98 protein-coding genes and 4 pseudogenes (1 of these 102 running past the window's edge) are annotated in these 115343 nt (G+C 31.6%); 92 read left to right on the top strand and 10 right to left on the bottom strand.

All coding sequences use genetic code 11. The features are described from left to right. From ftsY to rplS, 7 genes are all read left to right on the top strand, one after another. On the top strand, positions 1-323 hold the final stretch of the coding sequence (gene ftsY / locus HMPREF2576_RS02835; protein ID WP_001830080.1) for a signal recognition particle-docking protein FtsY. The gene continues 904 nt to the left of window position 1, outside the view; 323 of the gene's 1227 nt are visible here — the last part of the coding sequence; the start codon falls outside the window, past its left edge; its stop codon occupies positions 321-323. 1 nt (position 324) lies between these two features. Then, positions 325-657 (top strand): putative DNA-binding protein, encoded by a 333-nt coding sequence (locus tag HMPREF2576_RS02830; protein ID WP_001830102.1) that lies wholly within the window; start codon positions 325-327, stop codon positions 655-657. Between the two features lie 30 nt (positions 658-687). After that, positions 688-2055: a signal recognition particle protein gene (gene ffh / locus HMPREF2576_RS02825; RefSeq protein WP_001830113.1), complete on the top strand. Its 1368-nt coding sequence runs from the start codon at positions 688-690 to the stop codon at positions 2053-2055. A gap of 431 nt (positions 2056-2486) precedes the next feature. Further along, the gene (rpsP, locus tag HMPREF2576_RS02820) at positions 2487-2762 is read left to right on the top strand and encodes a 30S ribosomal protein S16 (RefSeq protein WP_002439483.1); all 276 of its coding nucleotides are present in this window, start codon (positions 2487-2489) and stop codon (positions 2760-2762) included. A gap of 126 nt (positions 2763-2888) precedes the next feature. Beyond that, positions 2889-3392, top strand: coding sequence for a ribosome maturation factor RimM (gene rimM, locus HMPREF2576_RS02815; protein ID WP_001832559.1), 504 nt, complete (start codon positions 2889-2891; stop codon positions 3390-3392). Continuing rightward, positions 3392-4129 (top strand): tRNA (guanosine(37)-N1)-methyltransferase TrmD, encoded by a 738-nt coding sequence (gene trmD / locus HMPREF2576_RS02810; RefSeq protein WP_001829466.1) that lies wholly within the window; start codon positions 3392-3394, stop codon positions 4127-4129. Before rimM ends, trmD begins: the two co-directional genes overlap by 1 nt. A gap of 105 nt (positions 4130-4234) precedes the next feature. After that, positions 4235-4585 carry a 50S ribosomal protein L19 gene (gene rplS, locus HMPREF2576_RS02805; RefSeq protein WP_002436293.1) on the top strand — a complete coding sequence of 117 codons (351 nt, stop codon included), beginning with the start codon at positions 4235-4237 and terminating at the stop codon, positions 4583-4585. A gap of 530 nt (positions 4586-5115) precedes the next feature. Here rplS and HMPREF2576_RS02800 read toward each other — a convergent pair. Both HMPREF2576_RS02800 and HMPREF2576_RS02795 read right to left on the bottom strand, forming a co-directional pair. After that, complete coding sequence (locus HMPREF2576_RS02800) at positions 5116-7719, bottom strand: YfhO family protein (RefSeq protein WP_070856162.1); 2604 nt, start codon at positions 7717-7719, stop codon at positions 5116-5118. Beyond that, positions 7712-10312: a YfhO family protein gene (locus HMPREF2576_RS02795; RefSeq protein ID WP_002468914.1), complete on the bottom strand. Its 2601-nt coding sequence runs from the start codon at positions 10310-10312 to the stop codon at positions 7712-7714. Before HMPREF2576_RS02795 ends, HMPREF2576_RS02800 begins: the two co-directional genes overlap by 8 nt. 328 nt (positions 10313-10640) lie before the next feature. Here HMPREF2576_RS02795 and ylqF point away from each other — a divergent pair, with 328 nt between their 5' ends. The 48 genes and pseudogenes from ylqF (at position 10641) to rny (ending at position 68799) form a co-directional block, all read left to right on the top strand. After that, on the top strand, positions 10641-11504 hold the full coding sequence (gene ylqF / locus HMPREF2576_RS02790) for a ribosome biogenesis GTPase YlqF (protein ID WP_001829495.1): 864 nt from the start codon (positions 10641-10643) through the stop codon (positions 11502-11504). A 4-nt stretch (positions 11505-11508) separates the two neighbouring features. Then, on the top strand, positions 11509-12279 hold the full coding sequence (locus HMPREF2576_RS02785) for a ribonuclease HII (protein ID WP_001829514.1): 771 nt from the start codon (positions 11509-11511) through the stop codon (positions 12277-12279). Between the two features lie 107 nt (positions 12280-12386). Next, positions 12387-13553 carry an ADP-forming succinate--CoA ligase subunit beta gene (gene sucC, locus HMPREF2576_RS02780; protein WP_002439496.1) on the top strand — a complete coding sequence of 389 codons (1167 nt, stop codon included), beginning with the start codon at positions 12387-12389 and terminating at the stop codon, positions 13551-13553. A 21-nt stretch (positions 13554-13574) separates the two neighbouring features. Further along, positions 13575-14483, top strand: coding sequence for a succinate--CoA ligase subunit alpha (gene sucD, locus HMPREF2576_RS02775; RefSeq protein WP_002446283.1), 909 nt, complete (start codon positions 13575-13577; stop codon positions 14481-14483). 805 nt (positions 14484-15288) lie between these two features. Further along, a complete protein-coding gene (gene dprA / locus HMPREF2576_RS02770) occupies positions 15289-16161 on the top strand; it encodes a DNA-processing protein DprA (RefSeq protein WP_001829468.1) in 873 nt (290 codons plus the stop codon). Between the two features lie 182 nt (positions 16162-16343). Continuing rightward, on the top strand, positions 16344-18413 hold the full coding sequence (gene topA / locus HMPREF2576_RS02765; RefSeq protein WP_001829508.1) for a type I DNA topoisomerase: 2070 nt from the start codon (positions 16344-16346) through the stop codon (positions 18411-18413). A 24-nt stretch (positions 18414-18437) separates the two neighbouring features. Continuing rightward, the gene (trmFO, locus tag HMPREF2576_RS02760) at positions 18438-19745 is read left to right on the top strand and encodes an FADH(2)-oxidizing methylenetetrahydrofolate--tRNA-(uracil(54)-C(5))-methyltransferase TrmFO (RefSeq protein WP_001832560.1); all 1308 of its coding nucleotides are present in this window, start codon (positions 18438-18440) and stop codon (positions 19743-19745) included. Between the two features lie 254 nt (positions 19746-19999). Next, positions 20000-20860 carry a tyrosine recombinase XerC gene (gene xerC, locus HMPREF2576_RS02755; RefSeq protein WP_002439503.1) on the top strand — a complete coding sequence of 287 codons (861 nt, stop codon included), beginning with the start codon at positions 20000-20002 and terminating at the stop codon, positions 20858-20860. 3 nt (positions 20861-20863) lie between these two features. Further along, positions 20864-21406, top strand: a complete 543-nt coding sequence (hslV, locus tag HMPREF2576_RS02750; protein ID WP_001829498.1) for an ATP-dependent protease subunit HslV — start codon at positions 20864-20866, stop codon at positions 21404-21406. 68 nt (positions 21407-21474) lie between these two features. Then, the gene (gene hslU, locus HMPREF2576_RS02745) at positions 21475-22878 is read left to right on the top strand and encodes an ATP-dependent protease ATPase subunit HslU (protein WP_001829474.1); all 1404 of its coding nucleotides are present in this window, start codon (positions 21475-21477) and stop codon (positions 22876-22878) included. A gap of 23 nt (positions 22879-22901) precedes the next feature. Next, positions 22902-23672 carry a GTP-sensing pleiotropic transcriptional regulator CodY gene (gene codY / locus HMPREF2576_RS02740; RefSeq protein WP_002439506.1) on the top strand — a complete coding sequence of 257 codons (771 nt, stop codon included), beginning with the start codon at positions 22902-22904 and terminating at the stop codon, positions 23670-23672. Positions 23673-24034: 362 nt separating this feature from the next. Beyond that, entirely contained in the window at positions 24035-24823 is a 789-nt protein-coding gene (rpsB, locus tag HMPREF2576_RS02735) for a 30S ribosomal protein S2 (RefSeq protein WP_001832557.1), read from the top strand. A 151-nt stretch (positions 24824-24974) separates the two neighbouring features. Then, a complete protein-coding gene (tsf, locus tag HMPREF2576_RS02730; protein WP_002439509.1) occupies positions 24975-25853 on the top strand; it encodes a translation elongation factor Ts in 879 nt (292 codons plus the stop codon). Positions 25854-25993: 140 nt separating this feature from the next. Further along, entirely contained in the window at positions 25994-26716 is a 723-nt protein-coding gene (gene pyrH / locus HMPREF2576_RS02725; RefSeq protein ID WP_002439511.1) for a UMP kinase, read from the top strand. A 16-nt stretch (positions 26717-26732) separates the two neighbouring features. Then, entirely contained in the window at positions 26733-27287 is a 555-nt protein-coding gene (gene frr / locus HMPREF2576_RS02720; RefSeq protein ID WP_001829472.1) for a ribosome recycling factor, read from the top strand. A gap of 220 nt (positions 27288-27507) precedes the next feature. Next, positions 27508-28278, top strand: coding sequence for an isoprenyl transferase (locus HMPREF2576_RS02715; RefSeq protein WP_001832561.1), 771 nt, complete (start codon positions 27508-27510; stop codon positions 28276-28278). Positions 28279-28281: 3 nt separating this feature from the next. After that, the gene (locus HMPREF2576_RS02710) at positions 28282-29064 is read left to right on the top strand and encodes a phosphatidate cytidylyltransferase (RefSeq protein ID WP_001829499.1); all 783 of its coding nucleotides are present in this window, start codon (positions 28282-28284) and stop codon (positions 29062-29064) included. Between the two features lie 233 nt (positions 29065-29297). Continuing rightward, the gene (rseP, locus tag HMPREF2576_RS02705; protein ID WP_001829501.1) at positions 29298-30584 is read left to right on the top strand and encodes an RIP metalloprotease RseP; all 1287 of its coding nucleotides are present in this window, start codon (positions 29298-29300) and stop codon (positions 30582-30584) included. Between the two features lie 18 nt (positions 30585-30602). Further along, positions 30603-32306, top strand: a complete 1704-nt coding sequence (locus tag HMPREF2576_RS02700; RefSeq protein ID WP_001829513.1) for a proline--tRNA ligase — start codon at positions 30603-30605, stop codon at positions 32304-32306. Positions 32307-32555: 249 nt separating this feature from the next. Next, positions 32556-36866, top strand: a complete 4311-nt coding sequence (locus tag HMPREF2576_RS02695) for a PolC-type DNA polymerase III (RefSeq protein WP_002456566.1) — start codon at positions 32556-32558, stop codon at positions 36864-36866. A 178-nt stretch (positions 36867-37044) separates the two neighbouring features. Then, entirely contained in the window at positions 37045-37512 is a 468-nt protein-coding gene (gene rimP, locus HMPREF2576_RS02690; RefSeq protein WP_002439519.1) for a ribosome maturation factor RimP, read from the top strand. A gap of 20 nt (positions 37513-37532) precedes the next feature. Continuing rightward, complete coding sequence (gene nusA, locus HMPREF2576_RS02685; protein WP_001829457.1) at positions 37533-38756, top strand: transcription termination factor NusA; 1224 nt, start codon at positions 37533-37535, stop codon at positions 38754-38756. Between the two features lie 17 nt (positions 38757-38773). Next, positions 38774-39058, top strand: a complete 285-nt coding sequence (rnpM, locus tag HMPREF2576_RS02680; RefSeq protein ID WP_001829465.1) for an RNase P modulator RnpM — start codon at positions 38774-38776, stop codon at positions 39056-39058. After that, a complete protein-coding gene (locus tag HMPREF2576_RS02675; protein WP_002439520.1) occupies positions 39058-39375 on the top strand; it encodes a YlxQ family RNA-binding protein in 318 nt (105 codons plus the stop codon). Before rnpM ends, HMPREF2576_RS02675 begins: the two co-directional genes overlap by 1 nt. A 4-nt stretch (positions 39376-39379) precedes the next feature. Then, positions 39380-41542, top strand: a complete 2163-nt coding sequence (infB, locus tag HMPREF2576_RS02670) for a translation initiation factor IF-2 (protein WP_070856160.1) — start codon at positions 39380-39382, stop codon at positions 41540-41542. A 202-nt stretch (positions 41543-41744) separates the two neighbouring features. Continuing rightward, positions 41745-42761 carry a tyrosine-type recombinase/integrase gene (locus tag HMPREF2576_RS02665; protein WP_049319210.1) on the top strand — a complete coding sequence of 339 codons (1017 nt, stop codon included), beginning with the start codon at positions 41745-41747 and terminating at the stop codon, positions 42759-42761. Between the two features lie 87 nt (positions 42762-42848). After that, on the top strand, positions 42849-44129 hold the full coding sequence (locus HMPREF2576_RS02660; RefSeq protein ID WP_049319212.1) for a DUF3800 domain-containing protein: 1281 nt from the start codon (positions 42849-42851) through the stop codon (positions 44127-44129). Between the two features lie 104 nt (positions 44130-44233). Beyond that, a complete protein-coding gene (locus HMPREF2576_RS02655; RefSeq protein ID WP_049319213.1) occupies positions 44234-45076 on the top strand; it encodes a DNA adenine methylase in 843 nt (280 codons plus the stop codon). Further along, positions 45066-46385 carry a type II restriction enzyme gene (locus HMPREF2576_RS02650; RefSeq protein WP_049319215.1) on the top strand — a complete coding sequence of 440 codons (1320 nt, stop codon included), beginning with the start codon at positions 45066-45068 and terminating at the stop codon, positions 46383-46385. The genes HMPREF2576_RS02655 and HMPREF2576_RS02650 overlap by 11 nt, the downstream gene beginning before the upstream one ends. Before the next feature lie 97 nt (positions 46386-46482). Next, the gene (locus HMPREF2576_RS02645) at positions 46483-47859 is read left to right on the top strand and encodes a hypothetical protein (RefSeq protein WP_049319216.1); all 1377 of its coding nucleotides are present in this window, start codon (positions 46483-46485) and stop codon (positions 47857-47859) included. A gap of 211 nt (positions 47860-48070) precedes the next feature. Further along, positions 48071-48166 (top strand): annotated as a pseudogene (locus HMPREF2576_RS12615) (hypothetical protein); the annotation flags it as partial. A 302-nt stretch (positions 48167-48468) separates the two neighbouring features. Continuing rightward, positions 48469-48819, top strand: coding sequence for a 30S ribosome-binding factor RbfA (gene rbfA, locus HMPREF2576_RS02640; RefSeq protein WP_001829509.1), 351 nt, complete (start codon positions 48469-48471; stop codon positions 48817-48819). 137 nt (positions 48820-48956) lie between these two features. Then, the gene (truB, locus tag HMPREF2576_RS02635) at positions 48957-49874 is read left to right on the top strand and encodes a tRNA pseudouridine(55) synthase TruB (protein WP_002439525.1); all 918 of its coding nucleotides are present in this window, start codon (positions 48957-48959) and stop codon (positions 49872-49874) included. 15 nt (positions 49875-49889) lie between these two features. Beyond that, positions 49890-50861: a bifunctional riboflavin kinase/FAD synthetase gene (locus HMPREF2576_RS02630; protein ID WP_001832563.1), complete on the top strand. Its 972-nt coding sequence runs from the start codon at positions 49890-49892 to the stop codon at positions 50859-50861. A gap of 119 nt (positions 50862-50980) precedes the next feature. After that, positions 50981-51250: a 30S ribosomal protein S15 gene (rpsO, locus tag HMPREF2576_RS02625; RefSeq protein ID WP_002439528.1), complete on the top strand. Its 270-nt coding sequence runs from the start codon at positions 50981-50983 to the stop codon at positions 51248-51250. A 131-nt stretch (positions 51251-51381) separates the two neighbouring features. Further along, the gene (gene pnp / locus HMPREF2576_RS02620; protein WP_001832554.1) at positions 51382-53487 is read left to right on the top strand and encodes a polyribonucleotide nucleotidyltransferase; all 2106 of its coding nucleotides are present in this window, start codon (positions 51382-51384) and stop codon (positions 53485-53487) included. Positions 53488-53854: 367 nt separating this feature from the next. Then, positions 53855-55528: a ribonuclease J2 gene (rnjB, locus tag HMPREF2576_RS02615; RefSeq protein ID WP_070856158.1), complete on the top strand. Its 1674-nt coding sequence runs from the start codon at positions 53855-53857 to the stop codon at positions 55526-55528. 265 nt (positions 55529-55793) lie between these two features. Next, entirely contained in the window at positions 55794-58187 is a 2394-nt protein-coding gene (locus tag HMPREF2576_RS02610; protein ID WP_002439534.1) for a DNA translocase FtsK, read from the top strand. A 2-nt stretch (positions 58188-58189) separates the two neighbouring features. Beyond that, entirely contained in the window at positions 58190-58903 is a 714-nt protein-coding gene (locus HMPREF2576_RS02605; RefSeq protein WP_002439536.1) for a GntR family transcriptional regulator, read from the top strand. 30 nt (positions 58904-58933) lie between these two features. Then, on the top strand, positions 58934-60205 hold the full coding sequence (gene yfmF, locus HMPREF2576_RS02600) for an EF-P 5-aminopentanol modification-associated protein YfmF (protein WP_002439538.1): 1272 nt from the start codon (positions 58934-58936) through the stop codon (positions 60203-60205). Further along, complete coding sequence (yfmH, locus tag HMPREF2576_RS02595) at positions 60205-61494, top strand: EF-P 5-aminopentanol modification-associated protein YfmH (protein ID WP_001832569.1); 1290 nt, start codon at positions 60205-60207, stop codon at positions 61492-61494. Before yfmF ends, yfmH begins: the two co-directional genes overlap by 1 nt. Beyond that, the gene (gene ymfI, locus HMPREF2576_RS02590; protein WP_002439542.1) at positions 61491-62195 is read left to right on the top strand and encodes an elongation factor P 5-aminopentanone reductase; all 705 of its coding nucleotides are present in this window, start codon (positions 61491-61493) and stop codon (positions 62193-62195) included. The genes yfmH and ymfI overlap by 4 nt, the downstream gene beginning before the upstream one ends. A 152-nt stretch (positions 62196-62347) precedes the next feature. Continuing rightward, on the top strand, positions 62348-63175 hold the full coding sequence (locus HMPREF2576_RS02585; protein WP_002456221.1) for a YmfK family protein: 828 nt from the start codon (positions 62348-62350) through the stop codon (positions 63173-63175). Between the two features lie 18 nt (positions 63176-63193). Continuing rightward, the gene (locus HMPREF2576_RS02580; RefSeq protein ID WP_001832565.1) at positions 63194-63586 is read left to right on the top strand and encodes a helix-turn-helix domain-containing protein; all 393 of its coding nucleotides are present in this window, start codon (positions 63194-63196) and stop codon (positions 63584-63586) included. Between the two features lie 28 nt (positions 63587-63614). Further along, on the top strand, positions 63615-64196 hold the full coding sequence (gene pgsA, locus HMPREF2576_RS02575) for a CDP-diacylglycerol--glycerol-3-phosphate 3-phosphatidyltransferase (RefSeq protein WP_002439546.1): 582 nt from the start codon (positions 63615-63617) through the stop codon (positions 64194-64196). Positions 64197-64648: 452 nt separating this feature from the next. Continuing rightward, a complete protein-coding gene (locus HMPREF2576_RS02570) occupies positions 64649-65794 on the top strand; it encodes a CinA family nicotinamide mononucleotide deamidase-related protein (RefSeq protein WP_002439549.1) in 1146 nt (381 codons plus the stop codon). Between the two features lie 170 nt (positions 65795-65964). Next, entirely contained in the window at positions 65965-67014 is a 1050-nt protein-coding gene (gene recA, locus HMPREF2576_RS02565) for a recombinase RecA (RefSeq protein ID WP_002439552.1), read from the top strand. A gap of 225 nt (positions 67015-67239) precedes the next feature. Then, a complete protein-coding gene (rny, locus tag HMPREF2576_RS02560; protein ID WP_001829512.1) occupies positions 67240-68799 on the top strand; it encodes a ribonuclease Y in 1560 nt (519 codons plus the stop codon). Positions 68800-68887: 88 nt separating this feature from the next. Here the strand turns inward: rny and HMPREF2576_RS02555 are convergent, their stop codons facing one another. Further along, complete coding sequence (locus HMPREF2576_RS02555; RefSeq protein ID WP_002439555.1) at positions 68888-69103, bottom strand: hypothetical protein; 216 nt, start codon at positions 69101-69103, stop codon at positions 68888-68890. A gap of 163 nt (positions 69104-69266) precedes the next feature. On the opposite strand from HMPREF2576_RS02555, the gene HMPREF2576_RS02550 reads away from it, so the two are divergent. From HMPREF2576_RS02550 to hfq, 17 genes are all read left to right on the top strand, one after another. Further along, positions 69267-70061, top strand: coding sequence for a TIGR00282 family metallophosphoesterase (locus HMPREF2576_RS02550; protein ID WP_001832548.1), 795 nt, complete (start codon positions 69267-69269; stop codon positions 70059-70061). Positions 70062-70173: 112 nt separating this feature from the next. Further along, on the top strand, positions 70174-71934 hold the full coding sequence (locus HMPREF2576_RS02545; RefSeq protein WP_002468023.1) for a 2-oxoacid:acceptor oxidoreductase subunit alpha: 1761 nt from the start codon (positions 70174-70176) through the stop codon (positions 71932-71934). Beyond that, positions 71935-72801 (top strand): 2-oxoacid:ferredoxin oxidoreductase subunit beta, encoded by an 867-nt coding sequence (locus HMPREF2576_RS02540; RefSeq protein WP_002439562.1) that lies wholly within the window; start codon positions 71935-71937, stop codon positions 72799-72801. Positions 72802-73386: 585 nt separating this feature from the next. Further along, the gene (locus HMPREF2576_RS02535) at positions 73387-74004 is read left to right on the top strand and encodes a poly-gamma-glutamate hydrolase family protein (RefSeq protein ID WP_001832558.1); all 618 of its coding nucleotides are present in this window, start codon (positions 73387-73389) and stop codon (positions 74002-74004) included. A gap of 56 nt (positions 74005-74060) precedes the next feature. Beyond that, positions 74061-74351, top strand: a complete 291-nt coding sequence (locus HMPREF2576_RS02530; RefSeq protein ID WP_001829496.1) for a thiamine-binding protein — start codon at positions 74061-74063, stop codon at positions 74349-74351. A gap of 342 nt (positions 74352-74693) precedes the next feature. Continuing rightward, positions 74694-76238: a tRNA (N6-isopentenyl adenosine(37)-C2)-methylthiotransferase MiaB gene (gene miaB, locus HMPREF2576_RS02525; protein ID WP_002439565.1), complete on the top strand. Its 1545-nt coding sequence runs from the start codon at positions 74694-74696 to the stop codon at positions 76236-76238. A gap of 1 nt (position 76239) precedes the next feature. Beyond that, a complete protein-coding gene (locus HMPREF2576_RS02520; protein WP_001829463.1) occupies positions 76240-76605 on the top strand; it encodes a YlbF/YmcA family competence regulator in 366 nt (121 codons plus the stop codon). 23 nt (positions 76606-76628) lie between these two features. Continuing rightward, a complete protein-coding gene (thiW, locus tag HMPREF2576_RS02515; protein WP_001829480.1) occupies positions 76629-77123 on the top strand; it encodes an energy coupling factor transporter S component ThiW in 495 nt (164 codons plus the stop codon). Positions 77124-77320: 197 nt separating this feature from the next. Beyond that, positions 77321-79942 (top strand): DNA mismatch repair protein MutS, encoded by a 2622-nt coding sequence (mutS, locus tag HMPREF2576_RS02510; RefSeq protein ID WP_001832553.1) that lies wholly within the window; start codon positions 77321-77323, stop codon positions 79940-79942. A 14-nt stretch (positions 79943-79956) separates the two neighbouring features. Next, positions 79957-81894 carry a DNA mismatch repair endonuclease MutL gene (gene mutL, locus HMPREF2576_RS02505; RefSeq protein ID WP_002501857.1) on the top strand — a complete coding sequence of 646 codons (1938 nt, stop codon included), beginning with the start codon at positions 79957-79959 and terminating at the stop codon, positions 81892-81894. A gap of 13 nt (positions 81895-81907) precedes the next feature. Next, positions 81908-82441: a glycerol-3-phosphate responsive antiterminator gene (locus HMPREF2576_RS02500; RefSeq protein ID WP_001829471.1), complete on the top strand. Its 534-nt coding sequence runs from the start codon at positions 81908-81910 to the stop codon at positions 82439-82441. Between the two features lie 373 nt (positions 82442-82814). Further along, positions 82815-83639, top strand: coding sequence for an MIP/aquaporin family protein (locus HMPREF2576_RS02495; protein WP_001829504.1), 825 nt, complete (start codon positions 82815-82817; stop codon positions 83637-83639). Positions 83640-83792: 153 nt separating this feature from the next. Further along, positions 83793-85292, top strand: coding sequence for a glycerol kinase GlpK (glpK, locus tag HMPREF2576_RS02490; RefSeq protein ID WP_002501856.1), 1500 nt, complete (start codon positions 83793-83795; stop codon positions 85290-85292). 176 nt (positions 85293-85468) lie between these two features. Beyond that, positions 85469-87142 carry a glycerol-3-phosphate dehydrogenase/oxidase gene (locus HMPREF2576_RS02485; protein ID WP_002439581.1) on the top strand — a complete coding sequence of 558 codons (1674 nt, stop codon included), beginning with the start codon at positions 85469-85471 and terminating at the stop codon, positions 87140-87142. Between the two features lie 223 nt (positions 87143-87365). Next, on the top strand, positions 87366-88292 hold the full coding sequence (locus HMPREF2576_RS02480; protein ID WP_002456557.1) for an alpha/beta hydrolase: 927 nt from the start codon (positions 87366-87368) through the stop codon (positions 88290-88292). Between the two features lie 11 nt (positions 88293-88303). After that, entirely contained in the window at positions 88304-89302 is a 999-nt protein-coding gene (gene miaA, locus HMPREF2576_RS02475) for a tRNA (adenosine(37)-N6)-dimethylallyltransferase MiaA (protein WP_002439583.1), read from the top strand. Beyond that, entirely contained in the window at positions 89256-89495 is a 240-nt protein-coding gene (gene hfq, locus HMPREF2576_RS02470) for an RNA chaperone Hfq (protein ID WP_001829517.1), read from the top strand. The genes miaA and hfq overlap by 47 nt, the downstream gene beginning before the upstream one ends. Positions 89496-89716: 221 nt before the next feature. On the opposite strand, the gene HMPREF2576_RS02465 is transcribed toward hfq, so the two are convergent. Continuing rightward, positions 89717-90193, bottom strand: a complete 477-nt coding sequence (locus HMPREF2576_RS02465; RefSeq protein WP_001829502.1) for a glutathione peroxidase — start codon at positions 90191-90193, stop codon at positions 89717-89719. Between the two features lie 109 nt (positions 90194-90302). Between HMPREF2576_RS02465 and hflX the strand changes: the two genes are divergently transcribed. The 4 genes from hflX (at position 90303) to glnA (ending at position 95003) form a co-directional block, all read left to right on the top strand. After that, positions 90303-91544 carry a GTPase HflX gene (hflX, locus tag HMPREF2576_RS02460; protein WP_002456218.1) on the top strand — a complete coding sequence of 414 codons (1242 nt, stop codon included), beginning with the start codon at positions 90303-90305 and terminating at the stop codon, positions 91542-91544. A 15-nt stretch (positions 91545-91559) separates the two neighbouring features. Then, complete coding sequence (locus tag HMPREF2576_RS02455; RefSeq protein ID WP_001829506.1) at positions 91560-92798, top strand: methionine gamma-lyase family protein; 1239 nt, start codon at positions 91560-91562, stop codon at positions 92796-92798. A gap of 480 nt (positions 92799-93278) precedes the next feature. Next, a complete protein-coding gene (locus HMPREF2576_RS02450; protein ID WP_001829488.1) occupies positions 93279-93644 on the top strand; it encodes a MerR family transcriptional regulator in 366 nt (121 codons plus the stop codon). Positions 93645-93662: 18 nt separating this feature from the next. Continuing rightward, positions 93663-95003 carry a type I glutamate--ammonia ligase gene (gene glnA / locus HMPREF2576_RS02445; RefSeq protein ID WP_001829492.1) on the top strand — a complete coding sequence of 447 codons (1341 nt, stop codon included), beginning with the start codon at positions 93663-93665 and terminating at the stop codon, positions 95001-95003. Positions 95004-95144: 141 nt separating this feature from the next. On the opposite strand, the pseudogene HMPREF2576_RS12610 reads toward glnA, so the two are convergent. Further along, positions 95145-95513: pseudogene (locus tag HMPREF2576_RS12610) on the bottom strand (tyrosine-type recombinase/integrase); the annotation flags it as partial. Between HMPREF2576_RS12610 and HMPREF2576_RS02435 the strand changes: the two are divergent. From HMPREF2576_RS02435 to HMPREF2576_RS02420, 4 genes and pseudogenes are all read left to right on the top strand, one after another. Beyond that, positions 95509-95895 (top strand): annotated as a pseudogene (locus HMPREF2576_RS02435) (phage portal protein); the annotation flags it as partial. The pseudogenes HMPREF2576_RS12610 and HMPREF2576_RS02435 overlap by 5 nt on opposite strands. Further along, positions 95885-97231, top strand: coding sequence for a minor capsid protein (locus HMPREF2576_RS02430; protein ID WP_001829490.1), 1347 nt, complete (start codon positions 95885-95887; stop codon positions 97229-97231). The pseudogene HMPREF2576_RS02435 and the gene HMPREF2576_RS02430, both read left to right, overlap by 11 nt. A 5-nt stretch (positions 97232-97236) precedes the next feature. After that, complete coding sequence (locus HMPREF2576_RS02425) at positions 97237-97428, top strand: hypothetical protein (protein WP_002439593.1); 192 nt, start codon at positions 97237-97239, stop codon at positions 97426-97428. 176 nt (positions 97429-97604) lie between these two features. Then, positions 97605-98177, top strand: a pseudogene (locus HMPREF2576_RS02420) (DUF4355 domain-containing protein). Positions 98178-98427: 250 nt separating this feature from the next. Here HMPREF2576_RS02420 and HMPREF2576_RS02410 read toward each other — a convergent pair. Both HMPREF2576_RS02410 and HMPREF2576_RS02405 read right to left on the bottom strand, forming a co-directional pair. Next, positions 98428-99111 carry an Ltp family lipoprotein gene (locus tag HMPREF2576_RS02410; RefSeq protein WP_058649774.1) on the bottom strand — a complete coding sequence of 228 codons (684 nt, stop codon included), beginning with the start codon at positions 99109-99111 and terminating at the stop codon, positions 98428-98430. Positions 99112-99180: 69 nt separating this feature from the next. Next, positions 99181-100206 (bottom strand): threonine aldolase family protein, encoded by a 1026-nt coding sequence (locus HMPREF2576_RS02405; RefSeq protein WP_002456217.1) that lies wholly within the window; start codon positions 100204-100206, stop codon positions 99181-99183. Between the two features lie 313 nt (positions 100207-100519). Here HMPREF2576_RS02405 and HMPREF2576_RS02400 point away from each other — a divergent pair, with 313 nt between their 5' ends. The 6 genes from HMPREF2576_RS02400 to HMPREF2576_RS02375 all read left to right on the top strand — a co-directional run bounded on the left by HMPREF2576_RS02400 (position 100520) and on the right by HMPREF2576_RS02375 (position 105721). Beyond that, a complete protein-coding gene (locus tag HMPREF2576_RS02400; protein WP_001829481.1) occupies positions 100520-100717 on the top strand; it encodes a hypothetical protein in 198 nt (65 codons plus the stop codon). Between the two features lie 57 nt (positions 100718-100774). Continuing rightward, positions 100775-102247, top strand: coding sequence for a cardiolipin synthase (cls, locus tag HMPREF2576_RS02395; protein ID WP_001829523.1), 1473 nt, complete (start codon positions 100775-100777; stop codon positions 102245-102247). A gap of 177 nt (positions 102248-102424) precedes the next feature. Beyond that, the gene (locus HMPREF2576_RS02390) at positions 102425-103294 is read left to right on the top strand and encodes an ABC transporter ATP-binding protein (protein WP_001829505.1); all 870 of its coding nucleotides are present in this window, start codon (positions 102425-102427) and stop codon (positions 103292-103294) included. Between the two features lie 2 nt (positions 103295-103296). Beyond that, complete coding sequence (locus HMPREF2576_RS02385; protein WP_002456215.1) at positions 103297-104028, top strand: ABC transporter permease; 732 nt, start codon at positions 103297-103299, stop codon at positions 104026-104028. Continuing rightward, a complete protein-coding gene (locus HMPREF2576_RS02380; RefSeq protein ID WP_001829519.1) occupies positions 104028-105122 on the top strand; it encodes a sensor histidine kinase in 1095 nt (364 codons plus the stop codon). The genes HMPREF2576_RS02385 and HMPREF2576_RS02380 overlap by 1 nt, the downstream gene beginning before the upstream one ends. Next, the gene (locus tag HMPREF2576_RS02375; protein ID WP_002439610.1) at positions 105119-105721 is read left to right on the top strand and encodes a response regulator transcription factor; all 603 of its coding nucleotides are present in this window, start codon (positions 105119-105121) and stop codon (positions 105719-105721) included. The genes HMPREF2576_RS02380 and HMPREF2576_RS02375 overlap by 4 nt, the downstream gene beginning before the upstream one ends. A gap of 182 nt (positions 105722-105903) precedes the next feature. Here the strand turns inward: HMPREF2576_RS02375 and HMPREF2576_RS02370 are convergent, their stop codons facing one another. Then, complete coding sequence (locus tag HMPREF2576_RS02370) at positions 105904-106092, bottom strand: membrane protein (protein WP_001829458.1); 189 nt, start codon at positions 106090-106092, stop codon at positions 105904-105906. A 164-nt stretch (positions 106093-106256) separates the two neighbouring features. Here HMPREF2576_RS02370 and HMPREF2576_RS02365 point away from each other — a divergent pair, with 164 nt between their 5' ends. After that, positions 106257-106793, top strand: coding sequence for a thermonuclease NucI (locus HMPREF2576_RS02365; protein WP_002470235.1), 537 nt, complete (start codon positions 106257-106259; stop codon positions 106791-106793). 735 nt (positions 106794-107528) lie between these two features. Here HMPREF2576_RS02365 and HMPREF2576_RS02360 read toward each other — a convergent pair. Then, the gene (locus HMPREF2576_RS02360) at positions 107529-108401 is read right to left on the bottom strand and encodes a hypothetical protein (protein ID WP_001829486.1); all 873 of its coding nucleotides are present in this window, start codon (positions 108399-108401) and stop codon (positions 107529-107531) included. Between the two features lie 326 nt (positions 108402-108727). Here HMPREF2576_RS02360 and HMPREF2576_RS02355 point away from each other — a divergent pair, with 326 nt between their 5' ends. Further along, positions 108728-109327 (top strand): hypothetical protein, encoded by a 600-nt coding sequence (locus HMPREF2576_RS02355; protein ID WP_002439621.1) that lies wholly within the window; start codon positions 108728-108730, stop codon positions 109325-109327. 77 nt (positions 109328-109404) lie between these two features. On the opposite strand, the gene HMPREF2576_RS02350 is transcribed toward HMPREF2576_RS02355, so the two are convergent. Beyond that, the gene (locus tag HMPREF2576_RS02350; RefSeq protein WP_070856156.1) at positions 109405-110781 is read right to left on the bottom strand and encodes an aspartate kinase; all 1377 of its coding nucleotides are present in this window, start codon (positions 110779-110781) and stop codon (positions 109405-109407) included. Positions 110782-110969: 188 nt separating this feature from the next. Between HMPREF2576_RS02350 and HMPREF2576_RS02345 the strand changes: the two genes are divergently transcribed. From HMPREF2576_RS02345 to HMPREF2576_RS02330, 4 genes are all read left to right on the top strand, one after another. Continuing rightward, entirely contained in the window at positions 110970-112250 is a 1281-nt protein-coding gene (locus tag HMPREF2576_RS02345; protein ID WP_002439624.1) for a homoserine dehydrogenase, read from the top strand. A gap of 5 nt (positions 112251-112255) precedes the next feature. Continuing rightward, the gene (thrC, locus tag HMPREF2576_RS02340; protein ID WP_001829478.1) at positions 112256-113320 is read left to right on the top strand and encodes a threonine synthase; all 1065 of its coding nucleotides are present in this window, start codon (positions 112256-112258) and stop codon (positions 113318-113320) included. A gap of 1 nt (position 113321) precedes the next feature. After that, the gene (thrB, locus tag HMPREF2576_RS02335; protein WP_001829500.1) at positions 113322-114242 is read left to right on the top strand and encodes a homoserine kinase; all 921 of its coding nucleotides are present in this window, start codon (positions 113322-113324) and stop codon (positions 114240-114242) included. A 62-nt stretch (positions 114243-114304) separates the two neighbouring features. Then, positions 114305-115111, top strand: coding sequence for a Cof-type HAD-IIB family hydrolase (locus tag HMPREF2576_RS02330; RefSeq protein ID WP_070856155.1), 807 nt, complete (start codon positions 114305-114307; stop codon positions 115109-115111). The last annotated feature ends 232 nt before the right edge of the window (positions 115112-115343 follow it).

Genomic DNA, 115343 nt, shown 5'->3' with positions numbered 1-115343 from the left:
ATGAAGCTTTATTATGTTTGGATGCAACAACTGGTCAAAATGCACTTTCACAAGCACGTTCATTTAAGGAAGTTACAAATGTCTCAGGTATAGTTTTAACTAAATTAGACGGTACTGCTAAAGGGGGTATTGTATTAGCAATTCGAAATGAGTTACACATTCCAGTTAAATATGTTGGTTTAGGCGAAAAAATGGATGACTTACAACCGTTTAATCCTGAAAGCTATGTATATGGATTATTTGCTGATATGATAGAACAAAATGAAGATATTCCTGAAGAAATCTCTAGAAATTCATCCGTTGAATCTGAAGAAGGTAACTAAAATGGGACAAAATGATTTAGTTAAAACATTGCGTATGAATTATCTATTTGATTTTTATCAAAGTTTGCTTACAAATAAACAGAAAAATTATCTCGAATTCTTTTATTTACAAGATTATTCTTTAAGTGAAATTGCTGATACATTTGAAGTGAGTAGACAAGCAGTTTATGATAATATAAGAAGAACTGGCGATTTAGTAGAAGATTATGAATCGAAATTACGACTATACCAAAGATTCGAGAAACGTCGTGAATTATATAACTTAATGAAACAATCACTTAATCAACCTGAGTTGCTTAAACAATATATCACTCAATTAGAAGAATTAGAGTAGTGATCATTATAATAAAGGAGGGCAAACGTTATGGCATTTGAAGGATTATCCGATCGCTTACAAGCCACGATGCAAAAAATGCGTGGTAAAGGGAAAGTAACAGAAGCAGATATTAAAACGATGATGCGTGAAGTGAGATTAGCGTTATTGGAAGCCGATGTTAACTTCAAAGTTGTTAAGGAATTTGTTAAGACTGTTTCAGAACGAGCGCTAGGTTCTGATGTCATGCAATCTTTAACACCTGGCCAACAGGTTATTAAAATCGTACAAGAAGAACTTACTAGTTTAATGGGTGGAGAAAATACTTCCATTAAGATGGCAAACAAACCACCAACTGTTGTCATGATGGTCGGTTTACAAGGTGCAGGTAAAACGACGACAGCAGGTAAGTTGGCATTATTAATGCGTAAAAAATATAACAAGAAACCTTTACTTGTGGCAGGAGATATTTATCGTCCAGCTGCTATTGATCAATTACAAACAGTAGGTAAACAAATTGATATCCCTGTGTATAGTGAAGGTGATCAAGTATCACCACAACAAATTGTTGAAAATGCTTTAAAACATGCTAAAGAAGAACATCTAGATTTCGTTATCATTGATACAGCTGGTCGTTTACACATTGATGAAGCACTTATGAATGAGCTTCAAGAAGTTAAAGAAATCTCTAAACCAGACGAAATTATGCTTGTTGTTGATGCAATGACAGGTCAAGATGCTGTGAATGTGGCACAATCATTTGATGAACAATTAGATGTTTCAGGTGTAACATTGACTAAATTAGATGGTGATACACGCGGTGGTGCAGCACTTTCAATCCGTTCCGTTACCCAAAAACCTATTAAATTTGTAGGTATGAGTGAGAAATTGGATGGTTTAGAATTATTCCATCCTGAACGAATGGCCTCACGTATTTTAGGTATGGGTGATGTTTTAAGCCTCATTGAAAAAGCGCAACAAGATGTAGATCAAGAAAAGGCTAAAGATTTAGAGAAGAAGATGAGAGAGTCATCATTTACATTAGATGATTTCTTAGAACAGTTAGATCAAGTTAAGAATTTAGGTCCTTTAGATGACATTATGAAAATGATTCCTGGTATGAATAAAATGAAAGGTTTAGATAAGCTTAATATGAGTGATAAACAAATTGATCATATTAAAGCGATTATACAATCTATGACACCTAAGGAACGTTCAAACCCTGAAACATTAAATGTATCACGTAAAAAACGTATTGCAAAAGGATCCGGCCGATCTTTACAAGAAGTTAATCGATTAATGAAACAATTTAATGATATGAAGAAAATGATGAAACAATTTACTGGTGGCGGTAAAGGTAAAAAAGCTAAACGAAACCAAATGCAAAATATGTTAAAGGGTATGAACTTACCATTTTAATTTATGAAATCAAGCATCGAAACTCGAGAGTGTCTTCGGTGCTTGTTTTTTTTGAACCTTTATAAGGATTATTAACAAAATTAATAGAAACGCATGAGCTAAAGCGCATGCATAACCAAAAGTACGATTTACTTCGTAAAAGAATAGTGAAACGCCTGAGCTAAAGCACATGCATAACCAAAAGTACGATTTACTTCGTAAAAGAGTATTGGAACGCCTGAGCTAAAGCGCATGCATAACCAAAAGTACGATTTACTTCGTAAAAGAGCAGTGGAACGCCTGAGCTAAAGCACATGCATAACCAAAAATACGATTTACTTCGTAAATCTACTTTTGGTAAAGAAAAAAGTCTTTACAAAAATTTGTGTAACTGTTATTATTTATTCTTGTAGAAAATAAAAATAATAAACACATAAAGGAGAGTAATTTAAATGGCAGTTAAAATTCGTTTAACTCGTTTAGGTTCTAAAAGAAACCCATTCTATCGTATCGTAGTTGCAGATGCACGTTCACCACGTGATGGTCGTATCATTGAGCAATTAGGTACTTACAATCCAGCACACGTTAATGCACCAGAAGTTAAAATCGACGAAGAATTAGCTTTAAAATGGTTACACGACGGTGCTAAACCAACTGATACAGTTCACAATATCTTATCTAGAGAAGGTATTTTGAAAAAATTTGATGAACAAAAGAATGCTAAATAATTAGCTTATGTTTTTTTGGGACGCCATTATGGCGTCCTTTTTTAATCATATTTATTTGTTACATACATACGTGTTAATATATATTTGATTCAGTTTAATAAACTTTAATTAGAAGGAGGGTCATACATGGAGGTAGAGGTTGGACAAATAGTCAATACCCATGGTATTAAAGGGGAAGTAAAGGTGAAATCCAATTCTGATTTTACTGAAACACGATTTCAACCTGGTGAACAATTACTTGTAAAACATAATAATACTGAAATTGTTTATACGGTCGCTTCTTATCGTATACATAAAGGATTTCACATGTTAAGGTTTGAAGGAATCAACAATATAAATGAAATTGAACATTTGAAAGGTGATTATATTTATCAAGAACGTGATCACCAAGATATAGAATTAGGAGAACATGAATACTATTATTCGGATATTATTGGTTGTACAGTATTTAAAGATGATGATACGCCAATTGGTCGGGTGATTAATATTTTTGAAACAGGTGCTAATGACGTTTGGGTTGTTAAAGGTGAAAAAGAGTATCTCATTCCTTATATTGAAGATGTTGTGAAAGATATTGATATAGAAACTAAAACGATTAAAATTACACCGATGGAAGGATTGTTAGATTAATGAAGATAGATTATTTAACGCTATTTCCTGAAATGTTTGAAGGTGTTTTAAACCATTCAATATTAAAACGTGCGCAAGATAAGGGAATCATTAATGTTAATACTATCAATTTCCGAGATTATTCTATTAATAAGCATAATCAAGTTGATGATTACCCATTTGGTGGTGGCCAAGGTATGGTATTAAAGCCTGAACCTGTTTTTAATGCTATGGAAGACATAAATCATAATGAACATACTCGAGTGATACTTATGTGTCCACAAGGTCGTCCCTTTACTCAAGAGATTGCACAAGAATTAAGTGAAGCAAAACATATAGTCTTTATTTGTGGACACTATGAAGGATATGATGAGCGCATACGTAAGCATCTTGTAACTGATGAAATATCAATGGGGGATTATGTCCTAACTGGTGGAGAGTTACCAGCAATGACGATGACCGATGCAATAGTGAGGCTTATTCCAGGCGTCTTAGGTAATCAAGCATCACATCAAGATGATTCATTTTCAGATGGATTGTTAGAATTTCCTCAGTATACACGTCCTCGTGAATATAAAAATATGAGTGTTCCTGAAGTATTATTATCTGGCAATCATGCGCACATTGATCAGTGGAGACATGAACAAAAACTCATTCGTACTTATGAAAAGCGACCAGATTTATTAGAACAATATCCATTAACTGAAAAAGATAGAGAAATTTTAGAAACCTATAAAAAGAAATTGAAAAATGATTAACGTTATGCTATTATAATTCAAGTGTGAAAAAACACTAATAATCACTATGATCCGCTGCTATACTTTTGTCTAGGCAAGAACATAGGTTGAAGGAGAGAATTTATAATGAGTAATCATAAGTTAATCGAAGCAGTAACTAAATCACAATTACGTACTGATTTACCTACTTTCCGTTCAGGAGACACTTTACGTGTACACGTAAGAATCGTTGAAGGTTCTCGCGAACGTATCCAAGTTTTCGAAGGTGTTGTAATTAAACGCCGTGGTGGAGGAATTTCAGAAACTTTCACAGTTCGTAAAATTTCTTCTGGTGTAGGTGTGGAAAGAACTTTCCCATTACACACGCCTAAAATCGAAAAAATTGAAGTTAAACGTCGTGGTAAAGTACGTCGTGCTAAATTATATTACTTACGCAGTTTACGTGGTAAAGCTGCTAGAATTCAAGAAATTCGCTAATCAGTATATTCGACAATTTATAAAAGGCCAGTCTATAAGCACTATAGTTGCCAATTTCAACTTATTGCTTAAGATTTGCCATAATGAAAAAAAGCTTTCAAACTTCTGTTTTACCAGAGTTTGAAAGCTTTTTTATTTTATCTTAAATTAAACTGCTGTCCTAATTATTGAAGATATGAATCAGAATTCATATTGATTGTATATTTTACACCGAATACTAAATAAAATTTTCTATGATTAAGCCTAAAATTTTGATGAAAACTATGAAAGTGCTATTTTCTAATTCAGTCAATAACTAACTTTACATTAAGTAAGTCTTGAACATAGGTTTAAGTTCGACACCGACAATTGATGTTAAAAACAAAGCACTAAAATGTTTAGGTCTTTGTTTTAACTTTGTAAATAAAATCGAAAAAATTGATAGTTTTCTATCAATTAAAAATCATCATAATGAACTATGAGTTAATTTAAAGCAATCTTAAATACTTCTAATTTAAAATATTGAGTTATTTAAATCATTAATAACTAATTTATTTTCTTTTTACGTAATGAGTGAAAAGAATGCTTAAAATGATCCCAATGCAACTGACAGTGATTAATAAATAAAAATAAGGAGGGGTATAACTTAATTTTATCTTTGTTTGTCCCTCTTTAACAGGAATAGTAGTCATAATACCGTTGCCTTGTTGAACCTTTAGAGGCTTTCCATTTGCCATTGCATGCATTCCTTCAGCATATACCATTGGCAAGACAAGATAACCGTGTTCCTTTTTCTTTTTAATAATTGTGAAACCATTTCTTTCTTTTTTTACTTTAACTGGTTGGAGCTGTTGAGAAGCTTTTTTTAATGTTTGATAGTTTTCACCATAAATTCCTTTTACTTTAAAACGATAAACTCCTTTTGACATCTTAATGTTAAGTTGATTTGAAGCTTTAGCACGCATCGTCACTGGCGAAACAAAACGACGGTATTTGTATGACAAACGGTTTCTTTCTTGCGAATATTCATTAACCCCTACTTTATGCTCTTTGTCAGGAGACAGTAATTCAACATCCATTTCAATATACATATCTTTATAATTTTTAACTATATTGCGAGGTAAATTGAGGGTGACGCCACCATTGTGCTGTTTAACTTTTAAATGTTTACTATCAATCCAATTCGCATGATTTAAGTTTTGTTTTGCATTAGAAAGTAAATTAGGATTAGGTTTAAAATCAGTATTGGCTTGGGATTTATGATTCAATACGACACCTTTAAGCATAGCTTGCTCTCTATCAAGGGGAGATTTTAGTTTTCTTGCATCATAAATTTTATTAGTAATGTGTGCACTAGGATAATTTATTGTATTAACAGAGTGAATCCATTGATCTTTTTTATCAGTTATAAGTTCTTTCTTTTTAAAACCATAAGGCATATTTAAATCATCAGGATGTCGTAATCGATCTTGAACATCCCAAAGAGACATTAAGTTTGCACGATTATTTAAATATCGATAAGTACTATTTTTATCTACAGGCATATTAATTTGTAACGTCTGGTCATAGTATTTCAATATATCTCCATCGAAAATACTGGAATACAATGATGTGCCGTTGTAGTGATATATCAAAGGTGAGTTTAATGCATAGTATGAAAAATAATCTAATCTTTTCAATGGATCTGTAGAGCTTTGATGCATATACTTAATTTTTTTATTTAGGACAGGGCTTCTATAGCTCGAATCATTAATTGTTTTGATAGTCGTTTGATAAGGTTCGATAGTAATTTTTCTGGAATCATTAGTCATTAAGACTTGTTGAGCTAAAAATAAGACAACGAGTAATACCATCATTGAGGTACGTGTTAACAACGATTTATATTTAATAAATATAAATAACACTATGATTAAAATCAATGCAACAAACATCCACTTTACTGATCTTTCCGACAGTGCGATAAATATGAAACCGTATATGAATACTGGTATAGCAACAAAGGTGTATTCTTTAATTGATATTTCACTTAAATGTTGTATGAACAATGCAATTAATACACTTGTTGATAATGCTAAAAAGTAAACCCAACGTCTTTGGGGTAATGAAAAGCCATTAAATGCACTGTCAAACAATTGAGAAAAGGAACCGATAAGTAAAATCCAAGTTGCAATTGCGAACAATTTATAATAATAGTGTTGATATAATTTAAAACAAAATAATGCAATGATAGCAATAAAAGAAATTGTAATGTAAAAACCATCAGCAAAAATATTATAATTGGTTTCAAATAAATTTGTGAAAAAAGTAATTTTGAAATTAGGATTTTGTGTTCGGTCATTATCTAAAAAAGAAGATACACCAGTATATAGTCCATAAATACTTACTAATACACTTAACAAAGTGGCACATACGAGTATGTATAATTTCTGCCAACGATTCACAATATCTTTCTCATGAGGAATAGCGAATCGATAAATAAAATAGAAACCTATGACAATTGCTTCATAGTAACTAAAATAAAAGTTTGAGAATAATGTATAAGCAATCGCGAAAATAAACCAACCTATTTTACGTTCTTTAAAGAATCTTTCTATAGCCCAAAGTGACATAGGTAACATAATTAAAAGATTACCGTAAAAAGACCAAGTAAAATTATAATATGTAACAACAGTAGACATACCATATAAAATAGTTGCGATAAACATTGGTGCGGGTTTAAGTCGCAAATAACTAAATAAATAAAATGAAAAAATAAATGTGATTACAGTGCGCACATATGCCATGATTAATTGGTTTATTGTCCAAAAGCTGATGTCATGAGGATTCACATTGATAGTTTGTTCTAATATCCATATCATAGAGAAGTTGATCCACATCAATGGAGATAGTGAATAATAATATGCCAGTGATTTAACATAGTCGCCTCCCAATCCAAATGAAGCATCATAAAATCCTTTTAATGATGTGAAGTGTTCATAAAGGTGCATTTGAAAAGGCATCATTTGTCTGAAGCCATCTCCACTACCACTAAATACTATACCTTTAGTTATAAATTGATAGAGAAAAGGGCCATATAGAATAAATGACAATATACAACTAACTAAAACGATTAGTGTAAAACGTTTAATAGGTTTATTCCATATATTTTTAATCATGGCGAATCCTCATCTTTCTTTTCCTTATATTCTTTAATCTAATGAATACAATACTCACCACTATACTAAATATTGAGATAGAAAACATCGTTTTTAGAAAAGGTGGTCGATATTGAATCGTAATTGTTTTATCATTTTTATTAACCGGGACACCTGTCATCATATAATTCACCTTTTTGATATTGCTTTGTCGGTCATCCACGTATGCACGCATACCTTTACGATATGGAATATTAATGACTGCAAGTCCTTTAGAATGGTGATCTAAGTTAACTTTTACCCCGTTTTTTATATCTTTATAACGCATATTAAAGTTAGCATGATGGTGTGCTTGTTTTAGCGTATCATAATTTTCACCGTTTAATTCTAACAGTTCCAAATTGAACTTACCTTTTGGTGATAGTTGAATCGTAATATCACCATTTTTGTCTGGTAAACTTCGATAAAGCACTTTGCTTATTCCCGTGCGATATATAGAATCATTGTATAGACGATGATTATGATATTGATTGATGCTCACAGTGTAATTACTGTCAGGATCGCCTCGTTTAATATTCATAGTGAGATAAAAATCTTTGTATTTGTCTCTTATATTCTTAGGTAAATGTAATTTGATTATTCCGCTCTCTTTATTAACGGTTAGTTCATTGTTTGAATATCGTGTTATATTTTGTGTTGATACACGTGTTTGGTCTAACAAATTTTTAACTTTTGAGTGATACGCTGTACCTTTTGATGTCACAATAGCACCATTAATCATTGCATGTTCTCTATCTATAGGTTTTTTTAAACTTTTATGATTATAAATGTTTTGTGTTACTTTTACACTTGGTAGTGGAAGTTGATTTTTATAAATAATATATTGTCCACGTGACTTAACTTTCTTAAAATAAGATGGAATAAAATTTTGATAATCTTTCATCATTAAATATTTTACTGAAAACAGACTCTCGATATTTTGCCGAGCATTAGTAGACTGGTATCGACTGACAGATTCTTCAGCTAAATTAATTTTTAAGGCATCATAATAGAAATCGAGAATGTTGTGATGAAATATACTAGAGTAAATACTAAGTCCTTTAAAATTTTGATACATAGGGGTATTATCTTGTTCATCGACACGCCAATTTATTCGTTGATCGTCATTCTTAGTTTGGTTCATTTCTTTTACTAACGATCTTTGTATAGCCGAGCTATAGAAACTTGAATTAATGTATCGCTTGTTCGCACGATTGATATGATCTTGAAAGAAAATTTGATTTTTTATGAATACGAAAGTAATCATAAGACTGAGAGCAGCGATTGAAATACTATAAAGGTAAGTAAGATAATAACGTACTTTTTTCTCTTTTATTAATAAAATTAATAGTCCAATCACTGACACTACTGGAACTAAAGAGAGCCAAGGTAAAAAAGTATTGTAGCTAATTGAACTTATGTAGATGACACTTTGAGCTATCAGATTAGTATAAATATAAGTCTTTGGTCGAATTGTTTTAAAATATTTTACAAATAACCCAATTAAAATTGAACTATTAAAAGCTAAGATAAAATGCCATCGTTTTTGAGGTGCTGAAAACCCATTAAATAGTTGGTCAACAAATGGGAGAAATGCAAAAATAATTGTTGCCAATAATAACAATGCAAATAATTTATAATAAAAATGTTTGTATAATTTGATTGTCAAAAGAGCTTGAATAGATAAAAATATCACAACAATCAAGTAATTATCGAAAAATATATTGGTATCTTTATTTAAATGTTCAATCCAATTCACTTGTCCTGTAAATGATTGTCGACGATTATTAAGAAAACTTTGAACACCATGAAAGAACACAAACATACTATTTCCTAAAGCGAGCAGAGCACTACATATAATTGTAAGAGAAGCTTGCCAACGAGTTAAACTATCTTTAGGATGTCTGTAAATAATTCTAATCAGGGTATAACCTATACCAATAATGAGGAAATAATATGCAAAATAAAAGTTATTAATTAGAATTAGACTTACAGTTAGTATAAATAAACCTGCTTTAAAATCCCTTAATAAACGTTCAATCCCTAATAATAAGAGTGGTAACCAAATGAAAGTATCACTAAAGAATGGCCAGTAAATTGTAAATCTAAAGTACAAAGGTGACATAACAAAGATAAATGAAATCAATAAACTGATTATTTTATTTTTAGAAATATAATAACTAAATAAATAAGTGCAAAACAGAGCAATAGTTGATTTAATAATTGAAACAATTAGTGCGTTGTACATCCAAAGAAGAATTTGATTTGTGTTCAATGAAAAGAATATTTCACATAATTTGATGATAGGGACATTTAAAATAAATATTAAATTTGTTGAAAAATAATAACTTAAGTCAGTGAAAAAATCTCCGCCAAGACCCAAATGTGTTGAATAAAATAAGTTCCCTTGAGTCCATTGATGATAAAGATACATTTGAATAGGAATCATCTGTTCCATACCATCATTTGGGCCAGTTGAAAGAACACCATCATGATGGAAGCGAAAAATAATATAACTATGACCAATTAATGATAATGTAATTAATAATATAATGAAACATGCTTTTCTTCTCATTTACTTCTCCTAAAATGCATCATATTGACCTAAAAATTTTGTTAGCTTAGTCAAATTGTAGGTTATTATGGCAATGAATGAAAGTATTAGTGGCATTATTTAAATCTATTTACATTAAATTTAATGTTATTTAATAAAGTTAATTGATTTTAATAGTTTTGAATAAGTTTACAAATAGTCATCGTAGATTTTTTATGAATAGAAAAATGATTTTTATACTAAATGATGCACGTGTTAAACTTAAAGTGGTTGGGTTAGCTATTATAAAGTATAATTATGAAGTTATAGATAAAAGTTTAAGAAAATAATAAGAATAGGATGATGACTCATGGCGATACAATGGTATCCAGGTCATATGGCTAAAGCCAAAAGACAAGTTAGTGAACAACTGAAAAAGGTAGATGTAGTTTTTGAACTCGTCGATGCACGTATTCCATACAGTTCGAGAAACCCTATGATTGATGATGTCATTAAACAAAAACCTCGAGTAGTAATTTTAAATAAAAAAGATATGACGAATTTAAAAGAATTAGAAAAATGGGAAATTTATTTTAAAAATGAAGGTTTCTATCCGGTAGCTGTAGATGCAAAACATGGCAAGAATCTTAAAAATGTTGAAGTTGAAGCTATAAAAGCAACTCAAGAAAAATTTGATCGTGAAAAAGCCAAAGGTTTAAAACCTAGAGCGATAAGAGCTATGATTGTAGGCATTCCTAATGTAGGAAAATCAACACTTATCAATAAGTTAGCAAAACGTAGTATCGCCGAAACTGGAAATAAACCAGGAGTAACAAAACAGCAACAATGGATTAAAGTTGGGAAGTCTCTTCAATTACTAGATACACCAGGTATTTTATGGCCTAAATTCGAAGATGAAGAAGTCGGTAAAAAATTAAGTTTAACTGGTGCAATTAAGGATAGTATCGTTCATTTAGATGAGGTAGCTATTTATGGTTTGAATTTTATGATTAAACATGATGTTTCAGCTTTAAAGAGACATTATAATATTGATACACATGAAGACGCTGAGATACTCGATTGGTTTGATGCAATTGGAAGAAGAAGGGGATTGTTACAAAAAGGAAATGAAGTAGATTATGAATCTGTCATTGAGTTGATCATCAATGATATGAGAAATGCAAAAATTGGAACTTATTGTTTTGATATTTTAAAAGAAATGAAGAGTGAATGATAGTATGTCTCTAACAATTAAAGAAATCAAAGAAAAACTATCTCGAATTGAAACGTTGGAAGAGTTACATAAACATGAAGCAAATAATGATTCACGTAAAGGTGTTATAAATGCGATTAAGTCTAGGGAAAAAAATATTCTTAAGCAACAAGCATTAGAAGAGCACTATTTATCCATGAATCAATACGAAAACAACATTATGTCCTCTAACAGAGATGCATTAATTTGTGGAATTGATGAGGTAGGGCGTGGGCCCTTGGCTGGACCAGTGGTGGCTTGTGCAGTCATCTTAGAGAAGAATCATCATTATATTGGTTTAGATGACTCTAAAAAAGTGTCTCCCAAAAATAGAGCACGACTTAATCAAAATTTAAAAGAAAATGTCTATCAATATGCATATGGCATAGCGTCCTCAGTTGAAATAGATGAATTGAACATTTATCGGGCAACTCAATTAGCTATGCTACGTGCTATAAATCAATTAGATGTTACACCGACGCATTTATTAATAGACGCAATGACACTAGATATTGATATTCCACAAACCTCAATTATTAAAGGTGATGCTAAAAGTGTGTCTATCGCAGCAGCAAGTATCATGGCTAAAGAATACCGTGATCAATATATGAGACAACTATCTAAACAGTTTCCAGAATATGGTTTTGATAAAAATGCAGGTTATGGAACTAAGCAACATTTAAAGGCTATTGATCAAGTGGGCATAATCAATGAACATCGTCAATCATTTGAACCAATTAAATCAATGATGAAATAATTTGAATTTTGCTTAAATTGCAATAAATACTGGCAATCAGTTTACAATAGCGCTTACATTTTTTATAATTAAAGGGCAACTTAACCTAAGAAACAGGAGGATGGAAGATGAATATCCACGAGTATCAAGGGAAAGAAATATTTCGTTCAATGGGCGTTGCAGTTCCAGAGGGACGAGTAGCATTTACTGCTGAAGAAGCAGTGGAAAAAGCGAAAGAATTAAATTCAGACGTATATGTGGTTAAAGCGCAAATTCACGCTGGGGGTAGAGGTAAAGCAGGCGGCGTGAAAATTGCTAAATCATTATCTGAAGTCGAAACGTACGCAAATGAACTGCTAGGTAAACAATTGGTCACACATCAAACTGGGCCAGAGGGCAAAGAGGTCAAACGTTTATATATCGAAGAAGGATGCGATATCCAAAAAGAATATTATGTTGGTTTTGTTATTGATCGTGCTACTGATAAAGTGACTTTGATGGCATCAGAAGAAGGTGGAACTGAAATTGAAGAGGTTGCAGCTCAAACACCTGAAAAGATTTTCAAAGAAACAATTGATCCAGTAGTAGGATTATCACCTTACCAAGCGCGACGTATCGCTTTTAATATTAACATTCCAAAAGAATCAGTTGGAAAAGCAACTAAATTTTTATTAGCACTATATAATGTCTTTATCGAAAAAGATTGTTCTATTGTTGAAATTAACCCACTTGTTACAACTGGAGACGGTCAGGTATTGGCTTTAGATGCTAAATTAAACTTTGATGATAATGCATTATTTAGACATAAAGATATTTTAGAATTACGAGATTTAGAAGAAGAAGATCCTAAGGAAATAGAAGCTTCTAAATATGATTTATCATACATCGCTTTAGATGGAGATATTGGTTGTATGGTTAATGGCGCAGGTTTAGCCATGGCAACAATGGATACAATTAATCATTTTGGTGGAAATCCAGCCAACTTCTTAGATGTAGGTGGCGGTGCTACAAAAGAAAAGGTAACTGAAGCATTTAAAATTATTTTAGGTGATGACAATGTTAAAGGTATCTTTGTAAATATTTTTGGTGGAATTATGAAATGTGATGTTATTGCCGAAGGTATTGTAGCAGCGGTTAAAGAAGTTGAACTAACATTACCATTAGTTGTTCGTTTAGAAGGAACTAATGTCGAACGTGGTAAAGCAATATTAAACGAATCAGGTTTAGCTATTGAGCCAGCAGCAACTATGGCTGAAGGTGCTCAAAAAATTGTGAAACTTGTTAAAGAAGCATAAGGAAAGGATGGGAGCACTAAGATGAGTGTATTTATTGATAAAAATACGAAAGTAATGGTACAAGGTATCACAGGGTCTACTGCCCTTTTCCATACAAAACAAATGCTTGATTATGGGACACAAATTGTTGCAGGGGTAACACCTGGTAAAGGTGGACAAGTTGTAGAAGGTGTTCCAGTATATAACACTGTTGAAGAAGCTAAAAATGAAACAGGAGCTAATGTATCTGTTGTATACGTACCAGCACCATTCGCTGCTGATTCAATTATTGAAGCAGCTGATGCCGATTTAGACATGGTTATTTGTATTACTGAACATATACCTGTTGTTGATATGGTTAAAGTAAAAAGATATTTACAAGGTCGTAAAACACGTTTAGTAGGACCAAACTGTCCTGGTGTGATAACTGCCGACGAGTGTAAAATCGGTATTATGCCGGGATATATCCATAAAAAAGGCCATGTCGGTGTCGTGTCTCGTTCTGGTACATTAACGTATGAGGCAGTGCATCAATTAACTGAAGAAGGTATCGGTCAAACAACTGCTGTAGGTATCGGCGGTGATCCAGTAAATGGGACTAACTTTATTGATGTTTTAAAGGCGTTCAATGAAGATTCTGAAACTAAAGCCGTTGTAATGATTGGAGAAATTGGTGGTACCGCAGAAGAAGAAGCGGCACAATGGATTAAAGAAAATATGAACAAACCTGTAGTAGGTTTTATCGGCGGTCAGACAGCACCTCCAGGTAAACGTATGGGTCATGCTGGAGCTATTATTTCAGGAGGTAAGGGTACAGCATCTGAAAAGATTAAAACATTAAACGATTGTGGTGTTGAAACTGCAGATACACCTTCTGAAATAGGAACAACCCTTATTGATGCAGCTAAAAAAGCAGGCATTTATGAAGAGTTATTAACTATTAAAAAATAATATATATTAGTATTGATTTCAACGAACCTTGAACATTAAACCTTTGTTCAGGTTCGTTGTTTTTTGTATAAAGAACACCATACACTATGCGTATGATTCACAAAAGTTTAGCTTTATCTAAAAAAAGCATCTCTACATGCTAGAATATACATCGGTCAGCCAACCAAAATATTCAACACGAAGAGATGCTTTTTAATGTCATCCGACACAAACAGTTTAGCACATACATAATGAAATTGTAAGTAGCACATTGTTTTTGAGCCCAGATATAGCAGGCTAGTGATATATGGAAAAGAAATAAGGTATAGGAAATCCCTTGTGTCAATGATGTGAGTGGAAAATTGTAAAATAATTGAAGCAAAGGTATATACATATGTTGGTAAGTATTCCATCCCATATAGGTGTATCATCATTTGTTGAATACTTAAATAGAAGAATAGTTTAATTTTTGATAGATATTTCAATTGAAAATATAAATATGAGAACAGAATGGTAACGGAAAATCTTAGTGCAGAGAATTTGGTGAGGAACCAGGTAGGTTGATTTAAATAAAAATCAAAATAATGGATTAAGTATTAGCATAATTTTATTTATAAAAAATTAGTTATCTTTTTTTGATACGTTGATTTATATATAATAGTAGAAACATGAAATTCGACAATTTTACAATACACTATGACACATTAAACCTTTGTCATTAAATTACTCCTTACAAATACATGATATTTAAAAAATAAATGTCTTTAAACAGTAAACTAAAATATTTGAATTTGAAGGTATAATAAGGACAAAGGAGTAATGATAATTGATACAACATACGATGTTAAAACTATATTGGGCAAATTTCACTACGGCACAACTTCATCATCTTACAAGTACATATCCTGACTTTCTATCAGAAAACGTATTTCATCAACATGACATGATAAAAAGGTGGCTTACAGAGCGTAATTCTGAAAGGCTATGGAACAAATATGAACGTTTCAAAGAATTAAAGCTGATGGACATTATTAAAGAAATGAAAAAAGCAAATGTTAGTTTTACAACATACTTTGATGATAACTACCCTTCTCTTTGCAAAGAAATGTATGATTATCCTTATGTGATATTCTACAAAGGAAATCCACAGTTCTTTAATCATTCTCACTCTTTAGCTGTAATTGGCTCACGTAATGCCACACAATATACAAGTCAATCTTTAAACTATCTTTTTCCTTCATTTAGACAATTAAATATGGCGATTGTTTCTGGATTAGCGCGCGGTGCAGATAGTGTAGCACATCAAACCGCACTTAAATACCTATTACCAACTATTGGCGTACTTGGATTTGGCCATTGTTATCATTATCCTAAAGCAACCTTAAATTTAAGAACTAAAGTTGAAAGGAATGGCTTAGTGATAAGTGAATATCCACCATTTTCTCCTATAAGTAAGCATAAATTTCCTGAAAGAAACAGGCTTATAAGTGGTCTGTCCAGAGGGGTACTTATAACTGAGGCTGAAGAAAGAAGTGGTAGTCAAATCACTATCGATTGTGCTTTAGAGCAAAATAGAAATGTTTATGTTCTACCTGGTTCAATGTTCAACAAAATGACTAAAGGTAATTTAAGAAGGATAAATGAAGGTGCTCAAGTTGTTATAGATGAAAGTAGTATATTATATGATTATCTATTTTAGTAAATGATAGATTTACTTTCTGAATTAATTATTTATATCCTTTAATTTAGTTAAAGTTTAATGAATCAAAAATAATAACAATTCTTACAAAATTGGAAATTAAAAATTAAAACGTTGACAAATACAAAATTAACCGTTTATCATTTATCTTTAGTAATTCAATTTGCAAGGGGGAATAAACTTTGGCAGATAATTTAGTCATTGTTGAATCGCCTGCAAAAGCTAAAACCATTGAAAAATATTTAGGCAAAAGATATAAAGTTATTGCTTCAATGGGACATGTTCGTGACTTACCAAGAAGTCAAATGGGTGTCGACACTGAAGATAACTATGAACCAAAATATATTACAATTCGTGGCAAAGGTCCTGTAGTTAAAGATTTAAAAAAACATGCGAAAAAAGCAAAAAAAATATTTTTAGCTAGTGACCCTGACCGTGAAGGTGAAGCGATTGCTTGGCATTTATCAAAAATTTTAGAATTAGAAGATAGCAAAGAAAATAGAGTAGTATTTAATGAAATTACAAAAGATGCTGTTAAAGATAGTTTTAAGCATCCTCGTGGTATTGAAATGGATTTAGTTGACGCGCAACAAGCACGTCGTATTTTAGATAGACTCGTTGGTTATAATATTTCTCCAGTATTATGGAAGAAAGTTAAAAAAGGGCTGTCTGCTGGGAGAGTTCAGTCAGTTGCTTTACGTTTAGTCATTGATCGTGAAAATGAAATTCGTAATTTTAAACCTGAAGAGTATTGGTCCATTGAAGGTGAATTTAGATACAAGAAATCTAAATTTACAGCTAAATTTCTACACTATAAAAATAAACCTTATAAGCTAAACAACAAAGACGATGTTCAAAGGATTACTGAAGCATTAAATGGTGATCAATTTGAAATCACAAATGTGAATCGTAAAGAAAAAACACGTTATCCTGCTCATCCATTTACTACATCAACCTTACAACAAGAAGCTGCACGTAAACTAAATTTTAAAGCACGCAAGACAATGATGTTAGCACAACAATTATACGAAGGTATTGACTTAAAGCGTCAAGGTACAGTAGGTTTAATTACGTATATGCGTACCGATTCTACTCGTATATCAACTTCTGCAAAATCAGAAGCGCAGCAATATATAAATGATAAATATGGTGAACAGTACGTGTCTCAGCGTAAATCATCGGGTAAACAGGGCGATCAAGATGCTCACGAAGCTATTAGACCTACTAGTACAATGCGAACTCCTGATGACATGAAAGCTTTTCTTACTAGAGATCAACACCGTCTATACAAATTAATTTGGGAAAGATTTGTAGCAAGTCAGATGGCTCCAGCTATTTTGGATACAGTAGCTTTAGATGTAACTCAAAACGACATTAAATTTAGAGCTAATGGTCAAACTATTAAATTTAAAGGTTTTATGACACTATATGTAGAAGCAAAAGATGATAAAGAGAATGATAAAGAAAATAAGCTTCCTCAACTAGATAAAGGAGATAAGGTAACTGCGACAAAGATTGAACCGGCACAACACTTTACACAACCTCCTCCTCGTTATACTGAGGCGCGTTTAGTTAAAACGCTTGAGGAACTTAAAATTGGAAGACCTTCAACATATGCTCCAACCATTGATACGATTCAAAAGCGGAACTACGTCAAGTTAGAAAGTAAACGCTTCATCCCAACTGAATTAGGAGAAATTGTTTATGAGCAAGTTAAAGAATACTTCCCAGAAATTATTGATGTAGAATTCACTGTAAACATGGAAACATTACTTGATAAAATTGCCGAAGGTGACATGAATTGGCGTAAAGTAATAGGAGACTTCTACAACAGTTTTAAACAAGATGTTGAACGCGCAGAATCTGAAATGGAAAAGATTGAGATTAAAGACGAGCCAGCTGGTGAAGATTGTGAAGTCTGTGGTTCTCCAATGGTTATTAAAATGGGAAGATATGGTAAGTTTATGGCATGTTCGAACTTTCCGGACTGTCGTAACACCAAAGCAATTGTCAAAACGATTGGTGTCACATGTCCGAAGTGTAATGAAGGAGATGTCGTAGAACGTAAATCAAAGAAAAATAGAATTTTCTATGGTTGTTCTAGATATCCAGAATGTGATTTTATTTCTTGGGATAAACCTGTTGGAAGAGATTGTCCTAAGTGTCATCATTACCTTGTGAACAAGAAAAAAGGTAAAAGTAGTCAAGTTGTGTGCTCCAACTGTGATTATGAAGAAGAAGTTCAAAAATAGATGAGTGATTTTAGGAGGGGCAAAATGACGCAAAAAGTAAACGTTGTAGGAGCTGGTTTAGCTGGCTCTGAAGCTGCATATCAATTAGCTCAACGTGGAATTAAAGTGAATTTAATTGAGATGCGTCCAGTTAAACAGACACCGGCGCACCATACAGATAAATTTGCTGAATTGGTATGTTCAAATTCATTGAGAGGTAATGCACTTACAAATGCTGTTGGTGTTCTTAAAGAGGAAATGAGACATTTAGACTCGTTAATTATCACATCAGCAGATAAAGCACGTGTGCCAGCGGGTGGTGCTTTAGCAGTGGATAGACATGATTTTGCTGGCTATATTACAGATACCTTAAGAAACCACCCTAACATCACTGTATTAAATGAAGAAGTTAATCATATACCAGAAGGTTATACGATTATTGCAACTGGCCCTCTAACTACTGAGCATTTAGCTCAAGAAATTGTTGATATTACTGGTAAAGATCAATTGTATTTTTACGATGCTGCCGCACCAATAATAGAAAAAGATTCAATTAATATGGATAAAGTATATTTGAAATCACGTTATGATAAAGGTGAAGCAGCGTATCTTAATTGTCCTATGACTGAAGAAGAGTTTAACCGGTTTTATGATGCAGTATTAGAAGCTGAAGTTGCACCAGTCAATGAGTTTGAAAAAGAAAAATATTTTGAAGGGTGTATGCCTTTTGAAGTCATGGCTGAAAGAGGGCGAAAAACTTTGTTATTTGGTCCGATGAAACCTGTTGGACTTGAAGATCCTAAGACTGGGAAACGCCCTTATGCAGTTGTTCAATTAAGACAAGATGATGCAGCTGGAACATTATATAATATTGTTGGCTTTCAAACACATTTAAAATGGGGTGCGCAAAAAGAAGTCATTCGTTTAATTCCAGGATTAGAAAATGTTGATATTGTAAGATATGGTGTGATGCACCGAAATACCTTTATTAATTCACCTGATGTTTTAAACGAAAAATATGAATTAAAAGGACATGATAATTTATATTTTGCTGGACAAATGACTGGCGTTGAAGGTTATGTTGAAAGTGCTGCCAGTGGATTAGTTGCAGGTATTAATCTTGCGCATAAAATTTTAGACAAAGGGGAAGTTATTTTCCCTAGAGAGACAATGATAGGTAGTATGGCTTACTACATATCACATGCCAAAAATGAGAAGAATTTTCAACCTATGAATGCCAATTTTGGTCTTTTACCATCTCTCGAAAAACGTATTAAAGATAAAAAAGAAAGATATGAAACACAAGCCAAAAGAGCGTTAGAGTATTTAGATAATTACAAACAAACGCTGTAATTTACAAATAGGTTAACTAGGTAGTGGGTAACTACCTGGTTTTTTTGTGATGAATATTATTTAAAACTAACTTAAATTAAGTAAGACAAGTGAGTTAGAGAAAATTATGACTAATTTTGGATAAAGTTTGAAATTAATTCTCTAAAGATTTTGAATTGATTATCAAATTATTGTATGCGTTTTTACACATATGCTACAATGCAATATGATGGAGGGGATTGATTTTGGATAAAATCCAAGAAACATTTTTATATATGTTAAAGGTTGAAAGAAACTTTTCAGAGTATACGTTAAAATCTTATCATGATGATTTAGTTCAATTTAACAACTTTTTAGAAAGAGAACATTTACAACTTGAGACTTTTGAATATAAAGATGCTAGAAACTATTTGGCTTTTTTATATTCTAATCAATTAAAAAGAACTACGGTGTCAAGAAAGATATCAACTTTACGTACCTTCTATGAATTTTGGATGACTCAAGATAATTCAATTATTAATCCCTTTGTTCAACTAGTGCATCCTAAAAAAGAGAAGTATTTACCTCAATTCTTTTATGAAGAAGAAATGGAAGCACTTTTTCAAACTGTAGAGCATGATAATAAAAAAGGCATACGAGACAAAGTTATTATTGAATTGTTATATGCAACAGGAATACGTGTGTCTGAATTAATAAATATTAAACTAAAAGATATAGATATGAACTTACCAGGTGTAAAAGTTTTAGGTAAAGGAAATAAGGAAAGGTTTATCCCTTTTGGAGAGTTCTGTAGACAGAGTATAGAAAGATACTTAGAAGAATTCCAACCTAAACAATTAGCCAATCATGATTATTTAATTGTAAATATGAAAGGTGATCCTATCACCGAAAGAGGAGTAAGATATGTACTTAATGATGTCGTTAAAAGAACCGCTGGCGTCAATGACATACATCCTCATAAATTAAGACATACTTTTGCTACACATTTATTAAATCAAGGTGCTGATTTAAGGACTGTACAATCTTTACTTGGTCACGTCAATTTATCGACTACTGGACGTTATACACATGTTTCGAATCAACAACTGAGAAAGGTGTATTTAAACGCACATCCTCGAGCAAAAAAAGGAGAGTAATTTATGGATAATTCTTTACACGCTACAACAATTTATGCTGTACGCCATAATGGTGAAGCAGCTATGGCTGGTGATGGTCAAGTCACATTAGGTCAACAAGTTATTATGAAACAAACTGCTAGAAAAGTAAGACGTTTATACGAAGGAAAAGTATTGGCTGGTTTTGCAGGTAGTGTTGCTGACGCCTTCACACTTTTCGAAAAATTTGAGACAAAGCTTCAGCAATTTAGTGGTAATTTAGAGCGCGCAGCTGTTGAACTAGCACAAGAATGGCGTGGAGATAAACAATTACGACAATTAGAGGCGATGCTTATCGTAATGAATAAAGATGCCATACTTATTGTTAGTGGTACAGGTGAGGTTATTGCACCTGATGATGATTTAATTGCCATTGGGTCAGGTGGTAACTATGCACTTAGCGCAGGTCGAGCACTAAAAAGACATGCAGCACAACTTTCTGCTAGTGAAATGGCATACGAAAGTTTAAAAGTTGCAGCTGATATTTGTGTGTTTACAAATGACAATATAATTGTAGAAACGCTATAAAATCGCATTGCTCAAATTAAGGAAATGAATCTCATAAAACAAAGTAGCAATATGGAGGAATGTTAAATATGGATACAAATGGAATTAAATTAACCCCAAAAGACATCGTATCTAAATTGAATGAGTATATTGTAGGACAAAATGACGCAAAACGTAAGGTGGCTATTGCACTAAGAAATCGTTATCGTAGAAGTCTTTTAAAAGAAGAAGAGAAACAAGAGATTGCGCCTAAAAATATTTTAATGATAGGTCCAACGGGAGTTGGTAAAACTGAAATAGCTCGACGCATGGCAAAAATTGTTGGAGCACCATTTATTAAAGTTGAGGCAACTAAATTTACAGAAGTCGGTTACGTCGGAAGAGACGTTGAAAGCATGGTTAGAGATTTAGTTGATGTTGCTGTACGTTTAGTAAAAGACGAGAAAAAGTCATTAGTTAAAGATGAGGCAACTAAGAAAGCAAACGACAAATTAGTTAAATTACTTGTTCCGAGTTTAAAAAAGAAGGCAGCACAAGGTAACAACCCTTTGGAAAATTTATTCGGTGGAGCAATTCCAAACTTCGGTCAAAATCAAGATGAAGAGGAAGAACCGCCAACTGAAGAAATTAAAACCAAACGTTCTGAAATAAAAAAACAACTTGAACAGGGCAAACTTGAAAATGAAAAAGTAAGAATTAAAGTAGAACAAGATCCTGCATCAATGGGTATGTTAGGGACTAATCAAAATCAACAAATTCAAGATATGATGAATCAATTGATGCCCAAGAAAAAAGTCGAAAGAGAAGTTTCGGTTGAAACAGCTAGAAAAATCTTAGCTGATGATTTTGCAGATGAATTAATTGACCAAGAAACTGCGAATCAACAAGCCTTAGAGCTTGCAGAACAAATGGGTATCATATTTATTGATGAAATAGACAAGGTTGCTACTAACAATCAAAATAGCGGTCAAGATGTGTCAAGACAAGGCGTACAACGAGATATTCTTCCTATACTTGAAGGTAGCATGATTCAGACAAAATATGGTACTGTAAATACTGAACATATGCTATTTATAGGTGCTGGTGCATTCCACGTATCAAAACCAAGTGATTTAATTCCTGAATTACAAGGTCGATTTCCAATTAGAGTTGAATTAGAAAGTCTTTCAGTAGAAGATTTCGTGAGAATTCTGACAGAACCAAAATTATCGCTTGTCAAACAATATGAAGCATTGCTTCAAACTGAAGAAGTTACAGTAAATTTCTCAGAAGATGCCATTCAACGATTAGCTGAAATTGCATATCAAGTTAATCAAGATACTGATAATATTGGTGCTCGTAGATTACACACTATTCTAGAAAAAATGCTTGAAGATTTATCATTTGAAGCACCAAGCATGCCGAATGCTGTTGTGGATATTACTCCACAATATGTAGATGACAAATTAAAATCAATCTCAACAAATAAAGATTTAAGTGCATTTATTTTATAAATATATATAGAAGGAGAAAAATTATGAGCTTATTATCTAAAACAAGAGAATTAAACACTTTATTACAAAAACATAAAGGTATTGCAGTAGATTTTAAAGATGTTGCTCAAACAATTAGTAATGTTACAGTTACTAATGTATTTATTGTGTCGAGAAGAGGTAAAATCTTAGGGTCTTGTTTGAATGAATTATTAAAAAGTGAACGCATTAAAGATATGTTAGAAGATCGACATATACCGCGTGAATATACTGAAGAGTTGATGAATGTTAAACAAACAGAATCGAATATCGATATTGATAATGAATTAACTGTATTTCCGCCAGAGAATAGAGAGGTATTTTTAAATAGTAGAACAACTATTTTCCCAATTTTAGGTGGTGGCGAAAGACTTGGTACGCTAGTCTTAGGTCGAGTTCAAGACGACTTCAATGAAAATGACTTAGTATTAGGAGAATATGCAGCCACTGTAATTGGAATGGAAATTTTACGAGAAAAACATAATGAAGTCGAAAAAGAAGCTAGAGATAAAGCTGCTATAACAATGGCAATCAACTCACTTTCATATTCAGAAAAAGAAGCAATTGAACATATATTTGAAGAACTTGGTGGTACAGAAGGTTTACTTATAGCTTCAAAAGTAGCTGACAGAGTGGGCATTACACGATCAGTCATTGTGAATGCTTTACGTAAACTTGAAAGTGCTGGTGTCATAGAATCACGTTCTCTTGGAATGAAAGGGACATTTATTAAAGTAAAAAAAGATAAATTCCTTGATGAACTTGAAAAAAAATAAGTAAAAGTTGCACTTGAAATGTTTTATTGAAATATTAGTAAATTAAGAGTAATATGCGAATAATGAATGGACTGATTTTTAACTTTTTCAGAAACCTATTACTTTATATGTTAGTTATCGCACTATACAATGGTTAGAGGAATTAAGAATGTTATTAAATAATCACCATCTTTATTGTTTTTAAAACAGAAATTCAATAATACAATTCATGTTATTGCTTTTATGCATTAAATATGATATATTAATTGACGGCTATAAAGCCAATACACACATAATCAATTTAAATATAGAGGGTGCAAATTAAATATTTGTCTTTATATCAGTTGATTATGGAGGTAAATAACCACTAGGAGGAATTTAAAATGGCAGTAATTTCTATGAAACAATTACTTGAAGCCGGTGTTCACTTCGGTCACCAAACACGCCGTTGGAACCCAAAAATGAAAAAATATATCTTCACTGAAAGAAATGGTATTTATATCATTGATTTACAAAAAACAGTGAAAAAAGTTGAAGAAGCATACAACTTTGTAAAACAAATCTCTGAAGAAGGCGGAAAAGTCTTATTCGTAGGTACAAAAAAACAAGCGCAAGAATCAGTTAAAGCTGAGGCAGAGCGTGCTGGTCAATTCTACGTTAACCAAAGATGGTTAGGTGGGATTTTAACTAACTACAAAACAATCTCAAAACGAATTAAACGTATTTCTGAAATTGAAAAAATGGAAGAAGACGGATTATTTGAAGTATTACCTAAAAAAGAAGTTGTTGAACTTAAAAAAGAATACGACCGTTTAATTAAGTTCTTAGGCGGTATTCGCGATATGAAATCAATGCCTCAAGCATTATTCGTTGTTGATCCTCGTAAAGAGCGCAACGCTATTGCTGAAGCTCGCAAACTAAATATTCCTATCGTAGGTATTGTTGACACTAACTGTGATCCTGATGAAATTGATTACGTTATCCCAGCAAACGATGATGCTATTCGTGCCGTTAAATTATTAACTGGTAAAATGGCAGACGCTATCTTAGAAGGTCAACAAGGTGTATCTAATGAAGAAGTAGCTGCAGAACAAAACATCAATTTAGATGACAAAGAAGAATCTGAACAAGCAGAAACAACTGAAGAAAACACTTCTGTTGAATCAAACTAAGAGATAGTTTAAATGGGTGATAAGATACTAATGCTTATCACCTTTTTTTAAAAATAAAATTAAATCATATTACTGTAATGGAAATATAACCTAAAATAATGCTAAAATTTAGGTATATCAATAATTACTATTTATATTGGAGGAATAATGAATGGCAATTTCAGCAAAACTTGTTAAAGAATTACGTGAAAAAACTGGCGCAGGAATGATGGATTGTAAAAAAGCGCTAACTGAAACTGATGGTGACATCGATAAAGCGATTGACTACTTACGTGAAAAAGGTATTGCAAAAGCAGCTAAAAAAGCTGACCGTATCGCAGCAGAAGGACTTGTACACGTTGAAGTAAAAGATAATGAAGCTGCAATCGTTGAGATTAATTCAGAAACAGACTTCGTAGCACGTAACGAAGGTTTCCAAGAATTAGTTAAAGAAATTGCTAACCATATTTTAGATAGCAAGGTAGAAACAGTAGACGCTTTGATGGAATCTAAATTATCTAGCGGTAAAACTGTTGATGAAAGAATGAAAGAAGCTATCTCAACAATTGGTGAAAAATTAAGTATCCGTCGTTTCTCTATCAGAACAAAAACTGATAATGATGCATTTGGTGCATATTTACACATGGGTGGACGTATTGGTGTGTTAACTGTAGTGGAAGGTACTACTGATGAAGAAGCTGCTAAAGACGTAGCAATGCACATTGCGGCAATCAACCCTAAGTATGTTTCTTCTGAACAAGTAAGCGAAGAAGAAATCAATCATGAAAGAGAAGTATTAAAACAACAAGCATTAAACGAAGGTAAACCAGAGAAAATCGTTGAAAAAATGGTTGAAGGTCGTTTACGTAAATATTTACAAGAAATTTGTGCTGTAGATCAAAACTTCGTTAAAAATCCAGACGAAACTGTTGAAGCTTTCTTAAAAGCTAAAGGTGGTAAACTTACTGATTTCGTTCGTTATGAAGTTGGAGAAGGTATGGAAAAACGTGAAGAAAACTTTGCTGAAGAAGTTAAAGGACAAATGAAATAATCTGTCATAAAGTTTAACAAGGAAGAAGACACCTCACACGTTTCCTTTTTATTAGCCTATTGTTAAGATAGCTGAAAGGAGACAATCGTGTCTTCTTTACTTATATATTTACATATTTTTACGATAGAGAGGATAAGAAAATGGCACAAACTTCTAAATATAAACGTGTAGTATTAAAATTGAGTGGCGAAGCTTTAGCAGGTGATAAAGGATTCGGCATAAATCCTATCATTATCAAAAGCGTTGCACAGCAAGTTGCTGAAGTTGCCAAAATGGATTGTGAAATTGCTGTCATTGTCGGCGGTGGAAATATTTGGAGAGGCAAAACTGGTAGCGACCTAGGTATGGATCGTGGTACGGCCGATTACATGGGGATGCTTGCTACTGTTATGAATGCTTTGGCATTACAAGACAGTTTAGAACAATTAGATTGTGATACACGTGTTTTAACTTCTATTGAAATGAAACAAGTTGCTGAACCATATATTCGTCGACGTGCAATTAGACATTTGGAGAAAAAACGTGTTGTTATATTTGCCGCTGGAATTGGTAATCCTTACTTCTCAACTGACACAACTGCTGCTTTACGTGCGGCTGAAGTAGAAGCAGATGTAATTTTAATGGGTAAAAATAATGTAGATGGTGTTTATTCAGCTGATCCAAAAGTTGATGCAAATGCAATTAAATATGAACATTTGACACATATTCAAATGCTTCAAGAAGGTTTACAAGTGATGGATTCAACAGCTTCATCGTTCTGCATGGATAATAATATTCCGTTAAATGTTTTCTCTATTATGGAAGAAGGTAATATTAAGCGTGCTGTAATGGGTGAAAAAATCGGAACATTAATTACAAAATAATTTTGAGGTGTAAAAAATGAGTGACATAATCAAAGATACAAAGTCTAGAATGCAAAAATCAATTGATAACTTATCTCGTGAACTTGCTAACATTAGTGCTGGTAGAGCAAACTCTAATTTACTTAATGGTGTTACAGTTGACTACTATGGTGCACCTACACCAGTGCAACAATTAGCAAGTATCAATGTGCCTGAAGCACGTCTATTAGTTATTTCACCATATGATAAGTCATCAGTTGCTGATATTGAAAAAGCAATTATCGCGGCTAATCTTGGGGTTAATCCAACGAGTGATGGTGAGGTTATTCGTATCTCTGTACCAGCTTTAACTGAAGAAAGACGTAAAGAATTAGTTAAAGAAGTTAAAAAAATTGGTGAAGATGCTAAAGTCTCAATTAGAAATATTCGTCGTGATATTAACGATCAGCTTAAAAAAGACGAAAAAAATGGTGACATTACTGAAGACGACTTAAGAAGTCAAACTGATGATGTACAAAAAGCTACAGATAATTCGATTAAAGAAATAGATCAATTGGTTGCCGACAAAGAAAAAGATATTATGTCAGTATAGGTATTTTATTATCGCAAACACTTTCATATTAGTATATTATCTAAAATGAAACATCTGTTAGACATTGAATATCTTCATAGTCTAAACTGTACCAACTAAGACTTTGGTACAGTTTTTTTATTTGCTTATTCAATGGAATAAATGAGTATGATAAAATGATAGATGATTGTTTAATTAACTAATATAATAAACAGAGACGATCAGGCTCGGAGGAAAGACCATGTTTAAAAAGCTGAAAAATAAAAATAAAACTGAGACAAACCATAATAATGACTTAGACATACATAATATACCTGAACATGTGGCTATTATCATGGATGGAAATGGGCGTTGGGCAAAAAAACGTAAAATGCCTAGAATTAAAGGCCATTATGAAGGTATGCAAACAATCAAAAAAATTACTCGCGAAGCGAGTGATATAGGTATTAAGTATTTAACATTATACGCATTTTCAACAGAGAATTGGTCTAGACCTGAAAGTGAAGTTAATTACATTATGAATCTTCCAGTGAATTTCCTTAAAACATTTCTACCAGAATTAATTGAAAAGAATGTTAAAATTGAAACAATAGGGTTTTATGAAGGTTTACCACAATCTACAATTGATGCTATTGATTTTGCTAAAGCTAAGACTCAGCACAATACTGGGTTAACTCTTGTGTTTGCTATAAATTATGGTGGACGAGCTGAGATTATTCAGAGTATGAAAGCAATATATAACGAATTACAATTAAACGGACAAGGATCTGAAGTGATTGATGAGGCGTTAATAAAGCGTCATTTAATGACTCATAGTTATCCAGATCCAGACTTATTAATACGCACTTCAGGAGAACAAAGAATAAGCAATTTCTTAATATGGCAAGCTTCATATAGTGAATTTATTTTTAATGAAAAGCTATGGCCAGATTTTGATGAAAAAGAGTTAAGAGAGTGTTTGAAAATATATCAATCACGCCAAAGACGTTTTGGAGGATTAAGTGAGGAGTAAAAAATGAAAGTAAGAACATTAACCGCGATTATAGCCTTATTAATATTCTTGCCCATCTTGCTCAAAGGTGGCTTAATATTAATGCTTTTCGCATTCTTATTAGCTTTGATAGCCTTAAAAGAACTACTTAATATGAATATGATCAAATTTTTATCTATACCTGGTCTGATTAGTGCTTTAGCCCTAATTATTATCATGTTACCTCAAGATGCAGGTGAATGGGTTCAAGTTATCCAACTTAAAGGTTTAATTGCTATGAGTTTCATAGTTTTAAGTTATACAGTGCTATCTAAAAACAGATTTAGTTTTATGGATGCTGCATTTTGTTTGATGTCTGTAGCATACGTAGGAATTGGCTTCATGTATTTTTATGAGACACGTTCTGAGGGCTTGAGATATATTTTATTTGCATTTTTAATAGTTTGGCTAACAGATACGGGTGCTTATATTTTTGGTCGCCTTATGGGTAAACATAAGTTATGGCCAGTCATTAGCCCTAATAAAACAATTGAAGGTTTCTTTGGTGGTATTTTATGTAGCATTTTAGTACCATTAGTGATGCAAATGTTTGTAGATTTACATATGAATATTTGGCTTTTACTATTAGTCACAATTGTTTTAAGTATGTTTGGTCAATTAGGTGATTTAGTAGAATCTGGGTTTAAACGTCATTTTGGTGTTAAAGATTCAGGACGTATACTACCAGGACATGGTGGTATATTAGATAGATTTGATAGCTTCATGTTTGTATTACCGCTATTAAATATTTTACTGATACAAACTTAAATTTATGAATTGTAAAATGAAATAGATGTTATAATGAAGGAGTTATTGAGATGTTGATTAGTGGTGAATATCTCTTAACTCCTTTTCAGCACTTATTGATAAACTGAAAAGATACAACAACACAAAATAATATGATATTAAGTATTAACATATTATAATATTTAATATTATCTATCGATTTAATTACTTAGATGATTTTTTAATTAAACATAAATTCATTAGAGGTGTAGAACATGAGCATTTTAATTACGATTATTTCATTTATCATCGTATTTGGTGTACTCGTAACTGTTCACGAATATGGACACATGTTTTTTGCTAAGCGAGCAGGAATTATGTGTCCTGAATTTGCGATTGGTATGGGTCCTAAAATTTTTAGTTTTCGTAAAGATGAAACATTATATACAATTCGTCTATTACCGGTGGGTGGTTATGTCAGGATGGCTGGTGATGGTCTTGAAGAACCACCAGTTCAACCAGGTATGAACGTAAAAATAAAGTTAAATAACCAAGACGAAATCACACATATAATTCTAGATGACCAACATAAATTCCAACAAATTGAAGCCATAGAAGTTAAGAAATGTGATTTTAAAGATGACCTATATATTGAAGGTATCACTTCTTATGATGATGAAAGGCATCACTTCACTATAGCGAAAAAGGCATTTTTTGTCGAAAATGGAAGCCTTGTTCAAATTGCTCCAAGAGATAGACAGTTTACACATAAGAAACCATTGCCAAAGTTTTTAACATTATTTGCAGGTCCGTTATTTAATTTTATTTTAGCTTTAGTTCTATTTATTGGATTAGCATACTACCAAGGTACGCCAACCAATGTCATAGGAGAAGTTGTGAAGAAATCTCCAGCTGATGAAGCTGGATTGCACAAAGGTGATAAAATAGTTCAGGTAGGTAATCATAAAATTAAAAATTTTGATGATATCAAACATGTTCTTGACCAAAATAAAACGGCGAAAACAACTGTAAAAATTAAAAGGGATGGCCAAAACAAGTCTGTAGATCTCCAACCTAAAAAAGTAGAGAGAAAGATAACTAAAACTAAAACTCAAACAACTTATCAAATTGGTTTTGCCCCTACTACAGAACACAGCGTTTTTAAACCAATAAGCTACGGTATTTATAACTTTTTCGATAAAGGTAAGCTTATTTTTACAGCTGTTGTTGGTATGTTAGCTAGTATATTTACAGGAGAATTTTCATTTGATATGTTAAATGGCCCTGTTGGTATTTATCACAGTGTTGATTCTGTTGTTAAATCTGGAATTATTAATTTAGTAGGATACACCGCTTTATTAAGTGTTAACTTAGGAATAATGAATTTGCTACCTATTCCAGCGCTTGATGGTGGTCGCATATTATTTGTACTATATGAGGCTATTTTTAGAAAACCAGTGAATAAAAAAGCGGAAACAGGAATTATTGCTGTAGGCGCACTTTTTGTGGTTATTATTATGATTTTAGTCACTTGGAATGATATACAACGGTATTTCTTATAAATAGGGAGGAAAAAGAGAATGAAACAATCTAAAGTATTTATACCAACGATGAGAGAAGTCCCTGCAGAGGCGGAAGCATTAAGCCATCGTTTATTATTAAAAGCAGGGTTAATTAAACAGAGTACAAGTGGTATATATAGTTACTTACCACTTGCTACACGTGTACTAAATAATATATCTAAAATCATACGTGAAGAAATGGAAAGTATAGATGCTGTAGAAATTCTTATGCCAGCTTTACAACAAGCAGAATTATGGGAAGAGTCAGGACGTTGGAGTGCATATGGTCCAGAACTAATGCGTTTAAAAGACAGAAACGGACGTGAATTTGCATTAGGACCTACTCATGAGGAAGTAGTCACTTCTTTAGTAAGAGATGAATTAAAATCATATAAACAGTTACCCCTTACTTTATTTCAAATTCAATCCAAATATAGAGATGAGAAAAGACCACGCTTTGGATTATTAAGAGGACGCGAATTTCTTATGAAAGATGCATATTCCTTCCATTCAGATGAAGCTTCATTAGATGCAACTTATCAAGATATGTATCAAGCATATAGTCGCATATTCAAACGTGTAGGCATCAATGCAAGACCGGTTGTGGCAGATTCAGGTGCAATAGGGGGAAGTCATACACACGAGTTTATGGCATTGAGTGAAATTGGGGAAGATACAATAGTTTATAGTAATGAGAGTGACTATGCAGCGAATATTGAAAAGGCTGAAGTTGTTTATCATCCTTCTCATAAGCATTCTGCACTTGCGGAATTGACTAAAGTTGAGACGCCCAATGTTAAAACAGCTCAAGAAGTTGCAGAATATTTAAAGAGACCATTAGATGAAATTGTAAAAACTATGATCTTTAAAATAGATGGCGAATTTATTATGTTTCTAGTTCGTGGACATCATGAATTAAATGAAGTGAAATTAAAATCATATTTCGGCACGGAACATGTTGAAATGGCTACTCCAGATGAAATTGTTAATCTTGTAGATGCCAATCCGGGGTCTCTTGGTCCTATTTTTGATAAAGATATTAAAATTTATGCCGATAATTACTTACAAGATTTAAATAACTTTGTTGTAGGAGCTAATGAAGATCATTATCACTATATAAATGTCAATATTGGTAGAGACTTTGATGTAACAGAATACGGTGACTTTAGATTCATTACACAAGGTGAGATGTTAAGTGATGGCTCGGGAGTAGCACAATTTGCTGAAGGCATTGAAGTAGGACAAGTTTTCAAATTAGGGACAAAATATTCTGAATCAATGAATGCAACTTTTCTAGATAATCAGGGAAAAGCTCAACCACTCATTATGGGCTGTTATGGTATTGGAGTATCAAGAACATTAAGTGCAATTGTTGAACAAAACAATGACGAGAATGGAATTATTTGGCCAAAATCAGTAACGCCTTTCGATATCCATCTAATTACTATCAATCCTAAAAAGGATGATCAACGTACTTTAGGTGATCAACTTTATCAAAAATTAATGGATTCATACGATGTTTTATATGATGACCGAAAAGAACGTGCTGGTGTTAAATTTAATGATTCAGACCTAATTGGGTTACCGGTACGAGTTGTTGTTGGTAAAAGAGCTGAAGAAGGTATTGTTGAGGTAAAACAACGCATTAACGGTTTAAGTGAAGAAGTGCAAATTGATGAATTAGAGTATTACTTACAAGAATTATTTAAGAATATTAAGTAAGTTGCAATAAAATTTTTGATAGTCAAATTGATATTAATAAAGAGCAGGAAAGATGATGAAACATAATTTTAAATCTAACCTGCTCTTCTTTATTGTATTATTTACTATTTGTTTTTCATGAAAATACGTGCAATCAGTAGTATAATATGAAACGAATTTATTTAGTGACTTTATGAGCAGTTGTAACATATCCAATGATGTTTAATAGTTTTAAATTTAGTATTAATTAAGGTGGTTATTATTTTGGCAATGACAAATCGAGAAAAGTTTAAAGTGCTTGCCGATCAAATAAAAATATCAAATCAACTAGAACAAGATATTCTTGAACAAGGTGAACTCACTCGTATAGATGTTTCAAATAAAAACAGAACATGGACTTTCCAAATATCACTCCCACATTTTTTATCTCATGAAGATTATCTTCTTTTTACACATGCAATTGAAGAAGAATTTAAAGAAATAGCTACAGTAGCAATTGATTTTTCAATTAAAGATACCAACAATCAAGATGAGTTTGCTTTAAAATATTTCGGACATTGTATTGATCAAACACGATTGTCGCCAAAAGTGAAAGGTCAATTGAAACAAAAAAAACTCATTATGAGTGGAAATGTTTTAAAAGTCTTAGTTTCAAATGACATTGAGAGAAATCATTTTGATAAGGCATGTAATGGTAGTTTGGTTAAAGCATTTAGACAGTGTGGCTTTGAAATTGATAAAGTCGTTTTTGAAACAGATTCAACAAATCACGATGATGACCTTGCATCGTTAGAAGCACATATTCAACAAGAAGATGAACAAAGTGCAAGAGAAGCAACTGAAAAATTAGAAAAAATGAAAGCAGAAAAAGCGAAACAACAAGATAATAATGAAAGTACAGTGGAAAAATGTCAGATTGGAAAACCAATTCAGATTGAAAATATAAAACCAATTGAATCAATTATTGAAGAAGAATTCAAAGTAGCTATTGAAGGTGTTATATTTGATATTAACCTAAAAGAACTTAAAAGTGGACGTCATATAGTTGAGCTTAAAGTTACTGATTACACAGATTCACTTGTATTAAAAATGTTTACAAGAAAAAATAAAGATGACTTGGACCACTTTAAGGCACTTAGTGTTGGTAAATGGGTTAGAGCTCAAGGTCGTATTGAAGAAGATACTTTTGTTAGGGATCTTGTCATGATGATGTCAGATATTGAAGAAATTAAAAAGACACCTAAACAAGATAAAGCAGAAGATAAGCGTGTAGAGTTTCATTTACATACGTCTATGAGTCAAATGGATGGTATTCCTAATATTAGTGCATATGTTGAACAAGCTGCTAAATGGGGGCACCAAGCTTTAGCAGTAACAGATCACAACGTAGTACAAGCTTTTCCTGATGCACATAATGCTGCCGAAAAACATGGTATTAAGATGATTTATGGTATGGAAGGTATGCTAGTAGACGATGGTGTTCCTATAGCTTATAAACCAACAGACCGTAATTTAAAAGATGCAACATATGTGGTGTTTGACGTAGAGACAACAGGTCTTTCTAATCAATATGATAAAATTATTGAATTAGCTGCAGTAAAAGTGCATAACGGTGAAATTATAGATAAGTTTGAACGTTTTAGTAATCCACACGAAAGATTATCTGAAACCATTATCAACCTTACACATATCACTGATGATATGTTAACTGATGCTCCCGAAATTGAAGAAGTGTTAACTGAATTTAAAGAGTGGGTTGGAGATGCTATATTTGTAGCTCATAATGCTTCATTTGATATGGGATTTATTGACACAGGATATGAAAGGTTAGGCTTTGGACCTTCTACAAACGGTGTAATTGATACACTTGAGCTTTCACGTACAATTAATACCGAATATGGGAAACATGGTTTGAATTTCCTTGCCAAAAAATATGGTGTCGAATTAACGCAACATCATAGAGCGATTTATGATACAGAAGCAACAGCTTATATTTTTATAAAAATGGTTCAACAAATGAAAGAACTAGGTGTGAACAACCATCTAGAAATTAATAAAAAATTAACTAATGAAGATGCATATAAAAGAGCTCGTCCATCTCACGTTACACTCATTGTTCAAAATCAAGAAGGTCTTAAAAATTTATTTAAAATAGTTAGTGCTTCATTAGTTAAGTATTATTACCGTACGCCAAGAATTCCACGTTCTCTTTTAAATGAATATCGAGAAGGGATCTTGATTGGTACAGCTTGTGATGAGGGTGAATTATTCACAGCAGTAATGCAGAAGGATCAGTCGGAAGTAGAAAAAATAGCAAAGTTCTATGATTTTATAGAAGTTCAACCGCCTGCGCTTTATCAAGATTTAATGGATAGAGAATTAATACGAGATAATGAAACGTTAACACAAATTTACAAGCGATTAATAGATGCTGGTAAAAGCGCTAATATCCCAGTGATTGCTACTGGTAACGCGCATTATCTATATGAACATGATGCTATAGCCAGAAAAATTTTAATTGCATCCCAACCAGGGAATCCATTAAATCGTTCAACATTACCAGAAGCTCACTTTAGAACCACTGATGAAATGTTAGATGATTTTCACTTCTTAGGTGAAGAAAAAGCATATGAAATCGTTGTAACAAATACAAATGAGCTCGCTAATAAAATTGAAAAAGTGGTTCCTATAAAAGATAAACTATTTACGCCAAGAATGGATGGGGCTAATGAAGAAATTCGTGAGTTGAGTTATTCTAATGCGAAAAAACTATATGGTGAAGATTTACCACAAATTGTTATAGATCGCCTTGAAAAGGAATTAGATAGTATTATTGGTAATGGCTTTTCTGTTATTTACCTCATATCTCAACGTTTGGTGAAGAAATCGCTAGATGATGGTTATTTAGTTGGATCGCGTGGTTCAGTTGGTTCTAGTTTCGTAGCAACAATGACTGAAATTACAGAAGTTAATCCGCTTCCACCACACTACATTTGTTCACATTGTAAGACAAGTGAGTTCTTTGATGATGGTTCGGTTGGATCTGGATTCGATTTACCAGATAAAAAATGTCCTACTTGTGGTAATGAATTAATTAAAGAAGGACAAGATATCCCTTTTGAGACATTCCTTGGATTTAAAGGAGATAAAGTTCCAGATATTGATTTGAACTTTAGTGGTGAATATCAACCTAACGCTCATAATTACACAAAAGTATTGTTTGGTGAAGATAAAGTATTTCGTGCTGGAACAATAGGTACTGTTGCTGAAAAAACAGCTTTTGGTTTCGTAAAAGGTTACTTAAATGATCAAGGTATTCACAAACGTGGTGCTGAAATTGATCGGTTGGTTAAAGGTTGTACAGGGGTCAAACGTACAACTGGTCAACATCCTGGAGGAATCATTGTTGTACCGGATTACATGGATATTTATGATTTTACACCGATTCAATTCCCAGCAGACGACCAAAGTGCAGCGTGGATGACAACCCATTTCGACTTCCATTCAATACACGATAATGTCTTAAAATTAGATATATTAGGACATGATGACCCAACGATGATTCGTATGTTACAAGACTTATCAGGAATTGACCCCAAAACTATACCAGTAGATGATAAAGAAACAATGCAAATATTTAGTGGTCCTGAGAGTTTAGGTGTTACAGAAGACGAAATATTATGTAAGACAGGTACATTTGGTGTACCAGAATTTGGTACTGGATTTGTACGTCAAATGCTTGAAGATACTAAGCCAACGACATTCTCAGAATTAGTTCAAATTTCAGGTTTATCTCATGGTACGGACGTTTGGTTAGGTAATGCACAAGAGTTAATTCGTCAAGGGATATGTGACTTATCTAGTGTGATAGGCTGTCGTGATGATATCATGGTATATCTGATGTATGCTGGACTTGAACCGTCAATGGCTTTTAAAACGATGGAATTTGTACGTAAAGGTCGTGGCTTAACAGATGAAATGGTTGAAGCGATGAAGGAAAATAACGTGCCAGATTGGTATTTAGATTCTTGTCGTAAAATTAAATATATGTTCCCTAAAGCTCATGCCGCTGCTTATGTACTGATGGCTGTAAGAATTGCATACTTTAAAGTACATCATCCACTATATTATTATGCAGCATACTTTACCATAAGAGCTTCCGATTTTGACCTTATAACAATGATTAAAGATAAAACGAGTATTCGTAATACAGTTAAAGATATGTATTCACGATATATGGATTTAGGGAAAAAAGAGAAAGATGTATTAACTGTATTAGAAATAATGAATGAAATGGCGCATCGAGGTTTTCGATTGCAACCGATTAGTTTAGAAAAAAGCCAAGCTTTTGACTTCATCATTGAAGGGGATACATTGATTCCTCCATTCATTTCAGTGCCAGGACTTGGAGAAAACGTTGCACAAAGAATTGTTGAAGCGAGAGAAGAGGGACCATTTTTATCCAAAGAAGATTTAAATAAAAAAGCCGGCTTATCTCAAAAGGTTATTGACTATTTAGATGAATTAGGCTCATTGCCAGATTTACCTGACAAGGCACAATTGTCGATATTTGATATGTAAGCATTTCTAATTACTAAATTGATATCATATATGTTCAATCATCTTTATTAGTAACCCTATATCAGTTTGTTTACTTATTAGACTTGTGATATACTAAATATGCGTAAAAAATGATTAACTCAGGCAGAAGAGTGGGCATAAACCCGCTCTTTTCTATTTGCCAAAAAAGGAGGCCTGTATGAGTAAAATTACTGAGCAAGTTGAAGCATTGATTCAACCAGTTTTAAATGATTTGAACTTTGAATTAGTAGACATTGAGTATGTTAAAGAAGGTAAAGACCATTTTTTAAGGATTTCCATTGATAAAGAAGGTGGCGTAGATCTTAATGATTGTACTATAGCTTCAGAAAAAATTAGTGAAGTTATGGATGAAAATGATCCAATACCTGAAATGTATTATCTTGATGTTGCATCGCCAGGGGCAGAAAGACCAATAAAAAAAGAAAAAGATTTTTATAATGCTATCAATCAACCCATTTTTGTATCTCTTTATGCACCAATTGAAGGAGATAAAGAATGGTTAGGTGTTTTAAAATCTGTAAATGATGAATCAATTAATATGGAAGTTAAAGAAAAGGCAAAAACAAAAGAAATTGAAATTCCAAGAAATAAAATAGCAAAAGCACGTCACGCTGTAATGATTTAACGTGATGAGGAGGAAAAAACGTGTCAAGTAATGAATTATTATTAGCTACTGAATATTTAGAAAAGGAAAAGAAAATTCCTAGAGAAGTTTTAATTGATGCAATTGAAGCAGCTTTAATTACTGCGTACAAGAAAAACTATGATAGTGCCAGAAATGTAAGAGTAGAATTAAATATGGACGAAGGTTCATTTAGAGTGATTGCACGTAAAGAAGTCGTAGAAGAAGTGTTTGATGACAGAGATGAAGTTGATTTAAGTACTGCTTTAGTCAAAAATCCTGCCTATGAAGTAGGAGATATTTATGAACAAGATGTAACACCGAAAGACTTCGGACGTGTAGGAGCTCAAGCAGCTAAGCAAGCTGTGATGCAACGACTTAGAGACGCAGAAAGAGAAATTTTATATGATGAATTTATCGATAAAGAAGAAGATATTCTAACAGGTGTGATTGACCGTGTAGACCATCGCTATGTATATGTGAATTTAGGAAGAATTGAAGCTGTGCTGTCAGAAGCTGAAAGAAGTCCTAATGAGAAATATATTCCTAATGAACGTATCAAGGTGTACGTAAATAAAGTTGAACAGACTACAAAAGGTCCACAAATTTACGTATCAAGAAGTCATCCTGGATTACTAAAACGCTTATTCGAACAAGAAGTTCCAGAAATTTATGATGGTACTGTTATTGTTAAATCAGTAGCGCGTGAAGCTGGAGATCGTTCTAAAATTAGCGTGTATTCTGATAATCCTGATATAGATGCTGTTGGCGCATGTGTAGGTTCTAAAGGAGCACGAGTAGAAGCGGTTGTTGAAGAACTTGGTGGCGAAAAAATCGATATCGTCCAATGGGATGAAGATCCGAAAGTATTTGTTCGTAATGCTTTAAGTCCATCACAAGTTTTAGAAGTAATTGTTGATGAAGAGAATCAATCAACTGTAGTTGTAGTTCCTGATTACCAATTATCCTTAGCTATAGGTAAAAGAGGGCAAAACGCACGTTTAGCTGCTAAATTAACAAGTTGGAAGATAGATATTAAATCAGAATCTGATGCCCGAGAAGCTGGAATTTATCCTGTTATTGAATCAGAAGAAGTTGCAGATGAAATTGTTAATTCCGGTGACGAAGATGTTGAGTTTGATAATGTTAACTTGGAAGAGACAAACTTAACTAGTACAGAATTAGCTGCTGAAACTGATGAAGATAAAAAAGATAAAACAGAAGAAGATAATGACACAGAATCATAGGTTGGAGTGATAAATTAATGAGAAAGAAAAAAATTCCAATGAGAAAATGTATTATATCTAATGAAATGCGTCCAAAAAAAGATATGATTCGAGTGGTTATTAATAAAGAAGGCGAAATCTTTGCAGATGCGACAGGAAAAAAACAAGGGCGCGGTGCATATGTGTCTAAAGATGTAGCTTTAGTTGAAAAGGCTCAACAAAGAGAAGTTTTAGAAAAATATTTTAACGCTACTAAAGATACACTTGATCCTGTTTATAAAGAAATAATAAGACTGATTTATAGAGAAGAGATCCCAAAATAATGACTAAAATGAAAATTTTTAATTTGCTTGGTTTAGCTATGAGAGCTGGTAAAATCAAAAGTGGCGAATCGGTCATCTTAAATGAGCTTAAAAAGAATCAAATAAAACTTGTCATATTAGCTAGCGATGCATCTAGTAACACTCTAAAACAAATGAATAATAAATGTAATAGTTACCAAGTGCCATTAAAAGTGTTTGGTACTAGAAATGAATTAGGGTTAGCAATAGGTAAAAGCGATAGAGTTAATATTGGTATAACAGATAATGGTTTTGCAAAAAAATTGTTATCAATGATAGATGAATATGGTAAGGAGTGATTATATGAGTAAAAAAAGAATTTACGAATATGCGAAAGAATTAAATCTAAAGAGTAAAGAGATTATAGATGAGTTAAAAAGTATGAATGTTGAAGTGTCAAATCATATGCAAGCTTTAGAAGAAGAACAAATCAAAGCATTAGATAAAAAATTTAAAGCCTCTCAAGCGAAAGACACTAATAAACAAAATACTCAAAATAATCACCAAAAATCTAATAATAAACAAAATTCTAACGATAAAGAAAAACAACAAAGTAAGAATAATAGTAAACCAACGAAGAAAAAAGAACAAAACAACAAAGGAAAACAGCAAAATAAAAACAATAAAACTAATAAGAATCAAAAAAACAATAAAAATAAAAAGAATAATAAAAATAATAAACCTCAAAATGAGGTAGAAGAAACAAAAGAAATGCCCTCTAAAATCACTTATCAAGAAGGCATAACTGTCGGTGAGTTAGCTGAAAAGCTAAATGTAGAATCAGCTGGTATTATTAAAAAATTGTTCTTACTAGGTATTATGGCTAATATCAATCAATCATTGGATGAAGAAACATTAGAATTAATTGCAGATGACTATGGCGTTGAAATAGAGAAAGAAGTAGTCGTTGATGAAGAAGATTTATCAATTTATTTTGATGATGAGACTGATGATTCTGATGCAATTGAACGTCCAGCAGTTGTTACAATCATGGGCCACGTAGACCATGGTAAAACGACTTTATTAGATTCTATTCGTAACACTAAAGTTACAGAAGGAGAGGCTGGCGGAATCACTCAACATATTGGTGCTTATCAAATTGAAAATTCAGGTAAAAAAATTACGTTCTTAGATACTCCTGGACATGCTGCATTTACGACTATGCGTGCACGTGGTGCTCAAGTTACTGATATTACAATTTTAGTCGTGGCCGCTGAGGATGGTGTGATGCCTCAAACAATTGAAGCTATAAATCACGCTAAAGAAGCAGAAGTACCTACGATTGTTGCAGTAAACAAAATTGATAAACCAACTGCTAACCCTGATCGTGTTATGCAAGAACTCACTGAGTATGGATTAATTCCAGAAGACTGGGGCGGTGACACAATCTTTGTACCACTATCTGCATTGAGTGGAGACGGTATTGATGATTTATTAGAAATGATCGGTTTAGTAGCGGAGGTACAAGAACTTAAAGCTAATCCTAATAAACAAGCTGTAGGTACTGTGATTGAGGCTGAATTAGATAAATCACGAGGTCCAGCTGCATCTTTACTTGTTCAAAATGGTACTTTAAACGTTGGAGATGCAATTGTTGTAGGTAATACTTATGGACGTATACGTGCAATGGTTAATGATTTAGGAAAAAGAATTAAATCTGCCGGTCCTTCAACACCTGTAGAAATTACTGGTATTAACGATGTTCCACTTGCAGGTGATCGTTTTGTTGTATTTGGTGATGAAAAACAAGCACGTCGAATTGGTGAAGCACGTCATGAGGCAAGTGTCATACAGCAACGTCAAGAAAGTAAAAATGTTTCATTAGACAATTTATTTGAGCAAATGAAACAAGGTGAAATGAAAGATTTAAATGTCATCATTAAAGGTGATGTACAAGGTTCAGTTGAAGCATTGGCCGCATCTCTAATGAAAATAGATGTTGAAGGTGTGAATGTACGAATTATTCATACAGCTGTTGGTGCTATCAATGAATCAGATGTTACATTAGCAAATGCATCAAATGGTATTATTATTGGTTTTAATGTACGCCCAGATGCAGGTGCGAAACGTGCGGCTGAAGCTGAAAATGTAGATATGCGATTACACAGAGTTATCTATAATGTTATTGAAGAGATAGAATCAGCTATGAAAGGTTTACTTGACCCAGAATTTGAAGAGCAAGTCATTGGACAAGCTGAAGTGCGTCAAACATTTAAAGTTTCTAAAGTTGGTACAATTGCTGGTAGTTATGTGACTGAAGGTAAAATCACTCGTAACGCTGGTGTACGCGTAATTAGAGATGGTATCGTGTTATTTGAAGGTGAACTTGACACATTAAAACGTTTCAAAGATGATGCTAAAGAAGTAGCTCAAGGCTATGAATGTGGTATTACAATTGAAAAATATAATGATCTCAAAGAAGGAGACATTATTGAAGCGTTTGAAATGGTAGAAATTCAAAGATAATTCATTGGTAAAGAGCTGAAGTGTGTATAGTTGAAATAAGAGAGAAGTAACTAATATGTCAAATAGCAATTCAGCAAATTATTAATTTTATTTCATTTGTACTATTAAACTTGATAATAGTTGAAAGATAAGTAACATAGAAAATATCTATGAATTATAAATACCTTACTGTTTAAATATATAAATAGTGAGGTATTATTTTATGCGAAAAAAAATTACAACTCGAAGAGAAAATAATCTTAGTAGCGGAGCTTTTGATGTAATAAGAAAAATAGTTACTGAAGAGAAAGAGTTACAGAACTTTTCTCAAAATACTATTAGCAATTATAATAAAGTTTTCAATTCATTAAATGAGTATTTTGGAGATGATATTAATCCTTTTGAACTAAGTGAACAAAATGCAAAAGATTTTGTAAAATATTTAAAAGATTCTCATATACACTATTATGATAAAATTCATAAGAAAGGTGTTAAAAGAGGATTAAAACCTAGTACTGTAAATAGTTATATTAAATTATGTAAGTCAATTTATGAAACACTTTTAAATTTAGGATATGTTAAATATAATCCTTTTTATAATATTAAATGTTTAAAAAGACAAAATGAAAAAATTAAAACAGTTCCTACTTCAGACCTTAAAAAATTAATTGAAAGTCTTGATAAAAATTATTATACGGATTTTAGAATGTATGTAGCTATTCATGTATTCCTTGATACTTTTGGAAGAATAGATGAAGTGCTTAATATAACTATTGATGATATTGATTTTGAAAAAAAGACTATTTTCTTTCCTGTTACTAAAAATAATGAAAGCCGATATGTTACTATAAGTAATAAAACTAAGAATTTAATAGTTGAATTAATCGAAGAAACGAGTAATATGAATGAAAATTATCTTTTTATAAGCGTAAATGGTGGTAGATTTACTAATCAAGCTTTTAGAAATCAATTAAAGAAATATTGTAGTCAATTTGATATAAAAACAAATATTACTCCTCATTCTCTTAGACACACCGCTTCAATGTTATTCTTGGAAAATGGAGGTAATATTAGAGTGTTACAAAAAATTTTAGGACATAAGAAATTATCAACTACAGAGATATATGCGCATGTTTCTGAAAATTTAATGTCAATACAAAAAGAAAATTATTCTCCTATGAACCAGATAATCAAAGGAGATAAAAAGTATATTAGGGCAAGAAGTAAAAGATTAAAATAACAGTCATATTTTTAAATATTACAAAACTAATTTATGATAAAATTATTTTTTTAGAATTTCTAAGATAAATAGGAGAAAAATTAAAATATGTATAAGATTTATGTTGATGAAAAAGGTACTCAATATAGTTATAAACAAAATAAAAATGGGAAGGGTATTAGAATGGCTGGCGACAAAATGGAAACATTTATTTGTAATGCCATTGCAATACCTATGATGAAAGAGAATGCTGTTAAATGTGAATTTCTATCTATTGAAAATACATTTATTGAAAAATATTATAGTAATTCTAAAGATACTAAGTATAATGAAGAAATAAAAACTGCATATTTATTTAAAAGAAAAAAATTTAAATATGGATTTAATTCTTCAAATAATAAAGAATTGAGTTATGCAAACCAAATTTTAGATTTATGTTTAAATCATGAGTTAAATATATGTAATGCTTCTGTACATAAAATTGGAACTATAATTTCAACAAGACTTAAAGAATGGATATTAAGAATAAATAAAACACTCAATCATCCCAATGAGTTGCTGTTATTTTATTCATTTACTAAATATCTTCAAAATAATGCATCTAAAGAAGTGTATGATAAATTATTTGATACAAGAATTAATTCTTATAAATTATTAAAAGAAATAAAAACTGACTTGAACAATATTATTAATGAGAATATAGGAAATAAAAGAATGGAAAAACAAGTAATTAATTATAAAGAATTACTTTTTTATATAGAAAAATCAAAAAAATTAAATTTCAACAGTAATTTTACAACTGAATATAAAATGGATTGGCATAAAATAATCTTTCAATTAGAATCATGGTTAAGTAAAAATATGAGTAAAAATTTTACTGAAATTAATAATTCTTATATTTATTTAGATAATGGTTTACCAAAAGAGGAATTTGAAAAATTAAATGTAAAAAATGTTTATGATGGATTGGATTCAAAAGAATATTATGGATTAAGAATAGCAGATTTCATTGCTGTAATAGTCGGTAATTATATTTCCTTACTTTCTGAACAGAGCAAACATGATGAAAATGATTTGACGAAGATAATACGTTTAGACTCTAATTGGTTTAATAGTAGTATTCAACAATTTAAAATAATTAAAAAATTAAGTAGAGTATTATTAGAAGAAAATAGCTCTGTTATTAAACATGATGTATTTTTTGATGATACATTCCATTTTGAACTATATTTAAAATACTATAATACATTTGATAATTATAGTGATTTTCAAAAAAGAAATTCTAATGAGCATAGTGAATATTTCTTTTGTTTTGCGGCAAAACATATGACGGCTAAATATGGTGAAATACAACATAAAGGTATAGAGAATATAGAAAATATAATTTGAAAATCAGTATTATTATAATTTTAATAATATATTTTAAAACGAAATATTTATTTAATTGAAGCGGAACTATATAAGATAATAATAGTATTTAAAGTGGTGAAAATATGAACAAAAATTCTTTTATAAAACCAATTCTAAAATGGGTAGGAGGCAAACGACAATTACTAAGTGAAATAGTACCCTTAATTCCTAAAAACATAAATACTTATGTTGAACCTTTCGTTGGTGGAGGAGCAGTTTTATTTGACATTCAGCCTAATAAAGCTATAATTAACGACTCTAACAGTGAATTAATAAATGTTTATAAAACAATAATGAATAATCCTGATGAGCTTATCGAAGAATTAAAAATACATAAACTAAATAATTCTTCAGATTACTTTTATGAAATTAGAGCTATTGATAGAGAAAAAAATTATAAAAATTATACAACTGTAAATAAAGCTTCACGAATTATTTATTTAAATAAGACTTGTTACAATGGATTATATAGAGTAAATCAGTCTGGTTTTTTTAATACGCCTTATGGTAGATATAAAAATCCAGATATTGTAAATGAAATAACTATCAAAGCTTTATCGAAATATTTTAATGATAATCATATAGAAATATATAATGAAGATTACAGTAATGTTATTTCTAACCTTGATAAAAACGATTTTGTATATTTTGATCCTCCTTATGTGCCTATTAGTACATCGAGCTCATTTACTGGATATACTGAGGGAGGTTTTACGTTAGAAAATCAAAAAGAATTAAAAAATTATTGTGATAAATTAACAGAAAAAGGAGTAAGATTTTTATTATCTAACTCTGATAGTGAATTTATACATGATTTATATTCTGATTATAATATTAAGACTGTTAAAGCGAAAAGATTTATTAATAGTAAAGCTAAGAACAGAGGGGAAATCAACGAGGTGTTAGTTTCGAATTATGAAATCTAAAAAAAAGAATTTAACTTTAGAGTCTTGGACTAAATTATTTGAAAAATACAAAATAACTCAAGAAGTTAATGAAAATAATTATTTTGTTATATCAACAGAAGCAATAAAAGAATATAGAGAACCAAGATTAATGACAAAATTTGATACTAGCCATTTAAGACCTACAATTTTCAAAAAAAATAAGCTAGGTATTTTACCTATTGAAAGAACTAAATATATAATTAGTGATTTTAAACTTTATGAAGAACTTCCAGATATTATCGAAAAAAATAACTTTGATATTATTAAAGTTAACACTGAAATATTAGAATCATTTGAAACAATAGATAAGGAAAATATAAATTCAGAAGCAAATGCTATTAACATTTTATCAATACTAAAAATATTACCTGACTTTTTAGAAACTGAAAGCAATATATATAGTACTTTTAACGGTAGAATGACTTCTCCAAAGTTTAAATTTAAGATTGATAAATATAAAGGAGATTCATTAGATATTAATGTTAATAAAGTTCAAATTGAAATTGATGCTGGGTTCGAAAGCTTAGATTCAGTAATAATCGTTGAAGCAAAAAGAATATTATCAAAAGATTTTATTATTAGACAGTTATATTATCCATTTAGGCATTGGCAAGAAAAAGTAAGAAAACCTATTAGATTAATATTTATGGTATACACAAATGGTTTATATAGACTTTTTGAGTATGAATTTACCGATATTTTTAATTATTCATCAATTAAATTACTACATTATAAAATATATTCTATTGAGGATACTAATATAACTCAAGACGATATATATGATGCTTATATCAATACTAAAGAAGAGTTTACAGATAGTATTGATATTGAAAATAAAATCCCTTTTATTCAAGCTGATTCAATGGAAAGAATAATTTCTATAATGGAATATATTTATGATAATAAAAAAACTAATGAGAATGAAATTTCTGAAATTATGAGTTTTACTCCTAGACAAGCAAATTACTATTTTAATGCTGGCAGATATTTGGAACTTTTTAAAAAGAAAAATAATAAAAATAAAATGGAAATATATTTAACTCCTTTAGCAAGGCAAATTTATAAAATGAAATATAAGGATAAACAATTAGCTATAATTTCCCAGATATTTAAACATAAAATCTTTAGAATTTGTTATGAAAAAATCCTTGAAAATGGAAGAATGATTTCCAAATATGAAATAGCAAAATTATTAACAAAAAATAACATAGTTGAAAAAAGTTCAGTAAGAAGGGCGCAAACTGTTGTAGCTTGGTTTAAGTGGATTTTTAAGTTAACTGAAATATAAATAATGAATAAGATTGCGACAATATTGTTTTATATAGTATATAATATTATAATATATATAGAATGGTATTGTCGCAATTATTAGGAGATGAAACTTTTTGGATTATTATTCTATATATACAGATAGAGATGGTAAAAGAGAAATTAAAGTTCAGCAAGAGAAGTTATTTTTGAACGAAGGAAAAAAATTAACTCTTGCTGAATTGTTTGAATTTTTCGATTATGAAAAATTTAAACAAAGAGAAAATAACAAATCAAGAATATCAGGGAATATGATTAAAGGTCTAATACGTACAGCTAATCAATTTTATGATGACTGTGTGAGAGTTAAAGACTCTAGAGATAAAAGAAAGACTCTATATCAATTAGGAAGATTACATAATCCAGATGGCTCACCAATTAAAAGAGATGATAAACGTAGGCAAATAAGTGAATTTAATCTTACTTTTAGAATATTACTGATTAGTATTTTATATAATAAATCATTCTCAAATAGTTATAAGTCCTCAATGAATTGGCTCAAAGAATTTGGTTTTATTAATAATAAATACGTAAATGATTATTTTGATATTAATAATAGTGATAAAATATATAATAATGAGCATATAATTTTTACAGAGTATAAAGATAATGGTTTTATCTCAAAAAATTCATATACAATATCAAGCAAGGATAAAAATCAAATTTCATCAGAAAATTTAGAAGATAACAGTGAAATTATAAAAAAAACAGAAATGACTAACGAAAAAGGCGTTCAATTAATTAAAACTTACTTTAATAAGATTAATTCTAAAATTTTATACAGTTTAACGGCTTCTCTAAATTTTTTGGAAAAAAATGATTTAATAGAATACAATGCTGAATATAGAGGTAAATTATTGATAAACAATAATAGAGAATTTCCCCAATATGAAGAAAATAAAATATTAAGTGATGAAGAAGTAAAAAAATATAAAGAAGTTAAAGAAAAAGTTAAAAAGCAAATGATAAAAGAAGGAACATATAAATTTTATCAAAATCCAGCATTTATTAGACGTTTCAATGACTCTTTATTTAATGATGGAATATTAACTTCAGGTGGAATTAGATATTTTAAGGATGTATCTCGAGTTTTAAATATAAAAAGTAAAGTTAATTCATCAAGTCTAAATGAATTTTTAAAGGATTATAGAGAATATAAAAAATTGTTACAATTAAATAATGAAAAATTAATAGAATCTTTTAACAAACTTTTAATTTCTTCAGTTATTGAAAGTAATCATAATCAAGCGAAGAGGCTAAGTAAAAAAATTCAAGAAGCAAAATCAAATGGTTTTGGCGACACAACTGATTTATTCATTGATGAACTTCAAGAATTATTAAATATAAAGTTAATGAGTAAAGAAATCAATGATATGTTACCTAAACTTTTAAATAATAGACATTCTAACAATTTAAGAGATAAACTATATGATGTTAAGATTGAGGATGGCTAATTTTTAATTTTTGTGGATTTTTTATAAAAACTAATGTGTACTTTTTGTCTTTATAATTTTAAGATTTTTTTATCAAAAAACTAAGGGGGAATAATAATTTATAGTTTAAATATCTTAGCATTTTAAAGCTAATAAATTTGACAGTATTACTTACTATAAGATAATATTTTAAAATGTAAACAGTAAGGAATGCTTATCTGACAAGTTTTTTCAAGGCTATGAATGTGGTATTACAATTGAAAAATATAATGATCTCAAAGAAGGAGACATTATTGAAGCGTTTGAAATGGTAGAAATTCAAAGATAATTTTTGAAACTTATTGAGAGGCTATATGCTAAGTTAAGTACTTTAAGATATTTCATAAACCTAATATCTTAAAGTAGAGTATGACATACTTTGCTTAACCAACAATCAAATTGAAGATATAAATTTTTGATTTGGAAAAGCTTAATGTTATGCTATCAATACTTTAGTTATGGTCTCTCATTTAGTATTATTTTATTGATTCGTTGTTGATAATTTAATAAAATGAACATCAATAGTTAATCATTAAATCTGATATTTCACATTTATTTGTGAGTAAAGTAAAAATAAAGAGAGGTGAGATGATGAATAATATAAGAGCAGAACGTGTAGGAGAACAAATGAAACAGGAAATCATGGACATTGTTAATAATAAAGTTAAAGACCCTAGAGTTGGTTTTTTAACAATTACTGATGTTGAACTAACCAATGACCTTTCACAAGCAAAGGTATATTTAACAGTGTTAGGGAATGATAAAGAAGTTGATAATACGTTTAAAGCTTTGCATAAAGCAACTGGGTTTATAAAATCTGAACTTGGTTCTCGAATGCGCCTAAGAATTATACCTGAGTTAACATTCGAATATGATGAATCTATCGAATACGGTAATAAGATAGAACGCATGATTCAAGAGTTACACAAAAATGATAAATAATATATTTTATAGTAGGCACAATCATTCATAAAGCATATTTTTGATATTGCCTACTATTTTTATGTAAAACGCTAATTAAAGAATTAAAATATCGTGTTATAATAATACACGTTATTAAAAGTTAAAGGTGTGACAACATGTATAATGGCATACTACCGGTATTTAAGGAACGAGGTTTAACAAGTCACGACGTCGTTTTTAAATTACGTAAAATTTTAAAAATGAAAAAAATTGGTCATACAGGAACATTAGATCCTGAAGTTAATGGTGTGTTACCAATTTGTTTAGGCGATGCGACAAAAGTCAGTGATTATATCATGGAAATGGGAAAAACTTATCACGCTATGATAACGCTAGGAAAGAGTACGACTACTGAAGACCAAACTGGAGATATTTTAGAAACTAGGGCTGTTGATAAGAATGATATTAATGAAGATACGATTGACCAAGTGTTGCAGCAATTTGAGGGGCATATTCAACAAATTCCGCCTATGTATTCTTCTGTTAAAGTAAATGGAAGAAAATTATATGAATATGCGAGAAATAATGAAACTGTCGAACGCCCTAAACGACAAGTTTTTATTAAAGATATACATAGAATATCTGAAGTTACTTTCCAGGAGCAGACATGTCATTTTGAAGTTGAAGTAACATGTGGTAAAGGAACTTATATTAGAACTTTAGCTACAGATATTGGACTTAAACTTGGTTTTCCAGCTCATATGTCACGTCTAACTAGAATTGCTTCTGGCGGTTTTCAATTAGAAAGTAGTTTAACGATTGATCAAATTAAAGAATTACATGAGCATGATTCATTACATAATGAATTGTTTCCTATAGAATATGGCTTAAAAGGTCTGAAATCATTCCAAGTGAAAGATTCAAATTTTAAAAAGAAAATCTGTAACGGTCAAAAATTTCATAAAAAAGTGTTAAGTCAAAATGTTAAAGAACCTTTTATATTTGTCGATAGTAGCACTCAAAAAGTTTTAGCAATATATATAGTTCATCCAGATAAACCTTATGAAATAAAACCTAAAAAAGTTTTTAATTAAAGGAGAAATAATATTATGAAAGTGATAGAAGTTACACATCCCATACAAAGTAATCAATTCATAACTGAAAATGTTGCTATGGCTTTTGGTTTCTTCGATGGTATGCATAGAGGTCACGACAAGGTGTTTCAAGTGCTTGATGAAAAAGCAAAAGAGCATCAACTTAAAAAGGCTGTTATGACGTTTGATCCACACCCCTCAGTCGTATTAAACCCTGAGCGTAAACGTACAACCTATCTTACACCACTTTCAGATAAGTTAGAAATGATAGCAGAACACGGTATAGACTATTGTATCGTTATCAATTTTTCATCAAGATTTGCTAATGTGACATCTGACGATTTCATAAAAAATTATATTATTAATAATCATGTTAAAGAAGTGATTGCAGGGTTTGATTTCACCTTTGGTAAATTTGGAAAAGGAAATATGACGGTACTTCAGGAATCAAAAGCTTTTAATACGACTATTGTAGGAAAACAAGAGATGGATTCTGAAAAAATTTCTACAACTGCAATACGCCAAGCGCTTACAGATGGTCATTTACAGAAAGCAAATGACGAATTAGGGTATATATATAGGATTAAAGGAACTGTAGTACAAGGTGAAAAACGTGGAAGAACAATTGGTTTTCCAACAGCTAATGTGCAACCCAGTGATGATTATGTACTACCAAAAAAAGGTGTTTACGCAGTGAGTATGGAAATTGGTCCAGAGAGTAAATTACATCGTGGTGTAGCTAACGTTGGAGTTAAACCAACATTCCACGATCCAACTAGGGCTGAGTTAGTTATTGAAGTGAATATATTTGATTTTAATGAAAATATTTACGGTGAACGTGTGACTGTGTATTGGCATCACTTTTTAAGACCAGAAGTTAAATTTGATGGTATCGATCCATTAGTTAAACAAATGAATGAAGATAAAGCGCAGGCTAAACATTTATTATCTATTGATTTCGATGATGATATATCATATAATATATAAAGTTGACAGAGATACAAGATTATTCTTATTCTCTAGATATACCTTTTTCTTAGTAGGTCGATTCTCCGACGCCTCACTCAGATTAAGGAGTTAAATTATAATTAAGGAGGAAATTGATAATGGCAATTTCACAACAACGTAAAGATGAATTAATTAAAGAATATCGTGTGCACGAAACTGATACTGGTTCACCAGAAGTCCAAATCGCTGTATTAACTGCAGAAATTACTGCATTAAATGAGCATTTACGTGAACACAAGAAAGACCACCATTCACGTCGTGGTTTATTGAAAATGGTAGGTCGTCGTCGTCACTTATTAAACTACTTACGTAGTAAAGATATTCAACGTTACCGTGAATTAATTAAATCATTAGGTATTCGTCGTTAATCTTAATATAGAATTAGGAAAGCACCATGGATGGTACTTTCCTTTTTTTATTATGTATCATAATAAAAAATATAAAATCAGTTAAATAAATGATATGATATAAATATTAGAATTAAGAGAGGAGATTCATAATGTCTCAAGAGAAGAAAGTTTTTAAAACTGAATGGGCTGGGCGTTCTTTAACTATTGAGACAGGACAATTAGCAAAGCAAGCTAATGGTGCTGTTTTAGTGCGTTATGGAGATACAGTTGTCCTATCAACTGCAACTGCTTCTAAAGAACCTAGAGATGGCGATTTTTTCCCATTAACTGTAAATTACGAAGAAAAAATGTATGCTGCTGGTAAAATACCAGGAGGATTCAAAAAAAGAGAAGGTCGCCCTGGTGATGAAGCAACGTTAACAGCTCGTCTCATTGATAGACCTATTCGTCCACTGTTTCCAAAAGGATATAGACATGACGTACAAATCATGAATATTGTCTTAAGTGCTGATCCAGATTGCTCACCAGAAATGGCAGCAATGATTGGTTCTTCGATGGCGTTAAGTGTTTCAGATATTCCATTCCAAGGTCCCATCGCAGGTGTAAATGTAGGTTATATCGATGGCAAATATGTCATTAATCCTTCCGTCGCTGATAAAGAAATTTCTAGATTAGATTTAGAAGTTGCTGGTCATAAAGATGCGGTAAACATGGTTGAAGCAGGCGCAAGTGAAATTACTGAGAGTGAGATGCTTGAGGCTATTTTCTTCGGACACGAGGAAATCAAACGACTTGTTGCATTCCAACAAGAAATCATCGATCACATTCAACCGATAAAACAAGAATTTGTACCGGTGGAAAGAGACGAAGATTTAGTTGAAAAAGTAAAAAGTTTAACTGAAGATAAAGGACTTAAGGACACGGTTTTAACTTTCGATAAGCAACAACGAGATGAAAACTTAGATGCTCTGAAAGAAGAAGTTGTTGGTCATTTTCTAGATGAAGAAGATCCTGAAAATGAAACGCTTGTTAAAGAAGTTTATGCAATTCTAAATGACTTAATTAAAGAAGAAGTAAGACGTCTAATTGCAGATGAAAAAATACGACCTGATGGACGTAAAGTAGATGAAATAAGACCTCTTGAATCAGAAGTTGGTTTGTTACCAAGAGCTCATGGGTCAGGTTTATTTACTCGTGGTCAGACACAAGCACTTTCAGTTTTAACTTTAGGCGCACTTGGAGATTATCAATTAATTGATGGTTTAGGACCTGAGGTAGAAAAACGTTTTATGCATCATTATAACTTTCCTAATTTCTCTGTAGGAGAAACTGGCCCTGTACGTGCACCTGGTAGACGTGAGATTGGGCATGGTGCGCTTGGTGAAAGAGCATTACGTTACATTATACCTGATACTCAAGATTTCCCTTATACAATTCGTATTGTAAGTGAAGTATTAGAGTCTAACGGTTCATCATCTCAAGCATCGATTTGTGGTTCAACATTAGCATTAATGGATGCCGGTGTACCAATTAAAGCGCCAGTCGCAGGGATTGCAATGGGACTAGTAACGCGTGACGATAGCTATACAATTTTAACTGATATTCAAGGAATGGAAGATGCATTAGGTGATATGGACTTCAAAGTAGCAGGTACTAAAGACGGTATTACTGCGATTCAAATGGATATTAAAATTGATGGTTTAACTCGAGAAGTTATTGAAGAAGCACTAGAACAAGCGCGTCAAGGACGATTAGCTATTATGGATCATATGCTTCACACGATTGAACAACCACGCGAAGAATTAAGTGCTTACGCACCAAAAGTGGTAACTATGAGTATTAATCCAGATAAAATTCGAGACGTGATTGGACCAGGTGGTAAGAAAATCAATGAAATTATCGACGAAACTGGAGTTAAATTAGATATTGAACAAGATGGTACAATCTTTATAGGTGCTGTAGATCAAGCGATGATTAACCGTGCAAAAGAAATTATCGAAGATATTACACGCGAAGCGGAAGTTGGACAAGTATATCATGCTAAAGTAAAACGTATTGAAAAGTATGGTGCTTTCGTTGAATTGTTCCCTGGTAAAGACGCGTTATTACACATTTCTCAAATTTCACAAGAAAGAATTAATAAAGTAGAAGATGTTCTTAAAATTGGAGATACAATTGAAGTGAAAATTACTGAAATCGATAAACAAGGTCGCGTTAATGCGTCACATAAAGTATTAGAGCAATCTAAAAATTAAAATGTATCATATATGAACTTAATGTATTTGTTCTGTAAAAAGCTGCCGACAAAGCTAAATGCTTTGCGAGCAGTTTTTTTATTTTAATATGACTATTCAGTGAGATAAATGTATTTTGTTAGTGATGTTATATGGTGACTGAAAAACATATATTCAATTAAAATCATTTAATAAGTAAAAGTAATATTTAGTATGTACATGCGACAATTGCTTTATTAAATATGATAAAAATATTAATCTTAAAAAATATAATCTCAATAATCAAATGGTATAACAGTGCAATAATAGTGTACATCAAGGTCGTTTTAACTTATAATAAATAGTGAGTTTATATATGGACGGGTCACTATTTATAGGAGGTAACATTTTGAGTTTAATAAAGAAAAAAAATAAAGATATTCGTATTATTCCACTCGGTGGAGTAGGCGAAATCGCTAAAAATATGTACATCGTTGAAGTAGACGATGAAATGTTTATGTTGGATGCAGGATTAATGTTCCCAGAAGATGAAATGCTTGGGGTAGATATCGTTATTCCTGACATTCAATATGTCATTGAAAACAAAGAAAGATTAAAAGGAATATTTCTTACACACGGTCATGAACATGTTATAGGCGCAGTAAGTTATGTGTTAGAACAAATCGATGCACCAGTTTATGGTTCTAAATTGACAATCGCACTTGTTAAAGAAGCAATGAAGGCCCGAAATATTAAAAAGAAAGTACGTTACTATACTGTAAACCATGATTCAATTATGAGATTTAAAAATGTTAACGTGAGTTTCTTTAATACGACACATAGCATTCCTGATAGCTTAGGCGTATGTATTCATACTTCGTATGGTTCTATAGTTTATACTGGAGAGTTTAAGTTTGATCAAAGTTTGCATGGACATTATGCTCCAGACTTGAAACGTATGGCAGAAATTGGTGATGAGGGTGTGTTCGCATTAATCAGTGATTCAACAGAAGCTGAAAAGCCTGGATATAACACGCCTGAAAATATTATTGAACATCACATGTATGATGCTTTTGCCAAGGTTAAAGGTAGACTTATTGTATCATGCTATGCTTCAAACTTCGTTCGTATTCAACAAGTGCTTAACATTGCAAGTCAACTTAATCGTAAAGTGTCATTTTTAGGTCGTTCACTTGAAAGTTCGTTTAACATAGCACGTAAAATGGGATACTTTGATATACCAAAAGATTTATTAATACCTATTAACGAAGTGGAAAATTATCCTAAAAATGAAGTGATTATTATTGCTACAGGTATGCAAGGTGAACCAGTAGAAGCATTAAGTCAAATGGCTCGCAAAAAGCATAAAATTATGAACATAGAAGAAGGAGATTCAATATTCCTAGCAATTACTGCTTCAGCTAATATGGAGGTTATTATTGCAGATACATTAAATGAGTTAGTGCGTGCTGGAGCACATATAATTCCAAACAACAAGAAAATTCATGCGTCAAGTCATGGTTGTATGGAAGAATTGAAAATGATGTTAAATATTATGAAACCTGAATATTTTGTACCTGTTCAAGGTGAATTTAAAATGCAGATTGCACATGCCAAATTAGCAGCAGAAACCGGTGTAGCACCTGAGAAAATTTTCTTAGTTGAAAAAGGCGACGTGATTAGTTATAACGGTAAAGATATGATTTTAAATGAAAAAGTTCAATCAGGTAATATACTTATTGATGGGATTGGCGTTGGTGACGTAGGTAATATCGTATTAAGAGACAGACATCTATTAGCCGAAGACGGTATTTTTATTGCGGTTGTGACATTAGATCCTAAAAATCGACGTATTGCTGCAGGACCTGAAATTCAATCAAGAGGCTTCGTCTATGTTAGAGAAAGTGAAGAACTTTTGAAAGAGGCTGAAGAAAAAGTACGTAAAATTGTAGAGGAAGGTCTTCAAGAAAAACGAATAGAATGGTCAGAAATCAAGCAAAATATGAGAGATCAAATCAGTAAGTTACTATTTGAGAGTACAAAACGCCGTCCAATGATTATTCCAGTCATATCGGAGATCTAATCTTAATAGAATAATATTTAAAGAGGTTGGGACAATTTAGTAAAGCAAAATCATGTTTAATGACTTTGTTCAACAATTAGTTTTTCTTTTAATTATTTATCAGTTTCTAAAATCTTAGAGTTTGGTAAATATGAAAGTGAATCTAAATAATCTAAGTTGTTCTTGCCTCTTTCATCTTATTAAAAATACATATAAGTATATATTCAAATGGGATGAATACTCTAAATATAGTAATGATGAGAGATTAAAAAAGAAGGTGTAGGTATTGCCACAAGCAAAAAAAAGAACATCGACGAAGAGAAAGGGTAATAAAAAAACGAATAAAAAAAAGCAAAATGAAACGCCTTTAAGATATATATTCTCAATAATTGTAGTAATTCTTATTATACTAGGCGCTTTTCAATTAGGAATCATTGGTAGAATGATTGATAGCTTTTTTAATTATCTTTTTGGTATGAGTCGATATTTAACTTATATTTTAGTACTTATTGCAACAATTTTTATAACATACTCTAAGCAAATACCTAGAACTCGACGTAGTATCGGTGCAATAGTTTTACAATTAGCTTTGTTATTTATAGCGCAATTGTATTTTCATTTTTCACATAATATCACTTCTCAAAGAGAGCCTGTACTGTCCTTTGTTTATAAAGCTTATGAACAAACACATTTTCCAAATTTTGGGGGAGGCTTAATAGGTTTTTATTTACTTAAACTATTTATACCTCTCATATCTATTGTAGGTGTAATAATAATTACTATCCTATTACTAGCTTCGAGTTTCATTTTATTACTTAATTTAAGACATAGAGATGTTACAAAAAGTTTATTCGACAACCTCAAGTCATCAAGTAATCATGCATCTGAGTCAATAAAACAAAAAAGAGAACAAAATAAGATTAAAAAAGAAGAAAAAGCCCAATTAAAAGAGGCAAAAATTGAACGAAAAAAACAAAAAAAATCACGTCAGAATAATAATGTCATTAAAGATGTTAGTGATTTTCCAGAGATTTCTCAGTCAGACGATATTCCAATATATGGTCATAATGAGCAAGAAGATAAAAGACCAAATACTGCTAACCAACGTCAAAAACGTGTTTTGGATAATGAACAATTTCAACAATCATTACCAAGTACCAAAAATCAATCAATAAATAATAATCAGCCATCTACAACCGCTGAAAACAATCAACAACAAAGTCAGGCTGAAGGCTCAATATCTGAAGCTGGTGAAGAAGCCAATATTGAGTATACGGTGCCACCTTTATCCTTATTAAAACAGCCTACTAAACAAAAAACTACTTCAAAAGCTGAAGTCCAACGTAAAGGTCAGGTTTTAGAATCTACACTAAAAAACTTTGGAGTTAATGCTAAAGTAACACAAATTAAAATCGGTCCTGCAGTTACGCAATATGAAATTCAACCAGCGCAAGGTGTTAAAGTAAGTAAAATAGTCAATCTCCATAATGACATTGCATTAGCTTTGGCTGCGAAAGATGTACGAATAGAAGCACCTATTCCAGGTCGCTCTGCGGTAGGAATTGAGGTTCCCAATGATAAAATCTCACTTGTCACTCTAAAAGAAGTTTTAGAAGATAAGTTCCCATCTAAGTATAAATTAGAAGTCGGCATTGGTAGAGATATTTCTGGTGATCCAATATCAATTCAATTAAATGAAATGCCTCACTTACTCGTTGCTGGTTCAACAGGAAGCGGTAAATCAGTTTGTATTAATGGTATTATAACGAGTATATTACTCAACACAAAACCGCACGAAGTTAAACTTATGTTAATCGATCCTAAAATGGTAGAGTTAAATGTTTACAATGGTATTCCTCATTTACTTATACCGGTTGTAACAAACCCACATAAAGCGTCTCAAGCTTTAGAAAAAATTGTTTCAGAAATGGAACGTCGTTATGATTTGTTTCAACATTCATCGACACGAAATATTGAAGGATATAACCAATATATACGCAAACAGAATGAAGAACTTGATGAAAAACAACCTGAGTTACCGTATATCGTCGTAATAGTGGATGAATTGGCTGATTTAATGATGGTTGCAGGTAAAGAAGTAGAAAATGCTATCCAACGTATTACTCAAATGGCTAGAGCAGCGGGTATACACTTAATTGTAGCTACTCAAAGACCTTCCGTTGATGTTATTACTGGTATTATTAAAAATAACATTCCATCAAGAATTGCGTTCGCTGTAAGTTCTCAAACTGACTCTAGAACAATAATTGGTGCTGGTGGAGCTGAAAAGCTACTTGGTAAAGGTGATATGCTATATGTTGGTAACGGAGAATCTACTACAACCCGAATTCAAGGTGCTTTTTTAAGTGATCAAGAAGTGCAAGATGTTGTTAATTATGTTGTAGAGCAACAGAAAGCAAATTATGTTAAAGAAATGGAACCAGATGCACCTGTAGATAAATCAGAAATGAAGAGTGAGGATGCTTTATATGATGAAGCTTATTTATTTGTAATAGAAAAGCAAAAAGCTAGTACTTCTTTATTACAACGACAATTTAGAATCGGTTATAATCGAGCTTCAAGGCTCATGGATGATTTGGAACGTAACCAAGTTATTGGTCCACAAAAAGGAAGTAAACCTAGACAAATATTAGTTGATTTAGAAAATGACGAGGTGTAAAAATGTCGGAAATGAGTGCAATCTATAGAGTAAAACAATACATTTTAAATTTAATCAAAGATGGTGAACTAACCAATGGAAGTAAATTACCTAGTAATTTGTCAATTGCGAGAGCATTAAATGTTAAAACAGATGATGTTTATGATGGTATAGATGAGTTGATTACTGAACAAGTAGTAACGGATAATTTTGAAGAGGGGACTAGCGTAAAAGTAAAGCCCCCTTTCTATTACCCGTTAAATAAAATTATTAGTATAGGGACTATGATTAAAGAAGCGGGTTATGAAGCAGGAACAGAATATCTGAATCTTGACGAGCAACCTGCAACTATTTTAGATGCTGAACATTTAGGTATAGAAACAAAAGAACCTATAACAATTATTGAGAGACTAAGGACTGCTAATCATAAGCCTGTCGTATATTGTTTAGACAAAATAGCAAAAACTTATCTAACTTGTACAGATTATCAACAGAGTAGTGGTTCAATGTTAGAAGCTATTAAAGCATCTACAAATCATCAAATCATGCATGCAGAAATGGATTTAGAAGCAATTAGTTACGAACCCCATATCTCTGAAGTGCTTAATGCTTCACCTCACGAAGGGCTTATGTTACTTAAAGTAGTACATTATGACGAAAAGCATCAACCAATTTTGTATTCTTTAAATTATATTAAGAGTAGTTTAGTTAAATTCACTATTACTAAAAGTGAATAAATTGTCATATTAAAACCAGGAGGTTAGATTTTGAAGAGATTCAATCAAGATAACACAAAAGTTCGAGTCAATGTTTTGCCTACCGATAAATTTAAAACAACGACAATTACCTTTAAATTTATGGCACCATTAAACTATAAAACAATTACTTCACGTTCAATTTTAAGTAAAGTATTAGTTCGTGCAACACAACAATGGCCCACCGATAAAACTTTAAATAAACAGTTATCAGAATTGTATGGCGCCTATGTTAATAGTTTTGTTTCTAAGTTTAAAGATAAGCATGTTATTACAATCTCATTAGAAGTAGTTAATGAAAAATTCTTAAAAGATAAAACCCCTTTATTTGAAAAGGGATTAGATACGTTAAAAGAAATAATTTGGAATCCATTAATCAAAGATAGATGCTTTGATCATACATATGTAGCTCAAGAAAAGTCTTTACTTAGCAAAAAACTTGAAGCAATGGAAGATAATAAAGCACAGTATTCATTTCTTCAGTTAATGAATTATATGTTTAAACAAGAACCCTATCGATATATAGCGACAGGTCAATTAGAACAAATTCCACAAGTGACTTCTGAAAGTCTATACGATACATATCTATCCATGGTACAAAATGATGATTGTGCCATATATGTTGTAGGAAATATTAACAAAGAGGAAGTAACGCAACTAATTCTAGATAAGTTTGCAATTAAGCCTTTCTATTTAGAAAATAAAGAAAGTACTGAAATCACACCTTCTTTTGATCAACCGCAATATATAATTGAAAAAGACGATGTTGACCAAGCTAAATTGAATTTGGGATATCGCTTTCCATCTTATTATGGGAAAAGTAATTACTATGCATTTATAGTATTAAATATGATGTTTGGAGGAGATCCTTCCTCAGTACTATTTAATGAAGTCAGAGAAAAGCAAAGTTTGGCATACTCTATACATTCACAAATTGATGGTAAAAACGGATTTTTATTTGTTTTAAGTGGTGTTTCTGCTGAGAAATATGAGCAAGCAAAAGATACTGTCATCAAAGAGTTTGATAAGATAAAAAATGGAGATTTTGATTCTAATAAAATTGAATTAGCTAAAAAAATCATTATTTCCCATAGACACGAAGCATCAGATAGACCTAAAAGTATAATTGAAATACTACATAATCAATTATTATTAAACCGACAGCAAACTGATCAAGATTTTATAAATGCAGTTAATCAAGTGACGAAAAAAGATGTTATTAAATTGGCAAATGAAGCTGTTCTAGATACAATTTATGTACTAACGAAAGGAGACCAACACTGATGAAAACACATCAATATGAACTTATAGATGAGAAAGTTTTCGAACATGAGTTTGATAATGGATTGAAATTATTTATCATTCCTAAGCCTGGTTTTCAAAAAACGTATGTGACCTACACAACACAGTTTGGTTCATTGGACAATCATTTTAAGCCCATAGGTAGTCAGCAATTTGTAAAAGTTCCTGACGGTGTGGCACATTTTTTAGAACATAAATTGTTTGAAAAAGAAGATGAAGATTTATTTACTGCATTTGCCGAAGAGAATGCGCAAGCTAATGCTTTTACAAGCTTTGATCGTACGAGTTATTTATTTAGCGCAACAAGTAATATTGAAAGTAACATTAAACGTCTCCTCAATATGGTAGAAACACCTTATTTTACTGAAGAAACAGTTAATAAAGAAAAAGGGATTATAGCTGAGGAAATTAAAATGTACCAGGAACAACCAGGATATAAATTAATGTTTAATACTTTAAGGGCTATGTATTCCAAGCACCCGATACGGGTGGATATCGCTGGTAGTGTTGAAAGCATTTATGAAATAACAAAAGATGATTTATATCTATGCTATGAGACATTTTATCATCCCTCTAATATGGTGTTGTTTGTGGTAGGCGATGTTAGTCCTCAATCGATAATTAAACTTGTAGAAAAGCATGAAAATCAAAGAAATAAAACTTATCAACCACGTATTGAACGTGCGCAAATTGATGAGCCTAGAGAGATAAATCAACGGTTTGTTTCTGAGAAAATGAAGTTACAGTCACCACGATTGATGCTAGGTTTTAAAAATGAACCATTAGATGAAAGTGCAACTAAATTTGTTCAAAGAGATTTGGAAATGACATTTTTCTACGAATTGGTTTTTGGAGAGGAAACGGAGTTTTATCAACAACTTTTAAATAAAGATTTAATAGATGAAACATTCGGTTATCAATTTGTATTGGAACCGAGCTACAGTTTTTCAATTATTACTAGTGCAACACAACAGCCTGATCTATTTAAACAATTAATAATGGATGAATTAAGAAAATATAAAGGAAACCTTAAAGATCAAGAAGCATTTGATTTGTTGAAAAAGCAATTTATTGGAGAATTCATATCAAGTTTAAATTCTCCAGAATATATTGCTAATCAATATGCAAAACTCTATTTCGAGGGAGTGAGTGTATTTGATATGCTTGATATCGTAGAAAATATTACGTTAGAGAGTGTAAATGAAACTTCCGAATTATTCTTGAACTTTGACCAACTTGTTGATAGTCGTTTGGAGATGGAAAATAGATGAAAGCGCTAGTCATAGGTGGTTCTGGAACAATAGGTCGTGCCATTGTAAAACGACTGCTATTTGAAGGTTATGAAGTTTTCTTACATTATCATTCAGCTCAATATTCTGATTTAAGTAATCAATTTAAAAATAGCAAAGTTACATTTATTCAATGTGATTTAACCAAAGATATAGAGCTCGAAGATTACTTTGGACACATTGACGAGCTAGATTGTCTAATTTATACCAGTGGGACAGCATTATATGGCATGTTACAAGATATGAGTGATTGTGACATCGATAATAGTTATGCATTAAATGTAAGACAATTTATACGTTTGACTCGCTACTTTATTGATATTTTAAGGCAGAGTAACAATGGACGTATCATTGTTATTTCATCAATTTGGGGAGAAACTGGAGCTAGTTTAGAGACAATCTATTCAGCGATGAAAAGTGCTCAAATTGGTTTTGTTAAAGCATTAAGTCAAGAATTAGCTTTAACTTCAGTAACTGTAAATGCTATTACACCAGGTATGGTAAAAGGGAAAATGAGCGATGTATGGTCGAAAGATGAGTTATCGAATATAGTATCAGAGTTACCTCAGCAAAGAATGATTGATCCTTCTGAAGTGGCACATGCTTGTGCATACTTGTGTAGTACTATGTCAAAAAGTATTACGGGTACAGTACATAAAGTGAATGGCGGATGGTATATTTAAATGCTTTGTCAGTAAAAGATAAGTTTCTTGTTTCAATTGTTATAGGAGCAACATTTTAGTAATAATAAAAGAAGTATCTTTTTATTATTGGTGTTATAATATGATAAACAAAGATTTCATGTGCTTCGTTGTTAACAAGGGGTGATCAAGAAATGACTTTTGCAAAAAGGAAAGAGTGGTACTTAGAATATGAGATAACTGTAAATCGTGCTGGCTTACTCGGTGATATTTCAAGTTTGCTTGGAATGCTCGGCATTAGTATTGTTACAATTAATGGTGTTGATCAGGGAAAAAGGGGATTGTTAATTAAAACAGATCAACTAGAAAAGGTCGAAAGGTTCGAACAAATTGTAAAAGAAATTAATGAAATAGAAATTACAAAGTTAAGAGTTCCTGAATTACGAGATAGACTCGCTGTACGACACGGTAGATATATTGAACAAGATGCTGATGATAAAAAGACTTTTAAATTTGAACGAGAAGATTTAGGATTACTTGTTGATTTTTTAGCTGAGTTATTTAAAGTAGAAGGACATAAATTAATCGGAATACGTGGAATGCCTAGAGTTGGTAAAACTGAATCTATTGTAGCTGGAAGTGTTTGTGCACATAAAAGATGGTTATTCATAAGCTCAACTTTAATTAAACAAACAGTAAGGCGTTCACTATTTAAAGGTGAATATGATTCTAATCACGTATATATCATTGATGGTGCGGTAACAGCACGTGAATTGAACCCTGAGCACCAAGAATTGGTGAGAGAGGTTATGACGTTACCCTCAATAAAAGTAGTTGAACATCCAGATTTATTTGTAGAGTCGTGCAATTATAATATGGAAGATTTTGACTATATTATTGAATTGAGAGAAAATGAAGATCAAGAGATTCGATATGAAGAAATGAAGAAACATACGGTTCAAAGCAAGAATAATTTAGATTTTGGAGATCCATTTGGTGGAGGGTTTGGTTTCTTTGAATAATGTCTAGGAGGACTTTGAGTGAAAACGATTGGTGAAGTGTTGAAAAGTAGACGTGAAAGATTGGGTATGACACTAAGTGAATTAGAACAAAGAACTCAGTTAAAGCGTCAAACGTTAATACATATAGAAAATAATGATTTTAATGAACTAGCCAAGAGTGATTATACTGAAGGTTTTATTAGAAAATACGCTAAAGTTGTAAATATCGAACCAAATCAACTTATTGAAGCACATCAAGATGAGATTCCTGAAACACAATATCAAATTGATGATGTGATACAAACATTTTCTAATGGGTATGAACCCCCTTACCGACGTCAATCTAAGGAAGCGTTTCAATTGTTGATGTGGATGGGTTTCATTATTTTAATATCTTTAATCGTTTGGATACTCGCAGTATTAATTATATAAATATATGTTTTAGAAATGAGGATTTAATATGAATATACCGAATCAAATAACGGTATTTAGAGTTATTTTAATACCATTTTTTATTTTATTTGCTTTAGTTGATTTTGGTTTTGGACAAATTTCAATTTTAGGTGGAAATCATATCAGAATTGAAATATTAATTAGTGCTATCATATTTGTGGTTGCATCATTAAGTGATTTTGCTGATGGTTATCTTGCCCGTAAATGGCAATTAGTTACTAATATGGGGAAATTCTTAGATCCACTTGCAGACAAATTATTGGTCGCGAGTGCATTAATTGTTATGGTACAACTTGGTTTTACTAATTCTGTCGTTGCTATCATAATTATTGCTCGAGAATTTGCCGTCACAGGATTACGATTACTACAAATTGAACAGGGGTTTGTAAGTGCTGCAGGACAACTAGGGAAAATAAAAACAGCAGTGACAATGGTTGCAATTATATGGATTTTATTGGGCGATCCTTTCGTACACTATCTACGTTTCCCAATTGGAGTGTGGTTATTATACATTGGAGTATTCTTTACTATTCTTTCAGGTATTGAATATTTTTATAAAGGAAGAGATGTATTTAAACATTCTAAATAAATGTGTAATTAAAAAATTGAGCTTGTATATTTATTTCATATATAAATTACCATATCAATTTGTTATATAATCATACTCTCTAAAATATATACATTTTGATTTAGTTATCTTTGTCAAAGGTTTGTTCCCTATTCTATATGGGGTGCAAACCTTTTATTTTTCGGTTGCTTTAGTGTTGTGACAAAGAAGATAAAACAATTACTATAATTGATTTAATATTTTCACTTTTCAGATGTAATATCGATATACATCTGGTAAATCTTTTATGTAAAATGTAATTTCAGTATGTTATAAAAATAATGTGATGTTATGTTTAAGTTAAATTAGATGACAGTTCAGTGATACATGATTAAACTGCTTCTATAAAGATTCTTATTTTAGATTTATATTACAAAAAAATATATAATGGAATTATTGAAAAGACAATATAAATATCAGGGAGTATATCATTGATGAATATTTCAATTGTAGCTGTTGGCTCTGAATTATTACTAGGTCAAATAGCTAATACAAATGGGCAATATCTTTCAAAACTTTTTAATAGTATTGGTAAAAGTGTAGTAGAACATACAGTTATTGGTGATAACCCTCAAAGGTTAGAATATGTAATAAAGCAATGTCTATCTAGATTTGATACCATTGTTTTAACAGGTGGCTTAGGGCCAACAAAAGATGATTTAACTAAACATACTGTAGCTAAAGTATTAGGAAAAAATCTAGTGACGGATGAAGCATCGTTAAACTTTATCAAAAACTATTTTAAAGAACAAGGTCAAGATATGACCTCTAATAATAAGCAACAAGCATTAGTGATTGAAGATGCCATAGTTTTACCAAATAAACATGGTATGGCTCCTGGTATGCTTGTAGAATTAGGTAAACAAAAAATAATTCTACTACCAGGTCCACCGAAAGAAATGCAACCTATGGCGAAGAATGAATTATTACCTTATCTTATGGATAAAGATGAAGTTATTTTTTCTGAATTACTTAGATTTGCTGGTATAGGAGAGTCGAAATTAGAAACACTATTAATTGATCTTATAGATGAGCAAACTAATCCGACAATCGCACCTCTTGCAGGTACGCATGAAGTATATGTTAGATTAACAGCCAATGCTGAAAGTAAGGAACGATGTCAACTGCTTATTAATCCTATTCGAGATGAAATTTTAAATAGGATTGGTACTTATTATTTTGGGTCAGACGAAGTTAGCATTGAAGAATCGGTTATAAATAGTGCAAAACAGAATTTTGCTATTTATGACGGTGTAACTAATGGAGCTTTGTTTACTCGATTAAAAAATGCTGACAATAAAAATCTAGTTAAAGGTATGCTACCACATTCTAACCAATTTATTGATGTGACTTCTGAGTTTAATACCGTTTTATTCAATGCTGCTCAATATGTCAGGGATTTGTACCAAACAGATTTGGGTATTGTACTTTTAAATAAAGATAATATTGTATATTTAGGAATTTATGATGGAAATAATTTCGATATCGAAACATTTAAGATGTCTCAAAGTCGTAATTTATTGAGAAGCAGAAGTCAAAATTATGCGATGATTAGATTATTAAATTGGTTTAATAAATAGTATATTTTAAATTTTTGTAAAAAATATAAGTACGTTTGTTCGTTTTTGTGTCGGCTATTACACGATAAATACGAACAAATATTCGCAAAAGACTTGTGTTTTGCTTAAAATGCTTGTATAGTAAGTATAAGATATTATACAGATAACTTTCTGTAGTAGGAGGTCTCGTTTTGGATAATGAACGTCAAAAAGCTTTAGATACAGTCATTAAAAACATGGAAAAATCTTTTGGTAAAGGTGCCGTTATGAAGTTAGGCGATAATAAAGGTCGCAGAGTATCAAGTACTTCAAGTGGTTCTGTTACAGTTGATAATGCATTAGGGGTTGGAGGTTATCCTAAAGGAAGAATTATCGAAATATATGGACCTGAAAGTTCAGGTAAGACGACAGTAGCTTTACATGCTATCGCCGAAGTACAAAAAAACGGTGGTGTAGCAGCATTTATCGATGCCGAACATGCTCTCGATCCAGTATATGCACAAGCATTAGGTGTAGATATTGATAATTTATACTTATCTCAACCTGATCATGGTGAACAAGGTCTTGAAATCGCCGAAGCTTTTGTTCGTAGTGGTGCTGTGGACATTGTTGTTGTCGATTCAGTAGCAGCATTAACACCTAAAGCTGAAATTGAAGGTGAAATGGGAGATACTCATGTTGGTTTACAAGCAAGATTAATGTCTCAAGCATTAAGAAAGTTATCAGGGGCTATTTCTAAATCTAATACTACAGCTATATTTATTAACCAAATTCGTGAAAAGGTCGGTGTGATGTTCGGGAATCCTGAAACAACGCCCGGTGGTAGAGCCCTAAAATTCTATAGTTCTGTACGTTTAGAGGTAAGAAGAGCAGAGCAGTTAAAACAAGGTCAAGATATTGTAGGTAACAGAACCAAAATAAAAGTTGTAAAAAATAAAGTTGCACCTCCATTTAGAGTTGCAGAAGTAGATATTATGTATGGTCAAGGTATCTCTAAGGAAGGAGAGCTCATTGATTTAGGTGTAGAGAATGATATCGTTGATAAATCAGGTGCTTGGTATTCTTATAATGGAGATAGAATGGGCCAAGGTAAAGAAAACGTCAAAAATTATCTTAAGGAAAATCCACAAATCAAAGAAGAAATTGACCGTAAGTTACGTGAAAAGTTAGGTATTTTCGATGGTGATGTGGATGAAAATGAGAATGAAGACGATTCACCAAAAACTTTATTTGATGAATAGTTTTTTAGTTGACTAATTAAAAGGATGGCTTATTTAGCCATCTTTTTTTGTAGTTTTTGATTTGTTCTTTAAAAAAAGCAATTTAAAATGAGTGTAGTGCAATTTCATATCTTGACACATATCTGTCGATAAACGTACAATTAGTATGTATGATTCTTATATAATTTCATATAATCATATTGATTTTGATATACAAAGCAAACCCTAGATAAAGGAGGTGTTTATGTGAATTTATTAAGCCTCCTACTCATTTTGCTGGGGATTATTCTAGGCGTTGTTGTAGGGTATATTGTTGCCCGAAATTTATTACACCAAAAACAAGTTCAAGCAAGACAAACTGCCGATGATATTGTTAGCTATGCTAATAAAGAAGCAGACAATATTAAAAAAGAAAAATTACTTGAGGCAAAAGAAGAGAACCAAATTTTAAAAGAACAAGCTGAGAATGAACTGCGTGAAAGACGTGGTGAACTTCAAAGACAAGAAACCCGACTTCTTCAAAAAGAAGAAAATTTGGATCGGAAATCTGATCTTTTAGATAAAAAAGATGAGATTTTGGAACAAAAAGAATCAAAACTTGAAGAAAGACAACAACAAGTAGATGCAAAAGAGAGTAGTGTTCAAACATTAATAATGAAGCATGAACAAGAATTAGAACGCATCTCCGGTCTCACTCAAGAAGAAGCTGTGAAAGAACAGCTTCAAAGAGTTGAAGAAGAACTGTCACAAGATATTGCAATACTTGTTAAAGAAAAAGAAAAAGAAGCGAAAGAAAAAGTTGATAAGACAGCTAAAGAATTACTTGCTACAACTGTACAAAGATTAGCAGCCGAACATACAACTGAATCAACTGTTTCAGTCGTAAATCTGCCTAACGATGAAATGAAAGGTCGTATCATAGGTAGAGAAGGTAGAAATATACGCACATTAGAAACACTTACTGGCATAGATTTAATTATTGATGACACACCAGAAGCAGTTATTTTATCAGGTTTTGACCCAATTAGACGTGAAATTGCTAGAACTGCACTAGTTAATTTGGTTTCTGATGGACGTATTCATCCTGGACGTATTGAAGATATGGTCGAAAAAGCTAGAAAGGAAGTAGACGATATCATTAGAGATGCTGGAGAACAAGCTACCTTTGAAATAAATGTACACAATATGCATCCTGATTTAGTGAAAATTTTGGGTCGATTAAATTATCGAACTAGTTATGGTCAGAATGTACTTAAACATTCAATTGAAGTTGCCCACCTTTCAGGTATGCTTGCAGCAGAATTAGGAGAGGATGTTACTTTAGCTAAACGTGCTGGATTATTACATGATGTTGGTAAAGCCATTGATCATGAAGTTGAAGGTAGTCACGTAGAAATAGGTGTTGAATTAGCTAAGAAATATAATGAAAATAACATAATTATTAATGCTATTCACTCACATCATGGTGATGTTGAACCAACCTCTATCATTTCTATTTTAGTTGCAGCAGCTGATGCATTATCAGCAGCGCGACCAGGTGCACGTAAAGAGACACTTGAAAATTATATTAGAAGACTTGAGAGACTCGAAACGTTATCTGAAAGTTATGATGGGGTAGAAAAAGCATTTGCTATACAAGCTGGTAGAGAGATTCGTGTAGTCGTCTCACCTGAAGAAATTGATGATTTAAAATCATATAGATTGGCAAGAGATATTAAGAACCAAATTGAAGAAGAGTTACAATATCCTGGACATATCAAAGTGACAGTTGTTCGAGAGACTAGAGCAATAGAATATGCTAAATAATTCCATAAGCCACTGACCGTATTTACGGCCAGTGGCTTATTAAATATAATATAAAAAACCGAGCGTATAAACGCTCGGATATAATGATTTATTTTAATTGTAAATCAACTTCATTTATTTCTTTTAAAATTTCAGCTGTATCATAGCAATTTGTAGCGATATTTGCATATTTCTCTGCTAAACGATAAGCATTAATGTATAAAATTAAACTTTCTTTAGCGATATCTTCAGCGTCATCAGATTTGGCTGGATTTGAAGTTACAACTAATTCAGCAAATTTTTCAGGATCAATATTAATAGACATGAATGAATAAACAACTCCTATATTTTTATTAGTTTCATATTAACACAATACTTAAATACAAAAAAGTAAAGTCTTTTAATTTTCAGAATAATTAATTTGTTAATGAGACTTTTATTATAGTACAGTATCCATTAAACTTAATTTATGAGAGGATGAACAGAGAATGAGAATATTGTTTATAGGTGACATCGTTGGTAAAGTGGGCAGGAAAATGATTACTACTTATTTACCTAAAATTAAACAAACTTATCACCCAACAGTTTCTATAGTAAACGCTGAAAATGCCGCACACGGTAAAGGATTAACAGAAAAAATTTACAAACAACTTTTGAGAGAAGGCGTGGATTTCATGACTATGGGTAATCATACATATGGTCAAAGAGAAATTTACGATTTTATTGATGATGCTCATCGAATGGTGAGACCTGCAAATTTTCCTGATGAAGCTCCAGGAACAGGTATGAGAATAATAAAAATTAACGATATTAAATTGGCTATTATTAATTTACAAGGCCGTTCATTTATGCAAGACATTGATGATCCATTTAAAAAGGCTGACCAGCTAATCGAAGAAGCTCAAAAATCTACACCATATATATTTGTAGATTTTCATGCTGAAACTACATCTGAAAAAAATGCTATGGGTTGGTATTTAGATGGTAGAGTGAGCGCTGTTGTTGGTACTCACACACATATTCAAACTTCTGATGATCGTATATTACCTCATGGCACAGGATATATCACAGATGTCGGGATGACAGGTTATTACGATGGTATTTTAGGTATCAATAGAGATGAAGTTATTCAACGTTTTATTACTAGTTTGCCACAAAGGCATGTTGTTCCAGATGATGGGCGAGGCGTATTATCAGGAGTTATCATAGATTTAGATAAAGAAGGTAAAACGACTCAAATAAAAAGACTGTTAATAAATGAGGACCATCCTTTCCAAATTTAAAGGGATATAGTCCATTAGTATGAATTTAAACTTGTACCACTGTTGAAATAGTAAAACGGTGGTTTATTTTGTTATCATAGAGTATGAATTAATACCACAGGAGGCATGTGATATGAAATCACAAATATCATGGAAAGTGGGCGGTCAGCAAGGCGAAGGTATTGAATCTACCGGTGAAATCTTTGCTACTGCGATGAATAGAAAAGGTTATTTTTTGTATGGATATAGACACTTTTCTAGTCGTATAAAAGGTGGCCATACTAATAATAAGATAAGAGTTTCAAAATCGCCTGTGCATGCGATTAGTGATGATTTGGATATACTCATTGCTTTTGACCAGGAAACGATTGAATTAAATCATCATGAAATGAGAGAAGATAGTATTATAATTGCGGATTCTAAAGCAAAACCCCAAAAGCCAGAGAACTGTGTGGCTCAATTAATTGAGTTACCATTCACTAGCACGGCAAAGGAACTTGGAACAGCATTAATGAAGAATATGGTGGCAATTGGTGCGACATCTGCACTGATGGATTTAAATACATCAACTTTTGAAACTTTAATCGATAACATGTTTTCAAAAAAAGGTAATAAAGTCGTTGATATGAATATACAAGCCCTTAATATGGGTTATGATTTAATGAAGCAACAAGTTACCAACGTTAATGGAGACTTTACATTAGAGAATGGTAGCGGTCATCCTCATTTATATATGATAGGTAATGACGCAATCGGATTAGGAGCAATAGCAGCTGGATCAAGATTTATGTCCGCTTATCCAATTACGCCAGCTTCTGAAATTATGGAATACATGATTGCCAATCTACCTAAAGTTGATGGTACTGTTGTTCAAACTGAAGATGAAATAGCAGCAGCAACGATGGCGATTGGAGCTAACTATGCTGGCGTACGAGGCTTTACAGCGAGTGCGGGTCCAGGTCTTTCTTTAATGATGGAATCTATTGGATTGTCTGGTATGACTGAAACGCCATTAGTCATTATTAATACTCAAAGAGGTGGTCCTTCTACTGGCTTACCAACAAAGCAAGAACAATCAGATTTAATGCAAATGATTTATGGTACCCATGGTGATATTCCGAAAATTGTCGTTGCTCCTACAGATGCTGAAGATGCGTTTTATCTTACTATGGAAGCATTTAATTTAGCTGAAGAATACCAATGTCCAGTCATTCTGTTAAGTGATTTACAATTATCATTAGGAAAACAAACTGTTAAAACACTCGATTATAATAAAATCGATATTCGTCGTGGAGAAATAATACAGTCAGATATCGAGAGAGCTGAAGATGATAAAGCATACTTTAAAAGATATGCATTAACAGCTAGTGGCGTATCACCACGACCAATACCAGGTGTTAAAGGTGGTATACATCATGTAACAGGTGTTGAACATAATGAAGAAGGGAAGCCAAGTGAGGCGCCTATGAATCGTCAGAATCAGATGGAAAAACGAATGCGCAAAACTGAAAGCTTGGTTATCAATAATCCTGTGTTACTCAATGAACATGAAGACGAAGCAGATATACTGTATATAGGATTTATATCTACTAAAGGTGCTATTGGAGAAGGTGCAGAAAGACTAGAACGACATGGTGTAAAAGTGAATACGATGCATATTCGACAATTACATCCTTTCCCTAAAGATATTGTTCAACAAGCTATTAATAAAGCTTCGAAAGTAATAGTTGCAGAACATAATTATCAAGGACAATTATCAAGTATTTTAAAAATGAACACACAAGTTAATGATAAATTAGTTAATCAAACAAAATACGATGGGAAACCTTTCTTACCTTATGAAATTGAAGAAAAAGGTTTGGAAATTGCTAAAGAGTTAAAGGAGTTGGTGTAATTGGCTACATTTAAAGATTTTAGAAATAATGTGAAGCCAAACTGGTGCCCTGGTTGCGGTGACTTTTCAGTTCAAGCTGCTATACAAAAAGCGACAGCGAATATTGGTTTAGAACCAGAAGATGTAGCAATCATTACAGGGATTGGTTGTTCTGGTAGACTATCAGGTTATATTAATTCTTATGGCGTACACTCTATTCATGGACGTGCATTGCCTCTAGCACAAGGCGTTAAAATGGCAAACAAAGATTTAACAGTTATCGCTTCTGGTGGTGATGGAGACGGCTATGCAATAGGAATGGGACATACTATTCATGCTCTTAGACGTAATATGAATATGACGTATATTGTCATGGACAATCAAATATATGGATTAACTAAAGGACAAACATCACCTTCCTCAGCTAAAGGATTTGTAACTAAATCAACACCTAAAGGAAATATAGAAAAGAATGTAGCTCCATTGGAATTGGCACTGTCCTCTGGTGCAACTTTTGTAGCACAAGGATTCTCAAGTGATATAAAGGCATTAACTAAAATGATTGAAGATGCGATTCATCATGATGGTTTTTCTTTTGTTAATGTTTTCTCACCTTGTGTTACTTACAATAAAGTGAATACTTATGACTGGTTTAAAGAACATTTAACAAGTATCGATGATATTGAGGGCTATGACATCACAGATAAACAACTTGCTATGAAAACTGTGCTGGATCATGAGTCACTGGTTAAAGGTATCGTTTATCAAGATACAACAACACCTTCTTATGAATCGCAAATTTCAGAACTAGAACATGAGGCGTTAGCTAAAAGAGATATTCATATTACAGAAGAAACTTTCAACGATTTAACTGCACAATTTTTATAAAGGATACTCATTCATAGTAACTAGAATTGCGTCAAAATAAGTAGGTAAAATAAAAACGAAGGTGTACTTGATACATCATGACTATCTAATTTTACTGTAATTTCTTATCTAATAACGTTAATGATTACTATAGAAAATCAAGAAGTACGTTTCAATTTAAAAGTATTAGAGAACATGCATATAAGTAAATAACATATTTAAAGAGTGGGTCAGAATAACATTTTAATTCTGCTCACTCTTATTTTATCTCTATGTTGCTTGTCAAAAGCACTACGATTCAATAATGTAATTCTCATTTAACGTTTTTTACATGATTAATCACCCATCTCATCTAAAAGTAAATAATATAAGAATGACATAATTTATTCCAAATTATTTTAAAAATATAGATAAAGTATTTAACAAATGAAATTTTACTCAGAGTTATTATTAAATACATAAATAATGTGAACAGTTAAACGCACAGTCCTAATCAATGCAATAAGTTTGTTTTTTTAATAAATATGTAAAAGATTTTGTAAAAAGATTTTAAGAATATGAATTTTGGGAATAATAAAAATATAAGATGATTTTTCGGAGGTTAATATGGACAAATTTAAATCTATGACAGAATTAAAAGAATTGACTAAAGAAGGAAAAGATTGGGAAATAGAGTGTGAAAATCGTTCTAGCATAGTCACTATATTAGCATTACATGGCGGTGGAATTGAACCTGCCACAACTGAATTAGCCTATACAATTGCACATTGTGGCGACTATAACTATTTTTCCTTTAAAGGTATGAGAAGTAAGGGGAATAATGAGTTACATGTGACTTCCACACATTATGATGACCAAATTGCATTAGATTTAGTGAGAGGTAGCCAAAGAACTGTAGCCATCCATGGTTGTGAAGGTAATGAAAGTGTGGCTTATATAGGAGGTAGTGATGACAGACTAATTGAGTTAATCACCGAATCTCTTGAAGATATAGGAATTAGCGTGCGAGAAGCACCACATCATATTTCTGGAACTCAAGAAAATAATATTGTTAATATGACTCAAACCCAAGGAGGAGTGCAATTAGAACTGACAGCTCAGTTAAGAAAGGAGCTATTTAAAAATAGAAAAAGTTCACGCAAAAACCGTGAAAATAAAGATAATTGGGATGATTTAATGTACGACTTTGCTGATGCAATGAAAAAAGCTATAGAACGTGCATAATTAAATTCTAACGCATGTTAAAATAATATTATAAAACTTAATTGGAGAGATGAAGCATGCAAGATACATTAATGAGTATTCAAATTATTCCAAAAACACCGAACAACAACGATGTTATTCCATATGTTGATGAGGCAATTAAAATTATTGATGATTCAGGTTTGCATTTTAGAGTGGGACCGTTAGAAACAACAGTTCAAGGTGAAATGAGTGAATGTCTTATTTTAATTCAAAAATTAAATGATAGAATGGTTGAATTAGAATGTCCAAGTATTATTAGTCAAGTTAAGTTTTATCACGTACCTGAAGGAATAGAAATTGAGACGCTTACAGGAAAATACGACTAAGTTTAAATTAGAATAATATTTCTTATCTTATTTATTTAAGAGCCTAACATGCCATAGTGTTTAAGGCTCTTAAAATTTTGTATGAAAATATTGGTATGCTATAGACGCCATACATTATCACACTGAAAATATGATATAAAAGACTTTTATCAACTGATTTATTATAAATAAATGGTGTCTAAATAAACATTTAGATATGATTTACATTAATTACAGTAATAAAAGGCTAATAAGTTAATTATCAAAGATAGATGTAACATCATATACATGTCTTTTTGCACTTTGACTATAAATTTAATATAATGAAATAATGATTATGGGCATATAGAAAGGATTTTCAAAGTGAATGAAGAGCAAAGAAAGGCTGGAACGATAAATATTCTAGCTGAACGTGATCGTAAAGCTGAGAAAGATTATAGTAAATACTTTGAACAAGTGTATCAGCCACCTAGCTTAAAAGAAGCTAAAAAAAGAGGAAAACAAGAAGTTCAATATAACAGAGATTTTCATATAGATGAAAAATACAAAGGTATGGGTAAAGGTCGCACTTTTTTAATTAAAACATATGGATGTCAAATGAATGCACATGACACTGAAGTTATGGCAGGAATATTAAATGCATTAGGATATAGTGCTACTTCGGATATTAATGAAGCGGATGTGATTTTAATTAATACATGCGCCATTAGAGAAAATGCTGAAAATAAAGTCTTTAGTGAAATAGGAAATTTAAAACATTTAAAAAAAGAACGCCCAGATTGTTTAATTGGGGTGTGTGGTTGCATGTCTCAAGAAGAATCAGTCGTAAATAAAATATTAAAATCTTATCAAAATGTAGATATGGTTTTTGGGACACACAACATTCATCATTTACCTGAGATTTTAGAAGAGGCATATTTATCTAAAGCGATGGTAGTTGAAGTATGGTCTAAAGAGGGAGACATCATCGAAAATTTACCTAAAGTGCGTGACGGTCACATTAAAGCTTGGGTTAATATTATGTATGGTTGCGATAAGTTTTGTACTTATTGTATTGTTCCATTTACTAGAGGAAAAGAACGTAGTCGTCGTCCAGAGGACATCATTGATGAGGTTAGAGAATTAGCAAGAGAAGGTTATCAAGAAATTACCTTATTAGGTCAAAATGTAAATTCATATGGTAAAGATATCGAAGGTCTGGATTATGAATTAGGTGACTTATTGGAAGATATTTCTAAAATTGATATACCTCGTGTTCGTTTTACAACAAGTCATCCTTGGGACTTTACAGATCGAATGATTGAAGTTATAGCTAAAGGTGGGAACATAGTACCGCATATCCATTTGCCGGTACAATCAGGTAATAACCAAGTATTAAAGATAATGGGGCGTAAATATACAAGAGAGAGTTATCTTGATTTAGTTTCAAGAATAAAGGAAGCTATCCCTAACGTAGCTCTAACTACTGATATCATAGTAGGTTATCCAAATGAAACTGAAGAACAATTTGAAGAAACATTATCATTATATGATGACGTTCAATTTGAGCATGCATACACATATTTATATTCACAAAGAGATGGAACACCAGCAGCTAAAATGAAGGATAACGTACCTTTAGAAGTGAAAAAAGAACGTTTGCAAAGGCTTAATAAGAAGGTTGGAATATATTCTCAACAAGCAATGAGTCAGTATGAAGGTAAGATTGTTACGGTATTATGTGAAGGTTCTAGTAAAAAAGATGAGAATGTTCTAGCAGGCTATACTGATAAAAATAAACTTGTGAATTTTAAAGGACCAAGAGAGAGCATTGGTAAACTCGTTGATGTCAAAATTGACGAGGCAAAACAATATTCTTTAAATGGAACATTTATACAAGAACATCAACGTTCAATGGTGACACAATAATATGTATAGTGAAAAAGAAATCATACGAAAAGTCGAAAGTTTAGCAGAGAAAATTGGAAAACTAGAAGTTGTTCAAGATTATCATAATGTAGAAAAACAAATTCATAATAATCAAGCAATAAAACAAAAGATGAATCGTTTGAAAGCGCAACAAAAACAATCGGTTAATTTTCAAAATTATGGAAAACAAAATGCACTCGAGCAATCTGAAGTTAAAATTCAGAATCTAAAAGATGAAATTAATGAATTACCTATTGTTGAAGAATTTCGTTCAGCACAATATGAGGCGAATGATTTACTACAAATGATGGTCAAAACAATGGAAGATAGACTCAATGAATATAATAAAAAAGAACACAATGAATAATTATTTTAGAGGAGTTAAGTACAATGAATATTAGAAAGTTGACCATCACAGCATTCTTAATAGCTATTAATGTCGTGTTAAGTAGTTTAATTGTCATTCCTTTAGGTCCAATTAAAGCCGCACCCGTTCAACATTTTGTAAATGTATTATGTGCTGTATTTGTTGGACCATGGTATGGTTTAGCGCAAGCTTTTATTTCTTCTGTACTACGAATTTCATTTGGAACTGGAAGCGCATTTGCTTTTCCAGGAAGTATGATAGGTGTCTTACTTTCCAGTCTGTTTTATATGTATAGGAAGCATATTTTTATGGCTTCAGTTGGTGAAGTATTAGGGACTGGTGTTATTGGTAGTTTAATGTGTATACCTTTAGCATGGTTTTTAGGACTTCAAGATTTCTTTATTAAACCATTAATGCTTATGTTCATAGTATCAAGTTTTATTGGGGCTTTAATTAGTTATATATTGCTTATTATTTTGAAAAGAAGAGGTTTACTAGATAGATTTAACAAAAATTAATATTTATTTGAAGTACGCTTGATGAATAGGGGATTATAAGTGAAATGTTGATATCTGTTCATATGAAAGCGTACTTTTTGTATCTATTACACAAAAGCGTTTCAAAAACATATATGTTAAAATGAATGAGTTAAAAACCATAAATTTATACATATAATATAAATAAAGATATAAGAATAAGGGTTGTGAAAATAGAAATGGCTAACATTACACCAATGATGCAACAATATTTAAAGATAAAATCTGAATATGATGATTGTTTGCTATTTTTTAGACTCGGAGATTTCTATGAAATGTTCTTTGATGATGCTAAAGAAGCATCAAGAGTACTTGAAATAACATTGACGAAAAGAGATGCTAAAAAAGAAAATCCTATTCCGATGTGTGGCGTACCATATCATTCTGCTGATAATTACATTGAAACATTGATTAATAATGGGTATAAGGTCGCTATATGTGAACAAATGGAAGATCCAAAGCAAACAAAAGGAATGGTTAGAAGAGAAGTTGTAAGAATCATCACACCAGGAACTGTTATGGATCAAAATGGTATGGATGAAAAGAAAAATAATTATATTTTAAGTTTTATCGAAAATGAAGAATTTGGATTATGCTATTGTGATGTTTCTACAGGCGAACTCAAAGTAACTCATTTCAAAGATACAGCAACCTTGCTTAATGAGATTACAACAATTAATCCCAATGAAATCGTCATAAAGCAAGCTCTATCTGAAGAATTAAAAAGACAAATCAACATGATAACTGAGACGATTACTGTTCGCGAAGATATATCTGATGAAGATTATGATATGAATCAGTTGACACATCAGTTAATGCATGACACAACTCAATTATTGTTAGATTACATTCATCACACACAAAAGCGAGATTTATCTCATATTGAGGAAGTAATTGAATATGCTGCAGTTGATTATATGAAGATGGATTATTATGCGAAGCGAAATTTAGAGCTGACAGAGAGCATACGATTAAAATCAAAAAAAGGGACTTTGTTATGGTTAATGGATGAGACAAAAACACCGATGGGTGCTAGACGTTTAAAGCAGTGGATTGATCGTCCATTAATTAATAAACAACAAATCAACGACAGATTAAATATTGTTGAAGAGTTTATGGACCGTTTTATTGAAAGAGATACATTACGTAATCATTTAAATCAAGTGTATGACATAGAACGACTAGTAGGAAGAGTGAGTTATGGAAACGTAAATGCAAGAGATTTAATACAACTTAAGCATTCTATATCCGAAATACCTCACATTAAAGCATTACTCAATGAATTGGGTGCACAAACTACCACGCAATTTAAAGAATTAGAACCTTTAGATGACTTGTTACAAATTTTAGAAGAAAGTTTAGTTGAAGAACCACCTATTTCCATCAAAGATGGAGGATTATTTAAAAATGGCTTCAACGCGCAACTTGATGAATATTTAGAAGCTTCAAAAAATGGTAAAACTTGGCTTGCAGAATTACAAGCTAAGGAACGTGAACGTACAGGTATTAAGTCATTGAAAATTAGTTTTAATAAAGTGTTTGGTTATTTTATTGAAATTACACGTGCAAACTTAAATAATTTTCAACCTGAAGCGTTTGGCTATAATCGAAAACAAACATTATCTAATGCTGAACGATTTATTACGGATGAATTAAAAGAAAAAGAAGATATAATACTTGGTGCTGAAGATAAAGCAGTAGAGTTAGAATATGAATTATTTGTTAAATTACGAGAACACATTAAAACGTACACTGAACGTTTACAAAAGCAAGCGAAAATCATTTCAGAACTTGATTGTTTACAAAGTTTTGCTGAAATTGCTCAAAAATATAATTATGTCAAACCTACATTTAGTGATGATAAAGTTTTACATTTAGAAAACTCAAGACATCCTGTTGTTGAGAGAGTGATGGATTATAATGATTATGTACCTAATGATTGCCATCTTGATGATGAAACGTTTATTTATCTCATTACGGGACCTAATATGTCAGGTAAGTCAACATATATGAGACAAGTTGCTATAATAAGTATCATGGCTCAAATGGGAGCATATGTACCATGTGATTCAGCAACATTACCTATATTTGATCAAATTTTTACTAGGATTGGTGCAGCAGATGACCTTGTATCAGGTAAAAGTACATTTATGGTAGAAATGTTAGAAGCTCAAAAAGCTTTAACTTATGCTACTGAAAATAGTTTAATTATCTTTGACGAAATAGGAAGAGGTACATCTACTTATGATGGTCTTGCGTTAGCGCAAGCGATGATTGAATATGTTGCTCAAACTTCCCATGCTAAGACACTTTTCTCAACACATTATCATGAATTGACATCACTTGATCAAATGCTTAAGTGTTTAAAAAATGTACATGTTGCTGCAAACGAGTATCAAGGTGAACTGATATTTTTGCATAAAGTCAAAGATGGCGCTGTGGATGATAGCTATGGTATTCAAGTGGCAAAATTAGCGGATTTACCTAATGAAGTCATTGATAGAGCGCAAGTTATATTAAATGCATTTGAGCAAAAACCTTCGTATCAACTCTCTCATGAGAATACTGACGATCAACAAACGGTTCCGTCGTATAACGATTTTGGTCGAACAGAAGAAGAGCAATCAGTTATAGAAACACATACATCAAATCATAATTATGAGCAAGCGACCTTTGATTTATTTGATGGTTACAATCAACAAAGTGAAGTTGAATGTCAAATTCGAGAATTGAATCTATCCAATATGACACCATTGGAAGCCTTAATCAAGCTGAATGAATTACAAAGTCAATTAAAGTAGAAGAGGTGTAAACGATGGGGAAAATAAAAGAACTTGAGACGTCTCTAGCTAATAAAATAGCTGCGGGTGAAGTGGTTGAAAGACCAAGTTCCGTAGTTAAAGAGCTCTTAGAAAATGCAATTGATGCACAAGCGACAGAAATTAATATTGAAGTTGAACAGTCTGGAGTTTCATCAATAAGGGTTGTAGATAATGGCACTGGTATTGCTCAGGAAGATTTAGGGTTAGTATTTCATAGACACGCAACGAGTAAAATAGTCGCAGATGATGATTTGTTCCATATTCGTACTTTAGGTTTTAGGGGAGAAGCTTTAGCTAGTATTTCATCAGTAGCAAAGGTGACATTAAAGACCTGTACTGATAATGAAAATGGACATGAAATATATGCTGAAGATGGTAAAATTATTCATCAAAAACCTGCAAAAGCTAAAAAGGGTACAGATATACAAGTGGATTCATTATTCTACAATACACCTGCTCGATTAAAATATATAAAAAGTTTGTATACCGAACTGGGTAAAATTACGGACATTGTAAATAGAATGGCGATGAGTCATCCCGAAATTAGAATTTCTTTAGTTTCAGATGGTAAAAAACTTTTAAGTACGAATGGCTCAGGAAGAACAAATGAAGTAATGGCTGAAATTTATGGAATGAAAGTAGCAAAGGATTTAGTGCATATTTCGGGTGATACTAGTGATTATCATCTTGAAGGGTTTGTAGCTAAACCTGAGCATTCTAGAAGTAATAAACATTACATTTCTATTTTCATCAATGGTAGATACATCAAAAACTTTGTACTCAATAAAGCAATTTTAGAGGGATATCACACATTGCTTACAATAGGAAGATTTCCTATATGTTACATTAATATCCAAATGGATCCTATTTTGGTTGATGTAAATGTTCATCCAACAAAATTAGAGGTGAGACTTTCTAAAGAAGATCAACTTTATGATCTTATCGTAACCAAAATCAGAGAGGCTTTTAAAGACAAAATCCTCATCCCACAAAACGATTTAAATCACGCGCCCAAAAAGAATAAGGTTTTAGAAACATTTGAACAACAAAAGATTAATTTCGAGAAGCAACAATCACAAATTGGAGAAACATCTGCACCATATGTACATGATCAAAAAGATAAGAATCATGATGTAGAGTCGCATAAGAATAATTTAGATTCAACCTCATCGACAAATAATGAAAGTACGGAAGTTTCTAATGAATTACACAATCACATTGATGATAGTTACTTACAAAGTCAAAAAGAAGTATTGTTTGATATGGAACAAAACACATCTAACGAATATGAGATATTAAATCAGCAATCAAATGATATTAAAGGAACAGTGAGTCAGACACCTCATCGTAGGGTGCCTTATATGGAAATTGTAGGTCAAGTACACGGTACGTATATCATTGCACAAAATGAAAATGGAATGTTTATGATTGACCAACATGCTGCTCAGGAAAGAATTAAATATGAATATTTTAGAGAAAAAATTGGCGAAGTGACCAATGAAGTGCAAAACTTATTAATACCACTTACTTTCCATTTCTCTAAAGATGAACAAATGATTATTGATCAGTACAAAGATGAATTAGATAATGTAGGAGTACATCTTGAACATTTTGGTGGGCATGATTATATTGTAAATAGCTATCCAGTATGGTTTCCGAAAGAAGAAGCGGAAGAAATTATTAAAGATATGATTGAACTTGTCTTAAAACACAAAAGTGTTGATGTGAAGAAAATAAGAGAAGATGCAGCAATCATGATGTCTTGTAAGAAATCAATTAAGGCTAATCACTATTTAAAAAATAATGAAATGGCAGATTTAATTGATCAACTAAGAGAAGCAGAAGATCCTTTTACTTGTCCTCATGGTAGACCGATTATTATCAATTTTTCAAATTATGAATTAGAAAAGTTATTTAAAAGAGTAATGTAGAGGAGTTTTAATTATGAAAGAGAATATTTTGCCAGCTATTAGAAATATGAGAGATTTAGAAAAGTTAATTAAAACAGACTACAAAGCATGTGTTGTGTTAGATATGCATATAGGTCATTTGAAAAGCATTATGGAGTTACTTAAAAGTCATTCGATTGAATGTTATGTACATATCGATTTAATCAAAGGACTCAGTCATGATGAATTTGCTTGTGAGTACATTATTCAACAATATAAACCTAAAGGTATTGTTTCTACAAAAGCTAAGGTCATCAAAAAAGCTAAAATGTTAAATACTTTGACGATATTTAGAGTGTTTATCATAGATAGTCAAGCATTAACAAGAAGTATTGAACTCATTAAAAAAGTAGAGCCTGACTATGTTGAAGTTTTACCTGGTGTTGCAAGTAAAGCAGTGAGTAAAATTCAACAAGAAACATCAGCGTCAGTAATAGCTGGTGGTCTTATCGATGAACAATCGGAAATTAGAGAAGCAATTTCCAATGGCGCTAAGTACGTCACTACAAGTTACGAGAAACTTTGGTAATTTGTATACTGTTAATAAGAATGTATTTAAGTTTGTTAATCAAGGTATTATCACTTTTTCATAGGACGAGTGAATTTGAATACCGAAAGATTAATAACTTAAAGTGCATTCTTTTTTTATGAATAAAAAAGAAGAATGCACTTTTAAAAGAATTGTTAAACCTTTTATTTAGTGCATCAAAAATAAATGCACACTATATCAATAAAAACTTTAATCAAATATGACAATTTTTTTACAAAATTGTTGACAACGCTTACAACGTAATAGTAAACTTATAACAAGTTAAAAAGTTAATATTAGAAGAGAGACGAGGAGATTTCTACAAGTAATATATTTGACGTAGGGGTCTCCCTGTTTTTTGGGAGGAATGTATATGAATGCTTATTTAGCAGAATTTTTAGGTACTGCAATCCTTATTCTTTTTGGTGGTGGCGTTTGTGCAAACGTTAACTTAAAGAGAAGTGCTGGTAACGGTGCAGATTGGATTGTTATTGCATTTGGTTGGGGTTTGGCAGTAACAATGGGCGTTTATGCTGTTGGAACGTTTTCTGGTGCACATTTAAATCCAGCTGTAACAGTTGCTTTAGCCATGGATGGTGGATTTAGCTGGGCGCAAGTACCGGGCTATATTGTTTGTCAAATGCTTGGCGGTATTGTTGGTGGAGTTTTTGTATGGTTAATGTATTTACCACACTGGAAAGTTACAGAAGATCCAGCAGTCAAATTAGGTGTATTTTCAACAGCACCAGCCATTAAAAATTATTTTGCTAACTTTTTAAGTGAGATTATCGGGACTATGGCTTTAACATTAGGAATTTTATTTATCGGGGTTAATAAAATTGCTGATGGTTTAAATCCAATTATTGTTGGTAGTCTTATCATAGCAATTGGTTTAAGCTTAGGAGGTACTACTGGTTACGCTATTAATCCAGCCCGTGACCTAGCACCACGTATTGCACATGCTATTTTGCCAATTCATGGTAAAGGTAAATCTAACTGGTCTTACGCAATTGTACCCGTTCTGGGACCCATGGCAGGTGGTATGTTAGGTGCGATTGTTTACGAAGTGTTTTATAAACAAACATTCAATTTTAGTTGTTTCATTGGTTTAATTGTACTTATATTCACACTTATACTTGGCGTGATACTAAATAAGATATCTCAAAATAAAAACAACGATATTGAATCAATTTATTAACATATGGCATTCGTATATATAACCGTATGATTAACGTGATATGTTCATGAGTGTTGAACAATCACATCGAAAAGTCTATTTAATTATCATTTTAGAATGTATAATTGTTTAGATATTGAATTCATTATTCACTTTTGAAGGAGTCATATACCTATGGAAAAATATATTTTATCAATTGATCAAGGAACTACGAGTTCACGTGCGATACTTTTTAATAAAGAAGGAGAAATTAAAGGTGTTTCTCAAAGAGAATTTAAACAACACTTTCCATATCCAGGCTGGGTAGAACATGATGCTAATGAAATATGGACATCTGTTCTATCAGTTATGGCTGAGTTACTTAATGAAAACAATATTAATGCAAATCAAATTGAAGGTATTGGTATTACAAACCAACGTGAAACGACAGTTGTATGGGATAAAAATACAGGTCGTCCAATCTATCACGCTATCGTTTGGCAATCACGTCAGACACAAGATATTTGTACAAATTTAAAGGAACAGGGTTATGAAGAAACATTTAGAGAAAAAACAGGTTTACTTTTAGACCCGTACTTTGCGGGAACTAAAGTAAAATGGATTCTTGATCATGTTGAAGGTGCTAGAGAAAAAGCTGAAAATGGTGATTTACTCTTCGGAACAATCGATTCATGGTTAGTATGGAAATTGTCAGGACGTACTGCTCATATTACAGATTACACTAATGCAAGTCGTACATTAATGTTTAATATTTATGACCTAAAATGGGATGATGAGTTGTTAGAACTTTTAAATATTCCTAAACAAATGTTACCTGAAGTTAAAGAATCAAGTGAAATTTACGGGAAAACTATCGACTATCACTTCTTTGGTCAAGAAGTACCTATTGCTGGTATTGCCGGTGACCAACAAGCAGCATTATTTGGTCAAGCATGTTTTGACCGTGGTGATGTAAAAAATACATACGGCACAGGTGGATTTATGCTAATGAATACTGGTGAAGAAGCAGTTAAGTCAGAAAGTGGCTTGTTAACAACCATTGCATACGGTTTAGATGGAAAAGTTAATTATGCACTTGAAGGTTCAATTTTCGTATCTGGTTCTGCTATCCAATGGCTACGAGATGGTTTGAGAATGATTAATTCTGCGCCACAAACCGAAAACTATGCTTCAAGAGTAGAGTCAACTGAGGGTGTTTATATGGTTCCAGCATTTGTTGGTTTAGGTACACCTTATTGGGATTCAGAAGCAAGAGGTGCTATTTTCGGATTATCTCGTGGTACGGAAAAAGAACATTTCATTCGTGCTACATTAGAATCTTTGTGCTATCAAACAAGAGATGTTATGGAAGCTATGTCTAAGGACTCAGGTATTGAAGTTCAAAATTTACGCGTTGATGGTGGTGCTGTAAAAAATAACTTCATTATGCAGTTCCAAGCAGATATCGTAAATTCATCTGTTGAAAGACCTGAAATCCAAGAAACAACAGCACTTGGTGCTGCATATTTAGCTGGATTAGCTGTTGGATTCTGGGATGATAAAGAGGATATCCGTGAACGTTGGAAACTTCAAACTGAGTTCAAACCAGAAATGGATGAAGATCAACGTCATAAACTTTATAGTGGTTGGAAAAAAGCTGTTAAGGCGACTCAAGTATTTAAATTAGAAGATTAAGCTATGTATTAGACTTTTTAAATCTTTAAATGGACTTGATTTTCTTAACTGTGTTATAATCTAGATAAGTTAATAAGAAAATCGAGAAACGAGAGATTTGTTCGTACAAAACAATTTAATGTTATTGTGGGGATAAATTTCTCGTTTTTTATTTATAACTAGGAGGCGTTTAGATAATGTCATTATCTACATTGAAAAGGGATCATATTAAAAAGAATTTAAGAGACACTGAATACGATGTTGTTATCGTAGGTGGCGGTATTACAGGTGCAGGTATTGCTTTAGATGCAAGTAATCGTGGGATGAAGGTAGCTTTAGTAGAGATGCAAGACTTTGCACAAGGTACAAGTTCACGCTCAACTAAACTTGTACACGGTGGTTTAAGATATTTAAAACAACTGCAAGTAGGGGTAGTTGCAGAAACAGGTAAAGAACGTGCTATTGTTTATGAAAATGGTCCACATGTGACAACACCAGAATGGATGCTTTTACCTATGCATAAAGGTGGTACATTTGGTAAATTCTCAACTTCTATTGGACTAGCTATGTACGATCGTCTAGCTGGTGTCAAAAAATCCGAACGTAAAAAAATGTTATCTAAGCAAGAAACGTTAAATAAAGAACCTTTAGTTAAACGTGATGGATTAAAAGGCGGTGGCTACTATGTAGAATACCGTACTGATGATGCGCGTTTAACTATTGAAGTTATGAAAAAAGCTGCTGAAAATGGAGCAGAAATCCTTAATTATACAAAATCAGAACACTTCACTTATGATTCCAATAAGAAAGTAAATGGTATTGAAGTATTGGATATGATTGATGGCGAAACGTATGCGATTAAAGCTAAAAAAGTTATTAATGCTTCTGGTCCTTGGGTTGATGAAGTGAGAAGTGGCGATTATGCACGTAACAATAAGCAATTAAGATTAACTAAAGGTGTACACGTTGTTATAGATCAATCTAAATTCCCATTAGGTCAAGCAGTTTACTTTGATACCGAAAAAGACGGACGCATGATTTTTGCGATTCCACGTGAAGGAAAAGCTTATGTAGGAACAACTGACACGTTTTATGATAATGAAAAAGCAACACCTTTAACAACACAAGAAGATAGAGACTACTTAATTAATGCAATTAACTATATGTTCCCAACAGTTAATGTTAAAGATGAAGATATTGAATCAACATGGGCTGGTATTCGTCCGCTAATTCTTGAAAAAGGTAAAGATCCTTCTGAAATCTCACGTAAAGATGAAGTTTGGGAAGGTGAATCTGGATTATTAACTATAGCAGGCGGTAAATTAACTGGTTATCGTCATATGGCACTAGAAATTGTTGATTTATTAGCTAAACGTTTAAAACAAGAATACGGATTGAAATTTGAATCATGTGCCACAAAAAATCTAAAAATTTCCGGTGGTGACGTTGGCGGAAGCAAAAACTTTGAACACTTTGTTGAACAAAAAGTTGATGCAGCTAAAGGATTTGGAATTGATGAAGATGTGGCACGTCGCTTAGCAAGTAAATATGGTTCAAATGTTGATCAACTATTTAATATTGCTCAAACGGCACCATATCATGATAGTAAATTACCATTAGAAATTTATGTTGAATTAGTTTATAGTATTCAACAAGAAATGGTTTACAAACCAACTGACTTCTTAGTACGTCGTTCTGGCAAATTATACTTTAATATTCAAGATGTGTTAGATTATAAAAATGCTGTGATAGATGTTATGGCGGATATGCTTAATTATAGTGAAACTCAAAAAGAAGCTTATACTGAAGAAGTAGAAGTTGCGATTGATGAGGCACGTACAGGTAATGATCAACCTGCAACTAAAGCTTAATCATTCCTATTGATTGAATATCTAATAGATTATAATAAACTACTTGTAGATGGAATAGATCTTTTTATCTACAAGTAGTTTTTTATTTTAATGCTATAAGCTTATATAAACTCAATATGCGTACGATTTGATATGATATCTCACACACGGTATATTAAATATGATATAGGTAGATGTACTATAAATGACATAACAAATAAAAAAAGGAATAGGGGCAGATGTTGTGAGTCAAAGTCATTTTAAAATAACAGTTGAAGATGGAACAATGTTAGAGGTGAAAATTGATAAAGCAAAAAAGAGTACTATTGGTATTGTTCATCTTTTCCATGGCATGGCTGAACATATGGACCGTTATCAAGAGTTAGTTGAGGCTTTAAATACACAAGGTTATGACGTTGTTAGACATAATCACCGTGGACATGGTAAAGAAATAGATGAGAATGAACGTGGTCATTTTAATAGCATGAATCAAATTGTAGATGATGCTTATGAAATTATTGAGACATTATATCTTGAAGAGCTCAATGTACCCTATATTATCATAGGTCATTCAATGGGCTCCATTATTGCTAGATCATTTGTTGAAAAGTATCCTGACATTGCTCAAGGTTTAATTCTTACAGGAACAGGTATGTTCCCCAAGTGGAAAGGTGTACCAATACGTTTAGCAATGAAGTTAGTTACATTTATTTTTGGGAAACGACGTCGACTCAAGTGGGTGAATCAATTATTGAATAAAACTTTCAATAAAAAAATCACTCAACCTCGAACAGATAGTGATTGGATTTCTACACGTCAGGATGAAGTTGATAAATTTGTGGAAGATGAATTTTGTGGATTCAAAGTATCTAATCAGCTCATTTATCAAACTTTAAAGACCATGATGAAGACAGTAGAACGACAACAACTAAAAAGAATGGACAAAGAACTACCTATACTATTTATTTCTGGGAAAGATGATCCTTTTGGTGAATATGGTAAAGGTATAAAGCATTTAGCTAGATTATATAAAAGAGCAGGTATTAAACATATAACAGTACAACTATATAAACATAAGCGTCATGAAATATTATTTGAAGAAGATTATTTGAAAACATGGCAACACATGTTTGAATGGATGGAAAAGCAAATTTTGAAAAAACAAAAGTGAGTGAATCTTAAATGACTGAAATGACAAAGCCTTTTTTAATCGTTATTGTAGGTCCAACTGCTTCAGGTAAAACTGAGTTAAGTATTGAAGTTGCTAAAAAATTTAATGGAGAAATTATTAGCGGAGATTCAATGCAGGTCTATCAAGGAATGGATATTGGTACAGCAAAAGTTACAACTGAAGAAATGGAAGGTATACCACATTATATGATAGATATTTTGCCTCCAGATGCTTCCTTTTCTGCATATGAATTTAAAAAAAGGGCAGAAAAATATATTAAAGATATTACTAGAAGAGGCAAGGTGCCTATTATAGCAGGAGGAACAGGACTATATATACAATCTCTCTTATACAACTATGCTTTTGAAGATGAATCCATATCTGAAGATAAAATGAAACAAGTTAAATTAAAGTTAAAAGAACTTGAGCATCTAAATAATAATAAGCTCCACGAATATTTAGCTTCATTCGACAAAGAATCAGCCAAGGATATACATCCTAATAACAGAAAAAGAGTGTTGCGAGCAATAGAATATTATTTGAAAACAAAAAAACTTTTAAGTTCTCGCAAGAAAGTGCAACAATTTACTGAAAATTATGATACATTATTAATAGGGATTGAAATGTCGCGTGAAACATTATATTTAAGAATAAATAAACGTGTTGATATTATGTTGGGCCACGGATTATTTAATGAAGTGCAACATCTCGTTGAACAAGGTTTTGAAGCGAGTCAAAGTATGCAAGCCATTGGGTATAAAGAGCTTGTACCCGTTATTAAGGGAAATATAAGCATGGAAAATGCTGTAGAGAAATTAAAACAGCATTCTCGACAATATGCTAAAAGACAGTTGACTTGGTTTAAAAATAAAATGAATGTTCATTGGTTAAATAAAGAAAGGATGTCACTTCAAATGATGTTAGATGAGATTACAACCCAAATAAATAAAAGGAGTTCTAACCATGATTGCAAACGAAAACATCCAAGACCAAGCACTAGAGAACTTTAAATCGGAAAAAACTGAAGTCACAATTTTCTTTTTAAATGGCTTTCAAATGAAAGGTGTCGTTGAAAATTATGACAAATATGTTGTAAGTTTAAATTCTCAGGGTAAGCAACATCTGATTTACAAACATGCGATCAGCACTTTCACTGTAGATAATGAATCGTCTGAAGCAACTGAAGTGAATAGTGAAGAATAAAAAGTTGTAATCAAAGTGCATTCATAATGCATCACCTCAATAGAAGTCAGATTTCGACTTATTTAAGAATGTTATTAAATATTGAAGCACATGTTTTAAACGTAGCACTTTAACACAAACCAAGGAATGTTTGTAATAAAAAATGCTTCATCTAATGTAAATATTGAATTCATTAATTCAGTTCAAAAACATTAGATGAAGCATTTTCTTGTTAAAATTTATTATAGTAATTTTTCAATTTCAGTCTTAATTTGTTCCGGTTTCTTTTGAGGGGAGAAACGTTTAATCACATTACCTTCACGGTCGATTAGGAATTTAGTGAAATTCCATTTGATTTTTTCGTTTATCATACCTTTAGCAGCGTTTGTTAAAAAGTGAAATAATGGATGTTGATTATCACCTTTAACATCAACTTTTTCATGAATAGGGAAAGTCACACCATAGTTAATTTTGCAATTTTGAGCAGCTTCTTCTCCCGATCCTGGTTCTTGACCGCCAAATTGGTTACATGGAAATCCTAAAATAATAAATCTTTGATCCTTATACTCATCATATAACTTCTGTAAACCTTCGAATTGAGGTGTAAAACCACATTCGCTAGCAGTGTTGACAATAAGCATAACGTCACCCTTATACTGCTCTAATTTATAACTTTCACCATTGTTTTTTTGTACAACAAAATCATAAATACTTTCCATTTTATCACCCTTTCGATATACATCTAATTTAACACAATTTGTGTAGTTAGTCTTTGTTCACACTCTATGATAAAATGTCTTGAGTAACTTTTAAAAGGAGATGTATAACGTGACACAGCATGCGACTTATAAAACAAAAAATAAACGAGAAACTGCTGTATTAATCGGTGTACATGCTCAAACGGATCGTCAATTTAATTTTGAATCTACTATGGAAGAGCTCGATGCTTTATCACAAACTTGCCAACTTAATGTTAAAGGACAAATCACTCAAAATAGAGAGCAATTTGACCATAAATATTATGTTGGAAAAGGAAAAATCGATGAAATAAAATCTTTCATAGAATTCCATGATATAGATGTTGTCGTAACCAACGATGAATTAACGACGGCACAGTCTAAAACGTTAAATGATAATTTGGGCATTAAAATCATCGATAGAACCCAATTAATTTTAGAGATATTCGCGTTGCGAGCGAGAAGTAGAGAGGGAAAGCTACAAGTAGAACTTGCACAACTCGATTATTTGTTACCAAGACTACATGGTCATGGTAAAAGCCTGTCTCGTCTTGGTGGTGGCATAGGAACAAGAGGCCCAGGTGAAACAAAATTAGAAATGGATCGTCGCCATATTAGAACACGTATGAATGAGATTAAACATCAATTAAAAACGGTCGTGGATCATCGGGAAAGATATAGAAATAAACGTGAACAAAATCAAGTTTTTCAAATCGCTTTAGTTGGTTATACAAATGCAGGAAAATCGTCATGGTTTAATGTTTTAGCTAATGAGGAGACCTATGAAAAAAATATTTTGTTTGCAACATTAGATCCCAAAACACGACAAATACAAGTGAATGAAGGATTTAATTTAATTATTTCTGATACGGTAGGATTTATTCAGAAATTACCAACGACATTGGTGGCTGCGTTTAAATCTACACTAGAAGAAGCTAAAGGTGCAGACGTACTTATGCATGTCGTCGATGCAAGTCATTCGGAATACCGTACTCAAATTGACACTGTAAATCAAATTATTAATGATTTAGATATGGACCATATTCCACAAGTAGTTATTTTTAATAAAAAAGACTTATGTAACGAACAGATGGATGTACCTGTATCTAAATCTGCGCATGTTTTTGTATCTAGTCGTGATGAAAATGATAAACAAAAGGTGAAAAATTTAGTAATTCAAGAAATAAAAAATAGTCTCAGCCCATACGAAGAAATTGTAGATAGTGCTGATGCAGATAGATTATATTTTCTTAAACAACACACGCTTGTTACTGAATTAATATTTGACGAAACACAAGCATCTTATCGTATCAAAGGATTTAAAAAATTATAAAAAGGAAGACAGATTATGCAAGATTTTAGCAATTTAGTTGAAAAAGTTGAAAACACACTTATTCCTTACTTTAGAAAAATTGAAAAGCGTGCATTATTTAATCAGGAAAAGGTCTTAAATGCTTTTCACCATGTTAAAGCTAGCGAAAGTGATTTACAGGGGTCTACGGGTTATGGATATGATGATTTTGGGAGAGACCATTTAGAACAAATTTATGCGCACACATTTAAAGCAGATGACGCACTTGTAAGACCTCAAATTATTTCAGGTACTCATGCTATTACTTTAGCTTTACAAAGTACGTTAAAAAACAATGATGAACTACTTTATATTACAGGTAGTCCATATGATACACTTCTAGAAGTCATTGGTATAAATGGCAATGGTGTTGAAAGTCTTAAAGAATATGGTGTTCGCTATAATGAAGTCGAATTACGTGACGGTCGAATTGATATTCCTAAAGTCATCACTGCAATTAATGACAATACAAAAGTTGTAGCAATTCAACGATCAAAAGGATATGATCAACGTCCATCAATTACAATTAATGAAATTGAACAAGCAATAACATCTATTAAAGAGGTTTATCCCAATATCATTATTTTTGTTGATAATTGTTATGGAGAATTTGTAGAAGATAAAGAACCGATTGAAGTAGGTGCTGATTTAATCGCCGGATCATTAATTAAAAATCCAGGTGGAGGTTTAGCTAAAATTGGAGGATATATTGCTGGTAGACAAGACTTAATTGAACGCTGTGGTTATCGTTTAACAGCACCAGGCATTGGTAAGGAAGCAGGAGCCTCACTTAATTCTTTACAAGAAATGTATCAAGGATTCTTTCTAGCGCCACATGTGGTTAGCCAAAGTTTAAAAGGTGCACTGTTTACTAGTTTGTTATTAGAAAAAATAAACATGAAGACCTCCCCTAAATATAATGTTTATCGTACAGACTTAATTCAAACGGTTCAATTTGAGACCAAAGAGCAAATGATTTCATTTTGCCAAAGTATACAACACGCTTCACCAATTAACGCACATTTTAGTCCAGAACCTAGCTATATGCCTGGATACGAAGATGATGTCATCATGGCTGCAGGTACATTTATTCAGGGCTCGTCTATTGAATTATCCGCAGACGGACCTATACGTCCGCCTTATGAAGCATATGTTCAAGGTGGTTTAACTTATGAACATGTCAAATTAGCTGTTACACGTGCGGTCCAACATATGCAAGAAAACAATTTACTATAATTTTTAAGAGATTGAGATCAAAGTATAAAAGATTAGGCTCAATATAAGGATATAGAATATAAGCATTCTCGTATAATTCATTAAAACATCAAGGAAATATGATATAAATGATAACGATGTTATAAGGAGTTTGTTTTAGATAAGATTTTCGACTCCCCAAAAGTAATAGGTATAGAGAGAATGGACCATGTTCTAGCCTTATTCTTAGAGTTGTTACGCCTAAGATAAAAGTTTTTAAGCTTAGTTATACTTTGAAAAGCAATCTCTTTTTATTTCAAACATTATAAAATGTCTGAAAATTTTAAAAATTTTTGTGTTATAAGCCATTTTCATTTCTAATTTTAATTAATTACTAATAACTAAACATTGATATAATAAGGTTTAGAGAGTTTATGTCAGAAAACCTTACATAATTTTGTAATTAAAGTAAAACTATGCTAAATTAATAACAAGTTCAAAAGTAGAGGAGAGGTTCAAGTAATGTCTAATGATTCAATCAGACGAAACATGGCCGTTTTCTCTATGAGTGTGGTTAGTAAATTGACAGATTTATCACCAAGACAAATTCGTTACTATGAAACACATGAACTTGTGATGCCTGAAAGAACAGATGGAAATAAGAGATTATTTTCTATGAACGATTTAGAGAGGTTGTTAGAAATAAAGTCTCTTATCGAAAAGGGATTTAATATTAGAGGTATTAAACAAATTATATTCGATGAGCAAGGGCATTTAACTACTGATGAACAAGAGACAAGAAAGAGAATGATTGTTGACGCAACGCAGAAACCACGTAGTGAAACATTACCAATAAATCGCGGCGATTTATCTCGATTTATTAAATGAAATTGGAGGATTTATACCATGCCAAAACGTAGTTTTACAAAAGATGATATTCGTAAATTTGCTGAAGAAGAAAACGTAAGATATTTAAGATTACAATTCACTGATATTTTAGGGACTATTAAAAATGTTGAAGTTCCAGTAAGTCAATTAGAAAAAGTATTAGATAATGAAATGATGTTTGATGGTTCATCTATTGAAGGTTTCGTTCGTATCGAAGAATCAGATATGTATTTACATCCTGATTTAGATACTTGGGTTATTTTCCCTTGGACTGCTGGACAAGGAAAAGTTGCACGACTAATCTGTGATGTATTTAAAACAGATGGTACACCATTTGAAGGTGATCCACGAGCTAACTTGAAGCGTGTATTAAGAAGAATGGAAGATATGGGCTTTACTGATTTTAATCTAGGGCCTGAACCAGAATTTTTCTTATTTAAATTAGACGAAAAAGGCGAACCTACATTAGAATTAAACGATGATGGTGGTTATTTCGATTTAGCTCCTACAGATTTAGGTGAAAATTGTCGCCGTGACATCGTTTTAGAATTAGAAGATATGGGCTTTGATATTGAAGCAAGCCACCATGAAGTAGCGCCAGGTCAACATGAAATTGACTTTAAATATGCAGATGCCGTTACAGCATGTGATAATATCCAAACATTTAAACTAGTTGTTAAAACAATTGCACGTAAGCATAATTTACATGCAACATTTATGCCAAAACCATTATTTGGTGTAAACGGTAGTGGTATGCACTTCAACGTATCACTATTTAAAGGAAAAGAGAATGCGTTCTTTGATCCTGAAGGTGATTTACAATTGACTGATACTGCATATCAATTTACAGCTGGTGTCCTTAAAAACGCTAGAGGATTCACTGCAGTATGTAATCCAATTGTCAACTCATATAAACGTCTTGTACCAGGTTACGAAGCACCATGTTATATTGCATGGAGTGGTAAAAACCGTTCACCTTTAGTACGTGTTCCAACATCTAGAGGTCTATCAACTCGTATTGAAGTACGCTCAGTTGACCCTGCAGCTAACCCGTACATGGCATTAGCAGCAATCTTAGAAGCAGGGTTAGATGGAATTGAGAATAAACTTGAGGTTCCAGAACCTGTAAACCAAAATATCTACGAAATGAATCGTGAAGAACGAGAAGCAGTTGGTATCCAAGACTTACCTTCAACTTTATACACTGCGTTAAAAGCAATGCGTGAAAATAAATCAATTAAAAACGCATTAGGTAATCATATTTACAATCAATTTATTAACTCAAAATCGATTGAATGGGATTACTATAGAACTCAAGTATCCGAATGGGAAAGAGAACAATATATTAAGCAATACTAAGCGCTAAACAATTTCAGGGGAAACCTAATAGGGGTAAGGAGTTAAGGCATTTTGCCTTAGCTTCTTTTTTTATAAAAGTGGGCAACCTATATATAATGATTCTAAATTTTACTTGAATGGGCAACTATTGGGCAACTAATTTTAAAATACATTCTTGATATACTTCTCAAAATTTTCTTTAGCATTATCATTCATTTTTTAGTAACGTGACTATAAACGTCACTAGTAATGGCTTCAGATTTATGACCTAAACGTTCTTGAATTACTTTCATAGGTACATTGCTTTCTAGAAGTAAGGTAGCGTGTGTGTGTTTTAGTTTGTGAATACTTAACTCATTTCCTTTACCAAGTAATTTTTTAGTGACATACATCATAGTATTATGTGTAGTTGAACGTGGGAAGCGGCTCACCAAATTCATTGCAAAATATGTAATCATAGGAATTATTATAGAAGTCTGAATTAACTATCTTATTACCATTTTGTAATGTTTTAAGCTTAAATAATTCATTTAAGTATAAACTTTTTGGTTTAGAACAGGTTAGAGCAATTAAAGAGCGCTTATTTAAAAAAGGATTAATGAAGCGATACAAGTTACTTCTCAATAATATTAATTTAACAGGTGTCTATTCACATGATTATTCAAAAATAGATATCACATTTACTCCTAACTTACCTAAGTCATTATTAGAATCTATTGAAGCATTTAATGCCTTAAATGGTGGCGTTTCTGAACAAACTAGATTAAAAATATTGCCTATTATTGATAATCCTAATGAAGAAATTAAGAAAATGGAAGATGAGCAAAGAAAGACTTGAGGACAAGCTGATAATTCGCATTTTAAAGACCATTTTAGCGGCGATAAAGAGATGACTGATAATTATGCCCGATAGTTTAGAATATTGGCTAGAACGCGCCCAGAATGTTATAAAAGTTGAATCATTAGCGGATGCACAAGCAATTGTAGAAGTAGAACGAATTATCCTACAAATGTACGCTGAAATAGCTAAAGAATTACTAGCCTTTTATGCGAAATATGCAACAGATACTGGTTTAACAATTCAAGAGGTCATGAAAAAAGCTGATGAATTCGATGTATATGCATTTCGAAATAAAGCTAAGAAATATGTGAAACGTAAAGATTTTAGCGATGAGGCAAACAACGCACTTAAGCTTTATAACTTGTCTATGAAAGTATCTAGAGAAAAACTATTAAAGCAACAATTAGATTTGATAGTCAAAGACTCCACTTTAGATATTCAAGATGAAATAGAAAATAAGTTAGTTGATGCAGTTGATAGAGAAGTTGAAAGACAAGTACATATACTTGGGGAAAATGTGAAAATTGATGACACTGAAGTAAAAGCGGTTGTTAACAGTAACTTTAAAGGTGTGAACTGGTCTACAAGATTATGGCAAGATATGGCTGTAGTTCAAAAAGAAGTAGAAAGAACAACGAGTAATGTATTACTTAGAGGGAGACATCCCAATGAGTATATAAAGGATTTTAAGAAACAAACTAACACTACTACTTATAATGCTAGTAGATTATTAGTTACTGAATCAGCACGTGTGCAGGCTGAATCACAGAAGTTAACTTATCTTAAAGATTTAGGTGAAGATGGCGAATATAAATACGTGGCCAAAATAGACAAGAAAACATCTAAAATATGTCACTCTTTAAACAGTAAAGTATTTAAAGTTAAAGACATGATATTTGGAGTTAATGCACCACCAATGCACCCTTGGTGTAGAAGTACTACAGTACCACATGTGGGCAATTGGCGAGATAGATTCTTTACTGAGCGTAAAGGTAAGTATCGAGTTGAGGATAAAGAATTAGTAAAAGAAAAATTACAAGAAAAAGCAAAAAAAGAAATGCTCGAAATGATAGATGATGGTAAAATAAAGATAGAATTGAATAACGAAAAGCAAGAACGGCATATTTTAAATACAAAAGCATACTATAATAAGAAATATAATTCTTCTATATTGCCAAGTTATATTACACTGGATACTAAAGAGATTGAAAAAATAACTAAAAAAGAATTTATTAATTTTCCTGTTTTATTTGATGATGAGGGGAAATTTAGAAATAAACAAATTATTAACTACAACAAGATAATAGGCAAATCTTATGTAAATGATGAATATATTGAAACAAAATTAGGTAAAGTTCATTATTCTAAAACTGGTTTTCACGTGGTACCATACATTAAAAAGGAGTAATTAATTTGAATTTACAATATTACTTAGGAAAAATAGTCAAATTAACTCTTACCAATAATAAAGTATTAGTTGGAAAAGTGACAGGTTTTGATGATAAATATGATAATTTTGATGGATTTAATTCAATAGAAATAGATACAGGTAGTATTTTATACGATATAACAGAGAATAAAATTAAATCTATTGTTTTAAACTGAAAGCATCCTTTCTACATAAATAGAAAGTGGTGCTATTTTTATACACTTTTTTAACCTTCTACGGAAGGTTATTTTTTATGCCCAAACCATGCTTAAGGCGTTAAAAGGTGCAAGTGTTAAGTCCGAACCATGTATGACTTAAAACTAATCAAGAGTAAATAAATGAGGTGTAAAATATGCAAACTAAGAAGACTAACATGTTGAAATTAAAGTTACAGTTTTTCGCAGAAGAACCAGGGGACAATGCACAAACATCTGAAGGTCAAGAAAAACAAGACACACCGGAAAAAGTTTATTCAGAAGAAGAGTTTAATCAACGACTAAATTCTGAATTACAACGTCGTTTAAAGCAAAAAGAAGATGAAAAAGCAGAAGCAGTCAAAGAAGCTCAAAAGCTAGCTAAAATGAATAAAGATCAACAGTTACAATATGAGAATGAAAAGTTAACTAAGCAACTCGAAGAATATAAAGTAAGAGATGCTAAATCACAGATGAAAGCTGAAGCACGATTGATGTTAAACAAAGAAGGCATTGATGTGACTGAGGAACCTTGATTAGATATGTTAGTTACTTCAAATGCAGAAGACACTAAAAAGAATGTTGAAACTTTTTCTAATCTTTTAAATAAAATAGTTCAATCAAATGTTGAAAGAGCATTAAGACAAGACTCACCAGTAAGCACTCAATCAAATAAAATGACAAAAGATGAAGAATCAGATTATCTTGTTTCAGGGAGAAAATGTCTATAAACAAATGTACTAAATTCTCAATTTTTAACATTCTACTTTATAAAAATTAAATAGAAAATTGAGTTTAACCTACTAGGTGGAGAATTTTCTCTATATCGATGACATTTTAAAAGATTGAAAGTAATTGTAACTATAAAATTTTATAATAACTGAATTTACGGTCTATAAAGATTATATTTATACGATTATATTAAAGGTTTGCTTTCAACTAAGAAAACAAACCTTTAATGTTAAAACTCTTTTTTAATGATTACCTATCTAAATGATTTATTGCATATTGCGCTTCTTCAGGAGTAAATCCTTCTCCATTTTCTGAAACGAGTTTATCATATGACGCTTGATTAGAAATGTTTATATTTTTTACGTAACTTTTTGCTAATCTCAGTGCATTCATTTTATAATCTACACTGATATGGTCAACAGCATACTGTGCTACGTCTGCCGGATATTTCTCTCCGTATTCCGAAGTTAATTGTTTGTATAAACTTTTCTTAGAGATAGGTAATGTATTTGCATATGACTTTGCTTGTGCTATAGCTGCATTTTGTTCGCTAGTTGGAGAAGCTGCTTCATCATTTGCATTATTATTTTGATCTTTTGTGTTTTGCTTTAAGTTCACAGAGTTTTGTTTGTCTGTCTGCGTTGATTTTTCCATATTTTTATTTTTAGTTGTTTTTACATTATTTATATTAGACTTTTCTTTCATAGTTGATGCATGTTCTATTTGATTTGTTTTATTCTCATTTAATAGACTAACTTGAAATAAAAGTGTTAAAACTAAACTAATAATATAGACTGATGAAACAGTCAATTTTAACCAATTTTTCCAATGCGCATACCTCCACATTAGAAAAAGACCTAATGGAAAAATAAATAGTAATGTGAGAATAATAAACCAAGATTTTTGGTACCACGATTGTCGTTCTTGTTGCATAGCATAGTCCTCCTGACTACATTCTTAGCTGCCTGTAGTGATACAGTTTTTATAACTTCATTTTGTATTTTATATTAGTTCAAGTAGTTGATTAACATTTTCTTCAGTTGTGGCCCAACTTGTTGCGAAGCGAACTACACGATGTTGATTATCGTATTTCTCCCAAACTGCAAATTTTACCTTTTGTTTTAGTTCTTCAATTTTATCGTTGCTTAAAATAAAAAATTGTTGATTGGTTGGTGAATCAAAATAGACTTGATATCCTTTATCTATAAATCCTTTTTTTACCTTTTCAGCCATTTTAATAGCATGTCGACTTATATCAAAATATAAATCATCAGTGAATAATTCTAAAAATTGAACACCAGTTAGACGGCCTTTTGCTAATAAAGCACCATGATGTTTTATAATTGTAGTGAAGTTTTTAGGTTCATTTTGTTTAGTGAAGACGATTGCTTCACCACAAAGTGCTCCAATCTTAGTACCTCCTATGTAAAACACATCACAGTATTTTGCAACATCTTCGATAGTTACATTAGTTTGATTGCTCATAAGGCCATAGCCTAAACGTGCACCATCCATAAATAGTGGAATCTGATGTCTACGGCAAACTCTAGATAAAGATTGTAATTCTTCTTTCGTGTATAAAGTTCCATATTCGGTTGGATGTGAAATATAAACCATCCCTGGATACACCATGTGTTCTTTTTTAAAATCACTTTCAAAAGTTTCTATATAATTCTCAACGTCTTGAGCAGTAATCTTACCTTCTTGGGAGGGTATGGTTAGAACTTTATGTCCACTGAATTCTATCGCACCACCTTCATGGACTGCCACATGTCCTGTATCAGCGGATATAACACCTTCATAACTATCAAGCATTGAGTTAATAACTACTTGATTGGTTTGCGTACCACCTACTAAAAACCGAATGGTAGCATCTGGACAGTCAATACGTTGTCTAATTTTATCTGCAGCTTGTGCCGAAAAGTCATCGAAGCCATATCCAGCAGCTTGTATTCGATTTGTCTCTACTAATCGATTTAAAACTTTTTCATGTGCACCTTCTAAATAATCATTTTCAAATGAAATCACAAGCGTTCCCTCCAATGTTAAATCGATATTTATTAATTTATTCGATGAAAAGTGTTGATTTGCTCTCAATTAGAAAAGATTTCAATCAATTAAAAGAGGAGCAATAAAGACATTGATGTGAATCTAGACTAATAAAATTTCTGAATATTCAATCGAATGTAATTTATTATACATCAATACCATTTAAATTAAAATATATTCTGTTCAAGATAATGAACGTTTGATTTATAAAAGATAATTTCTCTAAATTAATTGAAATTTTGTATGAAAAGTTCTATGATTTAATCAATATAATGAAAGGGGTATGGGATTTATGCAACAAATAAAATTTAAAACTTTAACTGAGGAAACACTGGAGAGCTTAGAGAAAAGTGTTAATTCGTTTTTAAAGTCTCAAGAGGGTAATGGTTACAAATTATTAAACATTACTATTAAACAAATCGAAGAACGTGCATTTCCGCATAATGACGAGGACTTTAATGCTATTTTAACATTGGTAACTGAAGCATAGTTCAGTAAATCGGCGGCTAAATTTTCTTGGTGAAAGACTGAATAGGAGTATTTAGTAATGAATTTTGGATTTTTGGGTACTATTTTAACTATATTGTTAGTAGTTGGGTTTATAACTAACGTAGTATTGGCATTTGTCATCATCTTCCTTGAACGTGATCGACGTACTGCCAGTTCAACTTGGGCGTGGTTATTCGTATTATTCGTTCTTCCTGTCATTGGATTTATTTTGTATCTATTTTTAGGACGAACGGTTTCCAAGAAAAAGATGGAAAAAAATAACGGTGATGAATTAAATGCATTTGAAGATTTAGTTCAAGACCAAATCGACAGTTTTGATAAACATAATTATGGTTATATCAATGATCAAGTCATTAAACACCGTGATTTAATACGTATGTTGTTAATGAAACAAGATGCCTTTTTAACAGAAAATAATAAAATCGATTTATTTACAGATGGTCATAAGCTTTATGAAAAAGTACTTGAGGATATTTACAATGCTCAAGACTATATACATCTAGAGTACTATACCTTTGAACTTGATGGATTAGGTAAAAGAATCTTAGATGCACTTGAAACTAAACTTAAAGAAGGTTTAGAAGTTAAACTTTTGTATGACGATGTTGGTTCTAAAAAGGTTAGATTATCAAAATTTAAACATTTCAGAGCATTAGGTGGAGAAGTTGAAGCATTTTTCCCTTCGAAAGTACCTTTAATCAATTTCAGAATGAATAATCGAAATCATAGAAAGATTATCATTATAGATGGACAAATTGGTTACGTTGGCGGTTTTAATGTCGGCGATGATTATTTAGGATTAGGTAAGTTAGGTTACTGGAGAGATACACATACACGTGTTCAAGGTGAAGGCATCGATGCACTACAATTAAGATTTATTTTAGACTGGAATTCACAGTCGCATCGTCCACAATTTAAATTTGATCAAAAATACTTCCCTAAAAAAATTGGGGACAAAGGAAACGCGGCTATTCAAATCGCTTCTAGTGGACCTGCATTTGATTTACATCAAATAGAATATGGTTATACAAAAATGATAATGAGCGCTAAAAAGTCTATCTATCTACAAAGCCCTTACTTTATTCCAGACCAATCATACATTAATGCATTAAAAATGGCTGCTAATAGCGGCGTTGAAGTCAACCTTATGATACCGTGTAAACCTGATCATCCATTCGTTTATTGGGCTACATTTTCAAATGCAGCTGATTTATTAGATAGCGGAGTTAATATTTACACTTATCAAAATGGATTTATTCATTCTAAAATATTAATGATTGATGATGAAATTTCTTCAATTGGTAGTGCAAACATGGACTTTAGAAGCTTTGAGCTGAATTTCGAAGTGAACGCATTTATATATGATGAAGATATAGCTAAACAGTTACGTCAAGCATTTGAAAAAGATATTGAGCAATCTAAATTACTTACAAAAGAAGTATACGACAAGCGTCCATTATCAATTAAATTTAAAGAAGGACTAGCAAAATTAATATCTCCAATTTTATAAATTTTCAAAATACCCTCGTTTAAATGAACGAGGGTATTTTTTTAACAGTAAATATATTATGTAAACTTATATGTATGATATGACAAATGTCATAGTTAATTAATGACATTCGGTACTTATATCACTAACTTAAACTTGCTAAATTATAAGTAACATTAATCAAGGGATGTGACGATAGTGATTGAACTACGAAATATTTCTAAATCTTTCAAGAAACATAAAGTTTTAGAAGATATAAGTATTGATATAAAAAATAATCGTTGTACGGCATTAATCGGTAAAAATGGAGCAGGTAAGTCAACATTAATAGATATTATCGTTGGAAATAATCACTATGATAGTGGTCAAATCGCTGATAAATCCAATTTGTTAAATAAACATAAGATGGGAATTCTTTTTCAAAAAACAGAGTTTCCTAAATACATAAAGGTTTGCGAATTATTACATTTATATCAATCCTTTTATCAAACGTTTATTTCTTTTCATCAGTTTAAAGAAATCACACAATTTAGTGACCGACAAATGAATCAGTTTGCATGTAATTTATCAGGTGGACAGCAGAGGATTTTAGATTTTGCTTTAGCATTGGTAGGTAAACCTGAACTGTTAATTTTAGATGAGCCTACGTCAGCTATGGATGTAGAAATGCGTCAACATTTTTGGAATGTTATAGATAAATTAAAAATGAATAACACTACGATACTATATACCTCTCATTACATTGAAGAAGTTGAAAGAATGGCTGATCAAGTAATGATGTTAGATAAAGGTAAAATACAATTAGATGATTCACCTGAAAATATAAAAAGGAATCAAAGTTATTCTTTAATTCGAATTCCTTGCAAATATCAAGAACTTATCAATCAACTGAAACATAAATACGAAATTGAATTAATAAAAAATAGATATGAAATAAAAACAACTGATGTGAGTGATGTTTTACAATTATTGAAACAATATCATGTCAATTTCAATAAGATTGAAATTCTTAAAAAATCTTTATTAGAAGTCATGTTTTCTAATGATAAGTCTAAAGGAGGGAAATAACAGTGATATCAACATTTTTTAAAATAGAATTAAAGATTATATTTAGAAAGAAATTGTATTTAGTTGTGTCCATATTCCTACCTGTCGTGTTTTATTTATTATTTACTTCTATATTGGACATGCCAGAAGAAGCAAAACTTAAGTTTTATAAAGAGTATATGTATAGTATGACAGTATTTAGTCTAATGAACTTTTGTCTATTGTCATTTCCATTAGATTTGATTGAAGAGCGAAATCAAGGTTGGTATAAACGTTTAATGGTGACCCCATTATCATCATTTCAATATTATTTAGTTAAAATTAGTAAGACAATGTGTCAGTTTATAATTGCAATTATAATTATTTTTTCAGTAGCTCATTTTTACAAAGATGTTCACATGACTGTTTTTCAATGGATATTCTCTGCATTAACTTTATGGATTGGTGTTAGTTTATTTTTGACTTTAGGATTGATTATCGCTCAACTCAATGATATTCAAAAAGCAAGTAGTTTTGCCAATTTACTTAATATTACACTAGCTATATTAGGAGGTTTATGGTTTCCAGTAAACACGTTTCCTGATTGGCTTCAGTCGATTTCTAAAAACATGCCAACATATAATTTAAAGCTACTTGCTATAGATTTAGCGCAAGATAAAGTGGTGAATATAGAAGCGATTGGCTATCTCATAGTCTATAGTATAATCTTTATGAGTATTGCTTTATTCATGAATAAGAAAGGAGATGTATCCTAATGGAATCAAGAAGTTGGGGAGCGAGAATAGGGGAATTAAGTACTTTAATATATTTAATATTTCCGATTTTAGCTATATTTGTTGACAAACGTGGTAACTTATTCACTTATTTAATTGTTTGTACTATTTTTATAATCAGCTATGTGACGATGATTTTATTTTATAAACACCTTAGTGATAGTATTTTATATTCATTACTGGTTATTCATTATTTAGGAATCTTTTATTTTGTCTATAGTGTCAATCCTATGAATAGTTTGTTTTTCTTCTATAGTGCATTCGCCTTACCTTTTATTTTTAATGTTCGTGTTGTATCAAAAGAATTTATAACCTTTTTAATAGCTATGATAAGTTGCTTAATACTAACTTATATATTTAATCCAACATTTGTGGTTCCATTAAGTGCATTTTATTTGGTTATATTAATTGTTGCTGTAGGTAATTTTAAAAATAGAGACGAACGAATTATGAAAGCTAAACTTGAAGAAAAGAATAAGTATATTAATGTACTAATAGCTCAACAAGAGCGTAATAGAATAAGTCAAGATCTTCATGATACATTAGGACATGTATTTGCTAGTCTTACTTTGAAGTCTGAATTAGCTGTTAAACTCATAGATACTAATCCAAAAGAAGCAAAAAATGAAATGCAGGCAATAAATCAACTTTCAACAGAAGCCTTAAATAAAGTCAGACTCATTATTGATGATTTGAAGATACAATCTTTTGAAGATGAAATTTCATCATTGGAACACTTATTGCAAAATGCTAATCTACATTTTAAATTTAACAATAAAAGTGCGGCTAAATCATTAAATCCAGCGAAACAATCAATATTATCTATGATTTTTAGAGAAGCAATTAATAATGTTATTAAACATGCGCATGCGACTGAAGTAATAGGTGAATTGAAGGTACATGAGCATCAAATCATTTTAAAAATTAAAGATAATGGTGTGGGAATAGAAAATGAAGATGCTTCAAATTTGAAAAGTATTAAAGAACGTGTAGATTATTTAAATGGTAAATTAATTGTACAATCAAATAATGGAACACTTATTATTGTTGAAATACCTAGAGGTGATTTATTATGATATCGCTTGTTATAACTGAGGATCAATTGATGTTAAGAAAAGCTATGGTACAACTGATAGAAATGCATGAAGAAATGAATGTAATAAAAGATTTTGAAAATGGTGTAGAGGCACTCGAATTTATTGAAAATAATGAACCCAATGTAGCCATTTTAGATATTGAAATTCCGGGTTTAACAGGCTTGGAAATCTTATCTTATGTAAGAAAAAAACAACTCAATACAAGAATAATCATAGTGACTACATTTAAACGTCCAGGTTATTTTGAAAAAGCCGTAGCAAATGATGTTGATGCTTATGTACTAAAAGAGCGTTCAATTGATGATTTAATTAAAACTATTTATAAAGTGACAAAGGGTGAGAAGGAATATAGCCCTTCGCTCATGACATCATTGTTTACTGAATCGAATCCATTAACTCATAAAGAACAAGTTGTTTTAAGAGAAATAGGCAATGGGTTAAGTAGCAAAGAGATTGCTAGCAAATTGTATTTATCGAACGGGACTGTGCGTAACTATACGAGTACTATTATAGACAAAATGAATTCAGATCATCGTTTTGAGGCATGGAAAAAAGCAAATGAAAAGGGGTGGATTTAATTAATAAGAGTCCACCATACGTAATTGAGGCAGACTCTATAAAATTAAATTAATCTAACAGTTATCAATATGATGTTATCAATATGATAAAGTTTTGATAAGTAAAACTTTGTATTGAGACAAATATACTGAGTGAATGATGTTTAATTTCAAACCATATATACTAAAGATATTACCCAATTTTAATTCTTTTTTTTACGACGAAATGATTGAATTAGGTAGACGATAAAACCAACGAACATACCTAAAAATACTGACCCCACTAAACTCACGATTAAGGGTAGTTTAAAGACAATTTGTAGTACGACACCAACAATTATTGCTACTATAACGGCAATGATTGTTATTTTATTTTCATTAGATGTATCCATTTCTTTCACTCCTAACATCATGTATTATATCATGCTCTTATAATTTGGAAAGCGAGATTGTAATTATATAAAATTGATTACATATAATAGTATGAAATCATTTGACGTTGGATCAAATTTTCTTTAGTATAAATCGGGATATTAAGTGAAATAAGGTGACATTATTGAAATCTAAGAAAATGTCATCGCTTTTAGTAGTAGCGATGATAGGAATACTTGTAATTATTTTCCAGTTTGTAAACCATTCTGGACCGTTTAGTGATTCAGAATCTCAACATCAATCAGATAATTCCAATTTAAATGGTAAAGACAAAGTATATGTGAAACGAGTTGTAGATGGTGATACATTTGTTGCTCAAAAAAATGGAGAGGAAATTAAAGTCAGATTAATTGGTGTAGATACGCCAGAGACTGTTAAGCCTAATACGCCAGTTCAACCATATGGTAAACAAGCATCTAATTATACGAAGAAGTATCTCACGCATCAAAATGTTTATTTAGAATATGATAAAGAAAAAACTGATAGGTATGGTCGTACTTTGGCGTACGTATGGTTAAAAAATGGAGATATGTTTAACGAATCATTGGTGAAAAAAGGTCTAGCCAGAGAAAAGTATTTTTCTCCAAACGGAAAATATAGGGATACCTTCGTAAACGCTCAAGATGAGGCAAAAAAGAGAAAATTAAATATTTGGAGCTAGTAGCGATAATTTAGAGTCTGATATTGAGTGGAAATATAAAATTCATTTGTTATATCAATAAGTAGAAACTCAGTTGGACCATTTTGTTTAGCAGCGTTTTCTTATTCTAGCTAAAGAGATTAGAATAAAAAAAGAGTGATATTTAGTAGATTTCAACTACGTTTCTGACTAGTGTTTCAATAAAGTAGAAATTAGGATATCTACTTCTTAGTTTAGTGAAAAACAATATCCTTCAAATAGATTTCTAATGGAAACTTATGTATTTTATAATTTTTTATCGATTCATGAAATAATTGCTATAAGTATTGTCATATAAATATGTACTATGACTACCGAATCGTATAAAAACGTTAAAATTAAAAAGAAATATATGACAACATTGTTGATAATAGATGATTTAATAAGTTGGAATATAAAATTACAACTTAAGATGCTTTAAAATCCAAATTGGGATAAGATTTCTTATTTTAGAAGAAACGTTTGCAGTTAAAGAAATTTGATGTGGAACTTGTTGATGGATTTACGAAAGTTATTTTGAGTTTCATCCGAATGTCGATTCGAAACATAATTAAAGTCAAAATAGAAATTGCATTTGTATTAATGCTAATGAATATAAAAAAAGTAGTTGCTCAACAATTTAAATAATTATAATAAAAAGACAATTTCTACATTTTATAAATAGAAATTGTCTTTTTATTAGTCAAATAACTTCATGCCCCAAACTCTTTTTGAATTTTAATTATTCATATGTTGTTTAAAGCTTTCAGAAATTTCTTCGATTTGTTTATCAGTAAGAGGGTGCTTAGATAAATCGATAGCTTCCTCAATTACTTTTTCAAGTGATATCGGTGTAGATACGGTGTCGACGTATTTATCACTCTCGTCGGATCCTTCAATAATATTAACGCTACCATCACTAAAGTATATGACGCCAATACTTTGAATTTTAAAATTATAATCATTTTCAATTTTATCTTTTAATGCTTTTGCATTGTTTGCGGCTTTATCGTATGGATCGTGGTCATAAAATTCATATATTACACGATTATCCTGTAAAATCTCAATAAAAGTATAGACACCAGAACGTGTTGTTTTAAACTGACTATGATATCGATTGCTAATATAATGACCGACAACTTTTTCGGTATTATATTGTGGTTGTCCTTCTTCAAGATGTTGATCTGGTACATCAAAATGATAAAACGTTTTTTGGTTCCAATTTTTAACATCTACATTTATCAAACCAACATCAGTAATGATAATAAAATCGAATGAACGTGCATATTCGAAAAGGGGATGTTTAACAGCCAAATTACTCGTAGGAACAATTGTATATGATCGTAAACGACCCTCTTCTTTAAATCTATTTAATATTTTTCTTAATTCACGCTTGGCGTTTTTAAAAGCGTGTTGACCGACGTCATTGTTTGTACTTAACATTTGGTTTTTCAATGATAAATTTTCTTCACTTAAAATTGAATTTTTAGAGATTAATTGATTTCTAGCATATTCTTCTGTTTCAACCCTATCTTTCATAAATTTTTGATTAAGAACCATAGCCATAATCAAAATAATAATTATTATAGATAAGATAATCGTTAAAGACATTACTACTCACCCAAATCTTTTAATATTAAATTCTATTTGCAAGATAAATTATAAACTTCTTAAATTTTGAGTTCAATGAAAATGAAAAGGGAAATGTGTTTTATCAAATAGTAGTGACGAAATATTTACATATCAATTAAACTTTCGTGAATTTTTATGAGAGTCCTATCATATGCGTAGCGAATAGTGATATAGTAACTTTTTATGAAAATAATTTTATTGAAAATAAAATAAATTTTACTAAATGTTCACATTTATTTGTTTGATAAGTGAAAAAAGAAAATGTATAATTTGATTGTGAAAGCGCTTGCTATAGGGGTGGTAACATGTTTGTTAAAGAAGAAAAACCAGTGAATAAAATAGTCGAAATTTTAAGGAAAACATCATCTCATTTATTCAAATTTCACGGCGAGGTAGCGATGCATCTATTTCTGAATGATGATTTTATATTACCATCGAAAATAGATATTTGTGTTGAGCGCAAAAAGTTATTGGAAATTATCAGGGTGATTCCTGAAGAATTTACGATTCACTATTATGATAATCAGTTATATGAAAGATTAAGAGAATCTTTATCTTTATCAGATGTTGAACATGTTAAAGTCTTTAAAAACGATACAGAAGTCATGACAATATTTGTTTATGATGTTGTAAATGATGAATGGCTATTTAGGTTAGATCATCATATACGTTTACCAAAAAATAATATATATTTTCATTCTTTAAGTTGGAACGTAGATTATATTAAGCCAGAAATAGTTCTTATGTATGATTTAATGAGTGAACAAAAATATCATCAGTTTAGTAATTATAAAGCTGTTATTGATTCTCTTAGTTATTATCAATTCTATATTTTAAAATTGGTAGTAGGTGAACAGCGTATTAAAAAAGCTATAGTAAATAGTTCCACTAAAAAGATATCTTAAAAAGATTTCTACATCATTGATACAGAGTTAATAAATTTACTTTATGTATTGAAAGTGATGTAGAAATCTTTTTTATTTTATTTACACAAATTTTTTAAACAAACACCGTTGTAACAAAATTCGTACGTAGATAATACTGCTTTTTCAGCATCTGCTTCATGAATTCCAAACATCATTGAAATTTCAGAAGCACCTTGGTTAATCATTATTAAATTAATGTTTGATTCTGAAAGGGCGTGAGTAATTTTACTAGCTGTACCAACAACTTGATTCATACCTTCACCAACAATCATTAGTACTGCTAAATCATGGTCGATACTTAATTCATCAACTTCACAACGTTTGCGTATGGCATTAAGAACTTGACTTTCTTTACCTTGAATTTGATTTGTACGCATGATAATACTTATGTTATCAATACCAGAAGGCATGTGGTCAAATGATATATTAAATTCTTCTAAAACGCCAAGAATCTTTCGTGTAAATCCAACTAATCTATTCATTAAATATTTTTTAATATTAATCACAGTAAAGCCTTTATCACAACTAATTCCACTAATGACATTTTTAGAATCGATTTCACGGTCATGTAAAATGTAGGTCCCTTTATCATTTGGACGATTAGTATTTTTGATAACTACGGGAATTCGATCTTTGTATAAAGGTTGTAGAGCTTCATCGTGAAAAACTCCAAATCCTGCATAAGATAGCTCTCGCATTTCTCTATAAGTTATTTCCTCTATGAGTTCAGGATTATTTATGATATTTGGATTAGCTTTATATATTCCTGATACATCAGTGAAGTTCTCATAAAGTGAGGCTCGGACGCCACGTGCTATGATAGCACCAGTTATGTCAGAACCACCGCGTGGAAACGTAACGATATAATTTTGTTTTGAAACTCCGAAAAAACCAGGAATAATTAGCTTTTCATCATAATCACGCAATTTGTATATTTCATTATATGCGGAATCTAAAATTTGAGCTTGCTGTGGTAAATCAGTTACAGTTAATCCAGCTTCTTTAGGAGAAATATAACGAGTAGGAATACCTTGACTATTATTATACTGGGCTATTAATTGAGCATTAAAATTTTCGCCACAAGATAATAAACCATCATATAAACGGTTAGGTTTGTCAGAAAGATGTTTAATGTATTCCTCTAAAGTGTCATTAATTGTTATTAAAATGTCATTTCCTATACCTAATTCTTCTACTATATCAGCATATCTTTGGATAATTTCTTGTTTTTTACTTTCATAATTTAATTTATTAAGTACTTTTTCATAGAGACGAATTAATAAATCAGTAGTTTTAATGTCGTCATTATGCCTTTTGCCTGGAGCTGAAACGATAATGATTTTACGTTCAGGGTCTTCATTCACTATAGTTAATACCTTTTTAATTTGTTCTGCAGTTGATACAGAACTTCCACCAAACTTAGCAACTTTCATAATTTTCCTACCTTTCTAAAAAATCAGAAAATTTTATTTAGTTTTCTGATTAAGCATGGTAATATAGATTTATATTTTCAATATTAAGAACTTTACAAAAATTTAGAATGATTTTATACTAAACCATTATCTAGTATTTTTCAACAGTACAATTGTTTTTCTCAAAAGCACAAACGGAGGTAATTTACATGAAAGAGTTAAATATCGCATTACTTGGTTTGGGAACAGTCGGATCAGGTGTTGTAAAGATTATTGAAGAGAATAGACAACAGATTAAAGACACCATCAATAAGGATATTGTCATTAAACATATTCTAGTCCGAGATAAATCTAAGAAACGTCCGTTAAATATTAGTCAATATCATCTTACAGAAGATATTAATGACATCTTAAATGACAATTCTATTGATATAGTCGTTGAAGTTATGGGTGGTATTGAACCTACTGTTGATTGGTTAAGAACAGCCCTTAAAAATAAAAAACATGTGATTACAGCAAATAAGGATTTACTAGCTATCCATTTAAAATTATTAGAAGACTTAGCTGAAGAAAATGGCGTCGCTCTTAAATTTGAAGCAAGTGTGGCAGGTGGTATCCCTATTGTCAATGCTATTAATAACGGACTGAATGCAAATAATATTTCTAAATTTATGGGAATATTTAATGGAACTTCTAACTTTATTCTCTCAAAAATGACTCATGAACAAACAACTTTTAAAGATGCGTTAGAAGAAGCACAAAGATTAGGATTTGCTGAAGCTGATCCAACAGATGATGTAGAAGGTGTAGATGCTGCAAGAAAGGTAGTTATTACATCTTATTTATCTTTTAACCAAGTCATTAAACTGAATGATGTTAAATCGGTAGGAATTAGTGACATTACATTAGCAGACATCAATGCAGCAAACTCATTAAATTATAAAATTAAATTAATAGGTAAAGGTACATATGAAAATGGATATGTGAATGCTTCTGTGGAACCGACACTGATACATAAGAATCACCAACTTGCAGCTGTAGAGAACGAATACAATGCAATATATGTTATAGGTGATGCTGTTGGCGATACAATGTTTTATGGTAAAGGTGCAGGTAGTTTAGCAACAGGAAGTGCAGTTGTAAGTGATTTATTAAATGTGGCACTTTTCTTTGAATCAAACTTACACACTTTACCACCTCATTTTGAATTAAAGACAGAGGAAACTAAAGAAATGATGGATGGTGCAGAACCAGTGGTTATTCAAGAGAAATCTAATTACTATATAGTAATTAGTAACAATAATAAATCTTTGGAGAAAGTTGAATATGACATTAAAAAGAAATTACCATTCCATAAATCGTTGCAACTTGTTGAGAGGGATCAAGATACTTATGCAATTATCGTTACTGGAATAGAAACATCTCCAGAAAAAGTTCTAAATCAATCAGGATTTAATATCAAGAAAGTTTATCCTGTAGAGGGAGTTTAATAATTATGAAAAGATGGCAAGGATTAGTTAAAGAATTTAAAGAATATTTACCAGTCAATCAATCTACACCAGCACTAACACTCAATGAAGGACATACACCACTTATTTATTGTGAAAATCTTTCTCAAAAATTAGATATTGAATTATATGTTAAATATGAAGGAGCAAATCCGACTGGCTCATTTAAAGATCGTGGTATGGTTATGGCTGTAACAAAGGCAAAAGAACAAGGGAAAAAAGTTGTTATTTGTGCTTCCACTGGTAATACTTCAGCATCAGCAGCTGCTTATGCTGCAAGAGCTGGTTTAAAAGCAATTGTCGTAATTCCTGAAGGTAAAATAGCATTAGGTAAATTATCACAAGCAGTTATGTATGGTGCAGAAATTGTTTCTATAGAAGGAAACTTCGATGAAGCACTAGAAATTGTAAAAGAGATTGCTGAAGAAAATGATGAAATTGAATTAGTTAATTCTGTTAATCCATTTAGGATTGAAGGACAAAAGACGGGTGCCTTTGAAATTGTTGAACAGTTAGATGGTCAAGCCCCTGACATTTTAGCAATACCAGTGGGAAATGCAGGTAATATAACTGCTTATTGGCAAGGATTTGTTGAATATCATAATAAAAAGAATACACAATTACCACAAATGTTTGGCTTCCAAGCAGAAGGAGCATCTCCAATTGTTCAAAATAAAATAATCAAAAATCCAGAAACAATAGCTACAGCTATCCGAATAGGGAATCCTGCTAGTTGGCAAAAAGCTGTTAATGCACTAGATGAATCAAATGGTTTAATTGATAGTGTGACAGATGAAGAAATTTTAGAAGCTTATCAGTTAATGACAACAAATGAAGGTGTTTTTAGTGAACCAGCGAGTAATGCTTCAATTGCAGGTCTAATCAAACTTCATCGCTCTGGTAAGTTACCTAAAGGTAAAAAGATAGTTGCAATATTAACTGGGAATGGACTTAAAGATCCTGACACAGCTATTTCTCTCTTAGATAATCCTATTCAACCTTTACCTAATAATAAAGAAAGTATAATTAGATACATCAAAGGGGCAATCTAGTATGGAGGAAGTTTTAAAACTTAAAATCCCTGCATCAACCGCGAATCTAGGTGTAGGTTTTGACTCAATTGGTATGGCATTGGATAAATATTTGCATATGTCTATACGTAAGATTGAAAGATCTAATTGGGAATTTCTATATTATAGTTCAGAACTAGAAGGTTTACCTAAAGATGAGAATAATTATATTTATCAAACTGCTCTAAATGTTGCGCATAAATACAATGTTACACTTCCAAGCTTGCAAATTGAAATGAGAAGTGATATTCCATTAGCTAGAGGACTAGGTTCATCTGCCTCTGCATTAGTCGGTGCTCTTTTTATTGCTAATTACTTTGGTAATATTCAATTATCTAAATACGAATTGTTACAACTAGCGACTGAAATTGAGGGACACCCTGATAATGTAGCACCTACAATATATGGAGGTTTGATTGCAGGTTTTTATAATCCAATAACTAAAATAACAGATGTTGCTAGAATAGAAGTTCCGCACGTAGATATAATTTTAACTATACCTCCATATGAGCTTCGTACAGAAGACTCTAGAAGGGTCTTACCCGATACATTTTCACATAAAGGTGCTGTGCAAAATAGTGCCATTAGTAACACTATGATTTGTGCTCTCATTCAGCATAAATATAAACTTGCTGGAAAGATGATGGAGCAAGATGGTTTTCATGAACCATATAGGCAACACCTTATTCCAGAATTCAATCAAGTACGTAAACTATCACGTCAACATGATGCATATGCAACTGTTATCAGTGGAGCTGGACCTACAATACTCACTCTTTGTCCAAAAGAAAAAAGTGGTAAATTAGTTAGAACACTACGTGAGAAAATTAATAATTGTGCTTCAGAACTAGTAACAATTAATGAAATAGGTGTTAAAGATGAAGTGGTGTACCTAAAGTCCTAAATTATTGTAAAATATAGTTAAGAATAAACTTTTAATAACTCTTGAAAGGAGTTCTATACTATATGACTCAGTATAAAATGGTAGTTTTAGATATGGATGATACTTTAATGAATAGTGATAATAAATTATCCATTGAGACAAAATCTTACTTATTAGATATTCAAAAGCGTGGTTATTATGTGGTATTGGCCTCAGGTAGACCAACAGAAGGTATGTTACCTACTGCGAGAGAATTAGAGTTAAATAAATATAACAGCTTCATTATTAGTTATAATGGAGGTAAAACTATAAATATGGCTAATGAAAATGTAGAGGTCGATCAGCCTGTTTCAAAGGAAGATTTCGATAATATTGTAGATTATTGTAGAGATAAGAACTTTTTAGTACTTACTTATGATAATGGATATATCATTCACGATAGTAGTCATGAATATATGAACATAGAATCACAACTTACCGGATTACCTATGAATCGTGTTGCTGATTTGAAGGAATATATTAATCATAGTGTGCCCAAAGTTATGGGTGTGGATTATGTAGGTCATATTATCGAAGCACGTATTGAATTGGATGGTTACTTCAATAATGATATTGATGTGACAACGAGTAAGCCTTTTTTCCTAGAGTTTATGGCAAAGAATGTTTCGAAGGGGAACGCAATAAAAGCACTTTGTAAAAGATTACAAATTTCTCTAGAAGAAGTTATAGTATTCGGGGACAGTTTGAATGATAAGTCAATGTTTGAAGTTGCTGGATATTCTGTAGCAATGGGAAATGCTAGTGATGAACTCAAGAAAATTGCTGACGAAGTAACTTTAGATAATAATTCTAACGGTATTCCTTATGCATTAAAAGAACTTTTGGTTTAAAGTATTATTACAATGAATTAATATGTAAATTAATAATTTTAAGGTTAATTGAATCTGACTTCTCTAAATATAAGTAGTAAGTCATAAAAAACTGTCGATATAAATATAATTAAAAAATTTTCTTTTTAATATAATATATAAGTCTGAGACATAATCTAGAATAATAGCCCGTAAATGAATTTTCAAAATTTATTTACGGGCTTCTTTATTGTATAAAGAAAACCATGCGCTA

It is taken from the genome of Staphylococcus sp. HMSC063F05, from assembly GCF_001837075.1.
Classification (GTDB): domain Bacteria; phylum Bacillota; class Bacilli; order Staphylococcales; family Staphylococcaceae; genus Staphylococcus; species Staphylococcus epidermidis.
The sequence above is the reverse complement of the archived record's forward strand: the minus strand, read 5'-3'. Positions and strand labels throughout refer to the sequence as shown.

Bases quoted from the DNA above. Each gene is read 5' to 3' on its own strand.
- HMPREF2576_RS02375 (WP_002439610.1), top strand. From the start codon at position 105,119: ATGATATCGCTTGTTATAACTGAGGATCAATTGATGTTAAGAAAAGCT.
- HMPREF2576_RS02520 (WP_001829463.1), top strand. From the start codon at position 76,240: ATGTATAGTGAAAAAGAAATCATACGAAAAGTCGAAAGTTTAGCAGAG.
- codY (WP_002439506.1), top strand. From the start codon at position 22,902: ATGAGCTTATTATCTAAAACAAGAGAATTAAACACTTTATTACAAAAA.
- HMPREF2576_RS02430 (WP_001829490.1), top strand. From the start codon at position 95,885: ATGCCCGATAGTTTAGAATATTGGCTAGAACGCGCCCAGAATGTTATA.
- pnp (WP_001832554.1), top strand. From the start codon at position 51,382: ATGTCTCAAGAGAAGAAAGTTTTTAAAACTGAATGGGCTGGGCGTTCT.
- HMPREF2576_RS02550 (WP_001832548.1), top strand. From the start codon at position 69,267: ATGAGAATATTGTTTATAGGTGACATCGTTGGTAAAGTGGGCAGGAAA.
- rpsO (WP_002439528.1), top strand. From the start codon at position 50,981: ATGGCAATTTCACAACAACGTAAAGATGAATTAATTAAAGAATATCGT.
- rimM (WP_001832559.1), top strand. From the start codon at position 2,889: ATGGAGGTAGAGGTTGGACAAATAGTCAATACCCATGGTATTAAAGGG.
- HMPREF2576_RS02695 (WP_002456566.1), top strand. From the start codon at position 32,556: ATGACAAATCGAGAAAAGTTTAAAGTGCTTGCCGATCAAATAAAAATA.
- xerC (WP_002439503.1), top strand. From the start codon at position 20,000: ATGTTAAAGGTTGAAAGAAACTTTTCAGAGTATACGTTAAAATCTTAT.
- HMPREF2576_RS02675 (WP_002439520.1), top strand. From the start codon at position 39,058: ATGACTAAAATGAAAATTTTTAATTTGCTTGGTTTAGCTATGAGAGCT.
- HMPREF2576_RS02785 (WP_001829514.1), top strand. From the start codon at position 11,509: ATGTCTCTAACAATTAAAGAAATCAAAGAAAAACTATCTCGAATTGAA.
- thiW (WP_001829480.1), top strand. From the start codon at position 76,629: ATGAATATTAGAAAGTTGACCATCACAGCATTCTTAATAGCTATTAAT.
- HMPREF2576_RS02545 (WP_002468023.1), top strand. From the start codon at position 70,174: ATGAAATCACAAATATCATGGAAAGTGGGCGGTCAGCAAGGCGAAGGT.
- HMPREF2576_RS02495 (WP_001829504.1), top strand. From the start codon at position 82,815: ATGAATGCTTATTTAGCAGAATTTTTAGGTACTGCAATCCTTATTCTT.
- HMPREF2576_RS02330 (WP_070856155.1), top strand. From the start codon at position 114,305: ATGACTCAGTATAAAATGGTAGTTTTAGATATGGATGATACTTTAATG.
- HMPREF2576_RS02605 (WP_002439536.1), top strand. From the start codon at position 58,190: ATGTCGGAAATGAGTGCAATCTATAGAGTAAAACAATACATTTTAAAT.
- HMPREF2576_RS02450 (WP_001829488.1), top strand. From the start codon at position 93,279: ATGTCTAATGATTCAATCAGACGAAACATGGCCGTTTTCTCTATGAGT.
- HMPREF2576_RS02455 (WP_001829506.1), top strand. From the start codon at position 91,560: ATGCAAGATTTTAGCAATTTAGTTGAAAAAGTTGAAAACACACTTATT.
- mutL (WP_002501857.1), top strand. From the start codon at position 79,957: ATGGGGAAAATAAAAGAACTTGAGACGTCTCTAGCTAATAAAATAGCT.
- HMPREF2576_RS02555 (WP_002439555.1), bottom strand. From the start codon at position 69,103: ATGTCTATTAATATTGATCCTGAAAAATTTGCTGAATTAGTTGTAACT.
- HMPREF2576_RS02400 (WP_001829481.1), top strand. From the start codon at position 100,520: ATGCAACAAATAAAATTTAAAACTTTAACTGAGGAAACACTGGAGAGC.
- ymfI (WP_002439542.1), top strand. From the start codon at position 61,491: ATGAAAGCGCTAGTCATAGGTGGTTCTGGAACAATAGGTCGTGCCATT.
- glnA (WP_001829492.1), top strand. From the start codon at position 93,663: ATGCCAAAACGTAGTTTTACAAAAGATGATATTCGTAAATTTGCTGAA.
- rnpM (WP_001829465.1), top strand. From the start codon at position 38,774: ATGAGAAAGAAAAAAATTCCAATGAGAAAATGTATTATATCTAATGAA.
- rplS (WP_002436293.1), top strand. From the start codon at position 4,235: ATGAGTAATCATAAGTTAATCGAAGCAGTAACTAAATCACAATTACGT.
- HMPREF2576_RS02530 (WP_001829496.1), top strand. From the start codon at position 74,061: ATGCAAGATACATTAATGAGTATTCAAATTATTCCAAAAACACCGAAC.
- HMPREF2576_RS02650 (WP_049319215.1), top strand. From the start codon at position 45,066: ATGAAATCTAAAAAAAAGAATTTAACTTTAGAGTCTTGGACTAAATTA.
- hfq (WP_001829517.1), top strand. From the start codon at position 89,256: ATGATTGCAAACGAAAACATCCAAGACCAAGCACTAGAGAACTTTAAA.
- rseP (WP_001829501.1), top strand. From the start codon at position 29,298: ATGAGCATTTTAATTACGATTATTTCATTTATCATCGTATTTGGTGTA.
- HMPREF2576_RS02465 (WP_001829502.1), bottom strand. From the start codon at position 90,193: ATGGAAAGTATTTATGATTTTGTTGTACAAAAAAACAATGGTGAAAGT.
- trmFO (WP_001832560.1), top strand. From the start codon at position 18,438: ATGACGCAAAAAGTAAACGTTGTAGGAGCTGGTTTAGCTGGCTCTGAA.
- HMPREF2576_RS02700 (WP_001829513.1), top strand. From the start codon at position 30,603: ATGAAACAATCTAAAGTATTTATACCAACGATGAGAGAAGTCCCTGCA.
- miaA (WP_002439583.1), top strand. From the start codon at position 88,304: ATGACTGAAATGACAAAGCCTTTTTTAATCGTTATTGTAGGTCCAACT.
- HMPREF2576_RS02345 (WP_002439624.1), top strand. From the start codon at position 110,970: ATGAAAGAGTTAAATATCGCATTACTTGGTTTGGGAACAGTCGGATCA.
- sucC (WP_002439496.1), top strand. From the start codon at position 12,387: ATGAATATCCACGAGTATCAAGGGAAAGAAATATTTCGTTCAATGGGC.
- HMPREF2576_RS02360 (WP_001829486.1), bottom strand. From the start codon at position 108,401: ATGTCTTTAACGATTATCTTATCTATAATAATTATTATTTTGATTATG.
- HMPREF2576_RS02370 (WP_001829458.1), bottom strand. From the start codon at position 106,092: ATGGATACATCTAATGAAAATAAAATAACAATCATTGCCGTTATAGTA.
- rpsB (WP_001832557.1), top strand. From the start codon at position 24,035: ATGGCAGTAATTTCTATGAAACAATTACTTGAAGCCGGTGTTCACTTC.
- trmD (WP_001829466.1), top strand. From the start codon at position 3,392: ATGAAGATAGATTATTTAACGCTATTTCCTGAAATGTTTGAAGGTGTT.
- HMPREF2576_RS02715 (WP_001832561.1), top strand. From the start codon at position 27,508: ATGTTTAAAAAGCTGAAAAATAAAAATAAAACTGAGACAAACCATAAT.
- ylqF (WP_001829495.1), top strand. From the start codon at position 10,641: ATGGCGATACAATGGTATCCAGGTCATATGGCTAAAGCCAAAAGACAA.
- HMPREF2576_RS02350 (WP_070856156.1), bottom strand. From the start codon at position 110,781: ATGAAAGTTGCTAAGTTTGGTGGAAGTTCTGTATCAACTGCAGAACAA.
- rpsP (WP_002439483.1), top strand. From the start codon at position 2,487: ATGGCAGTTAAAATTCGTTTAACTCGTTTAGGTTCTAAAAGAAACCCA.
- infB (WP_070856160.1), top strand. From the start codon at position 39,380: ATGAGTAAAAAAAGAATTTACGAATATGCGAAAGAATTAAATCTAAAG.
- HMPREF2576_RS02665 (WP_049319210.1), top strand. From the start codon at position 41,745: ATGCGAAAAAAAATTACAACTCGAAGAGAAAATAATCTTAGTAGCGGA.
- sucD (WP_002446283.1), top strand. From the start codon at position 13,575: ATGAGTGTATTTATTGATAAAAATACGAAAGTAATGGTACAAGGTATC.
- thrC (WP_001829478.1), top strand. From the start codon at position 112,256: ATGAAAAGATGGCAAGGATTAGTTAAAGAATTTAAAGAATATTTACCA.
- rimP (WP_002439519.1), top strand. From the start codon at position 37,045: ATGAGTAAAATTACTGAGCAAGTTGAAGCATTGATTCAACCAGTTTTA.
- HMPREF2576_RS02500 (WP_001829471.1), top strand. From the start codon at position 81,908: ATGAAAGAGAATATTTTGCCAGCTATTAGAAATATGAGAGATTTAGAA.
- glpK (WP_002501856.1), top strand. From the start codon at position 83,793: ATGGAAAAATATATTTTATCAATTGATCAAGGAACTACGAGTTCACGT.
- HMPREF2576_RS02710 (WP_001829499.1), top strand. From the start codon at position 28,282: ATGAAAGTAAGAACATTAACCGCGATTATAGCCTTATTAATATTCTTG.
- HMPREF2576_RS02570 (WP_002439549.1), top strand. From the start codon at position 64,649: ATGAATATTTCAATTGTAGCTGTTGGCTCTGAATTATTACTAGGTCAA.
- HMPREF2576_RS02585 (WP_002456221.1), top strand. From the start codon at position 62,348: ATGACTTTTGCAAAAAGGAAAGAGTGGTACTTAGAATATGAGATAACT.
- thrB (WP_001829500.1), top strand. From the start codon at position 113,322: ATGGAGGAAGTTTTAAAACTTAAAATCCCTGCATCAACCGCGAATCTA.
- HMPREF2576_RS02830 (WP_001830102.1), top strand. From the start codon at position 325: ATGGGACAAAATGATTTAGTTAAAACATTGCGTATGAATTATCTATTT.
- ffh (WP_001830113.1), top strand. From the start codon at position 688: ATGGCATTTGAAGGATTATCCGATCGCTTACAAGCCACGATGCAAAAA.
- truB (WP_002439525.1), top strand. From the start codon at position 48,957: ATGTATAATGGCATACTACCGGTATTTAAGGAACGAGGTTTAACAAGT.
- hslU (WP_001829474.1), top strand. From the start codon at position 21,475: ATGGATACAAATGGAATTAAATTAACCCCAAAAGACATCGTATCTAAA.
- HMPREF2576_RS02795 (WP_002468914.1), bottom strand. From the start codon at position 10,312: ATGAGAAGAAAAGCATGTTTCATTATATTATTAATTACATTATCATTA.
- HMPREF2576_RS02660 (WP_049319212.1), top strand. From the start codon at position 42,849: ATGTATAAGATTTATGTTGATGAAAAAGGTACTCAATATAGTTATAAA.
- HMPREF2576_RS02485 (WP_002439581.1), top strand. From the start codon at position 85,469: ATGTCATTATCTACATTGAAAAGGGATCATATTAAAAAGAATTTAAGA.
- tsf (WP_002439509.1), top strand. From the start codon at position 24,975: ATGGCAATTTCAGCAAAACTTGTTAAAGAATTACGTGAAAAAACTGGC.
- HMPREF2576_RS02800 (WP_070856162.1), bottom strand. From the start codon at position 7,719: ATGATTAAAAATATATGGAATAAACCTATTAAACGTTTTACACTAATC.
- HMPREF2576_RS02380 (WP_001829519.1), top strand. From the start codon at position 104,028: ATGGAATCAAGAAGTTGGGGAGCGAGAATAGGGGAATTAAGTACTTTA.
- HMPREF2576_RS02410 (WP_058649774.1), bottom strand. From the start codon at position 99,111: ATGCAACAAGAACGACAATCGTGGTACCAAAAATCTTGGTTTATTATT.
- HMPREF2576_RS02355 (WP_002439621.1), top strand. From the start codon at position 108,728: ATGTTTGTTAAAGAAGAAAAACCAGTGAATAAAATAGTCGAAATTTTA.
- pgsA (WP_002439546.1), top strand. From the start codon at position 63,615: ATGAATATACCGAATCAAATAACGGTATTTAGAGTTATTTTAATACCA.
- HMPREF2576_RS02630 (WP_001832563.1), top strand. From the start codon at position 49,890: ATGAAAGTGATAGAAGTTACACATCCCATACAAAGTAATCAATTCATA.
- hslV (WP_001829498.1), top strand. From the start codon at position 20,864: ATGGATAATTCTTTACACGCTACAACAATTTATGCTGTACGCCATAAT.
- HMPREF2576_RS02535 (WP_001832558.1), top strand. From the start codon at position 73,387: ATGGACAAATTTAAATCTATGACAGAATTAAAAGAATTGACTAAAGAA.
- rbfA (WP_001829509.1), top strand. From the start codon at position 48,469: ATGAATAATATAAGAGCAGAACGTGTAGGAGAACAAATGAAACAGGAA.
- HMPREF2576_RS02655 (WP_049319213.1), top strand. From the start codon at position 44,234: ATGAACAAAAATTCTTTTATAAAACCAATTCTAAAATGGGTAGGAGGC.
- cls (WP_001829523.1), top strand. From the start codon at position 100,775: ATGAATTTTGGATTTTTGGGTACTATTTTAACTATATTGTTAGTAGTT.
- mutS (WP_001832553.1), top strand. From the start codon at position 77,321: ATGGCTAACATTACACCAATGATGCAACAATATTTAAAGATAAAATCT.
- yfmH (WP_001832569.1), top strand. From the start codon at position 60,205: ATGAAAACACATCAATATGAACTTATAGATGAGAAAGTTTTCGAACAT.
- pyrH (WP_002439511.1), top strand. From the start codon at position 25,994: ATGGCACAAACTTCTAAATATAAACGTGTAGTATTAAAATTGAGTGGC.
- frr (WP_001829472.1), top strand. From the start codon at position 26,733: ATGAGTGACATAATCAAAGATACAAAGTCTAGAATGCAAAAATCAATT.